The sequence below is a fragment of the Streptomyces antibioticus genome, from assembly GCF_002019855.1.
Taxonomy (GTDB): domain Bacteria; phylum Actinomycetota; class Actinomycetes; order Streptomycetales; family Streptomycetaceae; genus Streptomyces; species Streptomyces antibioticus_B.
In genome coordinates this window covers 3,198,276-3,313,618 of the sequence record NZ_CM007717.1, presented here as the reverse complement: position 1 = coordinate 3,313,618, position 115,343 = coordinate 3,198,276, and the positions used below count along the sequence as shown (strand labels likewise).

At 73.0% G+C, this 115,343-nt stretch carries 98 protein-coding genes and 1 tRNA gene (2 of these 99 cut by a window edge); 54 read left to right on the top strand and 45 right to left on the bottom strand.

Annotation, left to right across the window (positions count from 1 at the left end):
• The 5 genes from AFM16_RS14625 to AFM16_RS14605 form a co-directional block, all read right to left on the bottom strand.
• Window positions 1-325, bottom strand: partial view of an ABC transporter substrate-binding protein gene (locus AFM16_RS14625; protein WP_078633578.1) — the start only. The gene continues 725 nt to the left of window position 1, outside the view; the window shows 325 of its 1,050 coding nt (coding positions 1-325); it begins with the start codon at window positions 323-325; its stop codon lies beyond the left edge, outside the window.
• A gap of 142 nt (window positions 326-467) precedes the next feature.
• Window positions 468-1,628, bottom strand: a complete 1,161-nt coding sequence (locus tag AFM16_RS14620) for an acyl-CoA dehydrogenase family protein (RefSeq protein WP_030779934.1) — start codon at window positions 1,626-1,628, stop codon at window positions 468-470.
• Window positions 1,629-1,633: 5 nt separating this feature from the next.
• On the bottom strand, window positions 1,634-2,569 hold the full coding sequence (locus AFM16_RS14615) for a hydroxymethylglutaryl-CoA lyase (protein ID WP_107419085.1): 936 nt from the start codon (window positions 2,567-2,569) through the stop codon (window positions 1,634-1,636).
• A gap of 71 nt (window positions 2,570-2,640) precedes the next feature.
• Window positions 2,641-4,578 (bottom strand): acetyl/propionyl/methylcrotonyl-CoA carboxylase subunit alpha, encoded by a 1,938-nt coding sequence (locus AFM16_RS14610; RefSeq protein ID WP_078633576.1) that lies wholly within the window; start codon window positions 4,576-4,578, stop codon window positions 2,641-2,643.
• 14 nt (window positions 4,579-4,592) lie between these two features.
• Window positions 4,593-6,209 carry a carboxyl transferase domain-containing protein gene (locus tag AFM16_RS14605; protein ID WP_078633575.1) on the bottom strand — a complete coding sequence of 539 codons (1,617 nt, stop codon included), beginning with the start codon at window positions 6,207-6,209 and terminating at the stop codon, window positions 4,593-4,595.
• 96 nt (window positions 6,210-6,305) lie between these two features.
• Here AFM16_RS14605 and AFM16_RS14600 point away from each other — a divergent pair, with 96 nt between their 5' ends.
• The 3 genes from AFM16_RS14600 to AFM16_RS14590 all read left to right on the top strand — a co-directional run bounded on the left by AFM16_RS14600 (window position 6,306) and on the right by AFM16_RS14590 (window position 9,111).
• A complete protein-coding gene (locus AFM16_RS14600) occupies window positions 6,306-6,920 on the top strand; it encodes an SACE_7040 family transcriptional regulator (protein ID WP_078633574.1) in 615 nt (204 codons plus the stop codon).
• Between the two features lie 125 nt (window positions 6,921-7,045).
• Window positions 7,046-8,203, top strand: a complete 1,158-nt coding sequence (locus tag AFM16_RS14595; RefSeq protein WP_030779921.1) for an acyl-CoA dehydrogenase family protein — start codon at window positions 7,046-7,048, stop codon at window positions 8,201-8,203.
• 35 nt (window positions 8,204-8,238) lie between these two features.
• Complete coding sequence (locus tag AFM16_RS14590) at window positions 8,239-9,111, top strand: acyl-CoA thioesterase (protein WP_078633573.1); 873 nt, start codon at window positions 8,239-8,241, stop codon at window positions 9,109-9,111.
• Between the two features lie 31 nt (window positions 9,112-9,142).
• Here the strand turns inward: AFM16_RS14590 and AFM16_RS14585 are convergent, their stop codons facing one another.
• Both AFM16_RS14585 and AFM16_RS14580 read right to left on the bottom strand, forming a co-directional pair.
• Complete coding sequence (locus AFM16_RS14585; RefSeq protein ID WP_030779915.1) at window positions 9,143-9,931, bottom strand: phosphatase; 789 nt, start codon at window positions 9,929-9,931, stop codon at window positions 9,143-9,145.
• A gap of 86 nt (window positions 9,932-10,017) precedes the next feature.
• The gene (locus AFM16_RS14580) at window positions 10,018-11,541 is read right to left on the bottom strand and encodes a PucR family transcriptional regulator (protein WP_245177697.1); all 1,524 of its coding nucleotides are present in this window, start codon (window positions 11,539-11,541) and stop codon (window positions 10,018-10,020) included.
• A gap of 187 nt (window positions 11,542-11,728) precedes the next feature.
• On the opposite strand from AFM16_RS14580, the gene speB reads away from it, so the two are divergent.
• Both speB and AFM16_RS14570 read left to right on the top strand, forming a co-directional pair.
• Window positions 11,729-12,697: an agmatinase gene (gene speB / locus AFM16_RS14575; RefSeq protein ID WP_030779909.1), complete on the top strand. Its 969-nt coding sequence runs from the start codon at window positions 11,729-11,731 to the stop codon at window positions 12,695-12,697.
• The gene (locus tag AFM16_RS14570) at window positions 12,694-14,379 is read left to right on the top strand and encodes a thiamine pyrophosphate-binding protein (protein ID WP_078633572.1); all 1,686 of its coding nucleotides are present in this window, start codon (window positions 12,694-12,696) and stop codon (window positions 14,377-14,379) included. Before speB ends, AFM16_RS14570 begins: the two co-directional genes overlap by 4 nt.
• Before the next feature lie 10 nt (window positions 14,380-14,389).
• On the opposite strand, the gene AFM16_RS14565 is transcribed toward AFM16_RS14570, so the two are convergent.
• The gene (locus AFM16_RS14565) at window positions 14,390-15,199 is read right to left on the bottom strand and encodes an endonuclease I family protein (protein ID WP_470645839.1); all 810 of its coding nucleotides are present in this window, start codon (window positions 15,197-15,199) and stop codon (window positions 14,390-14,392) included.
• A 223-nt stretch (window positions 15,200-15,422) separates the two neighbouring features.
• Here AFM16_RS14565 and AFM16_RS14560 point away from each other — a divergent pair, with 223 nt between their 5' ends.
• From AFM16_RS14560 to AFM16_RS14545, 4 genes are all read left to right on the top strand, one after another.
• Window positions 15,423-16,277 (top strand): serine hydrolase, encoded by an 855-nt coding sequence (locus AFM16_RS14560; protein WP_078633571.1) that lies wholly within the window; start codon window positions 15,423-15,425, stop codon window positions 16,275-16,277.
• A gap of 78 nt (window positions 16,278-16,355) precedes the next feature.
• A complete protein-coding gene (locus AFM16_RS14555) occupies window positions 16,356-20,117 on the top strand; it encodes an ABC transporter ATP-binding protein (RefSeq protein WP_078636953.1) in 3,762 nt (1,253 codons plus the stop codon).
• A 174-nt stretch (window positions 20,118-20,291) separates the two neighbouring features.
• Window positions 20,292-20,684, top strand: coding sequence for a hypothetical protein (locus AFM16_RS14550; protein WP_078633570.1), 393 nt, complete (start codon window positions 20,292-20,294; stop codon window positions 20,682-20,684).
• A 126-nt stretch (window positions 20,685-20,810) separates the two neighbouring features.
• Entirely contained in the window at window positions 20,811-22,223 is a 1,413-nt protein-coding gene (locus AFM16_RS14545; RefSeq protein WP_078633569.1) for a S28 family serine protease, read from the top strand.
• Window positions 22,224-22,241: 18 nt separating this feature from the next.
• Here AFM16_RS14545 and AFM16_RS14540 read toward each other — a convergent pair whose 3' ends face one another.
• The 3 genes from AFM16_RS14540 to AFM16_RS14530 all read right to left on the bottom strand — a co-directional run bounded on the left by AFM16_RS14540 (window position 22,242) and on the right by AFM16_RS14530 (window position 26,057).
• Entirely contained in the window at window positions 22,242-22,835 is a 594-nt protein-coding gene (locus AFM16_RS14540) for a hypothetical protein (protein ID WP_078636952.1), read from the bottom strand.
• Between the two features lie 103 nt (window positions 22,836-22,938).
• Window positions 22,939-24,768 (bottom strand): glycoside hydrolase family 3 protein, encoded by a 1,830-nt coding sequence (locus AFM16_RS14535; protein WP_179123280.1) that lies wholly within the window; start codon window positions 24,766-24,768, stop codon window positions 22,939-22,941.
• A gap of 374 nt (window positions 24,769-25,142) precedes the next feature.
• A complete protein-coding gene (locus AFM16_RS14530) occupies window positions 25,143-26,057 on the bottom strand; it encodes a LysR family transcriptional regulator (RefSeq protein ID WP_030779882.1) in 915 nt (304 codons plus the stop codon).
• Between the two features lie 88 nt (window positions 26,058-26,145).
• Here AFM16_RS14530 and AFM16_RS14525 point away from each other — a divergent pair, with 88 nt between their 5' ends.
• On the top strand, window positions 26,146-27,084 hold the full coding sequence (locus tag AFM16_RS14525) for an EamA family transporter (protein WP_078633567.1): 939 nt from the start codon (window positions 26,146-26,148) through the stop codon (window positions 27,082-27,084).
• Window position 27,085: 1 nt separating this feature from the next.
• Here AFM16_RS14525 and AFM16_RS14520 read toward each other — a convergent pair whose 3' ends face one another.
• A complete protein-coding gene (locus tag AFM16_RS14520; RefSeq protein WP_078633566.1) occupies window positions 27,086-28,165 on the bottom strand; it encodes an alpha/beta fold hydrolase in 1,080 nt (359 codons plus the stop codon).
• Window positions 28,166-28,298: 133 nt separating this feature from the next.
• On the opposite strand from AFM16_RS14520, the gene AFM16_RS14515 reads away from it, so the two are divergent.
• The 3 genes from AFM16_RS14515 to AFM16_RS14505 all read left to right on the top strand — a co-directional run bounded on the left by AFM16_RS14515 (window position 28,299) and on the right by AFM16_RS14505 (window position 31,036).
• Window positions 28,299-29,036, top strand: coding sequence for a TetR/AcrR family transcriptional regulator (locus AFM16_RS14515; RefSeq protein ID WP_078633565.1), 738 nt, complete (start codon window positions 28,299-28,301; stop codon window positions 29,034-29,036).
• A gap of 138 nt (window positions 29,037-29,174) precedes the next feature.
• Complete coding sequence (gene aroA, locus AFM16_RS14510; protein WP_078633564.1) at window positions 29,175-30,410, top strand: 3-phosphoshikimate 1-carboxyvinyltransferase; 1,236 nt, start codon at window positions 29,175-29,177, stop codon at window positions 30,408-30,410.
• Window positions 30,407-31,036, top strand: a complete 630-nt coding sequence (locus tag AFM16_RS14505) for a GNAT family N-acetyltransferase (RefSeq protein ID WP_078633563.1) — start codon at window positions 30,407-30,409, stop codon at window positions 31,034-31,036. Before aroA ends, AFM16_RS14505 begins: the two co-directional genes overlap by 4 nt.
• Before the next feature lie 442 nt (window positions 31,037-31,478).
• Here AFM16_RS14505 and AFM16_RS14500 read toward each other — a convergent pair whose 3' ends face one another.
• Window positions 31,479-32,426 carry a LysR family transcriptional regulator gene (locus tag AFM16_RS14500; protein WP_078633562.1) on the bottom strand — a complete coding sequence of 316 codons (948 nt, stop codon included), beginning with the start codon at window positions 32,424-32,426 and terminating at the stop codon, window positions 31,479-31,481.
• A gap of 50 nt (window positions 32,427-32,476) precedes the next feature.
• Here AFM16_RS14500 and AFM16_RS14495 point away from each other — a divergent pair, with 50 nt between their 5' ends.
• Window positions 32,477-33,097, top strand: coding sequence for an RBBP9/YdeN family alpha/beta hydrolase (locus AFM16_RS14495; protein WP_078633561.1), 621 nt, complete (start codon window positions 32,477-32,479; stop codon window positions 33,095-33,097).
• 352 nt (window positions 33,098-33,449) lie between these two features.
• Here the strand turns inward: AFM16_RS14495 and AFM16_RS14490 are convergent, their stop codons facing one another.
• The 4 genes from AFM16_RS14490 to AFM16_RS14475 form a co-directional block, all read right to left on the bottom strand.
• Entirely contained in the window at window positions 33,450-34,763 is a 1,314-nt protein-coding gene (locus tag AFM16_RS14490; protein ID WP_078633560.1) for an MFS transporter, read from the bottom strand.
• Between the two features lie 128 nt (window positions 34,764-34,891).
• Window positions 34,892-35,686, bottom strand: a complete 795-nt coding sequence (locus AFM16_RS14485; protein WP_030779855.1) for a sugar phosphate isomerase/epimerase family protein — start codon at window positions 35,684-35,686, stop codon at window positions 34,892-34,894.
• 38 nt (window positions 35,687-35,724) lie between these two features.
• On the bottom strand, window positions 35,725-36,660 hold the full coding sequence (locus AFM16_RS14480; protein WP_245177694.1) for a S1 RNA-binding domain-containing protein: 936 nt from the start codon (window positions 36,658-36,660) through the stop codon (window positions 35,725-35,727).
• Window positions 36,657-37,703 carry a LacI family DNA-binding transcriptional regulator gene (locus AFM16_RS14475; protein WP_030779853.1) on the bottom strand — a complete coding sequence of 349 codons (1,047 nt, stop codon included), beginning with the start codon at window positions 37,701-37,703 and terminating at the stop codon, window positions 36,657-36,659. Before AFM16_RS14475 ends, AFM16_RS14480 begins: the two co-directional genes overlap by 4 nt.
• Window positions 37,704-38,005: 302 nt before the next feature.
• Here AFM16_RS14475 and AFM16_RS14470 point away from each other — a divergent pair, with 302 nt between their 5' ends.
• From AFM16_RS14470 to AFM16_RS14460, 3 genes are all read left to right on the top strand, one after another.
• On the top strand, window positions 38,006-39,166 hold the full coding sequence (locus AFM16_RS14470) for a Gfo/Idh/MocA family protein (RefSeq protein WP_078633559.1): 1,161 nt from the start codon (window positions 38,006-38,008) through the stop codon (window positions 39,164-39,166).
• 673 nt (window positions 39,167-39,839) lie between these two features.
• Complete coding sequence (locus tag AFM16_RS14465) at window positions 39,840-41,015, top strand: dihydrodipicolinate synthase family protein (RefSeq protein ID WP_078633558.1); 1,176 nt, start codon at window positions 39,840-39,842, stop codon at window positions 41,013-41,015.
• Complete coding sequence (locus tag AFM16_RS14460; protein ID WP_078633557.1) at window positions 41,012-41,845, top strand: sugar phosphate isomerase/epimerase family protein; 834 nt, start codon at window positions 41,012-41,014, stop codon at window positions 41,843-41,845. Before AFM16_RS14465 ends, AFM16_RS14460 begins: the two co-directional genes overlap by 4 nt.
• Window positions 41,846-42,021: 176 nt before the next feature.
• Here AFM16_RS14460 and AFM16_RS14455 read toward each other — a convergent pair whose 3' ends face one another.
• The gene (locus AFM16_RS14455; protein ID WP_078636950.1) at window positions 42,022-42,540 is read right to left on the bottom strand and encodes an NUDIX domain-containing protein; all 519 of its coding nucleotides are present in this window, start codon (window positions 42,538-42,540) and stop codon (window positions 42,022-42,024) included.
• A gap of 139 nt (window positions 42,541-42,679) precedes the next feature.
• On the opposite strand from AFM16_RS14455, the gene AFM16_RS14450 reads away from it, so the two are divergent.
• The 3 genes from AFM16_RS14450 to AFM16_RS14440 all read left to right on the top strand — a co-directional run bounded on the left by AFM16_RS14450 (window position 42,680) and on the right by AFM16_RS14440 (window position 46,915).
• A complete protein-coding gene (locus AFM16_RS14450) occupies window positions 42,680-43,003 on the top strand; it encodes a hypothetical protein (RefSeq protein WP_218670754.1) in 324 nt (107 codons plus the stop codon).
• A 67-nt stretch (window positions 43,004-43,070) separates the two neighbouring features.
• Window positions 43,071-45,386, top strand: coding sequence for an SF1B family DNA helicase RecD2 (gene recD2 / locus AFM16_RS14445; RefSeq protein ID WP_078633555.1), 2,316 nt, complete (start codon window positions 43,071-43,073; stop codon window positions 45,384-45,386).
• A gap of 230 nt (window positions 45,387-45,616) precedes the next feature.
• Window positions 45,617-46,915: a citrate synthase gene (locus AFM16_RS14440; protein WP_030779833.1), complete on the top strand. Its 1,299-nt coding sequence runs from the start codon at window positions 45,617-45,619 to the stop codon at window positions 46,913-46,915.
• Window positions 46,916-47,564: 649 nt separating this feature from the next.
• Here AFM16_RS14440 and AFM16_RS14435 read toward each other — a convergent pair.
• The 3 genes from AFM16_RS14435 to AFM16_RS14425 form a co-directional block, all read right to left on the bottom strand.
• Entirely contained in the window at window positions 47,565-49,829 is a 2,265-nt protein-coding gene (locus AFM16_RS14435; protein WP_078633554.1) for a heavy metal translocating P-type ATPase, read from the bottom strand.
• A 156-nt stretch (window positions 49,830-49,985) separates the two neighbouring features.
• The gene (locus AFM16_RS14430; RefSeq protein WP_078633553.1) at window positions 49,986-50,225 is read right to left on the bottom strand and encodes a heavy-metal-associated domain-containing protein; all 240 of its coding nucleotides are present in this window, start codon (window positions 50,223-50,225) and stop codon (window positions 49,986-49,988) included.
• Window positions 50,226-50,299: 74 nt separating this feature from the next.
• Window positions 50,300-50,965: a TetR/AcrR family transcriptional regulator gene (locus AFM16_RS14425; RefSeq protein ID WP_078633552.1), complete on the bottom strand. Its 666-nt coding sequence runs from the start codon at window positions 50,963-50,965 to the stop codon at window positions 50,300-50,302.
• Between the two features lie 129 nt (window positions 50,966-51,094).
• Here AFM16_RS14425 and AFM16_RS14420 point away from each other — a divergent pair, with 129 nt between their 5' ends.
• A complete protein-coding gene (locus AFM16_RS14420) occupies window positions 51,095-53,371 on the top strand; it encodes an MMPL family transporter (RefSeq protein WP_078633551.1) in 2,277 nt (758 codons plus the stop codon).
• 65 nt (window positions 53,372-53,436) lie between these two features.
• Window positions 53,437-54,480, top strand: a complete 1,044-nt coding sequence (locus AFM16_RS14415) for a zinc-dependent alcohol dehydrogenase family protein (RefSeq protein ID WP_078633550.1) — start codon at window positions 53,437-53,439, stop codon at window positions 54,478-54,480.
• Between the two features lie 69 nt (window positions 54,481-54,549).
• Here the strand turns inward: AFM16_RS14415 and AFM16_RS14410 are convergent, their stop codons facing one another.
• Window positions 54,550-54,750, bottom strand: coding sequence for a helix-turn-helix transcriptional regulator (locus tag AFM16_RS14410; protein WP_030779816.1), 201 nt, complete (start codon window positions 54,748-54,750; stop codon window positions 54,550-54,552).
• A 343-nt stretch (window positions 54,751-55,093) separates the two neighbouring features.
• Window positions 55,094-56,011: a sugar phosphate isomerase/epimerase family protein gene (locus AFM16_RS14405; protein ID WP_030779814.1), complete on the bottom strand. Its 918-nt coding sequence runs from the start codon at window positions 56,009-56,011 to the stop codon at window positions 55,094-55,096.
• A 162-nt stretch (window positions 56,012-56,173) separates the two neighbouring features.
• On the opposite strand from AFM16_RS14405, the gene iolC reads away from it, so the two are divergent.
• The 9 genes from iolC (at window position 56,174) to AFM16_RS14360 (ending at window position 69,211) form a co-directional block, all read left to right on the top strand.
• A complete protein-coding gene (gene iolC, locus AFM16_RS14400) occupies window positions 56,174-57,124 on the top strand; it encodes a 5-dehydro-2-deoxygluconokinase (protein ID WP_030779810.1) in 951 nt (316 codons plus the stop codon).
• A complete protein-coding gene (locus tag AFM16_RS14395; RefSeq protein WP_030779808.1) occupies window positions 57,121-58,002 on the top strand; it encodes a Cgl0159 family (beta/alpha)8-fold protein in 882 nt (293 codons plus the stop codon). Before iolC ends, AFM16_RS14395 begins: the two co-directional genes overlap by 4 nt.
• A gap of 7 nt (window positions 58,003-58,009) precedes the next feature.
• Complete coding sequence (gene iolB, locus AFM16_RS14390; RefSeq protein ID WP_078633549.1) at window positions 58,010-58,861, top strand: 5-deoxy-glucuronate isomerase; 852 nt, start codon at window positions 58,010-58,012, stop codon at window positions 58,859-58,861.
• The gene (gene iolD, locus AFM16_RS14385) at window positions 58,858-60,756 is read left to right on the top strand and encodes a 3D-(3,5/4)-trihydroxycyclohexane-1,2-dione acylhydrolase (decyclizing) (RefSeq protein WP_078633548.1); all 1,899 of its coding nucleotides are present in this window, start codon (window positions 58,858-58,860) and stop codon (window positions 60,754-60,756) included. The genes iolB and iolD overlap by 4 nt, the downstream gene beginning before the upstream one ends.
• A gap of 14 nt (window positions 60,757-60,770) precedes the next feature.
• Window positions 60,771-62,273, top strand: coding sequence for a CoA-acylating methylmalonate-semialdehyde dehydrogenase (gene mmsA / locus AFM16_RS14380; protein WP_078633547.1), 1,503 nt, complete (start codon window positions 60,771-60,773; stop codon window positions 62,271-62,273).
• A gap of 256 nt (window positions 62,274-62,529) precedes the next feature.
• Complete coding sequence (locus tag AFM16_RS14375; protein WP_078633546.1) at window positions 62,530-63,948, top strand: APC family permease; 1,419 nt, start codon at window positions 62,530-62,532, stop codon at window positions 63,946-63,948.
• Window positions 63,949-64,057: 109 nt separating this feature from the next.
• On the top strand, window positions 64,058-66,697 hold the full coding sequence (locus tag AFM16_RS14370; protein ID WP_078633545.1) for an alpha/beta fold hydrolase: 2,640 nt from the start codon (window positions 64,058-64,060) through the stop codon (window positions 66,695-66,697).
• Entirely contained in the window at window positions 66,694-67,548 is an 855-nt protein-coding gene (locus tag AFM16_RS14365) for an ABC transporter permease (protein WP_078633544.1), read from the top strand. The genes AFM16_RS14370 and AFM16_RS14365 overlap by 4 nt, the downstream gene beginning before the upstream one ends.
• Before the next feature lie 151 nt (window positions 67,549-67,699).
• Window positions 67,700-69,211 carry a vWA domain-containing protein gene (locus tag AFM16_RS14360; protein ID WP_078633543.1) on the top strand — a complete coding sequence of 504 codons (1,512 nt, stop codon included), beginning with the start codon at window positions 67,700-67,702 and terminating at the stop codon, window positions 69,209-69,211.
• 24 nt (window positions 69,212-69,235) lie between these two features.
• On the opposite strand, the gene AFM16_RS14355 is transcribed toward AFM16_RS14360, so the two are convergent.
• Window positions 69,236-69,643, bottom strand: a complete 408-nt coding sequence (locus AFM16_RS14355; protein ID WP_030779775.1) for a rodlin — start codon at window positions 69,641-69,643, stop codon at window positions 69,236-69,238.
• 235 nt (window positions 69,644-69,878) lie between these two features.
• A complete protein-coding gene (locus AFM16_RS14350; protein ID WP_030779772.1) occupies window positions 69,879-70,289 on the bottom strand; it encodes a rodlin in 411 nt (136 codons plus the stop codon).
• A gap of 231 nt (window positions 70,290-70,520) precedes the next feature.
• Here AFM16_RS14350 and AFM16_RS14345 point away from each other — a divergent pair, with 231 nt between their 5' ends.
• The 3 genes from AFM16_RS14345 (at window position 70,521) to AFM16_RS40470 (ending at window position 72,410) form a co-directional block, all read left to right on the top strand.
• A complete protein-coding gene (locus AFM16_RS14345; protein ID WP_037874542.1) occupies window positions 70,521-70,931 on the top strand; it encodes a rodlin in 411 nt (136 codons plus the stop codon).
• Between the two features lie 169 nt (window positions 70,932-71,100).
• Window positions 71,101-71,328 (top strand): chaplin, encoded by a 228-nt coding sequence (locus AFM16_RS14340; RefSeq protein ID WP_030779768.1) that lies wholly within the window; start codon window positions 71,101-71,103, stop codon window positions 71,326-71,328.
• Window positions 71,329-71,468: 140 nt separating this feature from the next.
• Entirely contained in the window at window positions 71,469-72,410 is a 942-nt protein-coding gene (locus AFM16_RS40470; protein ID WP_179123373.1) for a chaplin family protein, read from the top strand.
• Here AFM16_RS40470 and AFM16_RS14330 read toward each other — a convergent pair.
• Complete coding sequence (locus AFM16_RS14330; RefSeq protein WP_256861298.1) at window positions 72,370-73,632, bottom strand: carboxylate--amine ligase; 1,263 nt, start codon at window positions 73,630-73,632, stop codon at window positions 72,370-72,372. The two genes, AFM16_RS40470 and AFM16_RS14330, sit on opposite strands and share 41 nt — an antisense overlap.
• 156 nt (window positions 73,633-73,788) lie before the next feature.
• Between AFM16_RS14330 and AFM16_RS14325 the strand changes: the two genes are divergently transcribed.
• On the top strand, window positions 73,789-75,042 hold the full coding sequence (locus AFM16_RS14325; RefSeq protein ID WP_078633541.1) for a glycoside hydrolase family 26 protein: 1,254 nt from the start codon (window positions 73,789-73,791) through the stop codon (window positions 75,040-75,042).
• Between the two features lie 40 nt (window positions 75,043-75,082).
• Here the strand turns inward: AFM16_RS14325 and AFM16_RS14320 are convergent, their stop codons facing one another.
• The 8 genes from AFM16_RS14320 to AFM16_RS14285 form a co-directional block, all read right to left on the bottom strand.
• Window positions 75,083-76,219, bottom strand: coding sequence for a GNAT family N-acetyltransferase (locus tag AFM16_RS14320; RefSeq protein ID WP_078636947.1), 1,137 nt, complete (start codon window positions 76,217-76,219; stop codon window positions 75,083-75,085).
• Between the two features lie 65 nt (window positions 76,220-76,284).
• Entirely contained in the window at window positions 76,285-76,932 is a 648-nt protein-coding gene (locus tag AFM16_RS14315; protein WP_078633540.1) for a YveK family protein, read from the bottom strand.
• Window positions 76,929-78,086, bottom strand: a complete 1,158-nt coding sequence (locus tag AFM16_RS14310; RefSeq protein WP_078633539.1) for a glycosyltransferase — start codon at window positions 78,084-78,086, stop codon at window positions 76,929-76,931. Before AFM16_RS14310 ends, AFM16_RS14315 begins: the two co-directional genes overlap by 4 nt.
• The gene (locus AFM16_RS14305) at window positions 78,086-78,805 is read right to left on the bottom strand and encodes a polysaccharide deacetylase family protein (RefSeq protein ID WP_078633538.1); all 720 of its coding nucleotides are present in this window, start codon (window positions 78,803-78,805) and stop codon (window positions 78,086-78,088) included. The genes AFM16_RS14310 and AFM16_RS14305 overlap by 1 nt, the downstream gene beginning before the upstream one ends.
• Entirely contained in the window at window positions 78,789-80,597 is a 1,809-nt protein-coding gene (locus tag AFM16_RS14300) for a lipid II flippase MurJ (RefSeq protein WP_431523086.1), read from the bottom strand. Before AFM16_RS14300 ends, AFM16_RS14305 begins: the two co-directional genes overlap by 17 nt.
• A 158-nt stretch (window positions 80,598-80,755) precedes the next feature.
• Window positions 80,756-82,087: an O-antigen ligase family protein gene (locus tag AFM16_RS14295; RefSeq protein WP_078633536.1), complete on the bottom strand. Its 1,332-nt coding sequence runs from the start codon at window positions 82,085-82,087 to the stop codon at window positions 80,756-80,758.
• An 8-nt stretch (window positions 82,088-82,095) separates the two neighbouring features.
• Window positions 82,096-83,511 carry an exopolysaccharide biosynthesis polyprenyl glycosylphosphotransferase gene (locus tag AFM16_RS14290; RefSeq protein ID WP_030779746.1) on the bottom strand — a complete coding sequence of 472 codons (1,416 nt, stop codon included), beginning with the start codon at window positions 83,509-83,511 and terminating at the stop codon, window positions 82,096-82,098.
• The gene (locus tag AFM16_RS14285; protein WP_030779744.1) at window positions 83,508-84,680 is read right to left on the bottom strand and encodes a glycosyltransferase; all 1,173 of its coding nucleotides are present in this window, start codon (window positions 84,678-84,680) and stop codon (window positions 83,508-83,510) included. The genes AFM16_RS14290 and AFM16_RS14285 overlap by 4 nt, the downstream gene beginning before the upstream one ends.
• 522 nt (window positions 84,681-85,202) lie before the next feature.
• Between AFM16_RS14285 and AFM16_RS14280 the strand changes: the two genes are divergently transcribed.
• The 7 genes from AFM16_RS14280 to AFM16_RS14250 all read left to right on the top strand — a co-directional run bounded on the left by AFM16_RS14280 (window position 85,203) and on the right by AFM16_RS14250 (window position 89,343).
• Window positions 85,203-85,442 carry a chaplin gene (locus AFM16_RS14280; RefSeq protein WP_030779740.1) on the top strand — a complete coding sequence of 80 codons (240 nt, stop codon included), beginning with the start codon at window positions 85,203-85,205 and terminating at the stop codon, window positions 85,440-85,442.
• A gap of 173 nt (window positions 85,443-85,615) precedes the next feature.
• Window positions 85,616-85,912, top strand: a complete 297-nt coding sequence (locus AFM16_RS14275) for a hypothetical protein (protein ID WP_030779737.1) — start codon at window positions 85,616-85,618, stop codon at window positions 85,910-85,912.
• A 204-nt stretch (window positions 85,913-86,116) separates the two neighbouring features.
• Complete coding sequence (locus AFM16_RS14270) at window positions 86,117-86,620, top strand: DUF5949 family protein (RefSeq protein ID WP_030779724.1); 504 nt, start codon at window positions 86,117-86,119, stop codon at window positions 86,618-86,620.
• Between the two features lie 2 nt (window positions 86,621-86,622).
• The gene (locus tag AFM16_RS14265; RefSeq protein ID WP_078633535.1) at window positions 86,623-87,210 is read left to right on the top strand and encodes a vitamin K epoxide reductase family protein; all 588 of its coding nucleotides are present in this window, start codon (window positions 86,623-86,625) and stop codon (window positions 87,208-87,210) included.
• A 140-nt stretch (window positions 87,211-87,350) separates the two neighbouring features.
• Window positions 87,351-87,869 (top strand): hypothetical protein, encoded by a 519-nt coding sequence (locus AFM16_RS14260; protein ID WP_030779718.1) that lies wholly within the window; start codon window positions 87,351-87,353, stop codon window positions 87,867-87,869.
• Window positions 87,870-87,980: 111 nt separating this feature from the next.
• The gene (locus AFM16_RS14255; RefSeq protein WP_030779715.1) at window positions 87,981-88,493 is read left to right on the top strand and encodes a tyrosinase family oxidase copper chaperone; all 513 of its coding nucleotides are present in this window, start codon (window positions 87,981-87,983) and stop codon (window positions 88,491-88,493) included.
• Entirely contained in the window at window positions 88,477-89,343 is an 867-nt protein-coding gene (locus AFM16_RS14250; protein ID WP_030779712.1) for a tyrosinase family protein, read from the top strand. The genes AFM16_RS14255 and AFM16_RS14250 overlap by 17 nt, the downstream gene beginning before the upstream one ends.
• Before the next feature lie 83 nt (window positions 89,344-89,426).
• Here the strand turns inward: AFM16_RS14250 and AFM16_RS14245 are convergent, their stop codons facing one another.
• The 4 genes from AFM16_RS14245 to AFM16_RS14230 form a co-directional block, all read right to left on the bottom strand.
• On the bottom strand, window positions 89,427-89,732 hold the full coding sequence (locus AFM16_RS14245) for a chaplin (RefSeq protein ID WP_030779711.1): 306 nt from the start codon (window positions 89,730-89,732) through the stop codon (window positions 89,427-89,429).
• A gap of 159 nt (window positions 89,733-89,891) precedes the next feature.
• The gene (locus AFM16_RS14240; protein ID WP_078633534.1) at window positions 89,892-90,170 is read right to left on the bottom strand and encodes a phosphopantetheine-binding protein; all 279 of its coding nucleotides are present in this window, start codon (window positions 90,168-90,170) and stop codon (window positions 89,892-89,894) included.
• Window positions 90,167-91,294 carry an HAD-IIIC family phosphatase gene (locus AFM16_RS14235; protein ID WP_078633533.1) on the bottom strand — a complete coding sequence of 376 codons (1,128 nt, stop codon included), beginning with the start codon at window positions 91,292-91,294 and terminating at the stop codon, window positions 90,167-90,169. The genes AFM16_RS14240 and AFM16_RS14235 overlap by 4 nt, the downstream gene beginning before the upstream one ends.
• Window positions 91,291-93,153 (bottom strand): GNAT family N-acetyltransferase, encoded by a 1,863-nt coding sequence (locus AFM16_RS14230; RefSeq protein ID WP_245177693.1) that lies wholly within the window; start codon window positions 93,151-93,153, stop codon window positions 91,291-91,293. The genes AFM16_RS14235 and AFM16_RS14230 overlap by 4 nt, the downstream gene beginning before the upstream one ends.
• Window positions 93,154-93,565: 412 nt before the next feature.
• On the opposite strand from AFM16_RS14230, the gene speD reads away from it, so the two are divergent.
• Both speD and AFM16_RS14220 read left to right on the top strand, forming a co-directional pair.
• Window positions 93,566-93,946: an adenosylmethionine decarboxylase gene (gene speD, locus AFM16_RS14225; protein ID WP_030779703.1), complete on the top strand. Its 381-nt coding sequence runs from the start codon at window positions 93,566-93,568 to the stop codon at window positions 93,944-93,946.
• A 35-nt stretch (window positions 93,947-93,981) separates the two neighbouring features.
• The gene (locus AFM16_RS14220; RefSeq protein WP_078633531.1) at window positions 93,982-94,734 is read left to right on the top strand and encodes a 4'-phosphopantetheinyl transferase family protein; all 753 of its coding nucleotides are present in this window, start codon (window positions 93,982-93,984) and stop codon (window positions 94,732-94,734) included.
• A 40-nt stretch (window positions 94,735-94,774) separates the two neighbouring features.
• Here AFM16_RS14220 and AFM16_RS14215 read toward each other — a convergent pair.
• Window positions 94,775-94,847 (bottom strand) — tRNA-Arg (locus tag AFM16_RS14215).
• Window positions 94,848-95,167: 320 nt separating this feature from the next.
• Here AFM16_RS14215 and AFM16_RS14210 point away from each other — a divergent pair.
• The 9 genes from AFM16_RS14210 to AFM16_RS14170 all read left to right on the top strand — a co-directional run bounded on the left by AFM16_RS14210 (window position 95,168) and on the right by AFM16_RS14170 (window position 106,663).
• Complete coding sequence (locus AFM16_RS14210; RefSeq protein WP_030779698.1) at window positions 95,168-96,772, top strand: dynamin family protein; 1,605 nt, start codon at window positions 95,168-95,170, stop codon at window positions 96,770-96,772.
• A 3-nt stretch (window positions 96,773-96,775) separates the two neighbouring features.
• Entirely contained in the window at window positions 96,776-98,857 is a 2,082-nt protein-coding gene (locus AFM16_RS14205) for a YfjP family GTPase (RefSeq protein ID WP_078633530.1), read from the top strand.
• A gap of 293 nt (window positions 98,858-99,150) precedes the next feature.
• Window positions 99,151-99,594 carry a single-stranded DNA-binding protein gene (locus AFM16_RS14200; RefSeq protein ID WP_078633529.1) on the top strand — a complete coding sequence of 148 codons (444 nt, stop codon included), beginning with the start codon at window positions 99,151-99,153 and terminating at the stop codon, window positions 99,592-99,594.
• A gap of 402 nt (window positions 99,595-99,996) precedes the next feature.
• Window positions 99,997-101,361: a Cys-Gln thioester bond-forming surface protein gene (locus AFM16_RS14195; protein ID WP_107419277.1), complete on the top strand. Its 1,365-nt coding sequence runs from the start codon at window positions 99,997-99,999 to the stop codon at window positions 101,359-101,361.
• Between the two features lie 121 nt (window positions 101,362-101,482).
• Window positions 101,483-103,219 (top strand): multicopper oxidase family protein, encoded by a 1,737-nt coding sequence (locus AFM16_RS14190; protein ID WP_078633527.1) that lies wholly within the window; start codon window positions 101,483-101,485, stop codon window positions 103,217-103,219.
• Window positions 103,220-103,325: 106 nt separating this feature from the next.
• Entirely contained in the window at window positions 103,326-103,808 is a 483-nt protein-coding gene (locus AFM16_RS14185) for a hypothetical protein (RefSeq protein WP_078633526.1), read from the top strand.
• A gap of 75 nt (window positions 103,809-103,883) precedes the next feature.
• Window positions 103,884-105,548 carry an energy-dependent translational throttle protein EttA gene (gene ettA / locus AFM16_RS14180; RefSeq protein WP_030779666.1) on the top strand — a complete coding sequence of 555 codons (1,665 nt, stop codon included), beginning with the start codon at window positions 103,884-103,886 and terminating at the stop codon, window positions 105,546-105,548.
• Between the two features lie 6 nt (window positions 105,549-105,554).
• Window positions 105,555-105,965: an acyl-CoA thioesterase gene (locus tag AFM16_RS14175; RefSeq protein ID WP_030779663.1), complete on the top strand. Its 411-nt coding sequence runs from the start codon at window positions 105,555-105,557 to the stop codon at window positions 105,963-105,965.
• A complete protein-coding gene (locus AFM16_RS14170; protein ID WP_030779660.1) occupies window positions 105,962-106,663 on the top strand; it encodes a DUF8185 domain-containing protein in 702 nt (233 codons plus the stop codon). Before AFM16_RS14175 ends, AFM16_RS14170 begins: the two co-directional genes overlap by 4 nt.
• An 18-nt stretch (window positions 106,664-106,681) precedes the next feature.
• On the opposite strand, the gene AFM16_RS14165 is transcribed toward AFM16_RS14170, so the two are convergent.
• Window positions 106,682-107,086, bottom strand: a complete 405-nt coding sequence (locus AFM16_RS14165) for a globin (protein WP_030779656.1) — start codon at window positions 107,084-107,086, stop codon at window positions 106,682-106,684.
• A gap of 92 nt (window positions 107,087-107,178) precedes the next feature.
• On the opposite strand from AFM16_RS14165, the gene AFM16_RS14160 reads away from it, so the two are divergent.
• Window positions 107,179-108,195, top strand: a complete 1,017-nt coding sequence (locus AFM16_RS14160; RefSeq protein ID WP_078633525.1) for a methyltransferase domain-containing protein — start codon at window positions 107,179-107,181, stop codon at window positions 108,193-108,195.
• A 20-nt stretch (window positions 108,196-108,215) separates the two neighbouring features.
• Here the strand turns inward: AFM16_RS14160 and AFM16_RS14155 are convergent, their stop codons facing one another.
• The 5 genes from AFM16_RS14155 to AFM16_RS14135 all read right to left on the bottom strand — a co-directional run.
• Window positions 108,216-109,667 carry an FHA domain-containing protein gene (locus AFM16_RS14155; RefSeq protein WP_078633524.1) on the bottom strand — a complete coding sequence of 484 codons (1,452 nt, stop codon included), beginning with the start codon at window positions 109,665-109,667 and terminating at the stop codon, window positions 108,216-108,218.
• A gap of 56 nt (window positions 109,668-109,723) precedes the next feature.
• Window positions 109,724-111,073: a vWA domain-containing protein gene (locus AFM16_RS14150; protein ID WP_078633523.1), complete on the bottom strand. Its 1,350-nt coding sequence runs from the start codon at window positions 111,071-111,073 to the stop codon at window positions 109,724-109,726.
• A 124-nt stretch (window positions 111,074-111,197) separates the two neighbouring features.
• Window positions 111,198-112,520, bottom strand: coding sequence for a PP2C family protein-serine/threonine phosphatase (locus AFM16_RS14145; protein ID WP_179123279.1), 1,323 nt, complete (start codon window positions 112,518-112,520; stop codon window positions 111,198-111,200).
• Window positions 112,521-115,028, bottom strand: a complete 2,508-nt coding sequence (locus AFM16_RS14140; protein ID WP_078633522.1) for a serine/threonine-protein kinase — start codon at window positions 115,026-115,028, stop codon at window positions 112,521-112,523.
• A 2-nt stretch (window positions 115,029-115,030) separates the two neighbouring features.
• Window positions 115,031-115,343, bottom strand: partial view of a coiled-coil domain-containing protein gene (locus AFM16_RS14135; RefSeq protein WP_030779638.1) — the final stretch only. The gene runs 1,004 nt beyond the window's last position; 313 of the gene's 1,317 nt are visible here — the last part of the coding sequence; its start codon lies beyond the right edge, outside the window — the gene reads right to left on this strand; its stop codon occupies window positions 115,031-115,033.

Below are 115,343 nucleotides of genomic sequence, written 5' to 3'. Positions count from 1 at the left end.
CACCGGCCTGGACGTCGGCCTTGCCGTCGGCGGTCTTCGTCGGGCCGAAGACGCCCTTGACCTTGATGCCGTAGTCGTACAGGGCCGCGCCGACACCGGTGAAGGCGACGATGTTCGCGGGGACCTTGTCGAGCTTCACGGTGGTGCCGCGGTCGTCCTTGAAGGACCAGGGGCCGGACGGGGCGGAGGCGCCCGCGGACGAGTCCGAGCCACCGCTCTTCGCGTCGTCGTCACCGCAGGCGGCGAGGACGGCACCGAGGCCGAGGGCGCCACCGGCGGCGAGGATGCCGCGGCGGGTGAGGTGGTTGGCGCTGGCGTGGGACATGAGCGTGACTGCTTTCGGACGTGCGGGAACACCGCCGGACGGATCGAGGGAAGGTTAGCCTAACCTCAGATCATTTCCGTGCCCGGGGTGGTGTGATCCACATCCCGTGTTCCCGCACGTCACCGCCGCCGACGCGGGGGCGTCAGCCGACGAGCCCCAACTCCCGTGCGATCAGCATGCGCTGGACCTCGCTCGTGCCCTCGCCGATCTCCAGGATCTTGGAGTCGCGCCACATCCGCGCCACCGGGTACTCGTTCATGAAGCCGTACCCGCCGTGCACCTGCGTGGCGTCACGCGCGTTGTCCACGGCGATCGTCGACGAGTAGAGCTTCGCCAGCGCCGCCTCCTTCTTGAAGGGCTCGCCGGCCACCAGCCGGGAGGCCGCGTCCCGCCAGGCCAGCCGGGCGGTGTGCGCCTTCATCTCCATGTCGGCGATCTTGAACTGGATGGCCTGGTTGGCACCGATCGGCCGCCCGAACGCGTGCCGTTCGCGCGCGTACTTCACCGACTCGTCCACACAGCCCTGCGCCAGCCCGGTCGCCAGCGCCGCGATCGCGATCCGGCCCTCGTCCAGGATCCGCAGGAACTGCGCGTACCCGCGCCCCTCCTCGCCCAGCAGGTTGGCCCGCGGCACCCGCACGTCCACGAAGGACAGTTCACGGGTGTCCGAGGCGTTCCAGCCGACCTTGGAGTAGGGCTGCGCCACGGTGAACCCCGGGGTGCCGGACGGCACGATGATCGCGGAGATCAGCGGACGCCCGTCCGGCTTGCGGCCGGTGACCGCCGTGACCGTCACCAGCCCGGTGATGTCCGTGCCCGAGTTGGTGATGAAGCACTTGGTGCCGTTGATCACCCACTCGTCGGTGTCCGGGTCGATCCGCGCCGTCGTCCGGGTGGCGCCCGCGTCGCTGCCGCCGTCGGGCTCGGTCAGACCGAACGCGCCCAGGATCTCGCCGGAGCACAGCCGCGGCAGCCAGGTCCGCTTCTGCTCCTCGGTGCCGAACAGATGGACCGGCATCGCGCCCAGCGAGACACCGGCCTCCAGGGTGATCGCCACCGACGAGTCGACCCGTGCCAGCTCCTCCAGCGCGATGCCCAGCGCCAGATAGTCGCCGCCCATACCGCCGTACTCCTCGGGGAACGGCAGCCCGAACAGGCCCATCCGGCCCATCTCACGGACGATCTCGTACGGGAACTCGTGCCGCTCGTAGAAGTCGCCGATCTTGGGGGCGACGACGTCATGGGCGAACTCCTCGACCGTGCGGCGCAGTTCGTCGAGTTCGGGGGAGAGACGATGGTCCATGTCGATCACTGGTCCTTGTGGGGCTGTGTCGGGTTACCGAGCGCGCGGACGGTGCGGGACGGGCTGGGCCGGCCCAGCCGGTCGGCCATCCAGACGCTTGTGGCGACGAGACGGCCGAGGTCGATACCGGTGTCGATGCCGAGTCCCCGCAGCATCCACACCAGGTCCTCGGTGGCGAGGTTGCCGGTGGCGGACTTGGCGTACGGGCAGCCGCCGAGACCGCCCGCCGAGGCGTCGACGGTGGTGACGCCCTGTTCGAGGGCGGCGTAGGTGTTGGCGAGCGCCTGCCCGTAGGTGTCGTGGAAGTGCACGCCCACCATCTCGGTGGGGACGCCCTCCGCGGCGAGCAGCGAGAGCAGCGCCCGGACCTGGCCGGGGGTCGCGACGCCGATGGTGTCGCCCAGGCTCAGTTCGTCGCAGCCCATGTCGCGCAGCGCCCGGCAGACCCGCACCACCTGGGCGGCCGGGACGGGCCCCTCCCAGGGGTCGCCGAAGCACATCGAGACATAGCCGCGCACCAGCACGCCCTCGTCCTTCGCGCGCCGCACCACCGGGGCGAACATCGCGAGCGACTCGTCGAGCGTGCGGTTGAGGTTGGCCTTGGCGAAGGACTCGGTGGCGCTGGCGAAGACCGCGACCCGGCGGGCGCCGAGCGCGAGCGCCCGGTCCAGGCCGCGTTCGTTGGGCACCAGCACCGGCAGCGCCACCGGAAGGCCGGCGACCCGCGGGAACAGCTCCTCGGCGTCGGCCAGTTGGGGCACCCACTTGGGGTGTACGAAGCTCGTGGCCTCGATGGTGGTCAGCCCGGCCTCGGCCAGCCGGTGCACGAACTCGGCCTTGACCTCGGTGGGGACGGTCGTCTTCTCGTTCTGGAGGCCGTCGCGGGCGCCGACCTCGTAGATCCGCACCCGCGCGGGCAGGCCCGCCGCCGGCACGGGCATGGGCAGGCCCTGGACTCCCTGAGTTCCCTGAACTTCCTGAGTTCCCTGAGTTCCCTGGATTCCCTGAGAGGTCATTCCGCTGCCTCCTCGTGCGGGGTGACGACGGCCAGCACCTGGTCCATGGCGACGGTCGACCCCGGGGTGACGTCCAGCTCGGCGACCGTGCCGGCGTGCGGGGCGGAGATGACGTGCTCCATCTTCATCGCCTCCACCACGAGCAGGCTCTGGCCCGCGGCCACCTCGTCGCCGACGGCGACCTTGACCACCGTGACCGTGCCGGGCATGGGCGCGGTGAGCGAGTCGGCGCCGGCGAACGCGGAGCCGGTCAGGGAGGCGGCCACCGGGTCGTGGTCGCGCACGTGCCAGGCGTCGCCGTCCCGGCCGAGCCAGTCACCGGCGCGGTCGAAGGTGTGCCGGACGCCGTCGAGGGTGACGGACACCTGGTGGGGGGTGACGGTGTGGGTGCCGCGCTGCTCGTGGACGACGGGTTCGAGTCCCGTCACTCGCAGGGGGAAGCCGACGGCCCGCGGTGTCCCGCCCAGCCGCCACCCGTTCGGCACCGAGAACGGGTCGGTCCACCCCTCGCCCGTGGGCCGCAGCGCCTCCAGACGGACGGCGGCGGCGGCCTCGTAGACCTCCTCCGGCACCTCGCCCGGCACCAGCGTGTCGGCGACCCGCTCGACCAGACCGGTGTCCAGCTCCCCGGCCACGACCGCCGGATGCGCGAGCAGCCGGCGCAGGAACCCGGCGTTGGTCGGCACGCCCAGCGTGACCGTCTCCGCGAGGGCGGCGCGCAGTTTCCTGAGCGCGGTCGGGCGGTCGGGGCCGTAGGCGATCACCTTGGACAGCATCGGGTCGTACAGGCTGCCCACCTCGGTGCCCTCGCTGAGCCCGGAGTCGGTGCGCACGCCGTCGCCGCCCGGCTCGCGCAGCGCGAGGACCGTGCCGCCGGACGGCAGGAAGCCCCTGGAAGGGTCCTCGGCGCAGATCCGGGCCTCGATCGCGTGCCCGGTGAGGCGCACGTCCTCCTGCCCGAAGGACAGCGGCTCACCGGCCGCCACCCGGAGCTGCCACTCCACCAGGTCGAGGCCGGTCACCAGCTCGGTCACCGGATGCTCCACCTGGAGGCGGGTGTTCATCTCCATGAAGTAGTACGAGGACGGGTCGCCGCCGGGGACGATGAACTCCACCGTGCCCGCGCCCCGGTAGCCGCAGGAGCGGGCCGCCTGCACGGCCGCCTCGCCCATAGCCGCCCGGGTGCGCTCGTCGAGCAGCACGCTGGGCGCCTCCTCGATCACCTTCTGGTGCCGGCGCTGGAGCGAGCACTCGCGCTCGCCCAGGTGCACGACGTTGCCGTGGCCGTCGGCCAGGACCTGGATCTCGATGTGCCGGGGGCGGTCGATCCACCGCTCCACGAGGAGCGTGTCGTCGCCGAAGGAGGCGCGGGCCTCGCGGCGGGCGGCGGCGATCTCCTCGGCCAGCGCGGACGTCTCCCGCACCAGCCGCATGCCCTTGCCGCCGCCGCCCGCGGACGGCTTCAGCAGCACGGGGACGCCGATCTCGCGTGCGGCGGCGACGAGTTGCTCGTCGCTGAGCCCGCTGCCAGTGGAGCCGGGCACCACCGGCACCCCGGCGGCCATCACCGTCTCCTTGGCGCGGATCTTGTCGCCCATCAGGGCGATGGCGTCGGCGGGCGGCCCGATGAAGACCAGCCCGGCGTCGGCGCAGGCGCGCGCGAAGCCGGCGTTCTCGGCGAGGAAGCCGTACCCCGGGTGCACGGCCTGCGCGCCGGTGCGGGCGGCCGCCTCCAGGAGCCGTTCCACCGACAGATAGCTCTCGGCGGCCGGCGCCGGACCGATCCGTACGGCGGTGTCGGCCTCGCGGACGTGCCGCGCGTCGGCGTCGGCGTCGGAGAACACGGCGACCGAGCGCACGCCCATCGCGCGCAGGGTCCGGATCACCCGGACGGCGATCTCGCCCCGGTTGGCGACGAGCACGGTGTCGAACATCGTCTGCAAGTCCCTCACATCCGGAAGACGCCGAACTGGGGGTCTCCCAGGGGCGCGTTGGCACAGGCGGTCAGCGCGAGGCCCAGCACCTGCCGGGTCTCCAGCGGTTCGATGACCCCGTCGTCCCAGAGCCGGGCGGTCGCGTAGTAGGCGTTGCCCTGGCGCTCGTACTGGGCCCGGATCGGGTCCTTGAAGGATTCCTCCGCCTCGGCGGGCCACTCCTCGCCGCGGGCCTGGAGCTGGTCGCGCTTGACGGTGGCGAGGACGGAGGCGGCCTGCTCGCCGCCCATCACCGAGATCTTGGCGCCGGGCCACATCCACAGGAAGCGGGGCGAGTAGGCGCGGCCGCACATCGAGTAGTTCCCCGCGCCGTAGGAGCCGCCGACCACGACCGTCAGCTTGGGCACGCGGGTGCAGGCGACCGCCGTCACCATCTTCGCGCCGTGCTTGGCGATGCCGCCCGCCTCGTAGTCCCGGCCGACCATGAAGCCGGAGATGTTCTGGAGGAACACCAGCGGGATGCCGCGCTGGTCGCACAGCTCGATGAAGTGGGCGCCCTTCTGGGCGGACTCGGAGAACAGGATGCCGTTGTTCGCGACGATCCCGACCGGGTGGCCGTGGATCCGGGCGAAGCCGGTGACCAGGGTCTGCCCGAACTCGGCCTTGAACTCCGCGAACCGGGAGCCGTCGACCACGCGCGCGATGATCTCGCGGACGTCGTAGGGGGTGCGGGAGTCGACCGGGACCGCGCCGTACAGCCCGTAGGGGTCGACCTTGGGCTCGACGGACGGGGTGACCTTCCAGGGCAGCGGCCCGCGCGCGGGCAGCGTGGCGACGATGTTCCGCACGATCCGCAGGGCGTGCGCGTCGTCCTCGGCGAGGTGGTCGGTGACGCCGGAGACCCGGGAGTGCACCTCGCCGCCGCCCAGCTCCTCCGCGGTGACGACCTCGCCGGTGGCGGCCTTCACCAGCGGGGGGCCGCCGAGGAAGATCGTGCCCTGGTTGCGGACGATCACCGCCTCGTCGCTCATCGCCGGGACATACGCCCCTCCGGCCGTGCAGGAGCCGAGGACGGCCGCGATCTGCGGGATGCCGGCGCCGGACATCCGGGCCTGGTTGTAGAAGATCCGCCCGAAGTGCTCGCGGTCGGGGAAGACCTCGTCCTGCATGGGCAGGAAGGCGCCGCCGGAGTCCACCAGGTACAGACAGGGCAGGCGGTTCTCCAGCGCGACCTCCTGGGCGCGCAGATGCTTCTTCACCGTCATCGGGTAGTAGGTGCCGCCCTTGACCGTCGCGTCGTTCGCCACGATCACGCACTCGCGGCCGCTCACCCGGCCGATGCCGGCGATGACCCCGGCGGCCGGTGCCTGTCCCTCGTACAACCCGTCGGCGGCCAGCGGGGCCAGCTCCAGGAACGGCGACCCCGGGTCCAGCAGGGTGTCCACCCGGTCCCTGGGCAGCAGCTTGCCGCGCGCGGTGTGCCGGGCGCGGGCCTTCTCGCCGCCGCCGAGCCGGGCGGCGGCCAGCTTGCCGTGCAGCTCCTCGACGAGTGCGCGGTGGGCCTCTTCATTGGCCCGCCAGGCTTCCGACGCGGGATCCGCCGCGCTCGTCAGCTCCGGTGCCTGCTCCATCCTGCGGTTCCCCTCACCCAGTGATCGCCTGTTAATGAGCGTTAACCATTTCCTTCAGGTTAACGACCGCTAACCTCCCTGTCTAGAATTGGCCGCATGGCCACCAGAACCGACGCCCCCACCCGCCGTGAGCAGATCCTCAAGGAGGCCGCCCGCCTCTTCGCCGAACGCGGTTTCCACGGCGTCGGGGTCGACGAGATAGGGGCCGCCGTCGGCATCAGCGGCCCCGGGCTCTACCGGCACTTCCCCGGCAAGGACGCGATGCTCGCCGAGCTGCTGGTGGGCATCAGCGGCCAACTGCTCACCGGTGCCCGGCGCCGCCGGGCGGAGGCCGACGGGGACCCGGCGGAGGCGGTCCTCGACTCGCTCATCGAGGGGCACATCGACTTCGCGATCGACGACCGTCCCCTGATCACCCTGCACGACCGCGAGCTGGACCGCCTGCGCGACAGCGACCGCAAGCTGGTCCGCCAGCTCCAGCGGCAGTACGTCGAGCTGTGGGTGGAGGTGCTGCGCGCGGTCTACCCGGACCTCGCCGAGCCGGCCGCCCGCTCCGCCGTGCACTCGGTGTTCGGCCTGCTGAACTCCACCCCGCACCTCGGCCGCCCGGGCGCCCTGCCGGGCCGCGCGACCACGGCGGAGCTGCTGCACCGGATGGCGCGCGGCGCCTTCGAGGCGGCCGCCGCCTCCGGACGGCCCGCGGGGGCGTGACGAGCGTTACCCCCGCCGCACCCTGGACGGCTGCTCCTACCCGCCGGTACGGTTGTATCTGAGCAAGCGCTTAGACATGACAGATGTGCACAGCGTGCACGACGCGGTACTGGAGGTGGCGGAGAGTGCGCCGTACGGTGTTCAACGAGGACCACGAGGCGTTCCGGGAGACTCTCCGGGCCTTCATCGAGGCCGAGGTCGTCCCGGTCTACGACGAGTGGTTCGCCGCCGGCCAGGCGCCGCGCGAGTTTTACTACAAGCTCGCCGAGCTGGGCGTCTTCGGCATCCGCGTCGACGAGGAGTACGGCGGCGCCGGCATCGACTCCTACAAGTTCGAGGCCGTCCTGTACGAGGAGACCGCCCGCGCGGGCGTCACCCTCGGCGGCTCCGGCGTGCACGTGCTGCTCGGCCTGCCGTACATCAAGCTGCTCGCCACCGACGAGCAGAAGAAGCGGTACCTGCCGAAGTTCGTCTCCGGCGAGGAGATGTGGGCCATCGCGATGACCGAGCCGGGCACCGGCTCCGACCTCGCGGGCATGAAGACCACCGCCAAGCTCTCCGAGGACGGCACGCACTACGTCCTCAACGGCGCCAAGACCTTCATCACCGGCGGTGTCCACGCCGACCGCATGATCGTCTGCGCCCGCACCGCCGCGCCCACCGCCGAGGACCGCCGCCACGGCATCTCCCTCTTCGTCGTGGACACCAAGGCCGAGGGCTACTCGGTCGGCCGCAAGCTCGACAAGCTCGGCCTGAAGACCTCCGACACCGCCGAGCTGGCGTTCGTCGACGTCAAGGTGCCCGTCGAGGACCTCCTCGGCGAGGAGAACAAGGGCTTCTACTACCTCGGCCACAACCTCGCCTCCGAGCGCTGGGGCATCGCCTTCGGCGCCTACGCGCAGGCCAAGGCCGCGATCCGGTTCGCCAAGGAGTACGTCCAGCAGCGCACCGTGTTCGGCCAGACCGTCGCGTCCTTCCAGAACACCAAGTTCGAGCTGGCCGCCTGCCAGGCCGAGGTGGACGCGGCCGAGGCCGTCGTCGACCGCGCCACGGAGGCCCTCGACGCCGGTGAGCTGACCCCCGCCGAGGCCGCCAGCGCCAAGCTGTTCGCCACCGAGGTCGCCCACCGCGTCATCGACCGCTGCCTCCAGCTCCACGGCGGCTACGGCTTCATGAACGAGTACCCGATCGCCCGCCTGTACGCGGACAACCGCGTCAACCGGATCTACGGCGGCACCAGCGAGATCATGAAGTCGATCATCGCCAAGGACATGGGTCTGTAAGGTTCCGGCAATCGTTGGCCGGTACAACTGACGCCATGAGCAAGGCACTTCAGGACCTCCTCGATCTGCTCGACCTGGAGCAGATCGAGGAGGACATCTTCCGCGGGCAGTCCCGCTCCGCCGTCGTCCCGCGCGTCTTCGGCGGGCAGGTCGCGGCGCAGGCGCTGGTCGCCGCCGGGCGGACGGTCCCCGCGGACCGGCCCGCCCACTCCCTGCACGCGTACTTCCTGCGCATGGGCGACCCCGGGGCGCCGATCGTCTACAACGTCGACCGCATCCGGGACGGCCGCTCCTTCACCACCCGCCGCGTGGTCGCCGTCCAGCACGGCAAACCGATCTTCCACCTCTCCGCGTCCTTCCAGACGCACGAGGAGGGGCTCGACCACCAGGCGCCGATGCCGCCCTCGCCCGACCCGGCCACCCTGCCCACCTCGCAGGACCGGCTGGCCGGCTACGGCCACCTCGACCCGGACGTGGTCGAACGGTTCCTGGAGGCCCGCGAGGCGATCGACCTGCGCTACGTCGACGAGCCGCCGTACGGGAAGTTCGGCGAACCGCGCGAGCCGCACTCGCAGGTGTGGTTCCGCACCAACGGCAAGCTCGCGGACGACCCGCTGCTGCACGTCGTCCTCGCCACCTACGTCTCCGACATGACCCTCCTGGACTCGGTGCTGCTCGCGCACGGGCGCGGCGGCTGGGCCGTGGGGGACGTCGTCGGGGCCTCCCTGGACCACGCGATGTGGTTCCACCGGCCGTTCCGCGCCGACGAATGGCTGCTCTACGACCAGGAGTCGCCGTCCGCGTACGGCGGCCGCGGTCTCGGCCAGGCGCGCATCTACACCCAGGACGGGCGGCTCGCGATCTCGGTGATCCAGGAAGGCGTGGTCCGCGCCCCTCGTACGGACTGAGGGACGCGGGGCCTTTCCGGGGCCTGCGGGGCTAGTCCAGTCCGGCCTGGGCCAGCAGGTACGCCGTCATCGGGTCGTAGTGGCGCGGGCTCTTCACATGGTCGTCGAGCGGGACCGTCACCTGGACGGTGCCCTCGGACTCGGCGACGAACAGCGCCGGGTCGTTGGAGTCGGCGTACCCCACGGAGTCCACGCCGTGCTGACCGGCGTACCCCGCCCAGCCGTGGTCGGCCACGACCAGGTCGGGCAGCGGGCGCCCGGAGCGTTCGAGCCCGGTCAGGATCGCCTTCATCGGCTCACCCGAGTGGGTGTGCCACAGGGACGCGCCGTGCTCCAGGACCGCCACGTCGGCGAGCTGCCAGACGTACCCCTCGTCCGTCTGGAGCCCCTCCGGGATGACGACGATCTCGCAGCCGGCCTTCCGCAGCGCGGCGGCCGTGGCCCGGTGCACGTCCAGCAGCCCGCCCGGGTGCCCGGTGGCCAGCAGCACCCGCTGCCGGTCCTCGGCCGCCTTGCGCAGCCGGCCCGCCATGCGCTCCAGGCCGTCGACCGTCAGCTCGGGGTCGATGGTGTCCTGGCCGTAGCGGTACTCCGGGTCGTCGTTCACCCCGACCCGCTCCGCCATCACCGCGAGCACGTCCTGCTCGTCGCTCCAGCGGTCGCCCAGCTCCAGGCCGAACCAGTAGTGGCGGTTGCCGTTCGCGAGCTGGCGGTAGTGGGAGAGGTTGTTCTCGCGCGGGGTCGCGACGTCCCCGGCGATACGGGTCTTCACGAGGTGGTCGACGAGCTCGGCGCGGCTGGGAGTCCCGGGTATCGGCATGGCACCCATTGTGGGCCAGCGCACGGTGACCGTCGTCACCGTTCTGCGCGCTGGGACGCGCGTCACTGCGCACCGTGGCCGCCGGGTCACCGTTCGGCGCGGCGCAGCGCGAACCACAGCTCCATCCGGACGTCCGGGTCGTCTGGATCCGTCCCGAGCAGGGCCGCACAGCGCGCGATCCGCTGCCGCACGGTGTTGCGGTGCACGGACAGCGCCACCGCCGTACGGTCCCAGCTCCCGTGCAGCGACAGCCAGGTGCGCAAGGTCTCGGTGAGCGCCGGGTTGTCCGCCAGGGGCGCGAGGAGGGCGCGCGCGTGCGCCTCCGCCTCGTCCGGCGGGACCAGTTCGGCGAGGGCCGCGCGGATGCCGTACCGCACGAGCGCGGTCCGGGTGGCCCGGGCCCGGCCCAGCGCCCGCGCCGCCTGGGTGTCGGCGGCCCGCCACCCACCCGGGGCGACGGCGGCGCTGACCCCGAGCGTCCAGCCCGGCTGCGGCCCCGGCTCCCGCCCGGCCGGCACCAGCACCCGTACGACGTCCCCGGCGAGGTCGACCAGCGGCGACCCGAGGGCGGCGCCGAGCGCGGAGGCGGCGAGCGCGTCCGGGGCCCGCTCCTCGGGACGCGCGTGCACCACCAGCCAGCGGTCGCCGCCGAGCAGCGGCACCACGTCCTCCGCCGTGTCGCCCAGCAGCAGCCGCACCAGCGCGGAGGAGCGGGCGGCGCCCGAGCCGCTGTGCTGCTCGCCGGTGAGCAGGGAGAGCAGGACGGCGGCGACGGAGGCGATCGTGTGGTCGCCCGGGTCCCGCCGCCCGGCCGCCACCCCGAGCACGAAACCCTGCCCGGCGCCGAGCGCGTACGCGGTGAGATGGATCCCGGCGGGGGTGGTGTCACTGGCGCTGGCGGAGCCACGGGCTACGAGGAGACGGGCGAGGGCGGTGAGGGCGTCGGGGGAGTCGTCGGCGGTCCGGTCGGTGTCTTCGTGGGCCCGGGGCGAGCCCTCGCGGGTCCGCCCCGCCGCCGCGATCTCCGCGCCCTCCGGCCCGTACAGCACCGCCCGGCCGCCCAAATGCCGGGCGAGGCGGTGCAGGACCGCGGGGACCGGGTCGGGGCGGGACGCGGCGGCGGCCAGGCTCTGCTGGGCCTCGGTGACCCGGCGCAGCTCGGCGGTGCGGGCGTGCTCCATGAGCTGCCAGACCGCCCGGCCGACCGCCGCGAAGGTGGTCCGCGGCGGCACTTCGAGCAGCGGCAGCCCGTACGTCTCGCAGGAGGCGACCAGGGCCCACGGCACGGTGTCGTGCACCGGCGCCACCCCGAACCCGAGGGCCGCGCCGCCCGCCGCGACGATCCGCGAGACGTAGTCGTCGAAGTAGGTGCCCGACCCGGCCGCCTCCGGGATGTGCACCCCGGCCGTCAGCAGCAGTTCGCCGCCCAGCAGATACGGGTACGGGTCGGCCATCTCCGAGGTGTGCGCCCCGTGCAGCACCGTGCCGGCGGCCGCGGGCCCGGCGATCTGCCGCAGCGCCAGGTCCTCCCGGGCCAGCAGGGCGGTGAGCGGCACCGGGGGAGTGGGCGGAGGGGACGGCTCCGGCACGGTGTGCATTCCAGTCTGCATTCCAGTCTGCATTCCTGTGTGCGTACCCTCCACTCGGAGTGCCTCGGGTGGATGAAACGTACACTTCGCAGCCGCTCGGGGGCCACCTAGGGTCGAGGCCGTTCCCCGGCCGGGTCACGGCTCCCCAGTAAAGTCGTACGAGAAGTAGTACATACGCTGTCAAGCGTAAGAAAGAAGGCATTCGACCATGAGCGGCAACGAGACGCCCCGCGGCCCCGTCGACTCCTCCCGCGTCCCGCGGTACGCCGGACCTGCGACGTTCGCCCGGCTGCCCCGGCTGGACGAGGTCGGGCGCGCCGATGTCGCCGTGGTGGGTGTGCCGTTCGACTCGGGTGTCTCCTACCGGCCGGGCGCCCGCTTCGGCGGCAACGCGATCCGCGAGGCGTCCCGGCTGCTGCGGCCGTACAACCCGGCGCAGGACGCCTCCCCGTTCGCCCTCGCCCAGGTCGCGGACGGCGGCGACATCGCCGTGAACCCGTTCAACATCCACGAGGCCGTCGAGACGATCGAGGCCGCCGCCGACGAGCTGCTCGGCACCGGCGCCCGGCTGATGACCCTCGGCGGCGACCACACCATCGCGCTGCCGCTGCTGCGGTCGGTGGCGAAGAAGCACGGCCCGGTGGCCCTGCTCCACTTCGACGCCCATCTCGACACCTGGGACACCTACTTCGGCGCCGAGTACACCCACGGCACGCCGTTCCGCCGGGCCGTGGAGGAGGGCATCCTCGACACCGAGGCGCTCTCCCACGTCGGCACCCGCGGCCCGCTCTACGGCAAGCAGGACCTCACCGACGACGAGAAGATGGGCTTCGGCATCGTCACCTCGGCGGACATCTACCGCCGCGGCGCCGACGAGGTCGCCGACCAGCTCCGCCAGCGCATCGGGGACCGGCCGCTGTACATCTCCATCGACATCGACTGCCTGGACCCGGCGCACGCGCCCGGCACCGGCACCCCGGAGGCGGGCGGCATGACCTCCCGCGAACTCCTGGAGATCCTGCGCGGTCTGGCCTCCTGCAACCTGGTCTCGGCCGATGTCGTCGAGGTGGCCCCGGCGTACGATCACGCCGAGATCACCTCGGTGGCCGCGTCCCACACGGCGTACGAGCTGACCACCATCATGTCCCGCCAGATTGCCGAGGCCCGCGCGAAGTGACCCACGACCACGACCTGGTACTGCGCCCGACGGCCGCCCAGACGGAGGCCGCGCTCGACCCGCCCCCCGGCCGTACGGGCGGAGACCTGGTCGTGGAGACCCTGGCCGGCCTCGGCGCCACCACCGTCTTCGGCCTGCCCGGGCAGCACGCGCTCGGTGTGTTCGACGCGCTGCGCCGCTCCACCCTGCGGTACATCGGCCTCCGGGTGGAGAACAACGCGGGGTTCGCGGCGGACGCGTACGGCCGGATCACCGGCGAGGCGGCCCCGCTGCTGCTGTCGACGGGACCGGGCGCGCTGACCTCGCTGGCCGCGCTCCAGGAGGCGGCGGCCGCGAGCGCCCCGGTGCTCGCGATCTGCAGCCAGGTCCCGACGGCCGGGCTGGGCGGCGGCCGCCACGGACATCTGCATGAACTCCCGGACCAGGCGGCCTCGTTCCGGGGTGTGGTGAAGTCCGTCCACACGGTCCGTGCCCAGTCGCAGATCCCGTCCGCGATCGAGGCGGCCTGGAAGTCCGCGCTGACCGTGCCGCACGGCCCGGTGTGGGTGGAGATCCCGCAGGACGTGCTGGTGGCGCCGACGTCGATCCCGGTGGTGACGGGCGGCGACGCCTTCCCCGACGAACTGCCGCCGCGCCCCGAACTGACCGCCGTCGCGGCCCACTTGCTGTCCAACGCGGCCCGCCCGGCGATCATCGCGGGCGGCGGGGTCGTACGGTCGGACGCCTCGGGCAAACTGCGGCGCCTGGCCGAGGTGTTGAAGGCGCCGGTGGTCACCACGCCCGGCGGCAAGGGGGCGTTCCCCTGGACGCATCCGCTCTCGCTCCAGTCCTGGATGGAGGACCGGCACACCACAGACTTCCTGGAGGACGCGGACGTCCTCCTCGTCGTCGGCTCGGGGCTCGGTGAACTCTCCTCCAACTACCACACGTTCTGGCCCCGGGGCCGGATCGTCCAGATCGAGGCGGACCTCGGCAAACTGGAGTCGAACCACCCCGCCCTCGGCATCCACGCGGACGCCCGCCTCGCCCTCCAGGCACTGCTGGAGACGGTGGAGGAACGGGAGGACGAGTTGGCGCCGGACCGGGTACGGCAGGTCCTCGCCCTGATCGCGGAACGCATCGCTTCCCAGGAACTCACCCTGGAACAACAGGTGTTGGCGTCCGTCCGCACAGCACTGCCGGCCGACTCCCCGTCCTTCTGGGACATGACGATCCTCGCGTACTGGGCCTGGTCGGCCTTCGACGCGAAGGGCCCCAACCACATGCACTCGGCCCAGGGCGCGGGCGGCCTCGGCTACGCCTTCCCGGCGGCCCTCGGCGCGGCGGTCGCCGACCCGACCCGCCCGGTGCTCGCGGTGTCGGGCGACGGCGGCGCCCTGTACTCGATCGCGGAGCTGGCGACGGCCAGGCAGCACGGCCTGGACGTCACCTGGCTCATCGTCGACGACGGCGGCTACGGCATCCTCCGCGAGTACATGACGGACGCCTACGGCGAGGCCACGGCGACGGACCTCACCCGCCCCGACTTCGTGACCCTGGCGGAGTCCTTCGGCGTACCGGCGGCCCTGACCTCCCCGGAAACCCTGGAGACGGACCTGACGAAGGCCCTCGCGACCCCGGGCCCGTCGGTGGTCGTACTCCCGGCGGTCCTAAGGATGTTCGCGCCGACGCATCTCGACTAGTGGGGCCCCGCTACCAGATCGCCTCGACCCACTCCGGGTGGTCGATGAACGGGTTGCGGTTGTGCTGGTAGGTGTCGTAGATGACCTGGTTGCGGCGCTCCTCGAAGGCGCTCGGCGGGTCCTGCTCGTTCCACGCCTTCAGGACGGCGAGCTTGCCGATGTACGGGTTGCTGCCGTTGTTGACCTTCTCGTTGGGCTCCAGGTCGGCGAAGCCGTCGCCGCCGTCGTAGCGGACGGCCATGTAGAGGATCATGCGGGCCACGTCGCCCTTGTCGGCGTCGCGGGGCTCGAACGAGTCGGAGTCGACCTTGCTGCCGCCGCCGTTGGTGACGGAGCTGCCGCCGTTGTCGAAGTCCAGGTTGCCGCGGATGCTGTTGACCTGGACGTCGGCGGGGCGCAGGTGGTGCAGATCGGTGCCGGGGCCGGTCGCCTCGCCGAAGTCGCCGTGGGACTTGGCCCAGGTGTGCTCGCGGTTCCAGTCGCCGACGTCACCGCCGTTGAGGGACTTGCTGCGTGAGACACCGCTGTAGAGCAGGATCACGTTGCCGCTGTTGTTCGGGTCCTGGTCGGTGGCCTTGAGGGCGTTCCAGACGGCGGAGTACGAGATCTTCGTCTGGGTGCTGATGATCGTGTGGAGGGACGACTTGAGGCTGGTGCCGGTCTTTCCGACCGCGTTCTTGTAGTACGTCGAGTCGTAGGCGGTCGTGGTCGCCGCGGCGGGGGTCGCGGTGAGCGCGGGCACGGTGAGGCCGACGAGGAGGGTGACGGTGGCGAGTGCCATCGGTTTCCGGCGTCGTGTGGGGGTCGCTGTCGCCGACATGTGGGGGTCCCATCTACGCGGGTTGAAGGGAGGCGGCAACGCGAGGGTGACATGAACATGCGAACGCGTCCATGGCTTGAACATGACTATTGGATGACGGGAAACGGCAATCCGTGCGTTGTCCACGCGAGTCGGTCGCGGAGCCGGCCGCGGGCGCCGACGCGTGACGACGCGCACGGAATTTTCGTACAACCATTCCCACGAACTGGTGCGTCACCTTGGCATGACTCACCGGACTTCACGACGCAGAAGAGGACTGGTCGCCACCGCTCTCGGCACCGGCGTCCTCATCACCGGCGTGGCCACCGCCGCGCCCGCCTCGGCGGCCACACCCACGGTCACCTGCACGTCGAGCAAGGCGGCCCTGGCCACCAAGCTGAAGAAGGACATCACCGCCGCCCTGGCCAACCGCAAGGGCACGGTCGCGGTCGGCCTCTACGACCGCACGACGAACACCACCTGCACCCTGCGCGCCTCCACCGCCTACGACTCGGCGAGCGTGGTCAAGGTCACCGTCCTCGGCGCGCTGCTGTGGGACGCGCAGAAGACCAACCGCGCGCTGACCAGCCGTGAGAAGACGCTCGCCACCGCCATGATCACCAAGTCGGACAACGCCTCCACCTCCACCCTGTGGAAGCAGCTCGGCATGACGAAGATCAAGGGCTTCCTCACGGCCGCGAAGATGACCCAGACCAAGCCGGGCGCGAACAACTACTGGGGCCTGACCCAGATCACCGTGACCGACGAGCAGAAGCTGCTCAAGCTGATCACCGCGAAGAACACGGTCCTCACCGACGCCTCACGCACCTACATCAGGACCCTGATGGCCAAGGTCGTCTCCACCCAGCGCTGGGGCACCCCCTACGGCCGCCCCGCCGGCGTCTCCTGGCACGTCAAGAACGGCTGGCTCTCCCGCGCCACCCACGGCTGGCGCGTCCACAGCGTCGGCACCTTCAAGAGCACCGCCCACGACTACACGATCACGGTCCTCACCCACGGCAACAGCACGATGGACTACGGCATCACGACGATCCAGACGGTCTCGAAGACCATCCACAAGGACCTGGCGGCGTCCTGAATTGTGAACGCGGGATGAAATCCCCGCCCCGCCGCGTTGGTGCCTTCCGGTAGATCAGGATGACGTGGAGGCGTGGGCGTGAGTGGTGGACGGGGTCAGGGGTGGGCTCGGCGGCTTGCGGGGTATGCGTGGCGGTATCCCAAGGACGTCGTGCTCGCGCTCGGGTCCTCGCTCGCCGGGATGGCCGTCATGGCGCTGGTGCCGCTGGTCACCAAGGTGATCATCGATGATGTCGTCGGGGATCACACGAGGGACATGGCGCCCTGGGCCGGTGCGCTGATCGGGGCGGCCGTGTTCGTGTACGGGTTCACGTATGTGCGCCGGTACTACGGCGGGCGGCTCGCGCTCGGGGTGCAGCACGATCTGCGGACCGAGATGTTCGGGACGATCACCCGGCTCGACGGGCGGCGGCAGGACGAGCTGTCCACCGGGCAGGTCGTCGGGCGGGCCACGAGTGATCTTCAGCTCATCCAGGGGCTGCTGTTCATGCTTCCGATGACCATCGGGAACCTCGCCCTGTTCGTGATCTCCCTGGTCGTGATGGCCTGGCTGTCCGTGCCGCTCACCCTGGTCGCGCTCGCCGTCGCCCCCGCCCTGTGGTGGATCGCCCGCCGCAGCCGCCGCAGACTGCACCCCGCCACCTGGTACGCGCAGGCGCAGGCGGCGGCCGTCGCGGGTGTGGTCGACGGGTCCGTGACCGGCGTGCGCGTGGTGAAGGGCTTCGGGCAGGAGGAGCAGGAGGCCGGGAAGCTGCGGGAGGCCGGCCGCAGGCTGTTCGCCGGGCGGCTGCGCACGATCCGGCTGAACGCCCGCTACACCCCCGCCCTCCAGGCCGTCCCCGCGCTCGGCCAGGTCGCGATGCTGGCGCTGGGCGGCTGGCTGGCCGTCCGCGGTCACATCACCCTCGGTACGTTCGTCGCCTTCTCCACCTACCTCGCCCAGCTCGTCGGCCCGGTCCGGATGCTGGCCGTGGTCCTCACCGTCGGCCAGCAGGCCCGCGCCGGCACCGAACGCGTCCTGGAGCTGATCGACACCGAACCGTCGATGACCGACGGCACCCGTGAGCTGCCGGCCGACGCGCCCGCCTCCGTCGAGTTCGACGACGTCTCCTTCGGCTACGACAGCGACCGCCCCGTCCTCGACGGGCTCAGCTTCGAGATCCGCCCCGGCGAGACCCTCGCGGTCGTCGGCTCCTCCGGCTCCGGCAAGTCGACGGTCTCCCTGCTGCTGCCCCGCTTCTACGACGTCGGCCGCGGCGCCGTCCTGGTCGGCGGCCACGACGTCCGCGACCTCACCCTCGACTCGCTGCGCGCCGCGATCGGCCTGGTCCCCGAGGACTCCTTCCTCTTCTCCGACACGGTCCGCGCCAACATCGCCTACGGCCGCCCGGACGCGACCGACGAGCAGATCCGGGCCGCCGCCCGCGCCGCCCAGGCCGACCGGTTCATCGCCGAGCTGCCCGCCGGGTACGACACCAAGGTCGGCGAGCACGGCCTCACCCTGTCCGGCGGCCAGCGCCAGCGCGTCGCCCTGGCCCGCGCGATCCTCACCGACCCCCGACTGCTGGTCCTGGACGACGCGACCTCCGCCGTGGACGCCGCCGTCGAGCACGAGATCCACGAGGCGCTCCGGCAGGTCATGCGGGGCCGCACCACCCTCCTCATCGCCCACCGCCGCTCCACCCTCAACCTCGCCGACCGGATCGCCGTCCTCGACGCGGGGCGGCTCGCCGACCTCGGCACCCACGAGGAGCTCCAGGAGCGCTCGGCGCTGTACCGCCGTCTGCTCACCGACCCCGACGAGCTGGGCGGCGTCTCGCCCGGTCACGCCCGCCCCGCGACGGCCGCCGACGACACGACCGTACGGGAGGAGCTGGACGCCGAGTTCGACGCCGAGCGCGGCATCACGCCCCGGCTGTGGGCGGGGGACCGGGTGCCCCGGGACGCCGCGAAGGACGGCATGCCGGCCACCCCGGAGCTGCTCGCCGAGGTCGAGGTGCTGCCGCCCGCGACCGACGTCCCGGAGGTGGACGAGGCCCGCGCCGTCACCCCCGAGGACTCCTACGGTCTGCGCCGGCTGCTGCGGGGCTTCGGCCCGCCGCTGCTGATCAGCCTGGGCCTGGTCGCCGTGGACGCCGGATCGGGCCTGTTCCTGCCGGTGCTGATCCGGCACGGCATCGACCAGGGCGTCACCCAGGCCGCCCTGGGCGCCGTGTGGGCGGCCTCGCTGCTCGGTCTGCTCACGGTGGCGGTGCAGTGGGCGGCGCAGACCGGTGAGACCCGGATGACCGGCCGCACCGGCGAACGGATCCTCTACGCGCTGCGGCTGAAGATCTTCGCCCAGCTCCAGCGGCTCGGCCTCGACTACTACGAGCGCGAGCTGACCGGCCGGATCATGACGCGGATGACGACGGACGTCGACGCGCTGTCGACGTTCCTCCAGACCGGCCTGGTCACCGCGTTCGTCTCGGTCGTCACCTTCTTCGGGATCATGGTCGCCCTGCTGGTGATCGACGTCGAGCTGGCCCTCGTCGTCTTCGCGACGCTGCCGCCGCTGATCGTCGCCACGTACTTCTTCCGCCGGGCCAGCGTGAAGGCGTACGAGCTGGCCCGCGAGCGGGTGTCGGTGGTCAACGCCGATCTCCAGGAGTCGGTGGCCGGGCTGCGGATCGTGCAGGCGTTCCGCCGGGAGCGGGACGGCGGGGCGCGGTTCGCGGAGCGCAGCGACAGCTACCGCCGGGCGCGGATCCGCGGCCAGTGGCTGATCTCGATCTACTTCCCGTTCGTCCAGTTCCTGTCGTCGGTGGCGGCGGCCGCCGTGCTGGTCGCGGGCGCGGGCCGGGTGGACGCGGCCACGCTGACGACCGGCGCGCTGGTGGCGTACCTGCTCTACATCGACCTGTTCTTCGCCCCCGTGCAGCAGCTCTCCCAGGTCTTCGACGGCTACCAGCAGGCGACCGTCTCGCTGGGCCGCATCCAGGAACTGCTGCGGGAGCCGACGTCCACCCGGACCGCCGACCGCCCGCTGGAGGTGCTCTCGCTGCGCGGCGAGATCGCCTTCGAGGACGTCCGGTTCGCCTACGGCGCCGAGGACGCCCCCGCTCCCGACGGCCCGGGCGGTGAGCCCGAGGAGGCGCTGGGCGGGGTCTCCCTGCGCGTCCCCGCCGGTCAGACGGTCGCGTTCGTCGGCGAGACCGGCGCCGGCAAGTCGACCCTGGTCAAGCTGGTCGCCCGGTTCTACGACCCCACCGAGGGCCGGGTCACCGTCGACGGCACCGATCTGCGCGCCCTGGACCTCACCTCGTACCGGCACCGGCTGGGCGTGGTCCCGCAGGAGGCGTACCTCTTCCCCGGCACCGTGCGCGACGCGATCGCCTACGGGCGGCCGGACGCCGGTGACGCCGAGGTGGAGGCGGCGGCACGGGCGGTCGGCGCGCACGAGATGATCGCGACGCTGGACGGCGGCTATCTGCACGAGGTCGCCGAGCGCGGCCGCAACCTCTCGGCCGGGCAGCGCCAGCTCATCGCACTGGCCCGCGCCGAACTGGTCGACCCCGACGTGCTGCTCCTCGACGAGGCGACGGCGGCCCTGGACCTGGCCACCGAGGCGCAGGTCAACCAGGCCACCGACCGGCTGGCGGGGCGCCGTACGACCCTGGTGGTCGCGCACCGGCTGACCACCGCGGCCCGCGCGGACCGGGTGGTCGTCATGGACCACGGCCGGGTCGTGGAGGACGGCACCCACGACGAACTCCTCGCCCTCGACGGCCGTTACGCCCGCCTCTGGCGCACCTTCGTCGGCGCGGGTGAGCCGGAGGAACCCGTCGGGGCGACCCGCTGACGAGCCGCCGTCCCGGCCGCCGACGAGCCGCCGTCCCGGCCTTCGACGCCCCCGCAATCACCCGATCGGTGACGACCGCGCAACCATCGGACATACGTCGTGCGTCCGTACATCAGTACGGCGAACGACGGTGAACCGACGGTGCATGTCGGTGGTACGGGGAGGGCGGGGCCCGTGGTGACAGGTGCGCTACGGCGGTGGGTGGCGGCGCTGCCCGTCGCGCTGGTCGTCGCCGTCCTGCTCGGTCTCCTGGCGCCGGGCACCGCCCAGGCCGCGCCCGGGTCCTGCGACGGCATGCGCAAGGTCCGGACGGTCTCCTTCCGCAACGGTTCCGTGCAGGTCTACAAGACCGGCGGCCGGGTCTGCGCCCGCACCGTCGCCAAGCACCCCGGCGGACAGCGCAGGATCACCGTGAGTGTGCAGGCGCGTGGGCATGTAGCGGTGAGGAAGGGGCGCAGGCACGCGGCGAGTTCACCGTCCGTGCAGATCTACGCCGGCCGCCGCTGTGTGTGGGTGAAGGGCTGGGTGGGGCGCGATTCGGGCAGTTCGGGCTGGATCCTGTGCTGAACACCCCGCCCGGCGGGCCCCGCGCCACGCCGTTGACTCAACCCCCTCTGGTGTGACGGGTGTTGCTCCGATAGCTTCCGGCGCACATATGTTCCACATATTTCCACAGGGGAAGGGTGCACGCGCATGCGCAAGGCGCTCAGATGGCTGCTCGCGCTCACGGTGCTCATAGGCACACTGAGCACGGCGGGGGCGGCGACCGCCTCCCCCACGCCGGAGGCCGACATCAAGGACCGGCTGCTCGCGATACCGGGCGTGAGCCTGATCCAGGAGAAGCCGTACACCGGTTACCGCTTCTTCGTCCTGAACTTCACCCAGCCGATCGACCACCGGCACCCGTCCAAGGGCACGTTCCAGCAGCGGATCACCGTGCTGCACAAGGACGTCAGCCGCCCCACGGTGTTCTACACCGGCGGCTACAGCGTCTCCACCAACCCCGGCCGCCGTGAGCCCACCCAGATCGTGGACGGCAACCAGGTCTCCATGGAGTACCGCTACTTCACCCCGTCGCGGCCCGAACCGGCCGACTGGTCCAAGCTCGACATCTGGCAGGCCGCCAGCGACCAGCACCGCATCTTCACGGCCCTGAAGAAGATCTACGACAAGAACTGGATCTCCACGGGCGGCTCCAAGGGCGGCATGACGGCCACCTACTACGAGCGTTTCTACCCCAAGGACATGGACGGCGTCGTCGCGTACGTCGCCCCCAACGACGTGGTGAACGACGAGGATTCGGCCTACGACCGCTTCTTCCGCAAGGTCGGCACCGAGGAGTGCCGCGACCGGCTGAACGCCGTACAGCGCGAGGCGCTGGTGCGCCGGGAGCCGCTGGAGAAGAAGTACGCCGACTACGCGGCGGCGGAGGGCTACACCTTCGACACCATCGGCAGCCTGGACCGCGCCTACGAGGCCGTCGTCCTCGACTACGTCTGGGGCTTCTGGCAGTACAGCCTGCTCTCCGACTGCGGCACGATCCCGGCGGACGCCAAGAACGCGACCGACGACGAGATCTGGACCTCCATCGACACGATCTCCGGGTTCTCGTTCTACACCGACCAGGGCCTGGCCCCGTACACGCCGTACTACTACCAGGCCGGCACCCAACTGGGCGCGCCCACCATCCACTTCCCGCACATCGAGAAGAAGTACGTCCGCTACGGCTACCAGCCGCCGCGGAACCTCGTCCCCCGCGACATCTCCATGAAGTTCCAGCGCGGCGCGATGCGGGACGTCGACACCTGGGTGAAGCACAACGCCCGGCACATGCTCTTCGTCTACGGCCAGAACGACCCGTGGGGCGCCGAACCCTTCCGCCTCGGCAAGGGCGCCAAGGACTCCTACGTCTTCACGGCACCCGGCATGAACCACGGCGCGAACGTCGCCGGACTGGTCGCCGACCAGAAGGAGCTGGCCACCGCCCGCATCCTGGAGTGGGCCGGCGTCTCCGCCACCGCCGTCGCGCAGGCGAAGCCGCTGGCGCGGTTCGACGCCAAGCTGGACGTCCGGGACGTGGAGCGCGAACCCGCGCTGCGCCCGTGACATCCCGCTGAGGGACGGTCAGACCGGCCGCGCGCATCCCACCGGAGCCGCGCCGCCGAGCTGGACGTAGAGGGCCGTGGACGCCGGGCACTTCGCCCGCGCGGCCACGGCCCGCACCACTTCGTACTGCGGCCGGTGCGCCCCGGACCCGTCGCACGCGGTCTCGCGCACCTGCCCGCCGCCCACGTCGTAGACACAGTCGCCGACCGTGGTGCGCGGCCCGCCGCCCTCGCCCGGGTCGCCGGGGTGCGGGGGCTGGAGGTTGCGCATACAGGCGTAGCCCTCCCGCACCGCCCTCGCCGGGGCGGTCTGCTCGCCGATGTGGAGCACGAAGTCGGTGGTCGGCGGGCACGGCGGGCCCTGCCCGGAGGCCCCGTCGTGCCGGGCCACGACCCGGGCCGCCGCCCGCTCCCCGTCGCACGGCACCTCGGTGAACCGGGTCGTGCCGAACGAACTGCATTCGCCGGTACCGAGGAACACCGCCCCGAAACCGGAACCAGGAGCGGAAGTCGCCGCGTCCGGGGCGGAGTCGGCCGGTGCCTGGCACCCCGCCAGGAGCAGCAGCGCGCACAGCGCCGCCCCCGCGACTCCCGTCGGCCGTCCGCAGCGCATCGTCATTCCCCCACCGCACACCCGAGCCCCCGACCAGCGTGACCCCGGGGGGCGGGGCACGCCAGCCGGGCGGGCCGCTTTGCGCGCGGTGCGGGGGCCGCGGTCAGCGGGCGGCGTATCCCGGATACGTCAGCCCGTGCCCGACCGGGTACAGCACCTGCTCCGGGTCGTCGGCCCGCCGCACCGGCACCGGCAGCCGTCCGCGCGGCGCCGCCGTCCCCGCGATCACCCGTGCGGCGGCGCGGAGTTCGACGTCGGTCCAGGAGTACGCCGCCAGGAAGGCGTGCACGCCGGGCAGTTGGGCGACGTCGTACGGATTGCGCACCGCGACCGCGACCACCGGCCGCCCCGTCGCGACGAGTTGCTGCACCAGTGTGCGCTGCGGGCTGTCCGCGGTGACGTTGTACGTCGCCACGACCACCGCGTCGGCGCCGGACGCGGCTCTCACCGCCCGCTCGACCGCCTCGGCCGTCGGGGCGGTGCCGGTGGACAGGGCGGTCGCCGTGAAGCCCAGCTCGGTGAACGCGTCCGCGAGCACGGTGGTGGGCGGGCCCGTGGTGCCGGAGGGGGAGGCCGGATCGGCGCCGACGACCAGCAGGCGGGGGTGGGTGCGCGGCGCGAGCGGCAGCGTCGGTCCTGCCGGACCCTCGTCGACCAGCAGGGTCGTGGTCGCCTCGGCGATCCGGTCGGCGGCGGCCCGATGCGTACGCCGGCCCACCACCCGGGACACGGCGGCGGGGTCCGTGTACGGCTCGTCCAGCAGCCCGAGCCGCTCCTTGAGCCGCAGGATCCGCAGCACCGCCGAGTCGAGCCGCTCCTCGGTGAGTTCACCGTCGCGTACGGCGTTCAGGACGGCGTTCCAGGCGACGGCGAGGTCCGGCGGGTCGAGGAGCTGGTCCACGCCCGCCTTCAGCGCGAGCACCGGCACCCGCTCGTCGCCGTACTTGGTGCGCACGCCCGCCATGCCGAGGGCGTCGGTGACCACCACCCCGTCGTAGCCGAGCTGTTCGCGCAGGACGCCGGTGACGATCGGGCGGGAGAGGGTGGCCGGGTCGCCGGAGGGGTCGAGGGACGGGAACAGCAGATGCCCGGTCATGATCGAGTCGACGCCGGCCGCGATGGCCTCCCGGAACGGGACGGCGTCCAGCCGCTCCCACTCCGCACGGGTGTGCGTGATGACCGGGAAGCCGGTGTGGCTGTCCACGGCGGTGTCGCCGTGCCCGGGGAAGTGCTTGGCGGTCGCCGCCACTCCGGACGCCTGATAGCCGCGCACCTCGGCGGCCACCAGGCGCGCCGCGGCGGCCGGGTCGGCGCCGAACGAGCGCACGCCGATCACGGGGTTGGCCGGGTTCACGTTGACGTCGGCCACGGGGGAGTAGTTCTGCCGGATGCCCATGGCGCGCAGCTCCCGCCCGGCGATCCGGCCGAGCTGCCGCGCGTCCGCGCGCGAACCGCCGGCGCCGAGGGCCATGGCACCGGGGAACAGCGTGGCGGGGGCGCCCACCCGGCAGACGATGCCGTGCTCCTGGTCGGTGGAGATCAGCACCGGCAGCCCGCGCGGCAGCCCCAGGGAGGCGCGCTGGATGCCGTCGGACAGCCCGGCGATCTGACGCGGGTCACGGGTGTTGTGCGCCCACGTGAAGTAGATGATGCCGCCGACCCGGTACCGCGCGACCAGCTCGGCGGCCGTACGGACGCCCATCTCCGCGAGGTTGGCGTCCACGTCGGCCTGGTCGGGGGCGGTCGCCGAGTGGCCGTAGACCCGGGCGACGAAGACCTGCCCGACCTTCTCCTCCAGGGTCATGGCGGTGAGGAGGGCGCGTGTGCGGCGGTCGTCCGCGCGGGCCGCTCCGCCGACGGCGAGGGCCGCGGTGACCCCGGCGCTGGCGGCGAGGACGGCGCGTCGGGGGAGGGCGGCGCGGTGTGGGGGCACGTGCGGGCTCCTTCCGGAGGGGTTCCGGTGGCGCACGGTACCCGGTGCGGGGCCGCCGACGGCGTATTGGCGGGACCGCCGTCGGCGCGTTGGCGGGGGCGCCGCCACGGGCGTACGGCGGGCCGCCACCGGCGCAGGGAGGGGGCGCGCCGATGGCGGCGGGGGCCGCCGGGCGCGGTGCGGCGGAGAGGGTGGGTCAGCGATCGCAGCCAGCAGCGAGGGCCGACACCGCACCGCGGTGACTCGTTCCGACAGCTTGCGGGTTGGACGAGCGGGGCGGGGACCGGGTTCCCGGTCCGGGCGGATTCCCCGAAGTTGGTGAGGGGGTGCCCGGTGGGGCGGGTGGGGTGTCTTTCCGAGGGATCGGCGAGGTGTCAGAGAGCGGCGGCCGTCACCTTCGGCCACTGCTCGCGCAGCACCCGTACCGTCTCCGTGATCGACGGGCGACCCGCGGCGCCCGTGCGCCACAGGGCGTACAGGCGGCGGACCGGGGCCGGGTCGAGGGGTACCTCGACGACACCGCCGGGGAGCGGCCCGCGGCCCAGGCGGGGGATGAGCCCGATGCCCAGACCGGCGGCGACCAGGGCGACCAGGGTCGGGTTCTCGTCGGCCTGGTGGACGATGTCCGGCTCGTGCCCGGCCGCGCGCAGGGTCCGTACCAGCCAGTCGTGGCAGACCCGCCCCGGCGGCTGGCACACCCACCGCTCGCCGCCCAGCTCCTCCCGCCGTACGGACGCCCGCCCGGCGAAGGGGTGCGCCTCGGGGACCAGCAGGGTGCACGGGTCGTCCCCGATGACCGCCTGCTCGACGCCCGGCGGCACCGGCAGCGGCGCGATGTCCCAGTCGTGCGCCACGGCCAGGTCCAGCGCGCCCCGGGCGACCAGTCCGACCGACAGATGCGGGTCGACCTCCGTCAGGCGGGCGTCGAGGGCCGGATGCCGCCGGGCCAGGTCGGCGAGGACGGCGGGCATCAGACCCCGCGCCGCCGACGCGAACGCGGCCACCGTCAGCCGCCCCGCCGGCACCCCGCGCCGCTCCTCCAGCGCGGTCTCCGCCCGCTCCACGATCGACAGCAACTGCTCTGCCGTGTCGACCAGTTGGAGCGCCTCCGCGGTGAGCCGCACACCGCGCCCCTCCCGTTCGAGCAGGACCGTCCTGGTCTCCCGCTCCAGCTTGGCGATCTGCTGCGAGACGGCGGACGGCGTGTAGCCGAGCGCGGCGGCGGCCGCCCCGACCGTGCCGTGGACGGAGACGGCGTGCAGGGCGCGCAGCCGCTGGAGATCGAGCACGGGACCCACCTTCTTTCAGCATCGCTACATCCGACCGTGCAGTAATCATCGCTGGTGCTTCACGGTCCCGGCGCGTGATCCTCGACGCATGAGACCCGCCCACCTCGCCCTCGCCGTCTGTGTCGCCGCCGTCTGGGGCGTCAACTTCACCGTCATCGAGATCGGCCTCGACCACTTCCCGCCGCTGCTCTTCTCCGCCCTGCGCTTCCTGGTGGCCGCCCTGCCCGCGGTGTTCCTCGTGGGCCGCCCGAAGGTGGCGTGGAAGTGGATCGTGGCCGTGGGACTGGTGCTGGGCGTGGCCAAGTTCGGGCTGCTGTTCGTCGGGATGGACGCCGGGATGCCGGCCGGGCTGTCCTCCCTGGTCCTCCAGATCCAGTCGGTGTTCACGGCGGCCGTCGCCTTCGCCGTGCTGGGCGAACGGCCCACCCGGGTGAGGCTGCTGGGCATGGCCGTCGCCCTCGCCGGGATCGCGGTGGCGGCCGTGGACGAGGGCTCCTCGGGCCCGCTCGGCGCGTTCGCGCTGGTCGTCGCCGCGGCGGCCTGCTGGGGCGTCTCCAACGTCCTCACCCGCAAGGCGGCACCCCCGGACGCCCTGAACTTCATGGTCTGGGTGAGCACGGTCCCGGTGCTGCCGCTGCTCGCGCTCTCCCTGCTGACGGAGGGCCCCGAACGCGACCTGGCCGCGCTGCGGGGACTGGACTGGCAGGGCGCGGGCACGGTCGTCTACGTCGCCTGGGTCACCACGGTCTTCGGCTTCGGCGCCTGGGGCTGGCTGCTGCGCCGTCACCCCGCCTCCACGGTCGCCCCCTTCTCCCTCCTGGTCCCGGTCTTCGGCATGACCTCGGCCGCCGTCCTCCTCGGCGAACCGGTGACGGGCCTGCGCTGGTGCGCGGCGGTCCTGCTGGTGGCGGGGGTGGCGCTGACGTCGGTGACACTGCCGGGCCGCAAGCCGGCACCGTCCGGGCGGACGCCGTCGGCCCGGACCGATGAGCTGTCGGAGGCGGGAACGTCGTCGTCCTCCGGCTGAACTACCGCCGCACCGCGTCCGGCAGCGTGGGCAGCACGCGGGTCAGCAGCAGGTCCAGGAAGAGGTCGGGCCGCCGGTAGACGGCGAAGTGACCGGCGTCCTCGATCAGGGTGAACTCCTTGACCGGCGCCCGGACGTCGTCGAAGAACGCGCGGGCACGGGTCGGGGTGTTCACCAGGTCGCACGCGCCCTGGACGACGAAGAACGGCACGTCGAACCGGGTGCCGTCCGCCCGGTCGTCGAGGCGCGCGGTGCCCGGCAGCACGGCGGCGGAGACCATGAAGCTCTTGAAGAAGGTGACGATCTCGCGCAGCGAGTGCAGCGGCGAGTACCACAGCGACTTCATCACCACGGACTTCATCGCGGCGAAGGTGTGCGGATCGGTGGCGGAGGCGAAGCGGCTGAAGTGGCTGAACTGCTCGGCGCTCCAGGCCCGTTGGTCCGGTCCCATCTCCCGGACGACGGCGAGTTCCTTCTTCTTCCCCGCCCGCTCCAGACGGTCCAGCGCGGCGAAGTAGTCGGAGGTGTCCCGGCCGCCGTCGAAGATCTTCTGGTCGGTCCCGACGTACGCGCCGACCAGATCGGGACGGCTGCGCGCGACCCGCATGGCTATGGCGCTGCCGAAGGAGCAGCCCAGCAGTACGACCCGCTGCACACCCAGGCGCTCCCGTACGTGCTCCACCACCTCCACGGCGTCCCGCACCAGCCGGCCGAACGACAGCTCCCCCTGACCGTCGGCGCCGGAGCGGCGCAGGGTCTTCCCGGTGCCGCGCATGTCCCAGCGCACCAGGGTGACGTGCCGCTCCCAGGCGCGGGAGACGCCGGTCAGGATCGCGTTGGACGAGCCCGGACCGCCGTGCAGTTCCACGACGACCGGGTTGGCGCGGTCCTCGCCGCGCACGGAGATCCACTGCTCCAGCCCGCCGATCCGCACGAAGTCCTGCGCGTCGATGCCCCGGCTGCCGGTGATGCGCAGGCCGCGGGCATGACGGGAGCGGACGATCGCGCGCTGTGCGAGGAGGCCGGCCACGGGGGCGGCGACCGTGGCACCGGCGGTGGCGGAGATGACGGCAGCGAGCATGGGAACCCTCCAGAGGCAGCTACGACGGCTACGAGGCATAAACTGTGTACGTGCTACACGATTAATTACTGTGTAAGTTATACACAGTCGCTGGAGGGTTGGCAACGGCGGCAACAGGAAAGGGGGCCGGTCCGTGCCGGCGAACAAGGAGAACGACCGGGACCTGGGCGCCAGCCTCGCGCTGCTCTGGGGCGTCGGGAACGACCGGCCGCGGCGGGGACCCAAGCCGAAGTTCACGCCGGTCGACGTGGCCCGCCGCGGCATCGAGATCGCCGACCGCGAGGGCCTGGAGGCCCTCTCCATGCAGCGGGTCGCCGAGGCGCTCGGCCTCACCACGATGGCCCTCTACCGCTACGTCCCCGGCAAGCCCGACCTCATCGACCTGATGGTCGACACGGTGCTCAGCGACCCGCCCGACCTCGGCCGCGCCCCGGACGACTGGCGTCCCCGCCTGGAGGCATGGGCCCGCGCCTGCTGGGACGTCTACCGCGCCCACCCCTGGATCCTCACCGCGACGGGCCTACGGCGACAGGCCATGGGGCCGCACCAGGTGGCCTGGCTGGACACGGCCCTGGCCGCCCTCGAACCGACCGGGCTGAGCGCCCGTCGGCGCCATGACGCCGCCATCCTCGTCCTGAGCCTGGTCCGCAACCTCACCCAGGAGGCGCTCGACACCACCGAGGAGGGGAACGCGGAGTGGGACCGCCTCACCGCCGACCAACTCACCCGGCACGCCGACCGGTTCCCGGCCCTGACCCGCGCCGTCGCCGAGGGAGCGTTCGCCCCCACCGACGAGGACCCGCTCGCCTTCGGCCTGACCTGCGTGCTCGACGGCATCCAGGGCCTTGTGGATTCCGCCGCGCGCTCCTAGCCGAGGTGACGGAGGATGGGGCGCGTCGGGTCCACTGCAGTGGGTGGGTCCACTTCCCGGACGGGTCCACTGCCTTGGGTGGGTCCATTTCCCGGACGGCTCCGCGTTCGATCCGGCCCGGGCGGAATCATGAGGGGCATGGCCCTCGTCGACATCCCCGGTTCCAAGTCCATCACCGCCCGTGCCCTGTTCCTGGCGGCCGCCGCCGACGGGGTGACGACCCTTCGGCGCCCCCTGCGCTCCGACGACACCGAGGGCTTCGCCGAGGGACTGGAACGGCTCGGCTACCGCATCGGCCGTACCCCGGACGCCTGGCGGATCGACGGGCGGCCGGAGGGCCCGGGGGTCGCCGAGGCCGACGTGTACTGCCGGGACGGCGCGACCACGGCCCGTTTCCTGCCCACCCTGGCCGCCGCCGGGCACGGCACGTTCCGCTTCGACGCCTCCCCGCAGATGCGCCGCCGCCCCCTCCTCCCGCTCACCCGCGCCCTGCGCGACCTCGGCGTGGACCTGCGGCACGAGGAGGCGGAGGGCCACCATCCGCTGACCGTCGCCGCGGCGGGCGTCGAGGGCGGGCACGTGGTGCTGGACGCCGGGCAGTCGTCCCAGTACCTGACCGCGCTCCTGCTGCTCGGCCCGCTGACCCGCACCGGCCTGCGGATCACCGTCACCGACCTGGTCTCGGTGCCGTACGTCGAGATCACCGTCGCGATGATGCGGGCGTTCGGCGTCGAGGTCGGCCGCGAGGGGGACACGTACGTCGTCCCGCCGGGCGGCTACCGGGCCACCACGTACGCGATCGAGCCCGACGCCTCCACCGCCAGTTACTTCTTCGCGGCGGCCGCGCTGACCGGCGGCGAGGTGACCGTGCCCGGGCTGGGCCGGGGCGCGCTCCAGGGCGACCTGGGGTTCGTGGAGGTGCTGCGGCGGATGGGCGCCCGGGTGGAGACCGGCGCGGACGGCACGACGGTCGCCGGAACCGGCGAACTCCGCGGCCTCACGGTCAACATGCGCGACATCTCCGACACCATGCCGACCCTCGCCGCCCTCGCCCCCTTCGCCTCCGGGCCGGTCCGCATCGAGGACGTGGCCAACACGCGCGTGAAGGAGTGCGACCGCCTGGACGCCTGCGCGGAGAACCTCCGCCGCCTGGGCATCGACGTGGCGACCGGCCCGGACTGGATCGAGATCCGCCCCGGCACCCCCAGGGGCACGGACATCAAGACGTACGGCGACCATCGCATCGTCATGTCCTTCGCGGTGACGGGCCTGCGCGTGCCGGGAATCTCGTTCGACGACCCGGGGTGCGTCCGCAAGACTTTCCCCGGTTTCCATGAGGCGTTCGCGCTGCTGAGGAAGGACATCGTCGGGTGAGTTTCATACTGCGGGGGCCGGTGCTGGAGGGCGAGTTGGTGCGCCTGGAGCCGCTGGAGCACCGGCACGCGGCCGATCTGGCGGTGGCGGCGGAGGAGGACCGGGGGACGTACGCGTTCACCTGGGTGCCCCGGGCCGACGAGGTGGACGCCTACATCGACGCCCAGCTCGCCCGCGCGGCCACGGGGCGGCTCGCGCCGTACGCCCAGATCCGGGTCGCCACCGGACGGGCGGTCGGCGCCACCTCGTACTGGGAGCCGCGCTGCTGGCTGTCCGAGGACCGGCTGGACGCCGTCGAGGTCGGCTTCACCTGGCTCGCGCCCTCCGCCCAGGGCACCGGAGTGAACGCCGAGGCCAAACTGCTGCTGTTCCGGCACGCCTTCGAGGAGTGGGGCGTGTCCCGCGTCGACCTCAAGACGGACGCCCGCAACCTCCGCTCCCGCGCGGCGATCGAAAGCGTCGGCGCCCGCTTCGAGGGCATCCTGCGCAACTGGTCCCGCTCCTGGGCCCCGGGCGAGGACGGCCACCTGCGCGACTCCGCGATCTTCTCGCTGACGTCGGAGGAATGGCCGGAGGCGAGGGCGGGGCTGGAGCGGAGGGTGGCGGGGTATCTGAGCGTGGCGTAGGGGACCCCGTGCCGGGGGCGGTTCGGGGTGCGGGTTGCGCGCGGTGCGCGTGATGTGGGCGGCGGGTGATCGAGGGCGGCGGGCGTCTGTTCCGGCCGGCCACGGGACCGGATCCGACCACTGGACCGGACCCGGCGCCTGTCAGCGGTCGGTGTCACGGGGCCGGGCCGTCACCGAACCGGGCGTCGCCCGAACGGAGTTGCCGCAGTCGCCGTCCGGCGGGGTTTCCCGGTAGGGCCGCTGTCCGTCGCCACCGGACCGGACCCGGCGCCTGGCGTCGATCGGTACCGGGCCCGCATCACCGGACCGGGCGTCGGCCGTCCGGAGGCGGCGCAGTCGCCGTCCGGCGGGGTTCCTCCTCCCCCCTGGGGACCGCTGCCACCCGTCGCCACCGGACTTGGCGGCCACCGCACCGGACCGCCACCCACCCGGCGTCACCTCGTCACCCCGCACCCCGCGCCCCTCCCCCGTCCGCCGCCCGCCGCAGTTCCTCCCGTACCGCCGTCACCACCGGGTCGTTCTCCGCCCCGGCCCGGACGGCGGCGAAGACGTTGCGGGACGGAGGCGGGCCCTCGGCCGGGCGCAGGGCCAGGGTGCGGTGGGCGTAGAGCGAGCGGACCAGGCGGGGGACCAGGGCGACGCCCTGACCCGCCTCGACCAGCCCGGCCAGCGCCGCCCAGTCGTTGACGTCGTGCCGGATCTCGGGCGTGAACCCCGCCGCCGCGCACACCGAACGGGTCACCGCCCCGCAGCAGCTCGACGCGGCCCCCACGATCCACGTGTCCCTGGCCAGCTCGCGCAACGGCACCGCGCCCCGGTCCGCCAGCCGGTGGCCGGGCGGCAGGGCGACGTCCAGGACGTCGGTGAGCAGGTCCTCGCGGGTGTAGCGGCGGTCGGTGTGCGGGGGAGCGGCCGCGAAGTCCACGGCGACCGCCACGTCCACCTGCCCGGCGTCCAACGCGGTGAACAGGTCCGGCGGTTCGGCCTCCACGACGTCCACCCGCACCCGCGGCAGCCGTTCGCGCAACGCCCGCAGCGCGGCGGGCAGCAGCCCCAGGATGCCGCTGGAGAAACAGCCGACGGTCACCGTGCCCCGGCCGCCGTCCCCGTAGGCCGCGAGGTCGGCGCGGGCCCGCTCCAACTGGGCGGCGATGGCGTCGGCGTGCGCGAGGAGGACCCGGGCCTGACCGGTGAGCCGTACGCCCCGGCCGTCCCGTTCCGTGAGCGGTACGCCCAGGTCACGGGCGAGGGCGGAGAGTTGCTGGGAGACCGCCGACGGCGTGAGGTGCAGCGCCTCGGCGGTCCGGGCGACGCTGCCCCGGCGCTGGAGTTCACGCAGCACGGTGAGGCGGCGCAGATCAATGGTGAAGGCCGGGCTTAAGGGATCCACGCAGGAAGATTAACTGGACCTGCACGGTCGAGTCTGGCGATCATCGGAACATGACGACGAGCACGACGAGCACGACGACCCCGAGCGCCTTCCTCATCCTGCACGGCTGGCAGAACCACCGTCCCCCGGCCCACTGGCAGCACCAGCTCGCCGACGGGCTCGCCCGGCTGGGGCACGACGTCACGTACCCACAGCTCCCCGACCCCGACGACCCCTCCCTCGGCCGATGGCTGGCCGAACTGGCGGACCATCTCGACGGGTTCGGCACCGGCCGCGCCGAGCGGGTCGTCGTCGCCCACAGCCTCTCCGCCGTCCTGTGGCTGCACGCCGTCGCCGGGAAGCTGCCGGGGACGGAGGCCGTCGACCGGGTCCTCCTGGTGGCCCCGCCGTCCGCGAGCGTGCTGGCGCGGTACCCGCAGGTCGCGGAGTTCGCCCTACCGCCGCTCGACGGGATCACCCTCCCGGGCACCACCCTCCTGGTCGCGGGCGACGACGACCCCTACCTCCCCGAGGGCATCCGAACGGCCTACGGCGATCCCCTGGGCCTGAACCCGGTCCTGCTGCCGGGCGCGGCGCACCTCGACCTGGACGCGGGTTACGGCTCGTGGCCGTCGGTGCTGGAGTGGTGCGTGGACGCGGGGGCTCGGATCAAGGTACGGGGACGGGGGTAGAGGGGCTCGGGAGTGCCGGTGCCGGTGCCGGTGCTGGGGCCGGTGCCGGTCCTTCGGCTCTGGTCGCGCGGCTGTGTCCGGGTCGCCCATCGGGCTTTCTCGGGTCGGCGACGGGGGTTGTGCCGGGCCGGGGCACACATCAGGGCCTTCTCAGGGTCGGCCCCGGACCATCGCCCGGCCTCGGACCATCGCCCGGCCTCGGACCATCGCCCGGCCCCGGACCATCGCCCGCCCCGGGCCTGCGAGCCGCCTCCCGGCCCACCGTCTCGCCCTTTTCCTGGGTCACTCCTCGGGCCCTCCCCTGGGCCCCTTCGCGAACTCTCCCCAAGCCTTCCCGGGCCCGCACTCAGGGTCAGGGCTTCGCCCGGGCCGTCTCCTGAGTCGCCCCCGGGCCCGTCGTCTCCGGGTCGGTCACAAGATCCTCCTCGGGGCGGCCGGTCCCCGCCCTCCCACCTCGCAGCTCCGGCGTGGTCACCCCCACCGCCGTCACCGCCGCCAGGCACATCAGGCCGCCCGCCACCAGCGCGGTCGCCCCCGATGACCAGCCGGCCAGCGCGCCGCCGCGCAGGTTGCCGAGATGCGGGCCGGCCTGGCCGACGATGGTCTCGGCCGCCGTCACCCGCCCCAGCAGGGCGTCCGGCGTACGGGTCTGCACGATCGTCGTGCGGGAGAGCACGGCCACCGAGTCCGCCGCACCGGCCACCACCAGCATCGCCAGCCCCGCCCAGGCACTGGCCGTCAGCCCGAACAGGGCGAGGGCGAGCCCCCAGGTCGCCGACGCGCACAGCATCACCGGGCCGGGACGGGCCAGCCGGGTGACCGGCCCGGAGAAGGTGGTCGCCGCCACCCCGCCCACCGCGAGCGCCGACAGGAACAGCCCGAGCGTGTGCGGATCGCCCCCGAAACGCTCCGCGTTGACCAGCGGGAACAGACTCACCGGCATGGCCAGCACGGTCGCCGCGAGATCCGTCAGCAGCGCCCCGCGCACCACCCGGTGCCCGGTCAGGAACCGCAGCCCGTCCAGCACGCCGTGCACCCCGGGACGCGACGACCCGCCCTCGGGCGGCAGCGCGGGCAGCCCGTAGGCGCCGTAGAAGGCGAGGCCGAAACTGAGGGCGTCCAGCAGATAGCAGACGCCGATGCCCCACCAGCCGAGCACCAGGCCCGCGAGGGCCGGGCCCAGCAGCATCATCGCCTGCCCGGTGACCTGGTTCAGGGCGAGCCCGGCCGCCACCTGGTCCTTGGGCAGCAGCCGCGGTACGAACACCCCCGCCGCGGGGGCGCCGAGCGCGCCGAACGCCGACTGCGCCGCGACCAGAGCCAGCACCCCCGGCACCGGAACGTGCCCGGTGAACCCCTGCACGGCCAGCAGCACCGAGCAGACCGCGGAGCCGACCGTCGACAGGAGATAGGCGCGGCGCCGGTCCGCCCGGTCCACCCAGGCCCCCGCGAACAGGCCGACGCCGATCATCGGCAGCGCCTGCGCCAGACCGACCGCCCCGCTCCACAGCGAGCTGTGGGTCATGTCCCACACCTGGTACATGACGGTGACCATGGTCATGAAGCCACCGAGCGTGGACACCGTGCGCCCGATCAGCAGCCGCCGGTAGACGGGGGAGGTCCGCAGGGGACGGACGTCGAGAAAGGCCCGGGAGACCGGGCTCATGACGGGACGGGGACGGGGAAGGGGTCGGCGGAGGGCGCCGGGGACTGCTGCATCACGGCGCGGAGGCTAACCCGCGCCCCCACCGGCCCGCCAGCCGATTTCCCGCCCGCCGCGCAACCGCGCACCCGTCACGCGGAGTCGTTGAGCAGCCGGGACAGATGCTCCCGCCCCCGCCCCAGCAGCCCCGCGAGCGGCTCGGCGTCCGGGTACCAGCGCTTCTCGTACTCCCAGCACAGCCAGCCGTCCCAGCCGTGCCGGGACAGCACCTCCACGCACTCGGCCAGCGGCAGCACCCCCGCGCCCAGCGCGAGCGGGGTCGTGTCCTGGGCCGAGACGATGTCCTTGACCTGCACGTATCCGAGATACGGCGAGAGCGCGGCGTAGGTCTCCTGCGGCTGCTCGCCGCCGAGCCAGGTGTGCATGACGTCCCACAGCGCGCCGACGTTACGGTGCCCGACCGGGCCGAGGACCCGGATGGCGTCCGCGCCGGTGCGGTGCGAGTCATGGGTCTCCAGCAGGATCCGTACGCCGTGGTCGGCGGCGTACTCGGCGGCGGTGCCGAGCCTGCGCGCGGCGACGGCGTCGGCGTCCTCCTGTCCGTCCACCGCGCCGGGGAAGACACGGACGTAGGGCGCGCCGAGGTCCTTGGCGAGGTCGATCAGCGTCCTGATCTCCTCGATGACGGCCGCGTCGTCCCCGCCCGCGGCCACCTGCACGTACCCGGCGACGCCGAGCACCTCCACCCCGGCGGCCTCGAACGCGGCCGCCGTGGCGGCCCGTTCGTCCGGCCCGAGCCCGGGGTTCACCGGCTCCTCCGGATGGGCGCGCAGCTCGACGCCGTGATAGCCGTGCGCGGACGCGAGCGCCAGTACCTCCGGTACGGGCAACCCGGGAACACCGAGGGTGGAGAAGGCGAGCTTCATGTCTCGGACCCTACTCGTCCCGGCCCCGCCCGCCAGTCCTACCGACCCGAACCCGCCGCCGCCCCCACCCACGCGAGCACCACCCGCCGCCCTTCCCGCGAGACCCGAGTGACGACGACATGGACCTGGTCCCCGACGACGACATCGGCCTCGTTCTCGACGACGACCTCGCCCTCGTCCCCGACCGCGACATCGCCCTCGCCCCCGACCACGACATCGCCCCGATCCGGCACGACGACGCGACCCGTTTCGTCCGACACATCCGCCCCCTCGACCGGCACCAGCCCCTCCACCCCGTCGGCGACCCGCACGAACACCCCGATGGGCGTCAGCTTCGTGACCCGCCCGCGGAACGTGACCGCGCGGCCCTCCCCGCCTGCCGCGTCGACCGCGTCCGCGAAGGCGAGGAACGGGTCCGGCAGGGTCGCCCGCAGGGACAGCCGCGCCTCGCCGTTCCACGTGTCGATCTGGAGGAAGACACACGTGACCCGCTGCCCCACCCGCACCACCTCCGAGGCCGACTCGAAGCGGGTCCAGGACAGTTCGGCGTAGGTGATGAAGCCGACGCCGGGAAAGACGGGGTGGGCCGGGCCCTCGTCCAGCGCCACGAAGACGCCGTAGGACTCGATCGACGCGACCGTCCCGGTGAGACGGCAGTCCGGCTGGAGCCCGCTCAGGAACGCCCACAGCTCCGGGTACGCGGCGGCGGCCAGGGACAGGCCCGCCCGCTCCCCGTCCGGACCGACGGTCATGACCACCGCCCTGATCCGCTGCCCGACCGCGAGGTCGGTCGCCCGGCCCCGCCCCCACGGTGTGTCCAGCGGCCCGATCTCCCCGACCGGTCGCGTGGGAAACCCGTCCAACGTCACCCGCGCCGACCGGCCGACGCTCGCGACGACCCCCTCGACCACGTCCCCGACCCGCACCGCCCGCGGAAACCCCGAGGAGTCGCCCTCGCTCACCCGGCGCCTCACGCCCGCGGCACTCCGGAGGACCCCCGCACCATCAACTCCCCCCGCACCACCGCGATCCCGCCCGGCGGCGGCTCCTCCCGCCCCATGGCGATCCGCCCCGCCCGGGCGCCCGCCTCCGCGAGGGGGAGCCGTACGGTCGTCAGCGAGGGCACCGCGTCGATGCTGAACGGCAGGTCGTCGAAGCCGGCCACGGAGACGTCCTCCGGGATGCGCAGCCCGGAGTCGCGCAGGGCCGCGCAGGCGCCCAGTGCGACGGAGTCGTTCGCGGCGACCACGGCCGTCAACGTGGCGTCGCGGCGCAGGAGTTCGAGCGTGGCCTCGTAGCCGGCCCGCCGGTCGTAGGGCCCGTGCACGGTCCAGCGCGGATCCTCCTCGATACCGGCCGCGGCCAGCGCCGCACGGTGACCTTCGAGCCGGTGCCGGGTGGTGGTCCGCTCCTCGGGGCCCGCGATGTAGCCGAGCCGCCGGTGGCCGAGCCCGATGAGGTGCTCGGTCAACTCCCGCCCGCCGCCCCGGTTGTCGAAGGTCAGCGCGATCGCCCGGGTGTCCGGCGCCGGCGGCCGCCCGCACAGCACCACCCGCGTCCCCGCCTCGCCCAGCTTGCGCAGCTTCGCCGCGGCCGCCGCCGCGTGCGGCTCGTCCTCCACGGCCCCGCCGGTCAGCACCACGGCCGCGGCCCGCTGCCGCTGGAGCAGGGTCAGATAGGTCAGTTCACGCTCGGGGTCGCCGCCGGTGTTGCAGACCACGGCCAGCCGTTCCCCGCCCGCACGCCCCCCGGGGCCGCCGATCTCCGACTGGATGGCGCTCGCCATGATCCCGAAGAAGGGGTCGGCGATGTCGTTCACCAGGATGCCCACCAGGTCCGACGTGGCGGCCGCCAGCGCGCTCGCCGGGCCGTTGAGCACGTAGTCCAGCTCGTCCACGGCCCGCAGCACCCGTTCCCGGGTGGTCGCCGCGACCGGGTAGTTCCCGTTCAGCACGCGCGACACCGTCGCGGGGGAGACCTGCGCGCGGGCCGCCACGTCCGCCAGGGTCACCGTCATCTCGTCGTCCTCCGGTCGCGCATCTCGTCGTACGTCCCCGTACCTCACGTACGTCCGCGTACTTCACGTACGTCCACGTAGACAGGCAGGCCGTGGTCTCGGTTCCGTGCGTGTCGAGCAGACCTTACGGCCACAGGCCCCCGTTGTTCGCCCCCTCGAACAACTCGGTCGGGACACGGTCTTGTCCCGGGCGCCGGTCAGGGGCTAGCTTCTCCCTGGATAGAAAGCGCTTGCTGTGACGCTGATCAGGAAGGCGTACGCGGCGCGCAGACCCGCGTACCACGCCTACGAAGGGATCCGACGTGACCCGCAAGACGGTGCGTATCGCCATGAACGGCGTGACCGGGCGCATGGGTTACCGCCAGCACCTCGTCCGTTCCGTCCTCGCCCTGCGGGAACAGGGCGGCCTCGACCTCGGCGACGGCACCGTGCTGTGGCCCGAACCGGTCCTCGTCGGCCGCCGCGAACCCGCCCTGCGCGCGCTGGCGGAACGGCACGGCCTGGACCCCGTCACGCAGGTCTCGACGGACCTCGACGCGGTGCTCGCCGACCCGTCCGTCGGCATCTACTTCGACGCCCAGGTCACCTCCGCGCGCGAGGAGGCGATCCGCAAGGCCGTCGCCGCCGGCAAGCACGTCTACACGGAGAAGCCCACCGCCACCGGCCTCGACGGCGCCCTGGAACTGGCCCGGCTCGCCGACGCCGCCGGCATCCGGCACGGCGTCGTCCAGGACAAGCTGTTCCTGCCGGGCCTGCTCAAGCTGAAGCGGCTGATCGACGGCGGCTTCTTCGGCCGGATCCTGTCCGTGCGCGGCGAGTTCGGCTACTGGGTCTTCGAGGGCGACTGGCAGAGCGCCCAGCGTCCGTCCTGGAACTACCGTGCGCAGGACGGCGGCGGCATCGTCGTCGACATGTTCCCGCACTGGGAGTACGTGCTGCACGAACTCTTCGGCCGGGTCACCTCCGTCCAGGCCCTCACCGCCACCCACATCCCGCAGCGCTGGGACGAGAACGGCAAGCCCTACGACGCCACCGCCGACGACGCCGCGTACGGCGTCTTCGAGCTGGAGGGCGGCGCGATCGCCCAGATCAACTCCTCATGGGCGGTCCGCGTCCACCGCGACGAACTCGTGGAGTTCCAGGTCGACGGCACCGAGGGCTCCGCCGTCGCCGGCCTGCGCGACTGCCGCGTCCAGCACCGCAGCGCCACCCCCAAGCCGGTCTGGAACCCGGACGTCCCCGCCACCGAGACCTTCCGCGACCAGTGGCAGGAGGTCCCCGACAACGCTGTCTACGACAACGGCTTCAAGGCCCAGTGGGAACTGTTCCTGCGCCACGTCTACGCCGACGCCCCCTACCACTGGGACCTCCTGGCGGGCGCCCGAGGCGTCCAACTCGCCGAACTGGGACTGAAGTCGTCGGCAGAGGGCCGCCGCGTCGCCGTCCCGGAGGTGACACTGTGACGCGGGTGTTTTCGCAGGGAGGGGGCGGGGGGTCGGCTGTGGGGTCGACTGCGGTGCCCGTGCGTCCTGGTGCCGATACGGGTCGGACGGCGACGCCCCCGCTCTCCGAGACCGACGGGGGTCCTGCCGTGCCGCGCCCGCGCTTTGGCGCCGACGGGGCTCTCGCCGTGCCGCGCCGGGGCTTCGGCGCCGGCGGGGGTCGCGCTGCGGCGATCCCGCGTCCCGAGGCCGGAGGGGGTGTCGCTGTGGCGGCCCGGCATCTCGTAGCCGACGGGGCGCTCGCCGTGCCGCGCCCGGGCTTCGGCGCCGACGGGGGTCGCGCCGCGGCGATCCCGCGTCCCGGGGCCGGAGGGGGTGTCGCTGTGGCGGCCTTGTGTCTGGGAGCCGGAGGAGGTCTTGCTGTGGCGGCCCTGCATCTCGTAGCCGATGGGGCTCTTGCCTTGCCGCGCCCGGGCTTCGGCGCCGACGGGGGTCTCCCTGCGCCGCCTCCGCACCTCGGTACCGACGGGGGTCTCCCCGTGCCGCCCCCGCACCTCGGCACCGACGGGGGTCTCCCCGTGCCGCCCCCGCACCTCGGCACCGACGGGGGTCTCCCCGCGCCGCCCCCTCACCTCGACGCCGGCGCAGGTCCCGCCGTGACCACCCCTCCCCCCACCGCCCCGGAGGTCTCCCCGTGACCATCCGGCTCCCCGCCCCCGACGGCACCCTGCGCACCCACGAACCCCGCGCCGAACCCTTCGTCCCCACCGCCTCCACCGCCCGCACCGCCCCCCTCACCTCCCGTACGGTCTTCTCGGCGGCGCATGTCGTGGCCGACCCGTTCGCCGACGTCACCCCCGACTCGCCCGCCGCCGTCGACTGGGACGCCACCCTCGCCTTCCGTCGCCATCTGTGGTCCCACGGGCTCGGCGTCGCCGAGGCGATGGACACCGCCCAGCGCGGCATGGGCCTGGACTGGGCGGGCGCGGCCGAACTGATCCGCCGCAGCGCCGCCGAGGCCAGGGCGGTCGGCGGCCGGATCGCCTGCGGCGTGGGCACGGATCAACTCACCGCGAAGGACACGACCGTCACCACGGCGGACGTCCGCGCCGCCTACGAGGAACAACTCATGCTCGTGGAGGAGTCGGGCGCCCAAGCCGTCCTGATGGCGTCCCGCGCGCTGGCCGCCGCGGCCACCGGCCCGGAGGACTACCTGGAGGTCTACGGCCACCTCCTGCGCCAGTCCGCCGAACCGGTGATCCTGCACTGGCTGGGCCCGATGTTCGACCCGGCGCTGGACGGCTACTGGGGTTCGTCCGACCTGGACGCGGCCACGGAAGTCTTCCTCGATGTGATCGCGGCCCACCCCGACAAGGTCGACGGCATCAAGGTCTCCCTCCTGGACGCCGGACGCGAGATCGAACTGCGGCGACGGCTCCCGCAGGGCGTCCGCTGCTACACCGGCGACGACTTCCACTACCCCGAGCTGATCGCGGGCGACGCGAAGGGCTTCAGCCACGCGCTGCTCGGCATCTTCGACCCGCTGGGCCCTCTGGCGGCGGAGGCGGTCCGTCTCCTGGACACAGGCGACACGTCCGGCTTCCGACGCCTCCTGGACCCGACGGTCCCCCTCTCCCGGCACCTTTTCCAGGCCCCCACCCGCTACTACAAGACGGGCGTCGTGTTCCTGGCCTGGCTGGCGGGCCACCAGTCGCACTTCACGATGGTCGCCGGCCTCCAGTCGGCCCGCTCCCTCCCGCACCTGGCCCGCGCCTACGAACTGGCCGACGCCCTCGGCCTGTTCCCGGACCCCGCCCTCGCCGAGGCACGCATGCGCAACCTCCTGACCCTGCACGGAGTGCCGCAGTGACATCCCTGAACCGCTTCTCCATCAACCAGATGACGGTCAAACAACTCTCCCTCCCCGAACTGGCGGAAGCATGCGCTCAGTTGGGAGTGCTGAACGTCGGCCTGTGGCGCGAGCCGGTCCAGTCGTACGGCGTGGAGGCGACGGCGAAACTGATCCGCGAGGCGGGCCTGACCGTCACGACCCTCTGCCGCGGCGGCTTCCTCACGGCGACCGACCCGACCGCCCGCGCGGCCGCCCTGGACGACAACCGCCGCGCCGTGGAGGAGGCCGCGACCCTCGGCACGGACACGCTGGTCCTCGTCTCGGGCGGACTCCCGTCCGGCTCGAAGGACCTGTACGGCGCCCGGGAACGCATAGCCGACGCCCTGTCCGTCCTGGCCCCCCAAGCCGAACAGCACGGAGTGAAGCTGGCGATCGAGCCCCTCCACCCCATGTACGCGTCCGACCGCTGCGTGGTCTCCACCCTCACCCAGGCCCTCGACCTCGCGGAACGCTTCCCGGCCCACCAGGTCGGCGTGGCCGTGGACACGTACCACATCTGGTGGGACGACCGGGCCCCTGCCGAGATCGCCCGCGCTGGCGCGACCGGCCGCATCCACACCTTCCAACTCGCCGACTGGACAACCCCCCTCCCCGAAGGCGTCCTGAACGGCCGCGCCCAACTGGGCGACGGCGCAATCGACTTGCGAGCCTGGCAGACCCACGTCGAGACGGCGGGCTACACGGGCGCGATAGAGGTCGAACTCTTCAACGACACCCTGTGGACAAGGGACGGCAGAGAGGTCCTGGCGGAAACGGCGGCCCGCTTCACCCACCACACCACACCCTGAACCGCCCGCCAGACCCCCAAAAGAATCATGCACTCCCCGTGCAACCCTCCCCACCCTCCGTGTGTCGTACATGGCGTCAGGACTTCTGGAGGGGGATCTGGGGGGATCGCGGGGGTTCTGACAGAGGGGGCACGCCGAGGGGCCCGGCACGCGACCGGGCCCCTCGAAGTATCCCGCTACGGGCACACCGACCCGTCGTGCAGATACACCGCCTGCCCCTCCCGAGCAGCCCGCACCGCCTCAGCAAGCCGTCGCCGCATCCGCCCCCGGACCAGCCCTCCGGCCTCGTCGACCCCCACGAACCGCGCCTCGGACAACTCGTCATCATGAGGCGTCAGTTGATCCACCCAATCGACGGTGCCGCCATCGAACACAAACGCGATCTGGTCGTCCCAGGGCCCGTGCGGCGCCACCCAGTCGACGACCAACAGCCCCCGCACGACGACCTCCAGCCCCAACTCCTCCCGAAGCTCCCGCACGACCGTCTCCTCCGGCGGTTCGTTCGCCTCGGCCATGCCACCGGGAAGATCCCACCCGGGTTTGTAGGTCGGATTCACCAACAGCACACGCCCCTCCACATCCCGCAGCAACAGATCCGCCGCCACCCGCTTCCGAGGCTGCGTGGCATTCCCCTCGGCGAGATACGCGTTCCAGGCTTCGGGGTCGGCGGGGGTGGGGACGGGTTCCGGCGTCATCGACAAGCGCCTCCCGTTCAGCGGCATCGGGCCTGCGGGCGACGACAACTCGTCCGGAGCCCAGGCCAGTTGGAGTACTAGGCTGCCCCAGTCCGTCGCGGGTGGCATGCCCGCGCCAACAAACAGGGGAGAGAGCGATATGCGCGCAGGTCGGGTACTCGGTGCCGTCGTGGGGGCCGGTGGGCTCGTGGGGGCCATGGTTGTCGTCGCCACGCCGGCCGCCGCGGCGAGCTGTACGGCCACGGCTCTGGAGACCGTGATCATCCGTTCCACCACGAGCACCGGCGGGACCGCGCTGGCCCAGCTCAACAAGGGGCAGACCGCATCCGCCTCCTGCACGATGTACTACGGCTCGGCCGAGTACGAGAAGTGCGACATCGTCAGCAAGCGCTGGGTGAAGGTCACCCGCAGCGGTGTCACCGGCTATGTGGTCGGCACCTGCGTGACGATCAAGCAGTCCTGAGCCGGCAGCCGCAGGGCGGCACAGCCGCCCGGACCGCGTTGTCGGTGCCGGGCGGTACCGTCGGATCATGACCGATCAGGCGGGGGCCTCCCGGCCGGGGGAGCCGCGGCTCGCCACGCTGGAAGGCGTGCTGGAGCGCATCACGTACGCGAACGAGGAGAGCGGCTACACGGTCGCCCGCGTCGACACCGGCCGGGGCGCCGGCGATCTCCTCACCGTCGTGGGCGCGCTGCTCGGCGCGCAGGTCGGGGAGTCGCTGCGGATGGAGGGGCGTTGGGGCTCCCATCCGCAGTACGGCAAGCAGTTCACCGTGGAGAACTACACGACCGTCCTGCCGGCCACCGTCCAGGGAATCCGGCGGTACTTGGGGTCCGGGCTGGTCAAAGGCATCGGGCCGGTCTTCGCCGACCGCATCACCCAGCACTTCGGCGTCGACACCCTCACGATCATCGAGGAGGAGCCCAAGCGCCTGATCGAGGTCCCCGGCCTCGGCCCCAAGCGCACCAAGAAGATCGCCGACGCCTGGGAGGAACAGAAGGCGATCAAGGAGGTCATGCTCTTCCTCCAGACCGTCGAGGTGTCCACCTCCATCGCCGTCCGCATCTACAAGAAGTACGGCGACGCCTCCATCTCCGTCGTGAAGAACCAGCCCTACCGGCTCGCCGCCGACGTCTGGGGCATCGGCTTCCTGACCGCCGACCGCATCGCCCGCTCCGTCGGCATCCCGCACGACAGCCCGGAGCGCGTCAAGGCCGGCCTCCAGTACGCGCTGTCCCAGTCCGCCGACCAGGGGCACTGCTATCTCCCCGAGGAGCGGCTGATCGCCGACGCGGTCAAGCTCCTCCAGGTCGACACCGGCCTCGTCATCGAGTGCCTCGCCGCCCTCGCCCTGCCCGACGAGGACTCCGGCGAACCCGGCGTCGTACGCGAACAGCTCCCGGGGGAGGACGGCGAGCCGGTCACCGCGATCTACCTCGTCCCCTTCCACCGCGCCGAACTCTCCCTCTCCGGCCAGCTCCTGCGCCTGCTGCGCACCGCCGAGGACCGCATGCCGGGCTTCCACGACGTGGCCTGGGACAAGGCGCTCGGCTGGCTGCGCCACCGCACCGGCGCCGACCTCGCCCCCGAGCAGGAGGCCGCCGTCCGGCTGGCGCTGACCGAGAAGGTCGCCGTGCTCACCGGCGGCCCCGGCTGCGGCAAGTCCTTCACCGTGCGCTCGATCGTGGAGCTGGCCCGCGCCAAGCAGGCCAAGGTCGTCCTCGCCGCCCCCACCGGCCGCGCCGCCAAGCGCCTGGCCGAGCTGACCGGCGCCGAGGCGTCCACCGTCCACCGCCTCCTGGAGCTGAAGCCCGGCGGTGACGCCGCCTACGACCGGGACCGCCCGCTCGACGCCGACCTGGTGGTGGTCGACGAGGCGTCGATGCTGGACCTGCTGCTCGCCAACAAGCTGGTCAAGGCCGTACCGCCCGGCGCGCACCTGCTCTTCGTGGGGGACGTCGACCAGCTCCCCAGCGTCGGCGCGGGCGAGGTGCTGCGCGATCTGCTGGCCGACGGCGGCCCGGTGCCCGCGGTCCGCCTCACGCGCGTGTTCCGCCAGGCCCAGCAGTCCGGCGTGGTGACGAACGCGCACCGGATCAACGCCGGACAGCACCCGGTCACCGACGGCATGAAGGACTTCTTCCTCTTCGTCGAGGACGAGACGGAGGACGCCGGGCGGCTCACCGTGGACGTGGCGGCCCGCCGTATCCCCGCCCGGTTCGGGCTCGACCCGCGCCGGGACGTCCAGGTGCTCGCCCCCATGCACCGCGGCCCGGCCGGCGCCGGCACCCTCAACGGGCTGCTCCAGCAGGCCATCACCCCGGGCCGCCCCGACCTGCCCGAGAAGCGGTTCGGCGGCCGGGTCTTCCGCGTCGGCGACAAGGTCACCCAGATCCGCAACAACTACGAGAAGGGGAAGAACGGCGTCTTCAACGGCACCGTGGGCGTGGTCACCGCGCTCGACCCGGTCGACCAGCGCCTCACCGTACTGACCGACGAGGACGAGGAAGTCCCGTACGACTTCGACGAACTGGACGAACTGGCCCATGCGTACGCGGTGACGATCCACCGTTCACAGGGGAGTGAATATCCCGCCGTGGTGATCCCCGTCACCACGGGAGCATGGATGATGCTTCAGCGGAACCTTCTGTATACGGCCGTCACCCGCGCCAAGAAGCTCGTCGTGCTCGTCGGCTCGCGCAAGGCGATCGGCCAGGCGGTGCGCACGGTCTCGGCGGGCCGCCGCTGCACGTCCCTGGCCTTCCGGCTGGCCGCGGGGGCCGGCGGAGCCCGCCCCGGAGAGCGCGCGGAGGGCCCGGCGGAGGACCCCTTCGATGACCGCTGACCGGTCATCGGTGACCGCTGGACAGGAAATGATCGATCAAATGAGTCACGTGGGTCACAGAGCACTTCCGCAAGGGGGGCGAAGGCGGCAGGATGAGAAAGTTGGCGGCACTCAGTGCCGCCGATACGCCCAATGGTCGACCCCGAGTGCACTCTCCTGCGCCAAATGGGGGATGGTAGAGACAGTCAGGGCAACCTCGAAGAAGAGGCACAACGTCGGTGAGGGATGACGTGAGCGAGCACACCAACAATGCTGTAGTACTGCGGTACGGCGACGGCGAGTACACCTACCCGGTGATCGACAGCACCGTCGGCGACAAGGGCTTCGACATCGGGAAGCTCCGCGCGCAGACCGGTCTGGTGACCCTGGACAGCGGCTACGGCAACACCGCCGCCTATAAATCCGCCATCACCTACCTTGACGGCGAGCAGGGCATCCTCCGGTACCGCGGCTACCCGATCGAGCAGCTCGCGGAGCGGTCGACCTTCCTCGAGGTCGCCTACCTGCTGATCAACGGCGAGCTGCCGACGGTCGACGAGCTGAGCGTCTTCAAGAACGACATCACGCAGCACACCCTGCTGCACGAGGACGTCAAGAACTTCTACCGGGGCTTCCCGCGTGACGCCCACCCGATGGCCATGCTGTCCTCGGTGGTCTCGGCGCTGTCCACCTTCTACCAGGACAGCCACAACCCGTTCGACGAGAAGCAGCGCAACCTCTCGACGATCCGGCTGCTCGCCAAGCTCCCGACGATCGCCGCGTACGCGTACAAGAAGTCGATCGGTCACCCGTTCGTCTACCCGCGCAACGACCTCGGGTACGTCGAGAACTTCCTGCGCATGACCTTCTCGGTCCCCGCCCAGGAGTACGAGCTCGACCCGGTCGTCGTCTCGGCGCTGGACAAGCTGCTCATCCTGCACGCGGACCACGAGCAGAACTGTTCGACCTCCACGGTCCGTCTGGTCGGCTCCTCGCAGGCCAACATGTTCGCGTCGATCTCGGCCGGCATCAACGCCCTGTGGGGCCCGCTGCACGGCGGCGCCAACCAGTCCGTCCTGGAGATGCTGGAAGGCATCCAGGCGAGCGGCGGCGACGTGGACTCCTTCATCCGCAAGGTGAAGAACAAGGAGGACGGCGTCCGCCTGATGGGCTTCGGCCACCGGGTGTACAAGTCCTTCGACCCGCGCGCCAAGATCATCAAGGCCGCCGCGCACGACGTGCTGTCCGCCCTCGGCAAGTCCGACGAGCTGCTGGACATCGCGCTGAAGCTGGAGGAGCACGCGCTCTCCGACGAGTACTTCGTCTCGCGCAACCTCTACCCGAACGTCGACTTCTACACCGGTCTGATCTACCGGGCCATGGGCTTCCCGACCGAGATGTTCACGGTCCTCTTCGCCCTCGGCCGGCTGCCGGGCTGGATCGCCCAGTGGCACGAGATGATCAAGGAGCCCGGCTCCCGCATCGGCCGTCCGCGCCAGATCTACACCGGCGTCGTCGAGCGCGACTTCGTGCCGGTCGAGGCGCGCTGACCCGCCGGTACCGCCGACACCGCTGACCGCGAGGGGCGCCCGCAGCGCGCCGGTGCCCCCGCCTGTCGGCCCCGTCGGCCCATGAACGCAGCCCTGTCCGAGCGGATCGACCCGCCCGGACAGGGCTGTCTCAGCCAGGTCCGGACATACGGAAGGCGCCCTGACGTCAGTCCCCCCACGGGCCGACGACCAGGGCGCCTTCCCATGTCCCGGTGCGGATTCCCCCCACGGGATCCGGCCGGGCGTTCATGAGACCAGCGCCTGAATTCGCTGTGTCCATATGCGGTTGTCCACCGAAGGTGCGATCTGCCGGGACAGCGCACGCTGGGAGGGCCGCTCAAAGCTTCCCGGTGTGCGTGCCCCGGCAACGCATCTCTGAGGAAGTCCCCCAAGACATCCCCAGATGCCGGTCTGCGCCCCCCAAGACGCTTTCCGACATCGTCAACTTAGACCGTCGAACCCCTTCGGTGGTTACGTTCCCATCACTGTGATCTGTGTCTCTTGCATATGTCCGATAGATGCGCAAGGGCCCAAATACAGCGATCGAGGCCCAAGCGTAAGGAAGATGCGCGAGCCTTGTGAAGAGCTTATGTGAGGCTCGCGCTGGACTCCAGGGGGTCTGACGTAAACGTCCCCCCTTACCGGACTGTTACCGGAAGGACCGCAGCCGCAGACTGTTGGTCACCACGAACACCGACGAGAACGCCATCGTCGCGCCCGCGATCATCGGGTTGAGCAGTCCGGCCGCGGCCAGCGGCAGCGCGGCCACGTTGTATCCGAACGCCCAGACCAGATTGCCCTTGATCGTCGCCAGCGTCCGCCGCGACAGCCGGATGGCGTCCGCGGCCACCCGCAGATCCCCGCGCACCAGCGTCAGATCGCTCGCCTCGATCGCCGCGTCCGTCCCGGTGCCCATCGCGAGCCCCAGATCGGCGGCGGCCAGCGCGGCCGCGTCGTTCACGCCGTCGCCGACCATCGCGACCACCCGGCCCTCGCCCTGGAGCCGCCGGACCTCGGCGACCTTGTCCTCGGGCAGCACCTCGGCGATCACCTCGTCGATGCCCACGGCCCGGGCCACCGACTCCGCGACGGCCCGGTTGTCCCCGGTCAGCAGCACCGGCGTGAGCCCCAGCGCACGCAGGGCGCGCACCGCCTCGGGGCTGGTCTCCTTGACCGCGTCGGCGACCGCGAGCACCCCGCGCGCCTCGCCGTCCCACCCGACGACGACGGCCGTACGACCGTCCCGCTCGGCCTCGTCGCGGGCGCGGGCCAGCTCGGCCGGGAGGCTGTCGAAGAGGCGCCCCACGGCGACCTCGTGTCCCTCGACGCGTCCGCGCACGCCGCGTCCGGGCACGTTCTCGAAGTGCTCGGCCGCCGGCAGCGGACCGTTCTCCACGGCGGCCGCGGCCACCGCCTGTGCCACCGGGTGTTCGGAGGCGTGCTCCAGGGCGCCCGCGAGCCGCAGCAGCTCCCGCTCGTCGGTGCCCTCGGCGGCGTACACCGTCTGGAGGGTCATCCGGCCGGTGGTGACGGTGCCGGTCTTGTCCAGGACGACCGTGTCGACGCGCCGGGTGGACTCCAGGACCTCGGGGCCCTTGATGAGGATGCCGAGCTGGGCGCCGCGGCCGGTGCCGACCATCAGCGCGGTGGGCGTGGCGAGCCCCAGGGCGCAGGGGCAGGCGATGATCAGCACGGCGACGGCGGCGGTGAACGCGGCGGCCGTGTCCCCGGTCGCGCCGAGCCAGCCGCCGAAGGTGGCGGTCGCGATCAGCAGCACCACCGGGACGAAGATCCCGGAGATCCTGTCGGCCAGCCGCTGCACCTGCGCCTTGCCGTTCTGCGCGTCCTCCACCAGCCGGGCCATCCGGGCGAGCCGGGTGTCGGCGCCGATCCGGGTGGCCTCGACGACCAGCCGCCCGCCCGCGTTGACGGTCGCGCCGGTGACGGTGTCGCCGGGCCCGACGTCCACCGGCACGGACTCGCCGGTGAGCATCGACGCGTCCACCGCCGACACGCCCTCGACCACCGTCCCGTCGGTGGCCACCTTCTCCCCGGGCCGTACGACGAACCGGTCCCCGACCGCCAGCCGGTCGACCGGGATCCGTGTCTCGCGCCCGTCCCGCAGGACGGCGACGTCCTTGGCGCCCATCTCCATCAGGGCCCGCAGAGCGGCTCCGGCGCGCCGCTTGGAGCGGGCCTCCAGGTAGCGGCCGAGCAGGATGAAGACGGTGACGCCCGCGGCGACCTCCAGATAGATCGCGGAGGAGCCGTCGGTGCGGGAGACGGTGAGTTCGAAGGGGTGCCGCATGCCGGGCATCCCGGCGTCGCCGAAGAACAGCGCCCACAGCGACCAGCCGAGCGCGGCCAGCGTGCCCACCGAGACCAGGGTGTCCATGGTGGCGGCGCCGTGCCGCAGGTTCGTCCACGCGGCCCGGTGCAGCGGGGCGCCGCCCCAGACGACCACGGGCGCGGCGAGCGTCAGCGAGAGCCACTGCCAGTTGTCGAACTGGAGGGAGGGCACCATCGCGAGCAGTACGACCGGTACGGCGAGCAGGGCCGAGATCAGGAGCCGGTGGCGCAGGGCGGCCAGTTCGGGGTCCCGGGGGGCCTCCACGCCGGAGTCGGTGCCGGTGTCCGCCGGGGTGGGCTCGGGCGCGGGTTCCTCGGCCGTGTAGCCGGTCTTGACCACGGTCGCGATCAGGTCGGCGACCTCGACGCCGGCGGGGTAGCTGACCCGGGCCTTCTCCGTGGCGTAGTTGACCGTGGCGGTGACGCCCTCCATGCGGTTGAGCTTCTTCTCGACGCGGGCCGCGCAGGAGGCGCAGGTCATCCCGCCGATCAGCAGCTCCACCTCGGCGGCGGGGTCGGCTATCGGGGTCTCGGCGGCGGTGGTGGCGCCGGCGGTGCTGGTCATGCGTACTCCAGGAAACGGACCGGGCCGCACGGATCCAGTATGAGCTGGTCGGTACGGCCCGGTGGATGCCTCGGGGTGTGCTCGGGGTGTGCTCGGGGTCGCCTCGGGGGCGGTCGCCTCGGCGTGGCGCGGGCTGGGCGGCTCGCGGCGGCTGCCTCAGGCCCGGCCGACCAGCTCGAAGCCGGCCTCGTCGACGGCGGCGCGCACGGCGGCCTCGTCCAGTTCGGTGGCGGAGACGACGGTGACCTCGCCGGTGGAGGCCACGGCCTTGACCGAGCTGACGCCGGGCAGCTCGGAGATCTCACCGGAGACCGCGCCCTCGCAGTGGCCACAGCTCATGCCGGTCACCTTGTAGACGGCGGTGACGGTTCCCGGGGTGTCGGTTTGAGCGGTCATGTCGTTCTCCTCGTGGAGGCAGGTGGGGCCGTCGGGGCCCGCGAGGGGCTCCCGCTCTCCACAACACTATACCCCTAGGGGGTATTCCCGGCGGTGGCGCCAGGGGCGATCCCGAGGCGGTCGCCCACCAGCGGCTCCAGGTAGCGGATGAGCACGGCCTTCAGCTCCCGCACATACGCGTCGCGTTCGGCGCCCTCGTGTCCCAGGATCAGTTCGAGGCCCGCCTTGTAGACGCCGAGGCACATCTGCGCGGTCCGGGTCAGCTCGGCGTCGGGCGCGTCGGGCAGGAACGAGGAGAGCAGGTCCTGGATCCGGGAGAGCAGCGTGGCGTGCAGCGCGTCGTGCTCCTCGGCCATGCGGCCGGGGATGTCGGGGCCGTGCATCAGGGCGAAGAACACCGGATGGTCGCAGTTGAAGGCGATGAACCGGTCGATCGCCGCGCCGACCGCGGTCTCCAGTGGTGTCGCGGGGTCGACGGGGGCGAGCGCCTCGCCGTAGGTCTCGCGCATCTCGTGCATCAGCCGGTCGCCCAGCTCGATCGCGATGGCTTCCTTGTTCGGGAAGAACTGGTAGAGCGTGCCCGGTGAGACGCCGGCCTCGCGGGCGATGGCGTTGGTGCTGGCGGCGGTGTATCCGGTCGAGCAGAAGACACTGGCCGCGGCTTCGAGCAGTTGTGCGATACGGCGCTCTCCCCGCGCCTGGCGGCGGCGTGGCTGTTCCTTCTGCGGGTTGTCGGGCACGAGTTATCCCCAGCTCTCCGAACGTCATTGACAAACGCGAGCGGTCGCTCGCATTCTGGTCCCGGACGGAAATGCGAGCGATCCCTCGTGTTTTCAGTTAATGGTGCCAGGTGAAGGGGACACCGCACGATGACCGAAGTCAACCGCACACCCCGTGTCGGGGGCTGGACCCGCTTCGTGACCGCCCGGCCGAGGCTGTCGCTGCTCGCCGCCCTGGTGCTCACCGCCCTCGCGGTGCTGGCCGGCAGCGGTGTCGCCGACCGGCTCGGCAGCGGCGGCTGGGAGGACCCCGACGCCGAGTCGACGTACGCGACCCGGGCCCTGGAGCGGGCGTTCCCCGACTCCCAGCCCAACCTCGTGCTGCTGGTCGGCGCGGGCGGCGCCTCGGTGGACGACCCCGCGGTGGCGGCCGAGGCGAACCGGCTGACCGAGCGGCTCGCCGCCGAGCCCGGTGTCGTCGGCGTCGGCTCCTACTGGCGGGCCGATCCCGCCGCGGCCCCCGCCCTGCGCGCCACCGACGGTCACGAGGCGCTGATAGCGGCCCGGATCACCGGCGACGAGAAGGCGATGGGCGAGACCCTCGACCGCATCGCCCCCTCCTACCGCGGGGCGCACGGCCCGGTGGAGGTGAAGATCGGCGGCATCGTCGCCGTGCGGCACGAGATGCAGACCACCATCCAGGAGGATCTGGTCCGCGCCGAGCTGATCGCCCTGCCGATCACGCTGATCCTGCTGGTGATGGTCTTCGGCAGCGCGGTCGCCGCCCTGCTGCCGCTGGGCATCGGCATCGTCGCCATCCTCGGCACCAACGCCATCCTCAGCGGTCTGACGGCCTTCACCGACGTGTCCGTCTTCGCGATGAACCTCACCACGGCACTGGGCCTCGGCCTCGCCGTCGACTACGCGCTGTTCATCGTCCGCCGCTTCCGCGAGGAACTTGCCGCCGGCGCCGACTCGCGGACCGCCATCGGCACCACCCTGCGCACCGCCGGCCGCACGGTGCTGTTCTCCGCGCTCACGGTCGCGGTGTCGCTCGCCGCGATGCTCGTCTTCCCCCAGTACTTCCTGCGCTCCTTCGCCTACGCGGGCATGGCGGTGGTCCTGCTGGCCGCCGCGGCCGCCCTGATCCTGCTCCCGGCGGCCCTCGTCCTGCTCGGCGACCGGGTCAACGCGCTCGACCTGCGGCGTGCCTTCCGCAGAAACCGCGCCGAGACGCCGGACGCCACCACGGCCTCGGCCCCCGAGGAGGGCGGCAAGGGCTGGGGCCGCACCGCGGACCTGGTCATGCGCCGGGCCCCCTTCTTCGCCCTCGGCACCACGGCCGTCCTCGTCCTGCTCGGACTGCCCTTCCTGGGCGTGAAGTTCGGCACCGCGGACGACCGCCAGCTCCCCTCCTCCGCCGAGTCCCATGTCGTCCAGCAGCACATCAGGGACGGCTTCCCGGGCAGTCCGGGCGGCGGTCTGGAGATCCTGGCCGAGGGCAGCGCCACTCCGGCCCAGTACGCGGACTACAAGCAGCGGATCGCGGCGCTCCCCGAGGTGGTCCGGGTCGACGGCCCGCTGGTCAACGGCGACAAGGCGTACTTCACGGTCCTGCCCGACGGCGAGTCGGTGGACGAGGCGGCGCAGAGCCTGGTCGGCGACCTGCGCGCCACGAAGGCCCCGTTCGACACCAAGGTGACCGGCACGGCGGCCGTCCTGGTCGACTCCAAGCACGCCATCGGCGCCCAACTGCCCTGGGCACTGGCCTTCATCGCGATCGTCACCCTGCTCCTGGTCTTCCTCCTCACCGGCAGCGTGCTCGTCCCGCTCCAGGCGGTGCTGCTCAACGCCCTCAGCCTGACGGCGATGTTCGGCGCGGTGGTCTGGGTCTTCCAGGACGGCCATCTCTCCGGCCTGCTCGGCTTCACCAGCCCCGGTTCCATCGAGACCACCCTGCCGGTGCTGATGTTCTGCGTCGCCTTCGGTCTCTCCATGGACTACGGCGTGTTCCTGCTCTCCCGCATCAAGGAGGAGTACGACCGCACCGGCGACCACGACCGCGCGGTCCGGCTCGGCCTGACCCGCACCGGCGGTCTGATCACGGCGGCGGCGGTCATCCTGGCCGTGGTGATGGTCGCGATCGGCACCTCCCGGGTCACCAACACCAAGATGCTCGGCCTGGGCATCGCCCTGGCGGTCGTGATGGACGCGATGGTGGTCCGCAGCCTCCTGGTCCCGGCGATCATGCGCCTCACCGGCCGCGCCACCTGGTGGGCCCCGGCCCCCCTGCGCCGCTTCCACGACCGGTTCGGCGTGAGCGAGGGCGGCCCGACGGCCCCGGCCGAGGAGATATCCGGCGAAGAGCCCCGCGAGGAAGTGGGGGAGACCGAGGAGACACGGGACAAGGCCACCACGCGCGGTTAGCGTGCTCGGTGATCTCCGGGGCGGGAGGACAGAGCCGCCTCGGGCGGGCCGAGAAGGAGCCGTGGATGCGGGTAGTGGTCTTCGAGCGGTACGGCGAGCCGGCCGAGGTGCGGGAGGTCCCCGACCCCCGGCCCGCTCCCCACGGAGTGGTCGTCCGGGTCGAGGCGACCGGCCTGTGCCGCAGCGACTGGCACGGCTGGATGGGCCACGACCCGGACATCGCCCTCCCGCACGTCCCCGGGCATGAACTCGCCGGGGTCGTCGAGGAGGCGGGCCCGGCCGTCACCGGCTGGCGAGTCGGCGACCGGGTCACCGTCCCCTTCGTCTGCGGCTGCGGAAGCTGCCCGTCCTGCGCGGCCGGCGACCACCAGGTGTGCGAGCGCCAGACCCAGCCCGGGTTCACCCACTGGGGCTCCTTCGCCCAGTTCGTCGCCCTGGACCACGCCGACGTCAATCTGGTGGCCGTCCCCGAGGACCTCTCCAGCGCCACCGCCGCCTCCCTGGGCTGCCGGTTCGCCACCGCGTTCCGGGCGGTCGTACGGCAGGGCCGGGTCGCGGCGGGGGAGTGGGTCGCGGTGCACGGCTGCGGCGGGGTGGGCCTGTCCGCGGTGATGATCGCGGCGGCGAGCGGGGCGCGGGTGATCGCCGTGGACGTCTCCCCGCGCGCCCTCGACCTGGCCCGGAGGTTCGGCGCGGCGGAGTGCGTGGACGCCGGGACCGTGCCGGACACGGCGGCGGCGGTGCGTGAGCTGACCGGCGGCGGCGCGCATCTCTCGCTCGACGCCCTCGGCTCCCCGGCCACCTGCGCCGCCTCGGTGAACGGCCTGCGCCGCCGGGGCCGGCACGTCCAGGTGGGCCTGCTGCCCTCGGCCGACGGCACGACCGCCGTCCCGATGGCCCGCGTCGTCGCCCTGGAACTGGAGATCCTGGGCAGTCACGGCATGGCCGCGCACACCTACCCGGCGATGCTGGAGGCGGTCCGCTCCGGGGTGCTCCGCCCCGACCTGCTGGTGACCTCGACGATCACCCTGGACGCCGTACCGGAGGCACTGGCGGCGATGGGGACGGCGCCGGGCGCCGGAGTGACCGTCATCGAGCCCTGGAGCTGAGCGGGGAAAGCGGAAGGGGAGGGCCCACGCCGCGCTCGGCATGGGCCCTCCCCTCGGGGCACCGCCCGGTCACTCCAGCCGGCGACCCCGGTTGCCCGGTCGGGAGGCGACCCAGGCGCGGACGGTGTCGGCGTACCAGTAGGGCTTGCCGCCCTCGACATGGTCGGGCGGCGGCAGCAGCCCGTGCTTGCGGTAGGACCGTACGGTGTCCGGCTGCACCCTGATGTGGGCCGCGATCTCCTTGTAGGACCAGAGCCTTCGGTCGGTCATGAGGCGCACCTCCCTGCGCGCGCGGGGGCGGCGGCCGGGAGGCCGCCCGGGGGAGCCCGGCGCTGCGCTGGCGATCACCTGGGCTGTGCCCGGTGAACGACGGGTGGTGACCCTCCGGAAGCGCCTGTTGACGGCACGTGGCGGAGGACCCGCGTAGCCGAGACATCGGTGACAGAAAGCGAGCTTTCGTGACGCAAGTGACACAAACGCCCCCAAGCGAGCCCCTTTGACAAGCGGCCACAGCACCCCCCCGAAGGGGCGCGGGAAACTGCGCGACCAGCCACGAACAACCCGCACCCGGCACCCGACAGGCACCCCCCACCCCTGTCCCGCTCCCGGAGGACTACGCCCCGCAGGACCGCAGAAACGCCCGAGTCCGCCGAGCAATGGGCAACGGCGCGTCCGGCTCGCACGGATACATGTCCTGCTCCACGATCGCGAACAACTCCACCCCCAACCGCTGCGCGGCATCCAGCACCGGCCCCAGCTCCGGCACCCCGCGCGGCGGCTCGCACATCACGCCCTGCGCCACCGCCGGTCCGAACGGCGTGCCCTTGGCCCGCACGTCGGCCAGGATCTCCGGGTCCACCTGCTTGAGGTGCAGGTATCCGATGCGCTCCCCGTACGTCTCGATCAGCTTCACGCTGTCGCCGCCGCAGTAGGCGTAGTGCCCGGTGTCCAGGCACAGCGACACGAGGTCGGAGTCGGTGCCGTCGAGGAAGCGGGCGACGTTCTCCTCGCTGTCGATGTGGGTGTCGGCGTGCGGGTGCACGACGATCTTCAGCCCGTACCGCTCCCGCACCTCCCTGCCCAGCCGCTCGGTCAGCGTGGTGAGGTTGCGCCACTGCTCGGGCGTGAGGGTGTCGGGTTCCAGCACCTCGCCGGTCTTGTCGTCCCGCCAGAAGGACGGGATGACGACCAGGTGCCGCGCGCCCATCGCCTGGGCGAGCGCCGCGTTGTCCGCGACATGCGCCCAGGTCCTGTCCCAGACCGCCTCGCCGTGGTGGAGCCCGGTGAAGACGGTGCCGGCCGACACCTTCAGGCCGCGCCTGGCCGTCTCCTCGGTGAGGAGTGCGGGGTCGGTCGGCAGGTACCCGTAGGGGCCCAGCTCGATCCACTCGTAGCCGGACTGCGCGACCTCGTCGAGGAAACGCGACCAGGGCACCTGGGCGGGGTCGTCCGGGAACCAGACGCCCCAGCTGTCCGGGGCCGATCCGATCCGGATGCGGGAAAGTGAGGAATGAGGTGACAACGGCGTCATGGCCGTCAGCGTGCGGTCTCTCCGAAGGGCTGTCAAGGGCTGGTCCGAATGTCTGGACAAACTATTGACAGGGTCGCCGGTACGGGACTAGAAAGCCGTGAGAGCCCGACGAAGCCGGGCCGCCACGCAGGCATCAGGGCATGAAGGCACGAAGGGAACTCGATGGCGTACGACCTGATCACCATGGGGCGGATCGGAGTAGATCTCTATCCGCTGCAGACGGGGGTGCCCCTGCCCCAGGTCACGTCCTTCGGGAAGTTCCTGGGCGGCTCGGCGGCCAACGTCGCCGTCGCCGCGGCCCGGCTCGGCCGGTCCGCCGCCGTGATCACCCGCACCGGCGACGACCCCTTCGGCACCTATCTCCACGAGGAGTTGCGCGGCTTCGGCGTCGACGACCGCTGGGTCACCCCGGTCCCCGGACTGCCCACCCCGGTCACCTTCTGCGAGATCTTCCCGCCGGACGACTTCCCGCTGTACTTCTACCGCCGTCCGAAGGCGCCCGACCTGGAGATCGACGCCCATGAGCTGGACCTCGACGCGGTCCGCGACACCCGGATCTTCTGGGTGACCGGCACCGGCCTGAGCGAGGAGCCCAGCCGGACGGCGACCCTCGCGGCGCTCGCCCACCGCGCCAAGGCGGGCACCACCGTCTTCGACCTCGACTGGCGCCCCATGTTCTGGACCGACCCGGACACGGCCCGCCCCTTCTACGCCGAGGCCCTGAAACACACCACGGTCGCCGTCGGCAACCTCGACGAGGTGGAGGTCGCCACCGGGGTGCGCGAGCCCGCGGCCGCCGCCCGGGCGCTGCTGGACGCCGGCGTCGAACTGGCCGTCGTCAAGCAGGGCCCCAAGGGTGTCCTCGCCGTCAACCGCGCGGGCGAGTCCGCCGAGGTCCCGCCGCTGCCGGTGGACGTCCTCAACGGGCTCGGCGCCGGTGACGCCTTCGGCGGCTCCCTCTGCCACGGCCTGCTCGCGGGCTGGGACCTGGAGAAGATCATGCGGCACGCCAACGCGGCCGGAGCCATCGTGGCCTCCCGCCTCGAATGCTCCTCCGCGATGCCCACGGCCGCCGAGGTGGAAGCCGCGATCGAGGCGGGAGCCGTGCTGTGAGCGTCGACGTCCGTGAACTCGTCCGGCTGCGCACCCACCATCCCGAGGCGATCGCCGAGGCCGCCGCCCGCCGGCGCCGCAGACCGCTGCTGAACGCCGCCGGACGGCTGATGATCGTCGCGGCCGACCACCCGGCCCGCGGCGCGCTCGGCGTCGGCGGCGACCGGCTGGCCATGGCCAACCGCGCCGACCTGCTCGAACGCCTCTGCCTGGCGCTCTCCCGCCCCGGCGTCGACGGCGTCCTCGCCACCGCCGACATCCTGGACGACCTGCTGCTCCTGGGCGCCCTCGACGACAAGGTCGTCATGGGGTCCATGAACCGCGGCGGCCTCCAGGGCGCCGTCTTCGAGCTGGACGACCGTTTCACCGGCCACCGCGCCGAGGACATCGAGCGGCTCAACTTCGACGCGGGCAAACTGCTCCTGCGCGTCGACTACGACGACCCGGGCTCGCTCACCACCCTGGAGTCCACGGCCCGCGCGATCGACGCCATGGCGGCCCGCCGGCTGCCGGTCTTCGTCGAGCCGTTCATCAGCCGCCGCACCCCCGAGGGCCGGCTGAGCAACGACCTCTCCGCCGAGGCCGTCACCCGGTCCATCGCCATCGCCTCGGGCCTCGGCGGCACCTCGGCCTACACCTGGCTGAAGCTCCCCGTCACCGAGAACCCCGACGACATGGCCGAGGTCATGGGCACCTCCACCCTGCCCGCCGTGCTGCTGGGCGGCGAGGTCGGCGACGACCAGGACGGGGCATACGAGAAGTGGCGCGGCGCGCTGCAACTGCCCACCGTCCGGGGCCTGGTGGTCGGCCGCTCGCTGCTGTATCCGGCGGACGGGGACGTCACCGCCGCCGTGGACACCGCCGTAGGACTGCTGTGAGGGCCGCATGACGAACACCGGGCCGCACGCCCCGACCAAGAACAACGACCTCTACCTTCCGCACGGCAGCACCGCCGGCGCCGGGCACGTGCTCGACATCGATCCGAAGCGGGCCGGCTGGACCTACAGCAGTCTGCGGATCGTCGCGCTGGAGCCGGGGGAGACCCACACCCTCACCACCGGCGACAGCGAATGGATCGTGCTTCCGCTGGACGGCGGATGTACGGTGCGGACCGAGGGTGACGAGTTCCAACTCCTGGGCAGGGAAAGCGTTTTCGCGTCCGTGACGGACTTCGCTTACGTTCCCCGAGACGCCCGGGTCCAGATCGCCTCCGGCGCGGGAGGCCGCTTCGCCCTGGCAGGAGCGAAGTGCGAGCGACGACTCCCCGCCCGCTACGGCCCCGCGCCGGAGGTACCCGTCGAGGCCCGCGGCAGCGGCGGCCAGGCGCGCCAGGTGCGCAACTTCGCCTCCGCCGACGCCTTCGACTGCGACCGGCTGATCGCCGTCGAGGTGATCACACCCGGCGGCAACTGGTCCTCGTACCCGCCGCACAAGCACGACGAGCACCGGCCGGGCGAGGAGGCCGAGCTGGAGGAGATCTACTACTTCGAGATCGACGGCCCGCACGGCTTCGGCTACCAGCGGGTGTCCCCCTCGCGCGAGGGCGGCGCCGACGTCCTCGCCGAGGTCCGTTCGGGGGACGCCGTCCTCGTCCCCGACGGCTGGCACGGCCCGTCGATCGCCCAGCCCGGCCACGCCATGTACTACCTGAACGTCATGGCCGGACCCGGCGAGACGCGGGAGTGGCGGATCTGCTTCCACCCGGACCACGTAGACACCACAGGGGGTTACCGATGACCTCGACCCGGCCGGACCGGTCGACCCGACTCACCGTGGCCCAGGCGCTGGTGCGCTTCCTGGCCGCCCAGTACACCGAACGCGACGGCGTACGGCAGCGGCTGATCGGCGCGACCTGGGGCATCTTCGGCCACGGCAATGTCGCGGGCCTCGGCCAGGCGCTGGTCGAGTACGGCGACGCGATGCCGTTCCACCAGGGCCGCAACGAGCAGTCGATGGTCCACGCGGCCGTGGGCTACGCCCGCCAGTCCAACCGGCTGTCCACCCACGCGGTGACGACGTCCATCGGCCCCGGCGCGACCAATCTGGTCACCGGCGCCGCCCTCGCCACCGTCAACCACCTCCCGGTGCTGCTGCTGCCCGGCGACACCTTCGCCACCCGGGTCGCCGACCCGGTCCTCCAGCAGCTCGAAGTCCCGTACGCGGGCGATGTGTCGGTCAACGACAGCCTGCGCCCGGTGTCCCGCTGGTTCGACCGCGTCACCCGCCCGGAGGCGCTGATCCCGGCCGCGCTCCAGGCCGTACGGGTCCTCACCGACCCGGTCGAGACGGGCGCGGTCACCCTCGCGCTGCCCCAGGACGTGCAGGCCGAGGCATGGGACTGGCCCGAGGAGTTCTTCGCCGAACGCACCTGGACCGTACGGCGTCCCGGTGCCGACCCGGCCGAACTCGCCGCCGCCGTACGGGCGATCAGGTCGGCCCGGCGCCCCCTGCTCGTCGCGGGCGGCGGGGTCCACCACAGCCGCGCCGAGGACGCCCTCGCCGAGTTCGCCGCCGCCACCGGCATCCCGGTCGCCTCCACCCAGGCCGGCAAGGGCTCGCTGCGCCACGACCACCCCCAGGACGTGGGCGGCATCGGCCACACCGGCACCGCGACCGCCGACGAACTGGCCCGCACCGCCGACCTGGTCATCGGCGTCGGCACCCGCTACACCGACTTCACCACCGCCTCGAACACCCTCTTCCAGGGCGACGGGGTCCGCTTCCTCAACCTCAACATCGCCTCCTACGACGGCCACAAGCTCGCCGGCCTCCCCCTGGTCGCCGACGCCCGCAGCGGCCTGGAGGCGCTGACCGGGGAGCTGGCGCGCGACGGCCACCGGGTCGCCGACGCCTATGTCGCCGAGTACGGCGAGGACAAGGAGCGCTGGGAGCAGCGCGTCGACGCCTGCTTCGAGGCCGAGGAGACCGACGTACGCCCCACGCAGACCCAGGTGCTCGGCGCGCTGGACGCGCTGGCCGACGAGTCGGACGTCGTGATCAACGCGGCCGGCTCGCTCCCCGGCGATCTGCACAAGCTGTGGCGGGCCCGGTCCCGGGACCAGTACCACCTGGAGTACGGCTACTCCTGCATGGGGTACGAGATCCCGGCGGCCATCGGGGTGAAACTCGCCGCGCCCGAGCGCAACGTCTGGGCGCTGGTGGGCGACGGCACGTATCTGATGATGCCGACCGAGATCGTCACGGCCGTGCAGGAGGGGATCGCGATCAAGATCCTGCTCGTGCAGAACCACGGCTACGCCTCGATCGGCGGACTCTCCGAGTCGGTGGGCGGCGAGCGGTTCGGCACCGCGTACCGCTACACCGCGGGGGACGGCACCTTCACGGGCGCGCCGCTCCCCGTCGACCTGGCCGCCAACGTGGCGAGCCTGGGCATGCGCGTCCTGCGCGCGAAGACCGTCCGCGAGCTGCGCGAGGCCCTCGCCGAAGCGCGCGCCGCCGACACTCCCACTTGTGTCTACGTCGAGACCGAAACGGCCGACACTGTGTCGGGCCCGCCGCCGGCGCAGGCCTGGTGGGATGTACCTGTGGCCGAGACCGCGACCCGACCGTCCGCGGTGAAGGCCCGTGAGCTGTACGAACGGCACGTCTCCACCCGACGCCGCCATCTGTGAAGGAGCACTCGGTCATGACGAAGATCGTCAACCACTGGATCGGCGGCAAGACCGTCGAAGGCGCGTCGGGTACGTACGGGCCGGTCACCGACCCGGCGACCGGCGCCGTCACCACGAAGGTCGCGTTCGCCACCGTCGACGAGGTCGACGCGGCGGTGGCCGCCGCCAAGGACGCCTACGCCACCTGGGGCACCTCCTCGCTCGCCAAGCGGTCCACCATCCTGTTCAAGTTCCGCGCCCTGCTGGACGCGCACCGCGACGAGATCGCCGAGCTGATCACCGCCGAGCACGGCAAGGTGCACAGCGACGCGCTCGGCGAGGTCGCGCGCGGTCTGGAGATCGTGGACCTGGCCTGCGGGATCACCGTGCAGCTCAAGGGCGAGCTGTCGACCGAGGTGGCCAGCCGGGTGGACGTCGCCTCCATCCGCCAGCCGCTCGGGGTCGTCGCCGGCATCACGCCGTTCAACTTCCCGGCGATGGTCCCGATGTGGATGTTCCCGCTCGCCATCGCGTGCGGCAACACCTTCGTGCTGAAGCCGTCCGAGAAGGACCCGTCGGCCTCGCTGAAGCTCGCCGAGCTGCTCGCGGAGGCCGGGCTGCCGGACGGCGTCCTCAACGTCGTGCACGGCGACAAGGTGGCGGTGGACCGGCTCCTGGAGCACCCGGACGTCAAGGCCGTCTCGTTCGTGGGCTCGACGCCGATCGCCCGCTACATCCACACCACCGCCTCGGCGAACGGCAAGCGCGTCCAGGCCCTGGGCGGCGCCAAGAACCACATGCTGGTGCTGCCGGACGCGGACCTCGACGCGGCCGCCGACGCCGCCGTGTCCGCCGCCTACGGCTCGGCCGGCGAGCGCTGCATGGCGATCTCCGCCGTCGTCGCGGTCGGCGCCATCGGCGACGAACTGGTGGAGAAGATCCGCGAGCGCGCCGAGAAGATCAAGATCGGTCCCGGCAACGACCCGACGTCGGAGATGGGCCCGCTCATCACCGCCGTCCACCGCGACAAGGTGGCGTCCTACGTCACCGGCGCGGCCGCCGAGGGCGCGGAGGTCGTGCTCGACGGCACCGGCCACACGGTCGAGGGCTTCGAGGACGGCCACTGGATCGGCATCTCGCTCCTCGACAAGGTCCCGACCACCGCGAAGGCGTACCAGGACGAGATCTTCGGCCCGGTGCTGTGCGTGCTGCGCGTGGACACCTACGACGAGGGCGTGGCGCTGATCAACAGCTCGCCGTTCGGCAACGGCACCGCGATCTTCACCCGGGACGGCGGCGCGGCCCGCCGCTTCCAGTTGGAGATCGAGGCCGGCATGGTCGGCGTGAACGTCCCGATCCCGGTCCCCGTCGGCTACCACAGCTTCGGCGGCTGGAAGGACTCGCTCTTCGGCGACCACCACATCTACGGCAACGACGGCACGCACTTCTACACCCGCGGCAAGGTCGTCACCACCCGCTGGCCGGACCCGGCCGACGCCCCCGCGGGCGTGGACCTGGGCTTCCCGCGCAACCACTGAGGCAGTTCCCGGGCCATGGAGGGGCCGTCCGCATTGCGGACGGCCCCGTTTTTTATGCGGTGCGCACTGCGGTTCCCGTAGGTCGGCGGGGGCCGGTACCGGCGGGCACCGTTGCCGCGTTTTCAGCGGTCCAGGCGCCTCGCGGCTGCGGATTCCGTAGTCAATCACCTATTGACGCACTGGTTTTCGTCGGGGTTCCATGCGGCATCGCCCCAACCGCCGGAGGCACCCGCCCGAGTCGATCGGAACCCGCCGCATGACCGACACGCTCCGCCCGGCCGAGACCGCCCTCCCCCGGGCGACCGGCGCGACCGACAGCGCGACCGCCGGCCCCCGGCAGCTCAAGCGCTCCATCGGAGTCGTCGGCGGCACCCTCCTCACCCTGTCCTGCGTGACCCCCGCCTCCACCCTCTTCGTCGTCGTGCCCGACCTGTTCGGCTCGCTGGGCACCGCGACCGCCCTCACCATCGCGATCGGCTCCCTGCTCTGTGTCGCCGTGGCGTTCTGCTACTCGGAGCTGGGCACCCTCGTCCCCAGCGCGGGCGGCGAGTACGCCATGGTCTCGACGATGGCCGGACGGCTGGCGGGCTGGCTGGTGTTCGTCCTCTCCCTGCTGGTCGTCATGATCGTCCCGCCGGTGATCGCGATGGGCACGGCCGACTACCTGGCCCCGATCGTCCACCTCGACCCGTCCGTGGCGGGCGCCGGCGTGATGCTGCTCGCCACCCTCGCGGGCCTGCTCGACCTGCGCGCCAACGCCTGGATCACCGGCGTCTTCCTGGTCCTGGAGGTCATCGCCGCGGCCGTCGTGGCCCTCCTCGGCTTCGCCCACGGACAGCGCGGCCCCGGCAGCCTGCTGTCGATGCAGGCGGCCGGCGGCGACGGCCACACCGACACCGTCACCGCCGCGCTGGTCGTCTCCGGACTCGCCATCGCCCTCTTCATCACCCAGGGCTTCTCGACCGCCGTCTACCTCTCCGAGGAGCTGGAGCACCCGCGCCGCAACGTCGCCCGCACGGTCCTCGCCACCCTCGCCATCTCCTCGGTGATCATCCTGGTGCCGGTCGTCGCCATCACCTTCGGCGCCTCCGACGTCGCCGAACTCACCGGCGGCGACATCGGCGCCATGGTCACCGCCTGGTCCAGCTCCGCCGTCGGCACCTTCGTCAGCCTCTGCGTGGCCCTCGCGATCATCAACGCGGGCATCGTCATGGTCATCCAGAACTCCCGTGTCCTGTTCGCCTCCGCCCGCGACAAGGCGTGGCCGGAGCCGGTCAACAACGTCTTCGCCAGGCTCGGCCGCTTCGGCTCCCCCTGGGTCGCCACCCTCGCCGTCGGCATCCCCGGCGCGGCCCTGTGCTTCGTCAACCTCGACACCCTGTACGGCGTCACCGGCGTCTCGGTCACCGGCATGTACCTCCTGGTCGCCGTCGCCGCCCTGCTCGCCCGGCGCGGCTCCCACCGGCACGTGCCCGCCTGGCGGATGCCGCTCTGGCCGGCCGTCCCGGTCCTGCTGATCGTCGTCCTCGGCTACATCCTCACCCAGCAGGAGACCGGCTACCTGCTGTGGACCGGCGGCATCACCGCCGTCGCCACCCTCTACTGGGTCTGCTACCTCCGCCCGCGCCGCGCCACCCGCTGGCTGGTGACCGTCCCGGAGGACACCCGGGTCTGACGTACCGCGTCCGCGGTACGCCTCCGGGTCCGTGTACACCCCGGGGAGGGCACGGAGTTCGGCCTGCGGTCGACACCTTCCCGACAGGTCGACCCCGTACCGTTGAACCATGGATCTTCGACTGCCCGGCCTCCGGGGACCACGGCGGCCGCGGCGGCTCCTCGCCGCCGTGGCCGCCGTCGCCGTCCTCGCCGGCGCCGGTACGTGGACGGCCGTCGCCTCCGACGACGGCCCCACCCCGGTGCGCCGCGCCGACCGGGTGACGACGGTGGACGGGGTCCGCCTGGACACCTCCTACTTCACCGCGGGCCCCTCCGGCCGCCGCCCCGCCGTCCTGCTCGGCCACGGCTTCGGCGGCAGCAAGGACGACGTCCGCCGGCAGGCCGAGGACCTCGCCCGCGACGGCTACGCGGTCCTGACCTGGTCCGCGCGCGGCTTCGGCGAGTCCACCGGGAAGATCGGGCTGAACGACCCGAAGGCCGAGGTCGCCGACGTCTCCAGGCTGATCGACTGGCTGGCCGGACGGCCCGAGGTGCGGCTGGACGGCGCGGGCGACCCGCGCGTCGGCGTCGCCGGCGTCTCCTACGGCGGCGCGGTCTCCCTCCTCGCCGCCGGGTACGACGACCGGGTCGACGCCATCGCCCCCGCCATCACCTACTGGAACCTGGCCGACGCCCTGTTCCCCGACGGCGTGTTCAAGAAGCTGTGGGCCGGCATCTTCGTCAACACCGCCGGCGGCTGCGCCGAGTTCGAGCCCACGCTGTGCGCGATGTACGAGCGGGTCGCCGAGTCCGGCACCCCCGACCCCGCCGCCCGCGCCCTGCTGGAGGAACGCTCGCCGTCCGCCGTCGCCGACCGCATCAAGGTCCCCACCCTCCTCGTGCAGGGCCAGACCGACTCCCTCTTCACCCTCGCCCAGGCCGACGCCGCCGCACGGGCGATCCGCGCCAACGGCGCACCGGTCGACGTCGACTGGATCGCGGGCGGCCATGACGGCGGCGACCTGGAGGGCGACCGGGTCCAGGCCCGGGTCACCTCCTGGTTCGACCGCTATCTCAAGGGCGAGAAGTCCGCCGACACCGGCCCCGCCTTCCGTGTCTCGCGCACCGGAGGCGTCGACTCCACCGACGGCGCAGCCCTGCTCAGGGGCGCGAGCGCCGACCGCTACCCCGGTCTGACCGGCGACCCCCGTCCGATCGCGCTCACCGGACGCGAGCAGTCCTTCGCCAACCCGGCCGGCGCCGCCCCGCCCGCCGTCTCCGCCCTGCCCGGCCTCGGCGGCGGCGGACTCTCCCAGCTCTCCTCCCTGGGCGTCGGCGTCTCCCTCGACTTCCCCGGCCAGTTCGCCGCCTTCGAGTCCGCGCCCGTCACCGACGACCTGCGCATCACCGGCTCCCCGACGGCCACCGTCCACGTCACCTCCACCTCGAAGGACGCCGTCCTCTTCGCCAAGGTCTACGACGTCGGCCCCAACGGCAGCAGGGTGCTCCCCGCCCAACTCGTCACCCCCGTCCGGGTCGAGAACGCCGAGGCCGGCCAGGACGTCACGATCACCCTCCCGGCGATCGACCACGACCTCGACAAGGGCCACCGGCTGCGCCTGGTCCTCGCCTCCACCGACCTCGGCTACGCCTCCCCGGTCACCCCGGCGACCTACACCGTCTCCCTCAAGGGCGACCTGAACGTCCCCACCGCCCCCGGGGTCACGACCGCCGCCGCCCCGCTGCCGTCCTGGGTGTGGTGGCTGCCCCTCGCGGGCGCCGGACTCGCCCTCGTCCTGCTGGTCGGCGGCCGCCGCCGCACCGCGGGCCCGGCTCCCGACCCGGAGCTGGCCGAGGTCCCCCTCCAGATCACCGACCTCGCCAAGAAGTACGCGGGCGGCGAGCGCTACAGCGTCCGCGACCTCTCCTTCCGCGTCGAACAGGGCCAGGTCCTCGGCCTCCTCGGCCCCAACGGCGCCGGCAAGACCACGACCCTGCGCATGCTGATGGGCCTGATCACCCCCGACGGCGGCGAGATCCGCGTCTTCGGGCACGCGATCCGGCCCGGCGCGGCCGTCCTCTCCCGGGTCGGCGCGTTCGTCGAGGGCGCCGGCTTCCTCCCGCACCTGTCGGGCCGGGAGAACCTGGAGCTGTACTGGCGGGCCACCGGCCGCCCCGCCGAGGACGCCCACCTGGACGAGGCCCTGGAGATCGCCGGCCTCGGCGACGCCCTCGCCCGCGCGGTGCGCACCTACTCCCAGGGCATGCGCCAGCGCCTCGCCATCGCCCAGGCCATGCTCGGCCTGCCCGACCTGCTCATCCTGGACGAGCCGACCAACGGCCTCGACCCGCCGCAGATCCGCGAGATGCGCGAGGTGATGATCCGGTACGCGGCCGCCGGACGCACGGTGATCGTCTCCAGCCATCTGCTCTCCGAGGTCGAGCAGACCTGCACCCACCTCGTGGTCATGGACCGCGGCCGGCTCGTCCAGGCCGGCCCGGTCGCCGAGATCGTCGGCTCCGGCGACACCCTCCTGGTCGGCACCGCCGTCCCCGTGGAGGAGCCGGTCGTCGAGAAGGTCGCGGCGCTGCCCGGCGTCACCTCGGCGACCGTCACCGACGACGGACTCCTCGTCCGCCTCGCCGCCGACGGCTCCGCCCCGCGCCTGATCGCCGAACTGGTCCGCCTCGACGTGCCCGTGGCGTCGGTCGGCCCGCACCGCCGCCTGGAGGACGCCTTCCTCACCCTGATCGGAGGTTCCGCATGAGCACGCTCACCGAGGTCGCCTCCGGCTACCGGGCGGGCCGCACCCTCCCGCTCCGCGTCGAACTGGTCCGCCAGCTCAAGCGCCGCCGCACCCTCGTCATGGGCGCCGTCCTCGCCGCCCTGCCGTTCGTGCTGCTCATCGCCTTCGCCATCGGCGGCGAACCGGACGGCCGGGGCGACCGGGTCACCCTGATGGACACCGCCACCGCGTCCGGCGCCAACTTCGCCGCCGTCAGCCTGTTCGTCTCGGCGGGCTTCCTGCTGGTCATCCCGGTCGCCCTGTTCTGCGGCGACACCGTGGCCTCCGAGGCCGGCTGGTCCTCGCTGCGCTATCTGCTCGCCGCCCCGGTGCCCCGGGCCCGGCTGCTGTGGTCCAAGCTCGTCGTCGGCCTCGGCCTCAGCCTGTCCGCGATGATCCTGCTGCCGGTCGTCGCCCTCGCCGTCGGCACCGCCGCCTACGGCTGGGGACCGTTGCAACTGCCCACCGGCGGCGCGCTGGACCCCGGCACCGCCGCCCAGCGGCTGGTGATCGTGGTGGCGTACATCTTCGTCTCCCAACTGGTCACCGCCGGGCTCGCGTTCTGGCTGTCCACCCGGACCGACGCCCCGCTCGGCGCGGTCGGCGGCGCGGTCGGCCTGACCATCGTCGGCAACGTCCTCGACGCCGTCACCGCCCTCGGCGACTGGCGGGACTTCCTGCCCGCGCACTGGCAGTTCGCCTGGGCCGACGCCGTCCAGCCCACCCCCGAATGGTCCGGCATGATCCAGGGCACCGCCGTCTCGGTGACGTACGCCGTGGTGCTGTTCGCCCTGGCCTTCCGCGGTTTCGCCCGCAAGGACATCGTGTCGTAGGTCACCGGAAGATCACCCACCGGTCTCGGCGGGCCCGTTCCGTGCCCGCTTCGAGACGCATCCGCAACACCCCGTACCGCACGTTCCGGCCCCCTGCCCCGTCACAGTCACACACGACGAGGGAATCCGAAGGACACAGGGGGTACGGAACATGAGGATCCATCGGACACGGCGTCTCCTCGCCCTGGCGGCGGCCACCGGGCTGCTGCTCACGGGCTGCGGATGGGGCGGATCGAGCACCGGCCACAGCAGCGCCGACCGCGCCGGAGACCACCGGGCACCGACCGCGCCCAGGGGCGGCACCGACGAGGACGGCACCTCCCGCGAGGCCGCCCCCGACCGGCTCTCCACCTTCGCCCTGGACGTCGACACCGCGTCCTACGGCTACGCCCGCCGCACCCTCGCCGACGGCGCGCTGCCCGACCCCTCGACGGTCCGCCCCGAGGAGTTCGTCAACAGCTTCCGCCAGGACTACGAGCGTCCCGACGGCGACGGCTTCTCGGTCACCGTCGACGGCGCCCGCACCGGCGACGACTGGTCCCTGGTCCGGGTCGGCCTCGCCACCCGCGCCGCCGAGAGCCGCGCCGAACGGCCGCCCGCCGCCCTCACGTTCGTCGTCGACGTCTCCGGCTCCATGGGCGACCCCGGCCGCCTCGACCTCGCCCGGTACGCCCTCGGCACGATGACCGACGGGCTGCGCGACGACGACTCGGTGGCGATCGTCACCTTCAGCGACCGGGCCGAGACCGTGCTGCCGATGACCCGCCTCGGCGAACGCCGCGGCCGGGTCCACGACGCCATCGACAGCCTGGAGCCGCTGTCCGCCACCAACCTCGGCGCCGGCGTCGAGAGGGGCTACGAGACCGCCGTCGAGGGGCTGCGCCGGGGCGCCACCAACCGGGTCGTGCTGGTCTCCGACGCGCTCGCCAACACCGGCGACACCGACGCCGACACGATCCTGGAGCGCATCGCCACCGCCCGCCGCGAGCACGGCATCACCCTCTTCGGCGTCGGCGTCGGCAGCGACTACGGCGACGCCCTGATGGAACGCCTCGCCGACAAGGGCGACGGCCACACCAGCTACGTCTCCACCGAGGAGGAGGCCCGCACCGTCTTCGGCGAGGAACTCCCGCGCAACGTCGAGCTGACCGCCCGCGACGCCAAGGCCCAGGTCGCCTTCGACCCCGAGACGGTCGCCGAGTTCCGCCTCATCGGCTACGACAACCGCCGCGTCGCCGACGACGACTTCCGTGACGACCGGGTCGACGGCGGCGAGGTCGGCCCCGGCCACACCGTCACCGCCCTCTACGCGGTGCGCACGAAGCCCGGCGCCGACGGTCACCTCGCGACCGCCACCGTCCGCTGGCTCGACCCCCGCACCCGCACCCCGCACGAGGCCACCGGCCAGATCGAGGCACGCGCCTTGCACGACCGGCTCGACGACGCGCCCACCCGCTTCCAGGTCGCCGCCGTCGCCGCCTATCTCGCCGACGCCCTGCGCGCCCCGGACCGCCCGCTGCCCGACGCCCCGTCCCTGAGCGCCCTGGGCGAACGCGCCGACACCCTGGCCGCGCGGACCGAGGACGACGACGTGCGCGACCTCGCCGAGGCGGTGCACTCCGCCGACGAGTACGCGAAAGGCGGGTCACCGGAGGACCGGTGACCCGCCTGGGCGGGGAAGGACGGCTCAGCCGTTGCCCGCGCCGTTGCCCGAGAGGGCCGAGATGTCGTCCAGGATGTGCGACAGCGGCTCGTCGCCCTTGGCCTGGGTGCTGTTCTCGACGCACTGCTGGTTCTGCGGGGAGGACAGGACGTTGATGTCCTGGACCGCGATCGCGGCGGCGCCGAGCAGCGAGCCGACGTTGGCCTTCAGAGGCAGGCCCACACACGGCTTGTTCAGCGAACCCTGCACCAGCGAGAGCTGCGGGCTCATGTCGCCGAACGTGGCCGAGTTGCCGAACGACTGGCTGGCGCCGTTGCCGCTCGCGGACGTGGTGCCGCTGTCGTCACCGATGGCCAGGGCCTGCGGAGCGGACGCGATCGCGACGCCGGCCAGGGAGGCGGCGACAGCCGCGGTTGCCCACAGCTTCTTCATGTTCTTTCCCTTCGAGAAGCGGGCTCCGGGGGAGGAGCTGCGTGCTGGTTAATACCTTGTGAGGGACGAAAGTTGCGGGCTGTGCCCCGTTCGGAGCAGCGCACCGGGCACGGGCCCTGTGCGCCCCTCACCTGCGCGGGGGCCGTCCACGCGGCACCGGCCCGTCCACGCGGCACCGGCCCGCACACGCGGCAGCGGGCCGCCGGAGAACCGGCGGCCCGCTGCACGGACGGACTCAGTGGTTGGCGGCGCCGTTGCCGGCGAGCACGGAGATGTCGTCCAGGATGTGCGACAGCGGCTCGTCGCCCTTGGCCTGCGTGGAGTTCTCCACACACTGCTGGTTCTGCGGGGAGGACAGGACGTTGACGTCCTGGACCGCGATCGGGATGAGACCGGCGGCGCTGCCGAGGTTGAGCTTGGCCGGCAGACCGATGCAGGGCTTGTTCAGGGAGCCCTGGATCAGGGCCATCTGCGGGCTCATGTTGCCGTAGGTGGCGGAGTTGCCGAACGCCTGGCTGGCGCCGTTGCCGCTCGCGGAGGTGGTGCCGGTGTCGTTGCCGATGGCCAGCGACGGGGCGGCGGCCGCAGCCATGGCACCGACGACGGATACGGCGACCGCGGCGCCGGCCCAAACCTTCTTGATCACGTTCAAGTCCCTTTCTGGAGAAACCCCGTCCACCGGAGCGCCCTGGTCAACTCTCCGCACCGTGTTTGGTTGTTCTTCTTCACTCCGATGGCCCATTCCGCGGCACCGTCCGCACGCCCTGAACTTCGATCGGGTGAAGCGCCGCAACCATTCCCGGTGCGCCCGGTTGAGTCGGGGGCAGGGACAGAGCCCCGGCGTCGGAGCCGGGGCAGGGAAAGGAAAAGCGAAATGCTGAAGAAGGCAATGGCCGCGGCGGCGGTCGCCGCTTCTGTCGTCGGTGTGTCGGCGGCGGCAGCCCCCCAGGCGCTTGCCATCGGGGACGACGCCGGTACCACCTCCGCGAGCGGCAACGGCGCGCAGTCGGCGTTCGGCAACTCCGTGACCAAGGGCGACATGAGCCCGCAGGCCTCGCTGGTGCAGAGCTCCGTCAACAAGCTCTGCCTGGGCGTTCCGGTCAAGGTCAACGCGGGCGGCCTGGTCGGCGTCCCGGTTCCGGTCGCGGTCCAGGACGTCAACGTGCTGGCCTCCCCGCAGAACCAGCAGTGCGCCGAGAACAGCACCCAGGCCAAGGGCGACGAGCCGCTGTCGCACATCCTGAGCGACATCTCCGCGCTCTCGGGCAACGGCCTCCAGAACGGCTGACACCTCCGCGCTCCCCGAACGGCCCGCATTCCGTGCGGGCCGTTCGGCTTTTCCGCCATGCGAGTTAATAGTGTGAATATATTTGAGTGAATTCCCTGGCGCAGCGTGGTGGGTGCTTCTCCCGGGCGGCTATCTCTGGTTCAGGCATGTCCGCAGAGAAGGGAAAATCATGAAGAAGAGCGCTGCTGTTGTCGCGGGTCTCGTGCTGGCCCTCGGTGGAGCCACTCCGGCCTTCGCCGACTCGGACGCCCACGGTGCCGCGGTCGGCAGCCCGGGCGTCCTGTCCGGCAACGTGGTTCAGATCCCCGTGGAGCTCCAGGCCAACGTGTGCGGCAACTCGATCAGCGTGATCGGTCTGCTGAACCCGGCCTTCGGCAACGTCTGCGTCAACGGCTGACGGCACGTCACACCGGCCGCAGGGCCGGATCCGGGCCGGCCTTGGAGAGCTTCCGCGCGTTCTGAGGCCGGCCCTTCCCACTTCTTCGAGCAGGAACAAGCAGGAAGACAACGAGATTGCGACAGACGCTGAGTAAGGGAATGGTCGTGGCCGCCGCCGCGGCCGGCATTCTGTCCCTGTGCGCCGGCGGTACCGCTTTCGCGGACTCGCACGCGGACGGGGCCACCAAGGGTTCGCCCGGAGTGGTGGCGGGCAACAACATCCACGTTCCGGTGCACCTGCCGGCGAACGTCTGCGGCAACTCGACCGACGTCGCCGCCGCGCTCGACGCCGCCTTCGGCAACCTCTGCGCCGACACCTCGGCCGCCCCCGCCGCCACGCCCACCCACAAGGTCCCGGCGCCGGCCAAGCAGCAGAAGGACGACGACGCGGGATACGGCAAGGACGACTCCGACAAGGGCGACTCCGACGAGGGCCCCGGCTACGGCGACGACCACACGACCCCGCCTCCGTACGGCGGGGACGACGACCACACCACGCCGCCGCCCTACGGTGGCGACGACGACCACACCAGCCCGCCCCCGTACGGCGGCGGCCACTCGACCCCGCCCCCCTACGGTGGCGGCCACTCGACCCCGCCGCCCTACGGTGGCGACGACCACTCCACGCCGCCTCCGTACGGCGGGGGTCACACGACTCCGCCTCCCTACGGCGGCGACGATGACGACCACACGACGCCGCCTCCGTACGGCGGGGACGACGACCACACCACGCCGCCGCCCTACGGTGGCGACGACGACCACACCACCCCGCCCCCGTACGGCGGGGACGACGACCACACGACCCCGCCGCCCTACGGCGGGGACGACGACGATCACTCCACCCCGCCCCCGCACCACAACGGCGACCACTCCGGCGGGGACCACCAGGGTGGGGGCAACGGCTGGGGTCACGACCGGCCGCAGCTCCCGAACACCGGTGGTGAGCGCCAGGCCCTGCTGGCGGCCTCCGGTGTCAGCGCCGTCCTGATCGCGGGCGGCGTCATCCTCTACCGGCGAGGCCGGTCCGCGACCCGTCGCTGACCGAGCCGGGTGCCGGGACGCCTCGCGCGCGCCCGGCACCCGCGCCCGCCGCCGGCAGCCCCTCCCGCAGCCGGCGGCCCACATGCGCGCACCACAGACGCCGCATCGCCCGCCCCGGCCCCGGGTCGTCGGCCGCGCCCCAGGCCAGCTCGCGGCCGTGCGGCCCCCGGCGCAGCGCGGCCAGCGGCGCGTAGTTCTCCACCACGAACACCCGCCCGGGCCGCGCCACCCCGGCGGACAGCGGACGGTGGGTCAGATCCAGGTGCTGCGCCCGTACGACGTCGAGTCCGGCCGTGTCCGTGAAGAGCCGGAACTGCGCGCCGGGCCGTGGGTTGAAGTCGAGCAGGTGGTAGTCGCCGGTCGTGCCGCAGCGGCGGAAGTCCAGGTCGAGGATGCCGCGGTAGCCGAGCCGCTCGGTGAGCCGTTCGGCGAGCGAGCGCACCCGGGCGTTCTCGGCCCACTCGCCCACCGCCGTCAGCCCGGCGCCGCGCGGCCAGGCGGAGAGCTTGCGGCCCGGACCGCCGGCCCGCAGGGTGCCGTGGCGGTCGGCGTACGCGTGGAAGAACCAGTCGCGGCCGGGTCCCGGCGGCAGGAACTCCTGGAGGAGCAGCCGGCTGTCGGCCTCCCCGGAACGCAAGTACAGCTCGCGCGCCTCCCGCGGTGACCGTACGACGGCGGTGCTGCGCAGTCCGCTCGCCGTCGGCAGCAGCCACGGCCGGCTCCACTTCGCCACCACCGGCAGTCCGAGCCGGTCCACGGCCGAGGCGGCCTGCGCGGCGCTGTCCGGGGCGAGCGTCACCGGGTGCGGCACGTCCGCCGCGGCGCACAGCGTGGCCAACTCGGCCTTGTCCGCGACCTGTTCGGAGACCGCAGCGGGTTGCCGCGGCAGCAGGTAGGCGGGGGCCAGTTCGGCGCGCAGTCCGCTCACCGCGAGCGCGCCCGCGTCGTCCATCGGGATCAGCACGGCCGGCCGTTCGATCCGCGCGGCCACCCGCAGCAGCACGGCGGCGACCTCCTCGGGTCCGGCGCCGGGCGGCGGCGGATGGTGCACCTGGCGGACGAACCGGGACGCGCGGACCGGGCTCCCGGCGGTGTCGGCGACCAGGTGCACGGCGACTCCGGCCCGGCCGAGCGAGCGCACGGCGCCCAGGGTTCCGTGGTGGAAGGGGTTGCGGTCGATCCGCAGCAGAACGGCGGGGACGCGGGCGTCGAGCGGCGACACGGGCAGGTCTCTCTTCGGTTCGTCAGATCGTCGGTTCGTCAGGTGATGAGGTGTCACCGGGTTGGGGGATCGGAGCACTCGAAAGCCGTAGTGGCGGTGGCGTGCGCCCTTTTTCTGTGACTTTCATATGACTTGAGTGACGAAAAAGGAGCTGGTATGGCCCCACAACAGCGACGCGGCCGGTTCCGGCGTTCGGCCGTCGTCGCGGCCGCGGTCGCGACGACCGCCGCCCTCGCGGCCGGTCCCGGATTCGCCGCGGCCACGGGACCGGCACGGGACGCCGACCCACCCGTCCCCGCCACGACCGCCGAGTCCCCGGCCACACGCCCCGCCTTCGGTGCCTACCTCGACTACGGTCCCCGGGGCGTGGCCCGGATCGCCCGGCTCAGTGCCTGGCTGGGCGGCGCCGACCTGCGGGTCGGCCACACCTATCTGCCCGGCGACCGCTGGCACAACATCGAGGGCCCGCCCGGCTTCCTCGACGTCTGGGCGGACTGGCGCGCCGAGCGGGAGGACCGGATGCTCGTCCTCAACGTGCCGATGCTGGAACGCAACGAGGAGGGCGTCCCCGACGACGAGGTGCGCGAACTGCTCCGGCAGGGCGCCGAGGGCCGGTTCGACCACCACTTCAAGGCGCTCGCCGAGCGGCTCGTCTCGCTGGAGGCGCCGGACACGGTGATCGTGCTCGGCTGGGAGATGAACGGCGTCACCTACACCCACCGCTGCGGCCCCGACCCCGAGGCGTGGAAGACGTACTGGAACCGGATCGTCACGACGATGCGGTCCGTGCCGGGCCAGAAGTTCAGGTTCGACTTCACCCCGTCGCGCGGCCTGGACGCCGTGCCGTGGACCGAGTGCTATCCCGGTGACGACACGGTCGACGTCATCGGCATGGACTCCTACGACCAGCCGGCCGGCCTCTCCTTCGACGAGCAGGTGACGGAACCGTACGGGCTCCAGGCGCACGTGGACTTCGCCCGGGCCCACGGCAAGCCCGTGTCGTATCCCGAATGGGGGCTCTTCCGCAACGGCGACAACCCCGAGTACATGCGGCGCATGCTCGCGTGGATGGACGAGCAGCGGCCGCTCTACAACACGCTGACCGACTACTGCCCGCACGGCGTCTGGCAGTGCGGGGAGAACCCGCGGGCGTCCGACGTCTACCGCACGGTCCTGTCCGGCCGCACCGACGGGCCGACGACCCCCGTGGAGCCCGCCGATGCCACGGCCCCCGCCGAGCCCGCGACCCCGGCCGAACCCCCGTCCTCCATGGAGTCCACGCCGCCCGTCGCTCCACCGGCCCCTCGCCCCTCCTCCACCTGTTCGCCGCTGGATCTCGGTCTCTGGGTGGAGCACTGGCTCGGCGGACGGCCGTGCGTGCCCGTCGAACGGCGGCCGCGCACCGGGTGAGCCGGGCGGTACGGCACACCGCGGTGGCGGCGGGCCCGCGTCAGGACCCGCCGCCACCGTCACGCTCCGTCCGGCGCTCCCAGCGCAGCCGCAGTTCCTTGCCGCCGCGCCGCGCGGCCACGTCGCAGAGCGCCGCCGACAGCAGCGGCGCAGTGCGGCGCCGGGCCAGCAGCAGCCGCTGGTTGACGACCGGCTCCGGCCGCCAGTGGTGCTTGTACGGTTCGTCGCCGCGCAGCAGGCTCAGCGCGGTCCGGCCGCCGTCCCGGGTGTGCTCGGCGCAGGCGTCGAGCAGCATCACCGCCACGTCCGCCTTGCGCTCCCGCAGCCGCGGATGGGCGCCGTACAGATAGCCGCCCGCGAGCCGCCGGGACAGCAGGGTGAGGTCGACGGCCACCACCTCGCCGTCGAGCCGGAACTCGGTGACCACCGCGTCCCCGGAGCGTGTCATCGGCCCGACCGAGCGCACCAGGTGCTCGTGGAAGCGGGGCCGCAGATGCTCGCCGGTCACCCCGCGGCCCTGCCACTGGAGCCGGTGCAGTTCCAGCAGCCGGCGCAGCGCCCCGTCCACCTCGCCGGGCGGCACCGTGCGGCGCTCCACCCCGAGCGCGGCCAGCTTGCGCTGTTTGGCGCGCACCCGCTGGGCCTTCGCGGACGGCAGCCGGCCCACCAGCTCCGCCATCGGCAGGGCGGGCAGCTCCAGGCACAGCGAGTCGTCCACCCGTCGGCGCGGTCCGGTCCAGCGGTCGTAGACCCGCTCCACCGCGCCGCCCGGCCGTACCTCGCGGAAGTCGATCACCGCGGTGCGGGCGGCGGCCGTGAGGCCCTCGGTGAGCGCGGCGACGGCCCGCTCGGCGTGCCCGTCGTCGACGAGCACGTCCGCGTAGTCGGAGATCGCCCCGCCGAGCGGCACCAGCGCGGGCACCGGACGGTGTACGGCGGTCAGGGGGGCGGCGGCGAGGAGTTCGCCGCCCTCGCGCACCAGCAGCAGCCGCAGCCGGCCGGGCCTGCCGTAGGACTGCCACCAGGAGTGCAGCCAGGCGTGGTGCTGGAACGGGGTGGCCGTCGCGCAGCGCCCGTACAGGCGGCCCCAGGCGGGGGCGAGGGCGGCGAAGTCCCTTTCGGTGCTGACGAGTTCGGTGACGAGACCGCCGCCGCCCCGTCCGGCGCCGCTCCCGATGCCGATGCCGCCGCCGGGCCGGGTGCGGTGTCCGGTGGCCCCGGCGTCCGGGGCCGCCGCCGGCTTCACAGCGCTCCGCGGACGTCCGCGGCCAGGGCGGGACCCGGCACGTTCGCGGCGGGGCGGCCCGCTGCCTCGCGCTCCCGCCGCGGCCGCACCAGCAGCGCGAGCCCGCCGAGGAGCCCGCCCGCGCTCGTCCCCACCAGCGCGGTGATCAGCGGGGAGGCGGAGGAGGGGTCGGTGGGGCGTACCGCGGGGGCGAACTCCTGGAGTTCGACGTTGGTGGACTTCTCGCTGGTCGCCGCGTGCCGGGTGAGCGCGGCCGAGACCGCGTTGGCCATGTCGGCGGCCAGGTCGGCCCGTTCGGAGGTGGCCGTGACGGCGACCATCGGGGCGTCCGGGGAGGTCGACGTGCGCACACTGCGCTGGAGGGTCCCCGCGGGCACCCCGGCCGCGTCCTGCGCGTCCCCGAGCACCGCGAGCTGCGTCGCGACCCGGCCGTACGCCTGCGCGAAGCCCAGCGCGGACGCCGGATCGGACCGTTCGGTGGGGACGGCGACGACATAGGCGGTGGCCGTGTAGACCGGCGGCTGGAGCGCGCCGTACGCGCCGCCGAGGACGCCCCCGGTGACGGCCCCGGCGGCCAGCAGGGACCAGGGCGGCAGTCGTCTGGCGCGGTGTGTGGCGGTGGCACGCCGAGAGTGTTCGGTCATGGGGAACTGACTCCCTTGGGTGTCGGGGAAGCGGCGGTCGGCAGGGGCTGTCCGGTGAGGGCGGCCGCGTAGACGTCCATGAGCCGGGCGGCGCTGCGGCTGACGGCGTAGTGGTGCGCGGCCTCGGGCGCGGTGCGCGCGGCCGGGGGTGCGGCGCGTGCCTCGGCCAGCGCGCGGGCGAACGCCCCGGCGCCGCCGCTCACTTGGCGCGCGAGCGGCGTGGGGTGGTGGTCGAGCGCGGGGCAGGAGGCGTGGCGCACGGGCAGTCCGGACGCCAGCGCCTCCACCACGGCCAGACCGAAGGTCTCGTCGGGGGACGGCGAGGCGAGCACGTCCATCGCGGCGAGGAGGGACGGCAGATCGGGGCCCGGGGTGCCGTCGGGGACGTAGGGGCGCTCGCCGGTCAGGATCACCCGGTCGGCGACCCCGGCCTCGCGGGCGGTGCGCCGCAGCGCGTCCTCCTCGGGGCCGCCGCCGACCAGCAACAGGTGGCAGTCGGAGGGGAGTTGCGCGAGGGCGCGGATCACGACCGCGAACCGCTTGCCGGGGACGAGGCGGCCGACGCCCCCGACGACGTACGCGTCCTCGGGCAGCCCGAGGGCCCGCCGGGTGCGATGGCGGGCGGCCGGGTCGAAGCGGAAGCGGTCCAGGTCGATGCCGTTGGGGACGACGCCGATACGCGCGTCCGGCACCCCCCAGGCGCGCAGCCGGGCGGCGACCGCGGGGGAGACGGCGACCGTGGCGCGGCCCAGCCGCTCGCCCGCCAGATACAGCGCGCGGACCCCGGCGGTCAGCCGCCTGCCCTCCAACTGCGTGTTGCCCAGGGAGTGTTCGGTCGCCACCACGGCCCGCACGCCCGCGAGCCGCGCGGCCAGCCGCCCGTACAGACAGGCCCGGTAGAGATGGGTGTGGACGAGGTCGTAGCCGCCGGAGCGGACGATGCCGGTCAGCCGGGGCAGCGCGGCGAGGTCCCGGTTGCCGCGCATGCCGAGGTGGATCACCCGGACGCCGTCCGCGGTCAGCCCGTCGGCCACCGGCCCCGGGTTCGTCAGCGTCACCACGTCGCATTCGGCGGGCAAGTGCCGTAGCAACAGCCGCAGTTGCTGCTCGGCGCCGCCGGTCCCGAGCCCGGTGATGATGTGCAGCGCCCGCACTACAGCCCCTCCACCGGACGCCGGCGCAGCCCGTGCAGCCGGTACTTGAGGAAGAGCCGGACCGCGCGGTCGTTCTGCCCGACATGGACGCGGGGGAGTGCGTGCGGGCCGTTCAGCGGGCCCGGGTCGATCGCGCAGGCGTAGTCGTATCCGGCGTCCCGTACGGCGGCCACGGCACGCGCGTCGACCGTCCCGTACGGGTAGCAGAACCCGGCGACGTCGGTGCCGAGGAGGCCGGCGAGGACGGTCCGGCTCTCGGCGGTCTCCGCCTTGAGGGTGAGGTCGTCGGCGCGGGTGAGGTCGGTGTGGGTGAGGCCGTGCGAGCCGATCTCGATGCCCTCGGCGGCGGCCCGCCGGACGCCGTCGGCGGTGAGCAGCGGTTTGCGCGGGCCCAGCGGGTCCCAGGCGTTGTCGCCGCCGAGCCGTCCCGGCAGCACGAACAGGGTGGCGGTGCAGCGGTGTTCGCGCAGGACGGGCAGGGCGCCGGTGACGAAGTCGGCGTACCCGTCGTCGAAGGTGAGACCGACCAGCCGTCGGCGGTCGGGCGCGGCGAGCAGTTCGGCCACCGACACGCCCCGCAGGCCGCGGCGGGCCAGCCAGGTGAGCTGGCGGTCCAGGCGTTCGGGGGTGACGGTGATGCGGTACGGGTCGTCGGAGCAGTCCCCCACGGAGTGGTACATCGCCACCCAGGGGACCCTGGCGTCAACGGGAACGGACATACGGCAGCCTTCGGGTCACGGAACCTGCGAAACGGAGTGCGTGAACGACACCTTGGGCGCCCAGGGCCCGGCCGGCCGCCAGGAACACGCCGGTCACGGTGAGTCCGCCGACGGCCAGACCGGCCGGCGGGCCGCCGTCGAACCGGGCGGCGACCAGGGCACCGGCGAGCGTCGCCGCGACGGCCGCCAGCACCGGCGCGGCCAACTCGCGCAGCACCGACGGGACATGGACCGGGACGCTGCGCGGGCCCATCCCGGCGAGCAGCACCAGGGCGGTGACGGTGATCCCGGCGGCGTTGGCGGCGGCGATCCCGTACACGCCCCAGGGGCCGACGGCCAGGGCGCCGGCGGCCGACGTCACCGCGATCCCGGTGGCCATCGCGCCCACCGGGTACCAGGCGCCGCGGCCCGCCGAGAAGTACGAGCGGGCCAGCACCCCGGTGAGCGTCTGGCCCAGCAGGCCGAGCGCGTACACCCGCATGACACCGGCCGTCGCCGCCGTGTCCTCGGTGGTGAACGCGCCCCGCTGGAAGAGGAGTTCGATGATCTGCGGGGCGCACGCCACGACCGCGGCGGTGCCCAGCAGCACGATGGACGCGGCCAGCGCGAGATCCCGCTCCACCCGGCCCTTGGCCCGCTCGACGTCCCCGTCGGCCAGCGCCCGCGCCACCACCGGGAAGGTGACCGTGCACACCATCACCGACAGGATCATCGGCATCTGGGCGACTTTCTGGGCGTAGTTGAGGTGCGAGATCGCCCCGGACGGCAGCGAGGACGCGAGGAACCGCTCGACGAGCACCTGCGACTGCCGGCACAGCGCGAACAGCAGCACGGTCGCGAGCAGGGCGGTGTCGAGAGGCCGAGCCTCTTCCTCGCCCCGCGCGCCGCTGTCGGCCTTCTTCCTCAACTGCCCCAACAGTGCGGGAAGTTGCACGACGACCATCAGGCATCCGCCGACCGCGACACCGGCTGCCGCCGCCCGCACCCCCCACTGCCCGCCGAGCACGAGCATCCCGGTGATGATGCCGATGTTGTAGGCCACGTAGATCGCCGCGGGCGCGAGGTACCGGCGGTGCGCGCGCAGGGCCGCGCTGCAGTATCCGGCGAGCCCGAAACTGACCACGCAGGTCGCGGTGATCCGGGTGCAGTCGACGGCGAGCGCGGGATCCGGCAGACCGGGCGCGAGCACCTCCACCACCTGCGGCGCGATCCCGGCGAGCAGCGCGCCGACCGCGACGAACGCCAACGCGAGCCGTGGCAGCGTCCCGGCGACCAGCGCGCGCACCGGGTCGCCGGGGACGCCCTGGGCCCGGCGGGCCAGCGCCATGCTGAACGCCGGGATCAGCGCGAACGCCAGCCCGTCCTCGATCAGCAGCGTGGCCGCGAACTCCGGCACGGTCCACGCCACCAGAAACGCGTCCGTATCACTCCCGGCCCCGAACAACCGAGCCAACGCCTGATCCCGCACCAGCCCCAACAACGCCCCGGCGACGGACAGCCCGGCGGTGACGAGAGCGGCCTTGGCGAGGAAGTTCCGGGAGGCGGGGGGAAGCTCACGAGGCGCGGACCGGCCGTCCTCGGCCGCCGGGGCCGGGACGGCCGGGGTGAAGCCCCCTCCAGCCCAGGCGGTCGGCCCACCCCCGCGGCCGAGCCCTGCGGCAGTCCCTTGGGCCGAGCCGGTCGGAGCGGTCGGGCCTTGACCGGGCACGGCCCCCGGAGGGGCTCCTGGGGTGGCCCCCGCCGCCTCCGCCCACGTGGCCCACCCCGTCGTGTCGGCCGTCGCCCCCGACAAGCCCCCCGGAGCCGCCCCCGGTGCGCTCTCCGCCACCGTGGCGGTCCGCGTGGTGTCCGTCAGAGAGGTCGCCGTCCCCGGTGGGGGCGTGTCGGCCGTGCGGGAACGGGGGACCGCCGGGAGGTGGTTCGTGTTCGGGGGGCGGGGTGGGGGTGCCGTCATCGGGTGTGGGCCTCCCTGGCGGTGTCCGCGGAAGGGACAGGGACCCGGCTGCCCACCAGGCCCCACCACGCCCCGACGCCGAGAAGGACGGCCGTCAGGACTGTCGAGGGGCCGCCGATGTCGGCGTAGGCGAAGTCGGTGAGTTGCCAGGTCAGGAGGCCGCAGGCGATGAGGGCGCAGTCCAGGCCGGGGCCCTCGCGGTGCACCGTCCACCAGCCGCGCAGGGCGCACACCAGGAGGGCCAGCCAGCCGCCCGCCAGGGCGAGCAGTCCGATCAGGCCCTGTTCGCCGAGGATCAGCAGGTACATGTTGTGCGGGGAGAGCAGCGGCTGCCGTACGAATCCGGAACCCGCGCCGTCGGTGTCGCTGCCGGAGGACAGTGCCAGCGCGGCGTGCGCGTCCCGGTGTTCGGGGAAGCCCTTCAGCCCGACCCCGGTCAGCGGCTGCTCCCGCCACATGCCGACCGCGGCCGCCCACATCGTGTACCGGTCGGTGACCGACTGGTCGGGCGCGTCGGTGACCTGCGTGATGCTGCCGACCCGCTCCTGGAGCATCGCCGAGCCGACCCCGAACCCGCCGACCAGGACGACCCCGGCCGCGACCGCCGCCGCGCCCACCTTCAGCGCCCGCAGCGGCCCCGCCAGCACCAGTTGGAGCGAGCAGGCGACCGCCGTGGCGATCCAGGCACCCCGGCTGAAGGACAGCGCGAGCGGCACCAGCAGGGCGAGCGCCGCCGCGGCCGCGACCGCCCGCCGCCGCGCGGAGGTCCGCCCGAGGGCGAGCCCCACCGCGCAGACCAGCCCGAAGGACACCACCGTCGCCATGCCCATCACGTCCTGCGGCCCGAACGTGCCGACCGCGCGGATCGTCTCCCCCTGGTAGGAGGCGCCGGTCCCGGTGACGAACTGGTGCACCCCGACCGCCCCCTGCCACCCGGCGAGCCCCACGAACGTCCACGCCAGCAGCCGTAGATCCGAGCGGCCCCGGATCAGCAGCAGCACGGCCGCCGGGACCAGCACGAACACCTGGAGATAGCGGCCCAGACCGCCGAGGCCCGCCCCCGGCGAGGACGCCCCGAGCGCCGCCAGCGCGAGCCCGGCGACCGGCAGCCCCAGCACCACGGCGGCCGTACGGGACAGCGGGCGCCGCCGCTCCCGCAGCAGCCGTACCGCGCAGAACAGCACCACGAGCGCGGACAGCGCGTCGGCCGGTCCCGCGCCGCCCTCGCCGCCGGGGGCGACGGGCAGGGCGAGCGCCGCGACCACGGCGGCGACCGGCAGCACCGGCGACAGCCCCCGGGCGGACGGCACGGGCAGGGCGAGGGTCATCGGTCGGATCAGCTCCCGGTCGGCCGTACGAGGGAGGCCGCGGTCCGCAGCAGGATGCAGACGTCCTGCCACAGCGACCAGTTGTCGATGTACGCGTTGTCGAAGCGGGCCCGGTCCTCGATGGAGGTGTCACCGCGCAGCCCCTGCACCTGGGCGAGGCCGGTGATCCCGGTCCGCATCCGGTGCCGGGCTGCGTATCCGGGATACGTCTGGCTGAACTGGCCGACGAAGAACGAACGTTCGGGACGCGGCCCGACCAGGCTCATGTCGCCCCGCAGCACGTTCCAGAGCTGGAGCAGCTCGTCCAGCGAGGTGGTCCGCAGGAAACGGCAGAAGGGGCTCATCCGCACCTCGCCCGCCACGCTCCAGCGGGTCGCCGACTCGTGCTCGTCGGCCGGACGGTGGGTGCGGAACTTCAGCAGCGTGAAGGGCCGCCCGTCCTTGCCGATCCGCTCCTGCCGGAAGACCACCCCGGGACCCTCGGTCAGCCGCAGCACCGCCGCGCACACCGCGAGGAGCGGCCCGGTCAGCAGCAGCAGCGCCCCCGCGACCGTGACGTCCAGCAGCCGTTTGCCGAAGCTGCCGCGCCGCCCGGGCACCGGGTCGAGCCGACGGCAGGCGAACCCGGCGAGCTGCTCCCGGCTCGCGTACGACGGACTGTCCGCGTCGACCTCCCACACCGTGCAGCCCGACGCGGCCAGCGCCCGCAGCAGCGGCCCCTGCACGGTACGGACGGCCGGGTGGACGCACAGCACGTCCAGGACGCCGTTCTGGATCAGGGCCCGCTGCACCTCCTGGCCGCTGGTCAGCACCGGCAGCCCGCCGGGACCGTCCGGCCGCTCGGCCACCACGCCCACCGGCATCACCCCGCACCGCGGATGGCGCAGCACCGCCGCCGCCACCCGCTGCGCGGTCGCCGCCGGACCGATGACGAGCGCGGCGCGCGGATGCCGCAGCAGCGCCCGCCGTCGGCGCAGATGGACCAGCGCCCGCCCGGTACAGGCGGCCGCCGTCTGCGCCGCGAAGCCGAACAGCAGGGTGCGGGCGGCGAGCGCGTGCGCCGGCTGCCAGGCGGCGGCGAGCGCGCCGAGCGCCAGCCAGACCACGGCGATCCGGGCGCACAGGGCGGGCAGTTCGTCCAGGACACCGGTCACCGCGCCCGGACGGCCCGGGCGCAGCAGTAACGACATCGCCATGAGCGGCACCACCAGCGGCGGGTGCTGGCCGGCCGAGAGCAGCGCGGCCGCGCCCGCGAGCCCCGCCGCGCCGTCGGCGAGCAGCAGCGGCACGGGCGAGACGGTGCGCGCCGGGGGACGCCGGGCGGGATACCGGAACCCGGCGCCCGTCGCGCGCCGCGGGATGACGGAGACGGGCGAGTGACCGGCCTGCGTGCCGGGGGAGGGCACCATGCTTTCCGCAGTCACGGGTGGAGGGACTCCCTGCGCTCGGAGGGCACGACCCGCGCGGCCGGTACCCGGCCGAGCAGGTCGCGGTAGAGGTCCAGGACCGCCTCGGCCGTGCGCCGCACGTCGTGCGCGGACAGGAGGTGACGGCGCCCCCGGCCGCCGAGCGAGGCCCGCAGCGCCGGGTCCGCCAGCAGCGCGCCGACCGCCCCGGCCAGCGCCGCAGGATCGTCCGCGGGCACCAGGCAGTGCGGCGCGAGATCCGCGGGCAGGCTCTCCCGGGCGCCGTCCACCTCGCTCATCACCACGGCCCGTCCGCAGGCCAGCGCCTCCAGCGGGGCCAGCGCCATGCCCTCCCAGCGCGAGGGCAGCACCACCAGATCGGCGGCCCGGTACCAGGGCGCCGCGTCCTCGACCCCGCCGGCGAACACCACCGACTCCGGCGACTGGGCGCGCAGCGCGGCCCCGTCGGGACCGTCGCCCACCAGCACCAGACGAGCCCCGGGCACCCGCCGTACGACGTCCGGCCAGGCCCGCAGCAGGACGTCCTGCCCCTTCTGCCGGCACAGCCGCCCCACGCACACCACCAGCGGCGCGGCCGGGTCGAGGCCGGGCAGCAGCGCGGCCCGCTCGGGCCCGGCGGGGCCCGGACGGAACCGCTCGGTGTCGACGCCGTTGGGGACGACGCTCCACCGGCCGCCGATCCCGGCACGCTCCCCGGTGGCCCGCTCCGCCTCGCTCACGCAGACCACCCGGTCGGCCCAGCGCGCCCCGAACCGCTCCCAGTTCCGGGCGAGGGCGGCCATGGTCCCGCCGACCGCCTCGAAGGACCAGGCGTGCGGCTGGAACACCGTCGGGATCCGCCCGCGCACCGCGAGCCGCCCGGCCAGCCCGGCCTTCGCGCTGTGCGCGTGCACCAGCGCCGGCCGGACCTCGCGGACCAGCCGGGCGAGCCGCCGCACCTCGCCGGGCAGGGCGGGACCGGGGGACCGGGTCGCCTCCCAGCGCCGTACGTCCGCGCCCAGGGCGCGCAGCGTGCCGGTGAGGGCGCTGTCGGGGCAGGCCACGGTGACGCGCAGTCCGGCGGCGAGCTGGGCCCGCGCCAGGTCCGTCACGACACGGGCGACCCCGCCGTCCACGGGCTGGGTGAGGTGCAGGACTCTCGGTACGAAGGGCTCTGGCTGGTGCATGGCGCGGTTCCCTCGCTCACGGTGACGCTCGGCGCGGACGGGTGTGCGCCTCCGCCTCCTTCGTCCGTGTGTCGACGGCGACGAAGAGCGCCCGGCCCACGCGTCCCGGTGCGAACGAGCCAAAAGGCCCGCTGGTCACCGCCGTGCCGCAAACCCGCTCCGTGATCGAACACGCGGCGGTGCCGGCCGGGGGTGTCGGCGTACGCCGGTTCACGCGCCGCCCGCCCGCCCCCGGCCCGTTGACCGGTGGGTTCAGCGGATCGTCAGATGGATGGACCGGCCCGGGGCGCCCGTGCCGCGCCCGTGGCCGGTCGAGCGGGTGCGCGAACCACCCGAACGGCCCGGGGCCGACCCGGCGGCGGAACCTTTCGCCCGGCACCGCGGCGGCACGTCCCGCCCGGCCGCGCATCACTCAAATGGCGGCACAACCCCCGGCGGCGCCACGCGTTGACACAGCGCCGGGCTTCACCGCCCGGATGTTCGTGTCACCTCCCCGCCACACCCCCCAAGGAGCACCTCTCCATGTCCCGTATCGCGAAGGGCCTGGTCCTGACCTCCGTTGCCGCCGCGGCCGTAGCCGGCGCCTCCGGCATCGCCGCCGCCGACAGTGGCGCGAACGGCGTCGCCGAGCACTCCCCGGGCGTGCTGTCGGGCAACGCCATCCAGGTCCCGGTCCACGTCCCGGTCAACCTCTGCGGCAACACGGTCAACGTGATCGCCCTGCTGAACCCCGCCTTCGGCAACACCTGCGTCAACGACTGACGTCACGACGCCTTCCGGTGCGACGGCCGCTCCCCGACCCGGGGGCGGCCGTTTCGCTGTGCCCGCATCGGGGAGCCGAACGGGGGTTTCCGCGGGCGGCGGGGATCGTTAGGCACGGCGTCAGACGCCCCCGTGGTGACTTGAGTTGCCGAGTCGCCGAAGAAAGGAACCCGATGAAGTCCCTGAAGGCCGCCGCTGCCGTTGCCGGTTCCGTCGTCCTCGCCGGCACCGCCGCGCCCGCGTTCGCCGCCCACGACACCGCCGCGCTGACGCCCACCAGCCTCAACGGCGCCGTGAACACGCTCACCTCGGCCCAGCTCCAGCCCGCCGACGTGATGCCGCTCCAGCAGCAGTCCAACGCGCTCGACACCGAGAGCAAGGGTTCCGCGCTCAACACCGTCAACGGCGCGACCAAGGCGCTCAACCAGAGCGCCCCCCAGCTCCTCGGCGGGCTGCCCCTCCAGGGCTGAGCGGCCGAAGCGGGAGCGGCTGAAGGCCGAGCGGCCCGCCGCCGTACCGAAGGGCCGGTTCCGCACCGTACGGAACCGGCCCTTCGGCGTCCCCCGGGGCCTGTTCGACGCCCGTCCCTCGTTCGTGTGGAGCACCCGCGCGCCGTCCTCCGCACGGGTGAGAAGGCGCGGATCGGGCCGCCGGGGCGCCGATAGGGTCGCGCGGTGACCTCAACCCCCAGCGCAACCCGCCCCTTCCGCGTGACCGACCTGGGCACCCTCGTCGTGATGCCGTGGAGCGGCGAGACTCCCGACGGCGCCGACATGCCCTACCTCCTCGCCTACTCCCTCGGCGACGCGGCCGACGGCGGCGCGGAGACGACGGCCGCGGCCGTCGAGCGCCTCCTCACCGACAACGGCCTGCCCGTCGGCGGCGACCTCGTGGACGGCACCGAGCGGCCGAGCCTGCCGGTGACCCTGCTCGTCCAGGGCGGCCAGGCCGTCCTGAACATGCCGAACCTGAACGCCCAGTGCGTGCCGCCGCCCGAGTGGCTCGACGCCGTCGCCGAACGCGGCTACGCCTACCTCGTCTTCACCACGCGCGCGTGGCCCGAGGCCGTCCCCGGACGGCCCGTCGAGGCCGAGGCGCTGGCCGCGTTCGCGGGCGCCGAGGAGACCCTCACCGCGGCGGCCCACGTCGTGCTGCCCGCCCGCAGCCTGCGCGGCTGACCATGACGACGAGGACGGCGGGGGCCGGCCGCGGCTACGCCCTGCTGCTCGTCCTCACCGGCGCGGCCGGGCTGCTGGCCTCCTGGGTCATCACCCTCGACAAGTTCAAGCTGCTGGAGGACCCCGGCTTCACCCCCGGATGCAGCCTGAACCCCGTCGTCTCCTGCGGCAGCGTCATGACGAGCGACCAGGCCTCGGCGTTCGGGTTCCCCAACCCGATGCTGGGCCTGGTGGCCTACGGCATCGTCGTCTGCGTCGGCGTCGGTCTGCTGGCCGGTGCCGCCTTCCCGCGCTGGTACTGGCTGACCTTCACCGCGGGCTGTCTCTTCGGCGTCGGCTTCGTCTCCTGGCTCCAGTTCGAGTCGCTGTACCGGATCAACGCGCTCTGTCTGTGGTGCTGTCTGGCCTGGGTCGCCACGATCCTGCTGTTCTGGTACACGCTCGCCTTCGACGTGGGGCACGGCTTCCTCCCGGCACCGGCCCCCGTCAGGACGTTCCTCGCCGAGTTCGCCTGGGTGCCGCCGGTGCTGCACATCGGGGTCGTCGGGATGCTGATCCTGACGCGCTGGTGGGATTTCTGGACGAGCTGACCATCCCCTTGTCCGACGATTGCCGCGTTCGGGGGATTCTTGAACTGAAGCCGTTTTCCGGCTCGTTACCCGGTACGACACACCGCCCTCCCCTCCGGAACTGCGCCGGAGGAACCCTGCCGAAAGGGCCCGTACCCCAGATGAAGCCGACCACCCGAGGAACCCTCGCCGCCGTGCTGACCTGCCTGGCGACCGCCGCCGGTGCCGCCGCCGCGACCCCCGCCGCCGCGGTCGGCACGGTCCCCGTCCCCCTCCCGCTGGACGGCGTCGAGAACTCCCTCGACGTGGAACTGCCCCGGGTCGGCGGCGAGATCCCGCTGCCGACCCCCGGCGCCCCCGCGGGCCCCCGGTACGTCGAGGGCCGGCTGCTCCCGGACCAGACCGTCCCGCAGCTCCCTCTCGGCGCCGGACTGCCCGGCCTCGGTCTGCGCGCGCCCCTGCCCGAGATCCTCGGCGGCGACGCCGACCACGTCGACCTGTCCGCACCCGCCTCGGACCTGCGCACCCTCGGCCCCGGCCTGGCCCTGGACGCCCCGCTCACCGCCCCCGACCCCGGCAACTTCGGCCTCCCGGCCCCGAAGCTCCCCCAGGCCGGTGTGATCACCCCGGTCCTCCAGGCGGTCCCCGGCGCGAACCTCGGCACCGGACAGGGGCGGTAGCACCGCGCCGCGCGGGAGGGCCCGGCGGGCCGTTCGGGGGCCTCGTGGTGACCCGGCGGGGTGCTCGGCGGTTACCGGTACGGACATCCGCACCGGAAGAGGAGCACACCCATGGCCGCAAGCGCCGACGGCGTACCCGCACCCGCGGTGACGGCGGGACCGTCGAGACCCAGGAGCAGGCGGGACCTGCTGCGCGGGATGCTCGCCCCCGCCGCCGCCCTCGCACTCACCCCGGTGGTCGCCGCCGCCTGGCCCACCGACCCCGGGAACGGCCAGGACGGTCCGGAGGGCGCGGGCGGCGCACCCGGCGGCCCCGGCACCCGGTTCGACGAGATGTACCGCGGCCGCCGCATCCAGGGCGTCCTCGCCGGCCCCGCCCCCGGCGACCGCGCGGTCGCCGCCGACCCCCGCTGGCAGGTCACGGTCGACGGCCGCCCGCTGCACCTGATGCGCCGCGCCGACGGCACCTGGCTGAGCATGGTCGACCACTACCGCTCGTACCCCACCCCCCTGGAGGCGGCCCGCGCCGCCGTCGACGAGCTGGGCCCCGGCGAGCAACTGCGCGACACCGCGCACGGCCACGGCGGCACGCACCAGGGAGGACACCGTGGTCTACACGCGTAAGGACGTCACCACCCTCACCGCCACCGAGCGGCGCCGCTTCGTCAACGCGCTCCTGGAGATCAAACGCCGGGGCGTCTACGACGAGTTCGTGCGCATGCACATCAACTACTACGTGTCCGACGGCGAGGGCGGCCTGCGGACGGCCCACATGGCGCCCTCCTTCCTGCCCTGGCACCGCCGGTTCCTGCTGGACCTGGAGAACGCGCTGCGCCGCGTCGACTCCTCGGTGACCGTGCCGTACTGGGACTGGACCCGCGCCCGCTCGAAGACCGCCGCGCCTTGGACGAAGGACCTCCTCGGCGGCAACGGACGCGCCTCCGACCGCCAGGTGACGACCGGCCCCTTCGCCTACTCCACCGGCAACTGGACCCTGAAGGAGAACATCACCGACGGCCGCTTCCTCACCCGGGACCTCGGCCGCGCCGCCGCCCCGATCGAGCTGCCGCTCAAGAGCGACGTGGAATGGGCGCTCAGCGACCCGGTCTACGACGTCTCGCCCTGGGACTCGACGTCCACCAAGGGCTTCCGCAACAAGCTGGAGGGCTGGGGGACCGGGCGGGGCAGCACCGCCTGGCGCACCCACAACCGGGTGCACCGGTGGGTCGGCGGCGAGATGCTCGGCGGCGCCTCCGTCAACGACCCCGTGTTCTGGCTGCACCACGCGTACATCGACCTGGTGTGGACCCGCTGGCAGCAGCGCCACCGCGAACACCGCTACCTGCCCGCCGAACCGCCGGGGCCGGGCAGCAGGCAGCACCGCCGGGTGGTGGCCCGTAAGGAGAAGCTGCCGCCGTGGAACCTCACCCCGGACCAGTTGGAGGACATGAGCGGCGTCTACCGGTACGCGTGAGACGGACCCGTGGACGCGGGAGAGCCCCGGCGCTCGAGGTGCCGGGGCTCTCCTGGGGGTGCCGCGTACGGACGGACGGTGCGTCAGCCGCCGTAGCCGTAGCCGCCGTTGTGCTTGTCGCCCTTGTCGTGGCTCTTGTGGCCGTGGTCGCTGACGTTGGCGCAGGTGTTGCCGAACGCCGGGTTCAGCAGACCGACCACGTTGACGGTGTTGCCGCAGATGTTGACCGGCACGTGGACCGGAACCTGGACGACGTTGCCCGACAGCACACCCGGCGAGCCCACGGCCGCGCCCTGCGCACCCGCGTCCGCCATGGCCAGGCCGGCACCACTGACCACCACGGCGCCGGTGCCGAGGGCGACAGCGGCCACCTTCGCGATGCGAGACATCACGTTCTCCTTAGTGACTCGGTTCGCGCGGCGGCAAGGGGTGCCGCCGCACTCCCCGTTCAACGCCCCCGCCCGGAGCGGGTCACGGCACGTCCGTACGGATCACCCTTTTTGAACAGGCGTGACGTACAGACGGGTGGCCCGGTCCGGCCAGGGCGGCTAGTACGCGGGGAGGTGCGCGGTGACGAAGTCGGTCAGGGTGGCGATGGACTGGAGGCTGTCCAGGCTGAGGTCCAGGGTCGCGACGTCCACCCCGAACCGGGCGTCCACCGCGCCGAGCAGGGTCACCCCGGCGAGTGAGGTGAGGGCGATCTCCGGGCCGAAGAGGTCGGTGTCGGCGGGCAGCGCGGCCACCGCGGCGGCGTCCAGCCGGGCCGCCTCGGCGATCATCGCGCGCAGCTCGCGCTCCACGGCGGCGCGGTCCAGGGTGTCGGTCACGCCTCGGCGTCCTCTCGGTGGTCCTGTTCGGTCACGTGCAGGTAGGGGGGTGGCTCGGGCAGGTCGCCGTGCAGGGACCGTACGAGCACGGCCGCGTCCGGGGCGGTGGCGGGAGCGGTGCCCGGGGCGGTGCCGGGAGCCGTGTCGGGAGTCGTGCCGGGGGTGTCGTCCGCGCGGCGCAGGCCCGCCTGGCGGAGCAGGATCCGCATCTCCAGGTTGGCGTCCGTGGGGCGCAGGGTGACCTGGAAGGTGTCGGCCCCGGCCTCCCGGGCCCGCCGCATCAGCCGGAACAGGAAGGCCGCCGCCGCGCCCCGTCCGGCCACCCGGCAGGACAGCGCCAGCAGCGGCACCGACCAGGCCGCCGGGTCGGTGCGGTCGACGAGGGCGGCGCCGATGACGCCGTAGGAGCCGAAACGGTCCGCCATCCGGGCCGTGTACAGCGCGTGACCCTCGGAGGCGGCCAGCTCGCGCAGCCGGTCCGGGGTGAGACCGGAGGAGTTGAGACGGTGGGTGCGGGCGGCCAGCTCCAGCGCGCGCGGGATCTCGTCGGGCGCGGCCGCGCCGATCGTGAGCCGCATGTCGCACCAGCGCAGGAACTCCTCCCGGCTGCCCGAGAAGCGTTCGCCCTCGGCCCGGCGGGTCTCCTCGGTGCGGTAGCGGCGCACCCGTTCGCGCGACTCGGGGGTGACCTCCCGGCCCTCGAAGGCGGCGAGCAGCGCGGGCACGTCCTCGGGCGCGAGGGTGCGGACACCGGGCAGCAGGGCCTCGACCTCCGCACGCTCGTAGGGGGAGTCGTCCACGAGCACCAGGGCTTCCACGGCGATCCCGAGGTCCTTGGCGATCCGGCGCAGCGACTCGCTCTTGTCCTGCCAGGACACCTGCGGGGCCAGGAAACGCTCCCGCACCTCCGGGCGCCCCGCGAGCCGGTCGAGGACCGTCGGCGCGCTGCGGCTCGCGATGCTGCTCAGCACGCCGCGTGCCGCCAGCGCGTCGATCGCGGCGAGCATCTCGGGCCGGGGGGTGGGGAGTTCGTCGGTGGGGGTCTCCACGGCGATGTCGTCCCAGAGGGTGCCGTCGAGGTCCCATACGACGCACTTGACGCTGTCGGGGTCGTAGCCGGTCACCGGGTGCCCTCGCTCTCCGTCCCCGGCAGGAACAGCTTCATCGACAGGCTGGTCGGGTCGAAGCCGAACTTGCGGTAGACGGTGCGCATCGGGACGTTGCCGACGTGCACCCGGCCGACGACCTCCGTGATGCCCTTGGTCAGACAGAACTCCAGGCCCGCGGTGAGCAGGAGTTCGGCGACGTCACCGCGGTTGTCCAGCGGGGAGACCGCGAGGGAGCGGAAGTTGGCGTACCGGTCGCCGGTCATCGCGTTCTGGTTGACGGACACCCAGCACCAGCCGACGGGTTCGCCGCCGTCCGGAGCGTGGGCGACGATCATGCCCTCCTTCGACTTCTCCATCGCCCGCCCGAGCCGTGCGGACCAGCGCGCGGGGTCGTCGATGGCGTCCTCGCCGAAGGACACCCGGGCGATCTCCGCCTCGAACGCCCCGATCGCCGGAAGGTCGCGCTCGTCGGCCTGCCGGGTGACGTAGGGGTACGCGCGCAGGGTGAGCGCGGCGCGGGCCTCGGGGGTCGGGGGGTGCCAGCCGATGGTGCGGGTGGCCGGTGCGGCAGGTGCAGATGCAGATGCCGGTGCCTTTGCGGGCGTTGGCGCCGGTGCTGCTGTCGGTGTCTGTGCGGCCGTCGTGGGCTGCTGTTCTGCGGGTCGCTGTTCTGCGGGCTGTTCCGCGGGGAGCAGGCGGCCGGGCCGGAAGGGACCCTTGCCGCACCGGGGGCAGCCGTCCTCGCGCAGGGCGGCGACCGACGTCCAGCGGGCGCCGGTCCCGACCGGCACGATCTCGCCGCAGGCCACGCACGCGTACGCGCGCTGCCGGGTCCGCTTGTCGCCGGTGTAGAGGGGACCGCCGTACTCGCCCTGCGCGGGCGCGGAGGCGGTGGAGCTGGTGGTGAGGAGGTGCTGGAAGAAGCCGACACCGCCGAGGATGCCGCTGCCCTCGTACTCGTTGAAGTTGCGGATGTAGCCGTTGGTGACCAGACCGAGGGCCATGATCTCCCGCTGGACCTCCAGCATCTCGTCCGGGCTCTTGCCGCCGAAGGAGAAGAAGACGCTGTGCGCCGGGCCAGGCCGCAGCCCCTCCACCGCACGGGACAGGAAGAGCCGGGCGCCCTCGGGGGTGTACGGCGGGTCGGTCATGGCCACGTCGTACTGGTCGTGGAGTGCGGCGGGCAGCGGCTGCCGCAGATCGTGCCGAACCGTCTCGACGCGGGTGCCGAGTCCCGCCGATACCTTCTGGATGTAGTCGAGGATCTCGGGGGAGATGTCCACGACGGTGACCTTGTCGACGATCGGCCCGCCGAGCACGTCACCCACGACGGCGACGGCCAGCGACACGAGGTCGTCGTCGCCGATCAGCAGCAGCGAGCCGCCCGGCAGCGCGCCCGCCGTCAGCAGCGCGAGCACCCGGCGGACCTTGGTCTCGGCTGTGCAGTGCGACTGGTCGATCGCCATGTCGGCGGCGGGACCCGACTCCATCAGGGCGCGCAGCCGCCGTACCGCCTCGTCCAGTACCTCCGGGATCACCAGCTCGCGGCCGTCGCAGGTGCGGCAGGTGGCGTCGAGGGAGAGGTCCATGCCGAGCTGGGCGACGACGTCCTGTCCGGCCTCGGTCAGCCGGGACGGGCGCTCCTTGGTGACGAGGCCGCGGCGGCGCAGCTCGTTGCCCAGGGCGGCCACGATCGGGACGGGCAGGCCGGTGGCGCGGCTGAGGTCCTTCGTGGAGGCGGGCGCGAGCCGGCGCAGGGCACGCAGGACCGACCGCACCCCGGGCGGACCCTCCTGCAGCCTGACGGCGTCCGCGACTTCCGTGAGCACTTGATCGGCGATGCTGCTCCGAGGGTGCCGACGCGCGTTGGTCACAATGCTGCTCCAGGCCAGCCGATGGGATTAGGGAGTATCGAGTATACGGGCTGGTGAGAGGGTGATCGAACTCGCCGATATCCCGAAGAACGGGAGGGGGTGAAGGGGCGGAACGGGAAGGCGTCGAGAAATGTGCGACGCGCATTTCTCCGGAGGCGTCAACGGCATTTCCGCGGACGCTTTCCCGGAATCCCCGGGAGGTTATTCAGGGGCGAATCCGCCAGCCCCCTCCCTCCCCCCTTGACAACACGGGCGCGCGAGCCCGAGAGCGCTCCGGATGCTACGCTGGGCTCCACCGGGCGCCGCTCGTCGGCCTCGTGACCCTTCCCCTTCGGCCGCGCGGACCAGTGCGGATCCACGCGGTTCTACGCGAAAGGAGACGGGGGCGACGGTTCGTCACCTCCGGTTCCCCATGACCGATTCTGCCAACCTCGCCACCGAGGGTATAAACGTCGACGATCTGTGCTCCTATGCCGTCGACGTATGGGTGAGCGACCACAGCATCCTCACGGACGAGGAGCGTCTCCTCCAGGTGCTGCGCACGGCCGCCGAAAAGGGAAACGCCACGGTGCTCGGTGAGTCGTCGCACGTTTTCCCGAATGGTGCGGTCACGGCGATCCTTCTGCTTTCCGCGTCGCATCTCAGCATTCACACCTGGCCGGAATACAGCCTCGCCAACGTCGACCTGCTCGCCTACGGCCGGCTGAACGGCGAGCGGATGATGCAGAGCGTGGAGCTGGGCCTTTCCCCGACGAAGATCAATGTGACGCGCATGCTGCGCGCGGTGCACTGACCATTTCGACCGCTCCGGCCGGCGACCCCATTCCGGTGGACGTGTGGTGGGCCGGCTCGAATGCCGCCCACGAGGGCCTGCTGCCCCTCCTGGACCCCGTCGAGCGCGGCCGCCACGAGGCGACCGTCCGGCCCGCCGACCGGGCCCGCTTCCTCGTCGGCTGCGCCCTCAGCCGCCTGGTCCTGGGCGAACTCCTCGGACTCCCGCCCGCGCGGGTCCCCCTGCGTCGCGTGTGCCCCCGCTGCGGCGGCCCGCACGGCAAGCCCCGCCTGGACGCGTCGGATTCGGCCGGGCCGTACGACTTCTCGGTCACGCACAGCGGCGACATCATCGGCGTCGCAGTGTGCCGGGGCGCGGAGGTGGGCCTGGACGTCGAGGAGGCCGACGGCCCCGTGGACGTCGCCCTGGCCGCCCGCACGGCCCTCGCCGCCCCCGAACTGGCCGCCCTGAACACCCTCCCGCCCTCCGACCGCAAGGCGGCGTTCCTGCGGACCTGGACCCGCAAGGAAGCGGTCCTGAAGGCCCTGGGCGTGGGCCTGGCCCTCCCCCTCCGCGACCTGCGCCTGTCGCCCCCCGACACCCGGCCGACGGTCCTGTCCTGGCCCGACGGCGTCCCGTCCCCGCCCCCGGCGACGACGATCACGGACCTGGTGGCGGAAACCCCTGCGACGGGCCCGCACCCGGCGGCGGTGGCGGTGATCGGCCGCCCCGGCACACGTCTCGCCGTACGGACACGGCACATCGAGGAAAGGCGCTTGCTCTCGGCGCCCCGCGCTCACCGGGCATAAAAAAGCCCCCGACCTGTTCTCGCTGGTCAGAGGGTGTTTGCGCCCCCGGCAGGACTCGAACCTGCGGCCAAGCGCTTAGAAGGCGCCTGCTCTATCCACTGAGCTACGGGGGCCGGTGTGGTGGCCTCGTACGTGCTGCCCGGGTGTGGGCCGGTCCGTGACGCTGCCGGGGACAAGGATAGGGCTCCCGGTTCCTTGTCCCGGTTGCTTCGCCTCCGTGGCTCAATGTGGAGGTTCAGTGAAGCGGTCCTGATAATCGCAGGCAGGTGCGAATCGTGCATCGCTTTTGACGCCTCGAACCCCGGGTGTTGTGCACTCGTTATGCCTGGGCTGTGCCTGTGTCCCGGTCGCACCTTCCGTCCCTTGTGTCCTATCGGCGCGCAGACATGCCTATATGCTTCATAAATCCCCTAAAATTGGGCATTCTTCGCATGTGGTGACCTTGGACGTACGGCCTCAACTGCTCGACGCACTCTCCGCCCTGCGCGACCGTGTCGCCGCCGCACGCTTCCCGCTGCCCCTGGCGGGGGCGCCACGCGCGCGTGCCAACCGCGACGAACTGCTCGCCCAGCTAGACGACTATCTGGTGCCCCGTCTCAGACAGCCCGAAGCGCCCCTGCTGGCCGTCGTCGGCGGTTCCACCGGCGCCGGCAAGTCGACGCTCGTCAACTCCCTCGTGGGGCGGCGCGTCAGCGAGGCGGGCGTGCTGCGGCCGACGACGCGGACGCCGGTGCTGGTCTGCCATCCGGAGGACCATCACTGGTTCAGCGGCATGCGCGTGCTGCCCGACCTCACCCGCGTGTGGATGCCCCATCAGGAGCCGTCCGACGACCTGTTGCTGCCCGCGGCGGACGGCCGGCGCGTGCTGCGCATCGAGACCGCCGAGTCGCTCCCGCCCGGCCTCGCCCTCCTCGACGCACCCGACATCGACTCCCTCCTCGCCGACAACCGCAACCTCGCCGCCGAACTGCTCTGCGCCGCCGACATCTGGGTGATGGTCACCACGGCCGCCCGCTACGCCGACGCCGTCCCGTGGCATCTCCTGCGCACCGCCAAGGAGTACGACGCCACCCTCGTGACCGTCCTCGACCGGGTGCCCCACCAGGTCGTCGGCGAGGTGTCCCGGCAGTACGGCGCACTCCTCACCAAGGCCGGCCTCGGCGACGTACCGCGCTTCACGGTGCCCGAACTGCCCGAGTCCGCCTGGGGCGGAGGGCTGCTGCCCGCCACCGCCGTCGCCGCCCTGCGGACCTGGCTCGACCAGCAGGCCCAGGACGCCGCCGCCCGCCGCCAGGTGCTCGCCCGCACCGCCCACGGCGTCCTCGACTCCCTCAAGTCCCGGATGCCCGAACTGGCCAGCGCCACCGCCGCCCAGTACGCGGCGGCACTCCGGCTCACCTCGGCCGTCGACGGGGCGTACGACAGCGAGTACACGCGTGTGCGGGGCCGGTTGCAGAGCGGCGCCGTGCTCGCCGGGGACGCCCTCAAACGCTGGCGGGCCTTCCCGCTGGACTGCACCGCCGGTGAACTCCTGGACGCCCTGGTGGAGAGCCTGGCCGCGCTCCTGCTGTGTGCCGTCACCGCCGCCGACGAACGCGTCGACGACTCCTGGCGCCGCGAACCGGCCTCCGCCACACCCGCCCTGACGGACCAGGACTCCACGCCCGACAGCGCCGAACACCGCATCGGCCTTGCCGTACGGCGGTGGCGGCGCGAGCTGGAGGAGTTCGCCGAGGAGGAGGTGCGCTCCCTGGAGCGCGGTGCCGCCGATCCCGAGGCGGTGGCCGCGCTCGTCGCCACGGTCCTGCTGGGCGGCCGCCGGGCGCGCTCCGCGGGTGAGGGGCTCGCCGAGCGGATCGGGGCGCACGGCGCGCTGCGGCTGCGCGACCGGGGCGGACGGCTGCTCGCCGAGCACCTGGACCGCGTGATGCACAACGAACGCGAGCGCCGGCTCGCCCCGCTCGAAGCGCTCGACGTCCATCCCGAGCCCCAGGCGGAGTTGATTGCCGCGCTGTCCGTACTGCAGAAGGAGAGGTGACCGGTGACCGCCGTCACTGACCAGGACCACACGGATCACACCGATCGCACCGATCGCACCGATCGCACCGACCGTGCTGAAGGATCCGACCCTCTTGAGCACTCCGCGCACGCGCACGCGGACGGCGGTGACGAGGACGGTGTCGGCTCGGCGGACGGCCAGCGGCCCGAGGAGGGCGATCGCTCCATGACGGACACGACGGACGCGGCGGACGCGATGGACTCGACGGACGCGACGGGCGCCTCGGCACAGGGCCGGGGCCCCGGGCGGGACGCGGAGACGGGAGCGCGCAAGGAGCCCGCCAAGGACCCGTCCCCGGCCCCCGCCCCCGCGCGCGGGGCAGCCCCCTCCGCCGACCCCGAGGACGGCGTCGGCGCCTGGGACGACGGCCTCATCGCGCGCCGTGTCAACGAAGGCACAGTGGGCGAGCAGGCCGCCGCCGTCGTGGCCGAGACCCGCGCCAGCACCGCCGCGGCCCCCGCCGCCGCCCCGCTCGCCTACGACGGCCCCCTCCGCTCCCGGCTGGACGCGCTGCGCGAACTCGTCGGCCTGTCCCGCGCGCGGCTCGACAACAGGACGCTCGCCGAGGCCGGCCGGGTGCTGGACGAGGCGGCGGCCCGGCGCAAGCTTTCCGGGCAGCACACCGTCGTCGCCATCGCGGGCGCGACCGGCAGCGGCAAGTCCCAGCTCTTCAACACCCTCGCCGGGGTCACCATCTCGGAGACCGGCGTACGGCGCCCCACCACCGCCGCGCCCATCGCGTGCAGTTGGAGCGACGGCGCCGCCCCCCTCATCGACCGGCTGGGCATCCCGGGCCGGCTGCGGCGGCGCCCCGTGCAGAGCGCCGAGGCGGAGGCACAGCTTCGCGGGCTGGTCCTGATCGACCTGCCCGACCACGACTCGGCGGCCGTGCAGCACCGCGAGCAGGTCGACCGCATCCTGGCCCTGGTCGACGCCGTCATCTGGGTCGTCGACCCCGAGAAGTACGCCGACGCCGTCCTCCACGAGCGCTATCTGCGGCCCATGGCGGGCCACGCCGAGGTCATGTTCGTCGTCCTCAACCAGGTCGACCGGCTGCCCGGCGAGGCCGCCGACCTGGTCCTCGACGATCTGCGCCGGCTCCTCGACGAGGACGGCATCGCGCTCGGCGAGTACGGCGAACCCGGCGCCACCGTGCTCGCCCTGTCCGGGCTCACCGGCGACGGGGTGCCCGAACTGCGGGAGCTGCTCGGCCAGTTCGTCGGCGAGCGGGGCGCCGCCGGGCGCCGGGTGTCGGCCGACGTGGACGCCGCCGCGGCCCGGCTGCGGCCCGTCTACGTCACCGGACAGCGCACCGGGCTCAGCGAGGACGCCCGCGACGAGTTCGCGGCGCGGCTCGCGGACGCGGTGGGCGCGACCGCGGCGGGCGACGCCGCCGAACGCGCCTGGCTGCGCAACGCCAACCGGGCGTGCGGCACACCCTGGCTGCGGTTGTGGCGGTGGTGCCAGGACCGGCACGAACAGGCCACCGGGCGGATCCAGGTCCGTACCCCGGCCGACGAGGAGGCCACGGCCCGCCAGCGCGTGGAGCAGGCGGTGCGCACGGTCTCCGACCGGGCCTCCGCGGGGCTCCCGGCGGCCTGGGCGATGGCGGTGCGGGAGGCGGCCGTACGGGGCTCGCAGGGGCTGCCCGAGGCGCTGGACGAGCTGGCCGGACGGGCCGGGCTGCCGCCGGGGCGGCCGCCGCGCCCCGGGTGGTGGCCGGTGGCCGTGCTGGCGCAGGCCGCGATGACGCTGCTTCAGATCGTCGGCGGGCTGTGGCTGGTCGGGCAGATCGCCCACTGGATGGAGCCGAACCTGGGGGTTCCGGTGCTGCTGATGGTGGCGGGCATCCTCGGGGGGCCGGTGGTGGAGTGGAGCTGCCGGATGGCGGCCCGCGGACCGGCGCGGCGCTACGGGCAGGACGCGGAGAGACGCCTGCGGGAGGCCGCCGCCGGGTGCGGCCGGGCCCGGGTGCTGGACCCGGTGGCGGCGGAGCTGCTGCGGTACCGGGAGGTCCGGGAGCAGTACGGGAGGGTTACGGGGGTGGGGGCCGGGATGCGGTGAGGCGGGGAGCGGCGCCGCAGTACGGGTGCCGGTGGGTGGGGGGAGGGGGTGCGGTGTCACTCGTGCGGGTGGCGGGGTTGTCCACAGGCGCGCGGTGGTCCACAGGGCTCGGCGGGTTCGGCCCGGCGGAGGCAGTCTGGCCGTACGGCGATCGCGACGGACGAGGTCGCCGGTGCGGGGGCGGTGCGTGATGGCGGATGCCGTCGCGGCCGCCTGCCGGACGCAGCCGTACGGGAGAGGCCCGTGCGCGCCATCCGCCCGGGGGAGCGTCCGGGCGACGGGAGGGGTTCGCTATGAACGAGACGACGATCTGTGCCGTGGGCAACGTGGCCACCCAGCCGGTCTACCGCGAGACGGCGGCTGGTCCGTCGGCGCGGTTCCGGCTGGCGGTGACCTCGCGCTACTGGGACCGCGAGAAGAGCGAGTGGACCGACGGGCACACCAACTTCTTCACGGTCTGGGCCAATCGCCAGCTCGCGACGCACGCCCAGGCCTCGCTGAACGTCGGCGACCCGGTGATCGTGCAGGGCCGGCTGAAGGTGCGCACCGAGGTGCGCGAGGGGCAGCAGCAGAGCTGGACGTCGGCGGACATCGACGCCGTCGCCCTCGGCCACGACCTGGCGCGCGGCACCTCCGCCTTCCGGCGGGCGCCCAGGCCCGAAGTGCCCGCGAGCACGCCCGCGCAGCCGGAGCCCAACTGGGAGACAGCGCCCCGTGAACCGGTCGCGGTGACGTGATGTCAGGATGTGCTCGTCTATGAGACGACTGCGGCTTATCGACCGATCTGTGGGTGCCGTCGCCGAGTTCACCCCGGATGACCTGGTGGATCTGTCGATGAGCCCTGTCCGTGGACGATCTTGGGGATAACGATTCCGAGTCGGATCGTCCTTCACATGAGATCACCGAGAAGGGTGGTGCGCCCGCGTCTCTAGGATGCCGGACATAGCTCATGGGGCTTCCGATTCTGCTGGTGGAACGTGCCACCCACGTCAACGGCTCCTGCTCGAAGGGGAATTGCGTTGATTTCTTCGTTCTCCGCGCCGTTCGCGCGCCGACGGGACGCGGGACGCAGGGGTGCAGGTCGTAGGGGTACGGGTCGGCTCGGGGTTCGTCTCGCGGCCCGGGTCGCCGCGGCGGCGCTGGTGTCCGGCCTGGCCGCCGTCGGCGTGGTGGCCGGCGCGGGCACGGCCGTCGCCGCCGACGGCGGGGCACGGGGCCAGGGCGGAGCCATCGCGACGATAGGCGGCCTCAAGACGTACGGCGCCGCCGTGGTCCACACGGAGGGCGAGGGCGACCAGGAGATCTCGGCGGGCCTGTTCGAGATGTCCGTCGAGGGCGGCGGCACTCTCCAGACGTACTGCGTCGACCTCTACAACCCCACGCAGAAGGACGCCCGGTACGAGGAGACGCCCTGGAGCGGCACCTCGCTGGGCGCCAACAAGGACGCGGGCCGCGTCGGTTGGATCCTCCAGAACTCCTATCCGCAGGTCAACGACCTCGCCTCGCTCGCGCGGAAGGCCGGCATCACCGGCCTGTTCACCGAGCAGGACGCGGCGGCCGGCACCCAGGTGGCCATCTGGCGCTACTCGGACGACGCGGACGTCAACGCCGTTGACCCGCAGGCCGAGCAGCTCGCGGACTACCTTCAGAAGGCCGCGAAGAGCACGTCGGAGCCCGCCGCGTCCCTGTCCCTCGACCCGGCCGCGGTCTCCGGGCGGCCCGGTGAGCCGCTCGGCCCCGTGACCGTGCGCACCGGTGCGAGCGCCGTGACGGTCACCCCGCCGATGGACGCCGCCACCAGCGGGGTGCGGATCGTCGACGAGAACGGCACACCGGTCACCACCGCGAAGAACGGCAGCCGGCTCTACTTCGACGTGCCCGAGGACGCCGAGGCGGGGACCGCCGAGCTGACCGTGCGGGGTTCGACCACCGTGCCCGTCGGGCGGGCGTTCACCGCGGACAGCCGCAGCCAGACGCAGATCCTGGCCGGCTCCAGCGAGTCGACGGTGTCGGCGACGGCGGGCGTCACCTGGGCGCCCCAGGGCGCTGTACCGGCCCTGTCGGCGGAGAAGAACTGCGCCGCGAACGGCCTCGACATCAGCGCGTCCAACCCGGGCGACGAGGACTTCGTCTTCGAGCTGATGGGCACCGAGTACACGATCCCGGCGGGCGCCTCGCGGACGGTGACGATCCCGCTCCAGGAGGACCAGGCCTACGACTTCACGATCACCGGGCCGCAGGGTGCCGCGTACCGCTTCACCGGCGTGCTGGACTGCCGTACCCAGGCCGCCGAGGCTCGGGACCTGACGACCCAGACCCTCAGCGAGCCGAGCCCGGCCACCGTGGGCGGGACCTCGTCCAGCGACACCAACCTCGCGGAGACGGGTGGTTCCAGCGTGACCCCGATCATCGCGGGCACGGCCATCGGCCTGGTGACGATCGGCGGGGCGACGCTGCTGCTGGTGGGCCGCAAGGAGCAGGCGGGCCGGGCCGGCCGGGACTGAGCCCGCTCGGTGCTCCCCGCCGGAGTTCCCTGCCGGTGCTTCCCGCTCCAGCGCGGGCGATTGTGTGACGCGCCGCCCTGGATGCCCAGAATGTGACGATGTGACATGTCTTATTTAAGGCATGCACACACATACGCGGCGCACCGTGCTCGGTGCCTCGATCGCGGCCGTCGGCGCGGGAGCCCTGGGCGCCTGCACCGGCTCGCCCTCAGGGTCCGGCGCCCCCTCGGCGTCGGGTTCGCCCGCCGGGACCGCCACGCGGACGGTCTCCGGCTCGCAGCCCCGGCCCGGCCCCCCGGCCGCGGCCGGTCCGGCCGACCGCGGCAGCGGCCACGGAACCGGCCATGACGCCGGACGTGGCACCGGTTCCGGTGACGGATTCGCCGGGGGACGCGCGGCCAAGGGGCTCGCCGGGTACGTGACCCCGTCCGGGCCCGAGGTCGAGGCCGCCGAGCGGGAACGCGGCTACGGCCCGGTGCGCAAGTTCAGCCTGACCGCCACCGAGGCCCTGCTCGACCTGGGCGGGCCGACGGTCAGGACCTGGGCGTACGACGGCATGCTGCCGGGGCACGAGATGCGCATCACGAAGGGGGACACCTTCCAGCTCACGTTCGCCAACCATCTGCCGCAGGCGACGACCCTGCACTCGCACGGCATCCGGCTGCGCTGCGACATGGACGGCGTGCCCGGCCTGACCCAGTCCTCCATCCGGCCCGGTGCGGACTTCACCTACCGCTTCGCGGTCTCGCACCCGGGCACCTACTGGGTGCACTCCCACTCCGGCATGCAGCTCGACCGCGGCCTGTACGCCCCGCTGATCGTCGAGGACCCCAGGGAGCCGCTCTCCTACGACAAGGAGTGGGTCGTCGTCCTGGACGACTGGGTCGACGGCGTGGACGGCTCCACCCCCGACGCCGTGTTCGCGGAGCTGAGCCACGGCCGCGGCATGGCGGACATGGGGGAGGGGACGCACGGCTCGGGACACGGCGCTTCCGGCGGGGCTGCGGGCGGGGCAACGGGCCCCTCGCGGATCCTGCACGGGGCGCGCAGCCGTCTCCTCCGCAGCCCCGGCGGCCATGTCGCCTACCCGTACTACCTCGTCAACGGCCGGGTCCCGGAGGCCCCCTCGGTCCTGCGGGCCCGCCCCGGGGACCGGATCCGGCTGCGGATCATCAACGCCGCCGCCGAGACCGCGTTCCGGGTGGCGCTCGGCGGCCACGAGATGACGGTGACCCACACCGACGGCTACCCCGTGCGCCACACCCGTACGGACGCCCTGCTGCTGGGCATGGCCGAGCGCTACGACGTGCTGGTCACCGCCAAGGACGGCGTGTTCCCGCTGGTCGCGCTCGCCGAGGGCAAGAACGCCAAGGCGCTGGCGGTCCTGCGCACCGGCGGCGGACGGCGGCCCGGACCCGGTGCGCACCCCTCGGAGCTGGACGGCCGGATCGTCCCGGCGTCCCGGCTCGTGCCGCACGACTCCGTCGCGCTCTGCGACCGCGCCCCGGACCGTGAGCTGCGCTTCCGGCTGACCGGCGACATGAAGCGGTTCAACTGGAGCTTCGACCGTCAGCCGTACTCCCTGGAGCGCTGCCATCCGGTCCGGCAGGGCGAACGGGTCCGCGTCACCCTCGTCAACGGCACCGACATGTGGCACCCCATGCATCTGCACGGCCACACCTTCGCCCTCGCCGGGATCGGTTCGGCCGGGGCCCGCAAGGACACCGCGGTGGTCCTTCCGCACCGCAAACTCGTCATCGACTTCAACGCCGACAACCCCGGGCTGTGGATGCTGCACTGCCACAACCAGTACCACTCCGAGTCCGGGATGATGACGCTCCTGGGCTACCGCGCCTGAGAGCGGCGACCGCACCACGGGTGAGGCGGCGACCGCCGGCCTCACCCGCCCCGCGGGGTCCATGAGAAAGTGGCGCCGGTCGGCCAGGAACGCGGGGGAGGGGCACATGGGCTTCGAGGAGCGCTGGCAGCGCAGACAGCAGGAGATCGCGGCGGACACCGACACCCGCGAGGCGGACCGGGTCCGCCGCCACAACGACCAGGTCGAGAAGATCCACCAGCAGCACGTTCAGGCGGCCCGCCATGCCTTCGAACGCGGCGACGGCTGGTTCGAGGCGGAGATCCCGCAGCACGCGGTGGGCCGTCTCGACGTCCACGCCGTACTCCGGACCAAGCACGACCACCCCGACGTACCGCGCCCCGCCCGGGGCGACCTCCTCTCCCGGATCGAGGACGAGGGCTGGACCCTGCACACCGCCCAGTACCTCTACGTCCCGACCGGCGAGGAATCCCGCGACAAGGTCTTCTCCTCAGGACAGCAGGTCAGAGCCAGAGGCGACATCCTCGGCATGTACCTGTTCCAACGCCACCCCGACACCAGCCGTCCCGCCCAAAGCCCCAGCTCACAGAGGTCCGGTCAAACGGGTTAACACCCAGGGGTGGACCTCAGGCAAGATGGGATGTATCTGACCACTGCCTGATTTCAAGCTGCCGGACGGTTTCTCTTGGCTGAGTACATCTACACCATGCGCAAGACGCGCAAGGCACACGGCGACAAGGTCATCCTTGACGACGTCACCCTGAGCTTCCTGCCCGGCGCGAAGATCGGTGTGGTCGGGCCGAACGGTGCCGGTAAGTCCACCGTTCTGAAGATCATGGCGGGGCTGGAGCAGCCCTCGAACGGTGACGCGTTCCTGTCGCCCGGGTACAGCGTCGGCATGCTGCTCCAGGAGCCGCCGCTCGACGAGTCCAAGACCGTCCTGGAGAACGTGCAGGACGGCGCGGCCGAGGTCATGGGCAAGCTCAAGCGCTTCAACGAGGTCGCCGAGCTGATGGCGACCGACTACTCCGACGCGCTGCTGGACGAGATGGGCAAGCTCCAGGAGGACCTGGACCACGCCAACGCGTGGGACCTGGACACCCAGCTCGAGCAGGCCATGGACGCCCTGGGCTGCCCGCCCGGCGACTGGCCCGTCACCAACCTCTCCGGTGGTGAGCGCCGCCGCGTCGCGCTCTGCAAGCTGCTGCTGGAGGCCCCCGACCTGCTGCTCCTCGACGAGCCCACCAACCACCTGGACGCCGAGTCCGTGCAGTGGCTGGAGCAGCACCTCGCCAAGTACCCCGGCACCGTCGTCGCCGTCACCCACGACCGGTACTTCCTGGACAACGTGGCCGAGTGGATCCTGGAGCTGGACCGCGGCCGCGCCCACCCCTACGAGGGCAACTACTCCACCTACCTCGACACCAAGGCGACCCGCCTCAAGGTCGAGGGCCAGAAGGACGCCAAGCGCGCCAAGCGGCTCAAGGAAGAGCTGGAGTGGGTGCGGTCCAACGCCAAGGGCCGCCAGGCCAAGTCCAAGGCCCGCCTCGCCCGCTACGAGGAGATGGCCGCCGAGGCCGACAAGATGCGGAAGCTGGACTTCGAGGAGATCCAGATCCCGCCGGGCCCGCGTCTGGGCTCCATCGTCGTCGAGGTCAGCAACCTCTCCAAGGCGTTCGGCGACAAGGTCCTCATCGACGACCTCAGCTTCACCCTGCCCCGTAACGGCATCGTGGGCGTGATCGGCCCCAACGGCGCCGGCAAGACCACCCTCTTCAAGATGATCCAGGGTCTGGAGACCCCGGACTCCGGCGCGATCAAGGTCGGCGAGACCGTCAAGATCTCGTACGTCGACCAGAGCCGCGAGAACATCGACCCGAAGAAGACGCTGTGGGCCGTCGTCTCCGACGAGCTGGACTACATCAACGTCGGCCAGGTCGAGATGCCCTCCCGGGCGTACGTCTCCGCCTTCGGTTTCAAGGGTCCCGACCAGCAGAAGCCGGCCGGCGTGCTCTCCGGCGGTGAGCGCAACCGCCTCAACCTCGCGCTCACCCTCAAGCAGGGCGGCAACCTGCTGCTCCTCGACGAGCCGACCAACGACCTCGACGTCGAGACCCTCAGCAGCCTGGAGAACGCGCTCCTCGAATTCCCCGGCTGCGCCGTGGTCGTCTCCCACGACCGGTGGTTCCTGGACCGGGTGGCGACGCACATCCTCGCCTACGAGGGCGACTCCAAGTGGTTCTGGTTCGAGGGCAACTTCGAGTCCTACGAGAAGAACAAGATCGAGCGCCTGGGGCCGGACGCCGCGCGTCCGCACCGCGCCACCTACAAGAAGCTGACCCGGGGCTGATCGATCTTGCGGCACATCTACCGCTGCCCGCTGCGCTGGGCGGACATGGACGCGTACGGCCACGTCAACAACGTGGTGTTCCTCCGCTATCTGGAGGAAGCCCGTATCGACTTCCTGTTCCGCCCGGACAAGGACTTCCAGCAGGGGTCCGTGGTGGCGCGCCACGAGATCGACTACAAGCGGCAGCTCGTCCACCGGCACCGCCCCGTGGACATCGAGCTGTGGGTCACACGGATAAGGGCCGCGTCCTTCACCATCTGCTACGAGGTGAAGGACGGGGACACCGTCTACGTCCGGGCCTCCACCGTCATCGTGCCGTTCGACTTCGCGACGCAGCGGCCGCGCCGGATCACCGCCGAGGAACGCGAGTTCCTGGAGGAGTACCAGGACGACGCCGAGGAGGCCGTCGCCGCATGACGGTGCTCCACCTCGCCGACGAGGGGGAGGCGGCGGATCTCGCGGCCTTCCTCTCCCGGCTGCTCCACTACGACCGTGGAGCGGCGGTCCGGCTGCAGGCGGCCGGCACCGCACTGGCCGTCTTCGGCCGGCCGCCGTCCTTCGAGGTGCTGGCGATCCGCGCGGTGCGGCTCGCCAAGCCCTACGAGGACGGCCTCACCGTCACCCTGGACGTGACCGTGTCCGCGGGCGAACTGCTGGAGGCGGTCGACGAGTCGGCGGCCACCGCCGCCGTCCCGGCCGCCGTCACGGGACCGCCGTGGGCCGGGGTGCTGCCGCCCCGCGGCGGCTGGCGGCCCGAGCGGGGACTGCCCGCACCGGACGCGCTGCGGGCCACCGTCGGCGCGGCGGTGGGTGAATTCCGGCGCCGCACCGAGGAGTTGGCGCCCCAGAGCCGTACCCGCGCCGAACTCGACCGGACCGGGCGGGAGATCTGGTCCCGGACCGTCGGGGACACCGCGCTGCCCGTCCGCGCCGTGCACGCGGCCCAGTCCCTGGGCTTCCTGCGGGCGGCGTCGGACGCCGAGAACACCGGGAACGCCGAGAACCTGGCGCTGCTCTCGTCGGGTGCGTGGCTGCGGCTGCGCACGCCGTACGGGTCGATCGCCGTACGGCGCGCGGGCGCGGGCCTCGGGATCCCGCCCCTCAGCGTCCGCTGACACAGCGGCGGCCCGGCTTCACTCCGGGGTGTTCACCATCGACGCCGCCGCGTACGTCAGGTAGTTCCACAGCGTCGTCTCGTGCTCCTCGGACAGGCCCAGCTCGTCGACCGCGTCCCGCATGTGCTTCAACCAGGCGTCGTGCGCGGCCCGGTCGACCACGAACGGGGCGTGGCGCATCCGCAGCCGGGGATGGCCGCGGTTCTCGCTGTACGTCGTGGGACCGCCCCAGTACTGCATGAGGAACAGCGCGAGCCGCTCCTCCGCCGGGCCCAGGTCCTCCTCCGGGTACATCGGCTTGAGGATCGGGTCCTCGGCGACCCCCTGGTAGAAACGGTGCACCAGCCGGCGGAAGGTCTCCTCCCCGCCGACCTGCTCGTAGAAGGTCTGCTCCTGAAGCGTGCCGCGCCGAATCTCTTTCACCCTCCCATGGTCTCAGACGCGCGGGGGCCCGAAGGAGGCCAGGGCGGCGCGGGATGCTCGCTTCCCGGCGGCCGGCGCCGCACAGTGGAGGCATGGGTGCCCACGATCCCGCCAGGGACGACGACAAGGGCCTCGCCGGCCTCGGAGACCTCGCACGGCTCGCCGCCGTGGAGCGGGCGGCGCTGGTGGCCGTGATCGAGGCGAGCGGCGCCTTCGCGCCCGACCCGCGCTGGCGGGCCGCGTTCACGGCCGTACCGCGCCATCTCTTCGTGCCGTACTACTACGTCAGCGGTGTCGGCGGCTACGAGCGGCGCTGGGGCGAGAGCCGCGATCCGCGCACCCGGGAGCGCTGGCTGCGCGGCGCCTACGAGGACACCCCGCTGGCCACCCGGCTGCGCGACGGCGAACTGCTCTCCTCCAGCAGCCAGCCCTCGCTGATGGCGCTGATGCTGGCCGCGCTGCGCGTCGAGGACGGCGACCGGGTCCTGGAGATCGGCGCCGGCACCGGCTACAACGCGGCGCTGCTGTCGTACCGGCTCGGCGACGCGTACGTCACCACGATCGACCTCGATCCGGAGATCACGGAGTCGGCGCGCGCGCATCTGGCCGCCGTCGGCTACCACCCGACGGTCGTCACCGGCGACGGGGCGCGCGGAGTGCCGGAGCGGGCGCCGTTCGACCGGATCATCGCGACCTGCACCCTCGCGTCCGTCCCGCGCGCGTGGATCGGGCAGTGCCGTCCCGGGGCGCTGATCCTGGCGCCGATGGCCACCGGACTGGTCGTGCTGACCGTCCGCGACGCCGGGCACGCCGAGGGCCGTTTCCTGCACACGCCCGCCTTCTTCGTGCCGCTGCGCGGGGCGGGCCGGCCCGACGCCGAGCCGGCCGTCTGCGGCGGGGTGCCGCGCCGGGCGCGGGACAGCGACCTGTTCCGCTTCCTGCTGGCCCTCACCCGGGGCACCCTCGACCCGCAGGAGGCGTACGCCCTGTGGGAGCGCGAGGGCATGCCGGGCCGCGAGCGCTACGGCATCACGGTCGACGACGGTGCCGCGTGGGCGTGGCTGGACGAGCCGGAGGGGCCGTACGCCTGGCCCCTGCCGGCCCCCTGACCGCGGGCGCCCTCAGCCCTCTAGCCTCGGCGGACGGTGATCGTCGTCCAGGCGCCGACGTGCACCCGGTCGCCGTCCTGGAGCGGTACCGGAACGAACGGCTGGATGGGCTCCTCGCCGCCGTTGACCGTCGTGCCGTTCGTCGAGTTCTGGTCGACGACCGCCCAGGTGCCGTCCGGCTGCTGGACCAGCACGGCGTGCTGGTGCGAGACGCCCGGGTCCTCCGGCGGCACCGACAGGTCGATGTCGGGGGTCTCGCCGGTGGAGTGACGGCGGCGGCCGATGGTGACCTGGTTGCCGGTGAGCGTGCGCTGCTGCTCGGGGGAGTACGCGGGCAGGTTGAGCCCCGCGGCCTCCGGGCCCGAGCGGTGCATCATCGCCATGAAGTACGCGCGGTCGGGACCGATCGTCGCCGTCCAGGTCGTCGGCTGCTGCTGCGGATAGCCGTAGCCGCCGCCTCCGCCCTGGCCCTGCCCCTGTCCGTGCCCCTGTCCATGGCCCTGTCCGTGTCCCTGGCCCTGGCCCTGGTGGTGGGACGGCGGGGAGATCACCCAGTCGTCGTCACCGCCGCCGAAGGCCGGACCGCCGGTCGGACCGCCGGGCTGCGCGGGACGGCCGCCGCCGGTCTCGTGCGGGTAGCCGGGCGGGGCGGTGGGACCGGCGGGCTGATAGCCCTGCGGACCACCGGGACCACCGGGACCGCCAGGACCGCCCGGACCACCGGGACGGCCGCCCGGCGGCGGGCCCTGCCGCGAGGGGTCCCCGCCGAAGGCACCGGGGGCGCCGGGGCCACCCGGACCCGTGGGCTCCCGGCGGTAGGGGTCGGACGGCGGGCCCGGCTGCTGCTGGCCGAAGCCGCCGCCCGGGGCGGACGGGTCGTGCCCGAACGCGTTGGGGCCGGGCGGCCGCCCGCCGGGTCCCCCCGGACCGGGGTGACCGGACGGCTCACGGCCGTACGACGGTCCCTGCGGACCCGGCGGGATCGGCTCCACGGGCCGGTTCACCTGGGACGGGCGCGAGCTCTGGTAGTCGAAGGAGTCACCGCCGCCGAAGGACGGGGGCGGCGGCTGGAACCGCGGATCGGGGCCCGGACCCGGACCCTGCCCGGGGCCCTGGCTCTGACCCGGGCCCTGGCCCGCGCCGGGCCCGGAGGCCGGCGGGCGAGGGGCGGCCGGGGTGTACGAGGTCGCCGTGTTGGTGAGGAAGTTCCACCGGCACTCCTCGCAGAAGGGCGCGCCGCCCTCGCGGGGCGTACGGCACTGCGGGCACAGCTCGGGCTCGCGCTCCGGCACGGAGGACAGATGCCGTCCGCCGCCGGGCTGGGTGCTCTGCGGGGGCGGGGGCGGGAAGCCGTAACCGGCCGTGGGAGGCGGCGGGGGCGGGGGCGGAGGTACGGCACCGGCCATGCGGTGACCGCACACCTCGCACCAGTCGTCGGAACCCGACTGGTGTCCGTTCGGGCAGGTCGGCATGTCGGCGCGTCCCCCTCTCCTTCTGTTTCCCTCGATGGCCCGCGCGGGGCGCTCAGTCACTTCTTTACACGAACAGTCTTTGTGGACCGGGTCTCGAGCGTCATCTCGTCGGCGTCCGCGACCTTGGCCTTCAGTCGCACAGTACCTGTCGGGGCATCGACCACGTCCACCACCTTCGCAAGCAGTTTCGCAGTATCCGCGTTCCCCGAGACGCTGGCGAGCTGAACGGCCCGGCCCAGTTTGGCCGTTGCTCCATCGAGATCGCCCGCTTTGCGGAGGTCCAGTCCCTGTTGGATGACCTGTGCCAGTTCGGCCTGACCCGTGTAGTGCGCGACCTGCGGGTTGATCGAGGTCGAGGCGGCCATGTCGTCGGTCCACACGGCCTTGACCAGGCCGGGTGCGCCCAGCGCCTGCGCGGTCCCGTCACCGGGGTGCGGCACGACCAGGGAGACCCGGGCGGCGAGCATCTCCTGGCCCAGGCCCGCGGCCGGGACCTCGACGCACACGTGGTAGTCGCGGGACTCGTCGCCCCAGGAACCGGTGGGGTAGTCGCCCGCGCGCGGGCCCGCCTCGGTACGGCGGCCGGTCAGCTCCTCGACCGTCGGGGCGACCTGCTTGACGAACTTCACGGTGGTGCCGACCGGGGTCCACAGCCGCAGCGCGACGTCCGCGACCTCCTTGCCCATCGCCGTCTCCATCATGCGCGTGAAGTCGGCGGCGAGACCGGACGGATCGGCGACTATGTCGGCGGTCCCGAGCAGCGCCGAGGCGATGCCTGTGACTTCTTTCACTTCCCAGTCGGTGCCCACACCGCGGGCGTCACAGGTGAACCGGCCCGCGCCGGCGTCGAGGGCGGCCTTGAGGTCCTGCGGCGACTCGTGCTCATTGCGGCCGTCGGTGAGCAGGATGCCGTGCCGGATGGCGACGTCGGCCGAGGACAGCAGCCGTTCGGCCAGCCGCAGCCAGGTGCCGATGGCGGTGCCGCCGCCCGCGCTCAGCCGGCGCAGGGCCTGCTTGGCCTGTTCGCGGGTCGTGGCGTCGGCGACCGCGAGCCGGCCGCCGCCCGGGTAGACCTCCTTGGCCACATGCGTGCCGCCGATCACCGCGAAGCGCACGCCGTCGCGCAGGGTGTCGATCGCGGCGGCCGTGGCGTCGCGCGCGTTGCGCATCTTGGTCGGCGGGTAGTCCATCGAGCCGGAACAGTCCACCATGATCGCCACGGCGGCGGACGGGCTCTCGCCCGGCGCGTACAGATGCGGCGCGGCGACCGCCCCGCCCACGGTGCCGCCGCCGGTGGCAGTGACCGTCACGATCGCGTTGACCTCGCGGCCGCCCTCCGGCAGGTACTCGTTCTGGTACACGTCCACCGAGAACTGCGGCACGTTCGACTTCGAGAAAATGGCCATACGGACTCGAATCCCCCTTGTGCGCCTCGCTCCTGGGCGAGGCGAAGACTGTGGACGGACCGGTCCCCTCCGGTCCGCCGAGGCGTCCTCGTGCGCTGTGGTGCGGTACGGCTTTTGTGCCGCCTCAGGCGGATCCTGCCCCCTGCGGCGGTGCGGGGAACGGCACGACGGCCACTGTTACGTTGTCGTGGCCCCCGCCGTCCAGGGCGTGCCCGACGAGCACCCGGGCGCAGTGCAGCGGCCGTACGGCCGCGTCGAGGGGCACGACCTCGGCCATCTCCTCGGCGGCCTCCGCGTAGTTCCACAGGCCGTCGGTGCACACCACGACCACTCCGGGCCGGTCCGGCTTGAAGGAGGCGGTGTGCGGCTCCAGTTCGTAGGCGTCCGCGCCGAGCCAGCCGGTGATCGCGTGGGCGCGCTCGTCGGCGTACGCCTCGGCCTCGTTCATCAGGCCCGCGGCGACCATCTGGGCGGCCCAGGAGTCGTCCTCGGTGAGCCGTGCCGCGGGTGCGCCGCGGTCCGCCGGGACCCAGTAGGCGCGGCTGTCGCCGACCCAGCCGACGACCAGGAGTCCGGCGGTGACGACCGCGCCGACCAGGGTGCAGGCCGGGGCGTTCTGGTGCGGGGCGTGCTCGCGGGCGGTGGCGGGTTCGCCGGCGAGCGCGTTGACGGCGTGCGAGGCGGCGACGATCGCCTCGTGCATGGCCGCCTGCGGATGCGTGCCCTGCGGCAGGGCGGCGAGCAGCGACTCGCTCGCCGCCCTGGACGCGGCCAGGGAGGCGTCGTCGGGGCGGGTCGCCGAGGAGACGCCGTCGCAGACGATCGCGACGAGCGCGGGCGAGCCGTCGGGCAGGACGGCGGTGCCGAGGCCGAACGCGTCCTCGTTGCGGTGGTGGCGCAGGCCGCGGTCGCTGACGGCGGCCAGCAGGCCCGGCTCGGCCTCCATGTGGTCGCGTTCGCGGGGCTGGGCGTGCCCGCAGTTCTCGCAGTACCCGTCGTCGTCCACCCGGCCCGCGCGGCAGGCCACGCACACCTTGGCGGGCTCGGGGGCCGGGGCGGAGTCGGCGGCCACCCGGGGGTCGGGCGCCTGCAACGAGTACTCCTCGGGCTCCGCGGGCCGGTCGAAACGCACACCCGGCGCGGGTACGACGGGGGCGGCGGGGGCGGCCTGCGCGGGCGCCCGGGCGGCGGTGGACCAGCCCGCCGTCTCCGGCGGAACCGGCGCGACGGGCGGGGCGGGCACGGCGGGCGGAACCGGTGGCGCCGAGTCGCTCGCCGCGGCGTGCGCCGCGCCGTTCATGGTGAGGGTCGGGTGGTCCTCCGGGTGGGGCGGCACGACCGACAGGTCGTATCCGCACGCTCCGCAGAAACGGTCACCCGCATCGAGCGGCTCCGCGCAGCTCGGACACGTCGGCAGTGCTGCCTGCCGTGGCATCTGCGACATCAACTACACCCACGTCCGGGGGCGGTAACGATTGGCACGTTCCACCAGGTCGATCCTCTCCTCACCGCCGCTCGCCAGCCGGGCGAGCGTGCGGTACGAGCGCTCCAGGCCGAAGCGGAGCCCCCGCTCGTCCAGTTCGCTGCCGAGCAGCGTCCGGCGGCCCTGCGGGCCCGCGCCCTGGCCACCGGAGAGTATCCAGTCGAGGGCGCATCCGAGGACCTCCGCGGACAACTGCTCCCGGCGCGTCGGATCGAGTCCGTACGCGTCCAGCGCCTCGACCTGTGCCGCGCCCGCGGTGAGGTCCTCCAGGAACGGTGTGTCGGAGGCGGCCGCCGTCCGCCGCCGCAGCCGGGCGCGGACGGCCGCGACCCGGGCGGCGGTGTAGTGGATGGAGGACTCCGGCACCGACTCCAGGGTCCGCACCGCGCCCCGCCGGTCCCCGGCGGCCAGTTGCACCCGCGCCAGCCCGAACGCGGCGCTCACATAGCTCGGGTCGGTCGCCCAGACGAGGCCGTAGTACTCGGCGGCGTTGTCCAACTGGCCCAGCACCTCGGCGCACAGGCCGAGCGCCAGCTTGGGCGCGGGCTCGCCCGGGAAGGCGTCGTAGATCGCGTCGAAGGCGAGCGCGGCGCCCTCCTGGTCGCCGGTGGCCAGCGAGGCCACGCCCCGGTACCAGACGACCCGCCAGTCGTCGGGGCGTTCGTCCTCCAGGGTGGCCAGCAGGGTCTGCGCGGCGCGGTGGTCGCCGTTCTCCAGCCAGGCGCGGACCTGCCGCAGCCGGGTCTCCACGGACGGCGCGGGCGCGGCCGCGAGTGCCGTGATCAGCTCGGCCGGCGCGGAGGCCATCAGGCCCGCCAGGAAGCCCGCGTTGGGGTCGGACGGGTCGACGTGCGGGACGGGCAGCGCGAGCCCGGCGGCCGGCGCGGGAACGGCCCGCACCAGACCCGCGAGGACGGCCGGCAGCGGTGCGGCCGAAGTCGCCTCGGGGGTACGCCCGTTCGCGCGGCGGGGCGCCGGGATCCGGGCCCCGAGCCGGGACACCTCGCCGTCCAGCCTCGGGAACAGCTCCGTGTCGGTGACCCTCACCTCGGGCCCGAACAGCGTGGACAGCGCGGGCCGGGCCTGTCCGGTCTGGAGCGAGACGACCTCCCGCAGCACGCCCGTGAGCTGCTCCGCCATCTCCTGCGCGGAGGCGAACCTGCGGGCCGGGTCGGGGTCCGTGGCGCGCACCAGCAGCCGGTAGAACGACTCGTAGCGGCGGAAGACCTCGATGGTGTCCGGGTCGGGCAGCGAGTCCGCGAAGGCGGTCGTGTAGCCCTGGAAGTCGAAGGTCAGGACGGCCAGGGTGCGGCCGACGGTGTACAGGTCGCTGGCCACCGACGGGCCGGCCTCGGCGACCTCGGGGGCCTGGTAGCCGACCGTGCCGTAGATGGCCGACTCGTCGTCGTCCATGCGGCGCACCGCGCCCATGTCGATCAGCTTGAGCTGGTCCTCGGTCTGGATGGCGTTGTCGACCTTGAAGTCGCAGTACAGCAGGTTGCGGCTGTGCAGATGGCCGAGCGCCTCCAGGGCCTCGATGCCGTACGCGCACGCCTGCTCCACGGGCAGCGGGTCCCGCTTGCCCTCCGGGGTGCGGCGGGCGTTGGCGATCTCCTTGAGGGACTTGCCGCCGACGTACTCCATGACGATGTAGCCGTCGAGCGAGCCGGTGCGCTGGTCGAGGTGCTCGACGAAGTTGTAGATCCGCACGATGTTGGCGTGCTCGATCTCGGCGAGGAAGCGCCGCTCGGAGATCGCGGCGGCCATCGCGTCCTGGTCGCCGGTGTCGAGCAGGCCCTTGAGGACCACCCAGCGGTCGGCGACCGCCCGGTCCACCGCCAGATAGATCCAGCCCAGGCCGCCGTGCGCCAGACAGCCGGCGACCTCGTACTGGCCGTGCACGACGTCCCCGGCCTTCAGCTTGGGGACGAAGGAGTAGGGGTGGCCGCACTTGGTGCAGAAGCCCTCGGTGCGCCCCTCCCGTTCGCCCCGCGCGCGGCCCACCGGGGCACCGCAGTCGGAGCGCGAGCAGAACCGCTTGCGCTCGGGCACCTCCGGGTTGTCCAGGACCATCGCGCGCGGGTCGGGCCGCGGCACCTGCGGCACCGCGACCAGGCCGACGCCGAGCCGGGCCCGCCCGGAGGAACCGGCCGTGGAACCGGAGCTGCGCACCGACACCGACCGGCCGGACGTCTTGCCCGACAGGGAGCGCGAGAGGCGGCCGGACACCGAGCGGCGCGACTTCGAGGACTGCGACGACGTACGGGAGCTGCGGGCCGAGCGCGAACTGCCGCTTCCCGGGGCGTCCTTGCCGGTGCCGCCGGCACCCTCGGCGCCGGCCGGTACGGCGGGTCCGGACGCCGCGACGACCGGTGCCAGGCCGCAGGTGTCGCAGTACAGTTCGCCGCCGCCGACGTCCTCGTACGCTCCCTCGCAGCCCGGTCGCTGGCACGACTGCTCCGCCTGGCTCATGGCTACCGCTCCCCCCTGTGGTCCTGAGGTCCGCCCTGGTCCGCGCGCGGCGCCGACAGGAGTTCGGCGGCCGCCCGCTGGTAGCGCTGCACGGCCTGTTCCGCGACGCGCAGATCGCAGGGCGCGCTCCACAGCATCCGCCGCGCCGCGTCGTAGCGCTCGATGAGGAACGGGTCCTCGGCGAGGCCGAGCCGGGCGACCTTCGCCTTGTACGCGTCGAGCCGGCCGCGCAGCTCCGCGCGGACCGCGAGCGGCGCGGTGACCGCCGTCAACGACTCGCGGGCGCGCAGCAGTTCGTCCTCCGCCTTCTCCTCC

Coding starts and splice junctions, on each gene's coding strand:
- AFM16_RS14255 (WP_030779715.1), top strand. CDS start 87,981: ATGGCCGCAAGCGCCGACGGCGTACCCGCACCCGCGGTGACGGCGGGA.
- AFM16_RS14420 (WP_078633551.1), top strand. CDS start 51,095: ATGACCGAAGTCAACCGCACACCCCGTGTCGGGGGCTGGACCCGCTTC.
- AFM16_RS14540 (WP_078636952.1), bottom strand. CDS start 22,835: ATGCGCTGCGGACGGCCGACGGGAGTCGCGGGGGCGGCGCTGTGCGCG.
- AFM16_RS14485 (WP_030779855.1), bottom strand. CDS start 35,686: ATGAAGCTCGCCTTCTCCACCCTCGGTGTTCCCGGGTTGCCCGTACCG.
- recD2 (WP_078633555.1), top strand. CDS start 43,071: ATGACCGATCAGGCGGGGGCCTCCCGGCCGGGGGAGCCGCGGCTCGCC.
- AFM16_RS14560 (WP_078633571.1), top strand. CDS start 15,423: ATGACTCACCGGACTTCACGACGCAGAAGAGGACTGGTCGCCACCGCT.
- AFM16_RS14520 (WP_078633566.1), bottom strand. CDS start 28,165: ATGCTCGCTGCCGTCATCTCCGCCACCGCCGGTGCCACGGTCGCCGCC.
- AFM16_RS14265 (WP_078633535.1), top strand. CDS start 86,623: ATGACGACGAGGACGGCGGGGGCCGGCCGCGGCTACGCCCTGCTGCTC.
- iolB (WP_078633549.1), top strand. CDS start 58,010: ATGACGAACACCGGGCCGCACGCCCCGACCAAGAACAACGACCTCTAC.
- AFM16_RS14340 (WP_030779768.1), top strand. CDS start 71,101: ATGAAGAAGAGCGCTGCTGTTGTCGCGGGTCTCGTGCTGGCCCTCGGT.
- AFM16_RS14620 (WP_030779934.1), bottom strand. CDS start 1,628: ATGGACCATCGTCTCTCCCCCGAACTCGACGAACTGCGCCGCACGGTC.
- AFM16_RS14585 (WP_030779915.1), bottom strand. CDS start 9,931: ATGCCGATACCCGGGACTCCCAGCCGCGCCGAGCTCGTCGACCACCTC.
- AFM16_RS14475 (WP_030779853.1), bottom strand. CDS start 37,703: ATGACGGTGACCCTGGCGGACGTGGCGGCCCGCGCGCAGGTCTCCCCC.
- AFM16_RS14280 (WP_030779740.1), top strand. CDS start 85,203: ATGTCCCGTATCGCGAAGGGCCTGGTCCTGACCTCCGTTGCCGCCGCG.
- AFM16_RS14410 (WP_030779816.1), bottom strand. CDS start 54,750: ATGACCGACCGAAGGCTCTGGTCCTACAAGGAGATCGCGGCCCACATC.
- AFM16_RS14600 (WP_078633574.1), top strand. CDS start 6,306: ATGGCCACCAGAACCGACGCCCCCACCCGCCGTGAGCAGATCCTCAAG.
- AFM16_RS14160 (WP_078633525.1), top strand. CDS start 107,179: ATGGGTGCCCACGATCCCGCCAGGGACGACGACAAGGGCCTCGCCGGC.
- speB (WP_030779909.1), top strand. CDS start 11,729: ATGAGCGGCAACGAGACGCCCCGCGGCCCCGTCGACTCCTCCCGCGTC.
- AFM16_RS14150 (WP_078633523.1), bottom strand. CDS start 111,073: ATGGCCATTTTCTCGAAGTCGAACGTGCCGCAGTTCTCGGTGGACGTG.
- AFM16_RS14355 (WP_030779775.1), bottom strand. CDS start 69,643: ATGAAGAAGCTGTGGGCAACCGCGGCTGTCGCCGCCTCCCTGGCCGGC.
- AFM16_RS14325 (WP_078633541.1), top strand. CDS start 73,789: ATGGCCCCACAACAGCGACGCGGCCGGTTCCGGCGTTCGGCCGTCGTC.
- AFM16_RS14140 (WP_078633522.1), bottom strand. CDS start 115,028: ATGAGCCAGGCGGAGCAGTCGTGCCAGCGACCGGGCTGCGAGGGAGCG.
- AFM16_RS14590 (WP_078633573.1), top strand. CDS start 8,239: ATGAGCAAGGCACTTCAGGACCTCCTCGATCTGCTCGACCTGGAGCAG.
- AFM16_RS14370 (WP_078633545.1), top strand. CDS start 64,058: ATGGATCTTCGACTGCCCGGCCTCCGGGGACCACGGCGGCCGCGGCGG.
- AFM16_RS14190 (WP_078633527.1), top strand. CDS start 101,483: ATGCACACACATACGCGGCGCACCGTGCTCGGTGCCTCGATCGCGGCC.
- AFM16_RS14490 (WP_078633560.1), bottom strand. CDS start 34,763: ATGAGCCCGGTCTCCCGGGCCTTTCTCGACGTCCGTCCCCTGCGGACC.
- aroA (WP_078633564.1), top strand. CDS start 29,175: ATGGCCCTCGTCGACATCCCCGGTTCCAAGTCCATCACCGCCCGTGCC.
- AFM16_RS14450 (WP_218670754.1), top strand. CDS start 42,680: ATGCGCGCAGGTCGGGTACTCGGTGCCGTCGTGGGGGCCGGTGGGCTC.
- AFM16_RS14605 (WP_078633575.1), bottom strand. CDS start 6,209: ATGGAGCAGGCACCGGAGCTGACGAGCGCGGCGGATCCCGCGTCGGAA.
- AFM16_RS14260 (WP_030779718.1), top strand. CDS start 87,351: ATGAAGCCGACCACCCGAGGAACCCTCGCCGCCGTGCTGACCTGCCTG.
- AFM16_RS14525 (WP_078633567.1), top strand. CDS start 26,146: ATGAGACCCGCCCACCTCGCCCTCGCCGTCTGTGTCGCCGCCGTCTGG.
- AFM16_RS40470 (WP_179123373.1), top strand. CDS start 71,469: ATGGTCGTGGCCGCCGCCGCGGCCGGCATTCTGTCCCTGTGCGCCGGC.
- AFM16_RS14545 (WP_078633569.1), top strand. CDS start 20,811: ATGCGCAAGGCGCTCAGATGGCTGCTCGCGCTCACGGTGCTCATAGGC.
- AFM16_RS14295 (WP_078633536.1), bottom strand. CDS start 82,087: ATGACCCTCGCCCTGCCCGTGCCGTCCGCCCGGGGGCTGTCGCCGGTG.
- iolC (WP_030779810.1), top strand. CDS start 56,174: ATGGCGTACGACCTGATCACCATGGGGCGGATCGGAGTAGATCTCTAT.
- AFM16_RS14565 (WP_470645839.1), bottom strand. CDS start 15,199: ATGTCGGCGACAGCGACCCCCACACGACGCCGGAAACCGATGGCACTC.
- AFM16_RS14315 (WP_078633540.1), bottom strand. CDS start 76,932: ATGACCGAACACTCTCGGCGTGCCACCGCCACACACCGCGCCAGACGA.
- AFM16_RS14360 (WP_078633543.1), top strand. CDS start 67,700: ATGAGGATCCATCGGACACGGCGTCTCCTCGCCCTGGCGGCGGCCACC.
- AFM16_RS14615 (WP_107419085.1), bottom strand. CDS start 2,569: ATGCCCGTGCCGGCGGCGGGCCTGCCCGCGCGGGTGCGGATCTACGAG.
- AFM16_RS14305 (WP_078633538.1), bottom strand. CDS start 78,805: ATGTCCGTTCCCGTTGACGCCAGGGTCCCCTGGGTGGCGATGTACCAC.
- mmsA (WP_078633547.1), top strand. CDS start 60,771: ATGACGAAGATCGTCAACCACTGGATCGGCGGCAAGACCGTCGAAGGC.
- AFM16_RS14185 (WP_078633526.1), top strand. CDS start 103,326: ATGGGCTTCGAGGAGCGCTGGCAGCGCAGACAGCAGGAGATCGCGGCG.
- AFM16_RS14200 (WP_078633529.1), top strand. CDS start 99,151: ATGAACGAGACGACGATCTGTGCCGTGGGCAACGTGGCCACCCAGCCG.
- AFM16_RS14365 (WP_078633544.1), top strand. CDS start 66,694: ATGAGCACGCTCACCGAGGTCGCCTCCGGCTACCGGGCGGGCCGCACC.
- AFM16_RS14170 (WP_030779660.1), top strand. CDS start 105,962: ATGACGGTGCTCCACCTCGCCGACGAGGGGGAGGCGGCGGATCTCGCG.
- AFM16_RS14580 (WP_245177697.1), bottom strand. CDS start 11,541: ATGCAGACTGGAATGCACACCGTGCCGGAGCCGTCCCCTCCGCCCACT.
- AFM16_RS14415 (WP_078633550.1), top strand. CDS start 53,437: ATGCGGGTAGTGGTCTTCGAGCGGTACGGCGAGCCGGCCGAGGTGCGG.
- AFM16_RS14455 (WP_078636950.1), bottom strand. CDS start 42,540: ATGACGCCGGAACCCGTCCCCACCCCCGCCGACCCCGAAGCCTGGAAC.
- AFM16_RS14245 (WP_030779711.1), bottom strand. CDS start 89,732: ATGTCTCGCATCGCGAAGGTGGCCGCTGTCGCCCTCGGCACCGGCGCC.
- iolD (WP_078633548.1), top strand. CDS start 58,858: ATGACCTCGACCCGGCCGGACCGGTCGACCCGACTCACCGTGGCCCAG.
- AFM16_RS14430 (WP_078633553.1), bottom strand. CDS start 50,225: ATGACCGCTCAAACCGACACCCCGGGAACCGTCACCGCCGTCTACAAG.
- AFM16_RS14435 (WP_078633554.1), bottom strand. CDS start 49,829: ATGACCAGCACCGCCGGCGCCACCACCGCCGCCGAGACCCCGATAGCC.
- AFM16_RS14405 (WP_030779814.1), bottom strand. CDS start 56,011: ATGACGCCGTTGTCACCTCATTCCTCACTTTCCCGCATCCGGATCGGA.
- AFM16_RS14155 (WP_078633524.1), bottom strand. CDS start 109,667: ATGCCGACCTGCCCGAACGGACACCAGTCGGGTTCCGACGACTGGTGC.
- AFM16_RS14495 (WP_078633561.1), top strand. CDS start 32,477: ATGACGACGAGCACGACGAGCACGACGACCCCGAGCGCCTTCCTCATC.
- AFM16_RS14375 (WP_078633546.1), top strand. CDS start 62,530: ATGACCGACACGCTCCGCCCGGCCGAGACCGCCCTCCCCCGGGCGACC.
- AFM16_RS14610 (WP_078633576.1), bottom strand. CDS start 4,578: ATGTTCGACACCGTGCTCGTCGCCAACCGGGGCGAGATCGCCGTCCGG.
- speD (WP_030779703.1), top strand. CDS start 93,566: ATGACCGATTCTGCCAACCTCGCCACCGAGGGTATAAACGTCGACGAT.
- AFM16_RS14275 (WP_030779737.1), top strand. CDS start 85,616: ATGAAGTCCCTGAAGGCCGCCGCTGCCGTTGCCGGTTCCGTCGTCCTC.
- AFM16_RS14285 (WP_030779744.1), bottom strand. CDS start 84,680: ATGCACCAGCCAGAGCCCTTCGTACCGAGAGTCCTGCACCTCACCCAG.